Origin of the sequence: Burkholderia sp. Ac-20365 (genome assembly GCF_017104715.1) — a bacterium.
Lineage (GTDB): Bacteria > Pseudomonadota > Gammaproteobacteria > Burkholderiales > Burkholderiaceae > Paraburkholderia.
In genome coordinates, this window is record NZ_JAAGPI010000004.1 from 276,717 (window position 1) to 383,899 (window position 107,183).

Below are 107,183 nucleotides of genomic sequence, written 5' to 3' on the forward strand. Positions count from 1 at the left end.
CACGCGAAGCTCGCCGTCAACTGCGCGATGACGCTCGCCGATTTCCTGTTCGAGACGAAGGCGTATCAGCAGGCCAGGGGGTTCATCGCCACCGGCAAGCCGGCCGACACGAACAACGGCAACAAAGAGACGCAATGACCATGTCCGCTACCGACGCCCCGCGCACGCTGCGGGTCGCTGAAGCTATCGCCCTGCGACGGGCAATGCTCGTCGAGCCACACATCGCCCCGTTGGCGGCCTACGTCGAGGGCCTGCGCGCCAAGCATCCGGACTGGGAGTTCCAGGACTTTGACCCGCTTGACGGCGGCGTCGAAGCAGACCTGCTATTCCTGCTGGAAAAGCCTGGCCCGATGACATCTACGACGGGCAAGCGAAAGGGCTCCGGCTTTATTTCGCGGAACAACGACGATCCCACGGCGCAGGCCACCTTCGAGTTCATGATCGAAGCCGGCATCGCACGCAAACGCACGGTTCTCTGGAACGTGATCCCGGGATGGAACGCCACGATCAAAACGACCAATCTGGAAGTCCGTCGCGGAATCGAAGAATTGAAGAATCTGCTGATGCTGCTGCCGAAGGTTCGCACGGTGGTACTGGTTGGGCGCGAGGCGCAGCGCGCGTTACCACTCCTGGCGGCCATGAACCTCCGGGTATTCACGTCGGCGCATCCGGGCGGTCAGGTCTATCGCTTCAACCCGGAACAGTGGAAAGCGATCCCCGAGCAGTGGAGGGTTGCAGGGCTCGCGTGAACGAGCCACCGGCAGGCGATACGTTGTGGCCTAACTGCTCAAGTCACCCTCTCACAAGGGGCGCGCCGGGCGCAGCGCGGGGCGCGTCTGACAACCAAAGTGTGCGATAGCGCACATGGGGCAGTTTCTCATGCTTGATACCTTCTCCGACTGTCGGCGCCGTTCCCGCGCCGCCTTGGACCCTTTCCGGAGAAGCCAACATGTCAATTGCAGACGTACTGGAGCCAGTTGAAGTACTTGCCGGGTTTGACTCGTTTGTGGGGTCGGCGCGCACGGGTAGGGCTTTAGACGGAGGATCGCTCTCCGCGGGGCAGTCGAGCGGGGTGCAATTCTATGTGTGCGAAAACTCCGAGAAGCTGATGCAATCTCTCGATATCGAGCAGTCTGCGTCCGCTCAGTTCGGGCCGATCGGCGGGGCTGATGAGAAAGTCTCTCTTTATCACAGTCTGAACGTTACAACGTTCAGCATCTCAATTGTCTTGCGAGCGTGGCGCGGCCAGAAGGAACAAGCAACTCCGACCGGATTTCTGGACGGACTGTGTCCAACGTCGGGATCTGATGCAGATGACGATGCCCTCGACAAATTTGCCCGCGTCTACGGTGACAGATATATTGCTTCGATTACGAAAGGATCTGAGTTTGTTGCCGTTTACACCTTTTACTCCAGAAATTCGATCGAAAAAACGAACTTCTCGGCGAGTTTGTCGGCGAATGGTATTTTCGATGGTGCGACAGTTGACGCGCAACTTCAACAAAAGATCACCAGTTTCCTCTCGACAAATAGAATAGTGCGGAGATACGCCTCTGTCATGAAAGGTGTCGACCTGACGAACGTTACGCCGCCAACCCCAGAGACGCTCATTCCGTTTGCATTGAAATTCTCAACGCTGCCAGCGGAAAACCCCGCAACAATCTCATACGAAACGGATGGCTACGAACATGTAGCCGGGTGCGGTGATATCACCAAGCTCATCAGAAACCGCAACTACTTCCTTGGTGAACACGGCCTTCTTTCGAAGCTGAAGAACCTGCAGGAGTTGCGGTCGCAAATACAGAGGATTCAGGCGGTTCACGAATGCTATGGCGGCTTCGCCGATGAAGCTCTCGTGCGCGCGAGCACACTCGTCGAGGGTGACATCGACAGTTTGCAACAGCAGATCGACATGGCGGAGCAACACCCCACGGTCTATCTGGAACTGCCCAGTTTGCCTTCGTTAGACCTTGGCACGCCAGAGCTTGACTTCGAGATACCGCCGTATAAGACGCTCTGCGGGGGAGTGGGTGGGAATCCTTACACTGACTTTGACCGCGACCAGTCGGTTCCTAATCGCCAAAGGCTTGCCCAGATTGACCTGCACGCGTGGGATTGGGTTGACTCCCTAGTTCTCCAGTACGAGGCTGATGGCGGAGATTTGAGGCAAGTCTTCCATGGGAACTTTAATAACGGGCATCTCTTGGGGGTGCTGCAACTTGGCAAGGGTGAATTCGTCAACCACATATCTGCGATGGACGGCGGACCCCACGGATGTGTCAGATATGTGCAAATTGGATCCTCGGGGGGGAATGTCATTAAGGGAGGAACCGGGAATAACCCACTGCATGAATGGCAGGCTGAGGCCGGAGAAATGCTTATCGGATTCACTGGCCGCAGTGGTGAAGCAATCGATCAGATCGGCGTTGTAACCGTCAAGATGAAAGAGTGCATCTGGCATAGGTAGATCTGATGCCGGCTTGGGATTTGCACGAGGACGCTGCCAATACAATGCCAGCGTGAGCCTTCGCCCGAAAAGAGTGGAGGCTCGCCCGCTCGAACCTATCGTACAGGGAAACAGTCGCGGGCGAGATCGGCGGCTGGTCCATCGAGCAAGCCACCGTCGTCCACTCACCGGGCGCGAACCGGCGGTCCGGTTCTTTCCCAGCGCCCACGCCTGGAGCGCGACTGAATTTTTTCTCCATAGTGCCGATACGAGGGGGAGTGGTCGCTCCAGACCACGTAACCGGCGCGCCGCGCGCCGCCGCGCCGGGCCGGACGCCCGCTCGAGCACATTCATGAACACCCAGACTTTTTTTTCGCCCGGCACTGCCAGTACACACGGCGCGGACGAGTACAAGACGCTTTCACTCACGCAGGGCGAGTTGGCCTTACTGAAGGTCGGGGGGGCGGACGACAACCCGGACGGAGCAAGCCACATTTCGCGCGATGATGCGGCCGCATCGAAGAAGTGAGGCTGTGAAGGGTTGCGGCGCAGTGACAGGTGCGGCACCAGGCGGAAGCTCACGCGTGCATGTCGTTGTGACTACCATTCGCGCGCGTGCGTTCTAGGGGAATCAATGGCTAAAAGTAGCAAAGAGTCGCGTCGCGACAAACTCCTGTCGGCAATGACGCCGGAGGTGCTCGGCAGGGCACGCGATATCGCGGTCGACGTTGATGGTTTTGACGGCTCGGACGGTCCGACAACCGTGCGTCTGAATCGCGGGAATGTGGCGTTTAGCGATGCGCTCGCGAGCGAGTGGAATGTGTCGCGCGCGCGGATCATAGAGTTGTGCATCGAGTTCACCCGGCAGTCTGTCACCCGCAGCTAGCACATCCGTACAGCTTTCCCCGATGCCCGGCGACGCACAATGCGTCGTGGTCGATGCGTCCTGCGCCGGCCACCTTAAGCGGTTTCAAATCAAGGAAAATGGAATGACGCTGTTTAGCAAGCCCTCGTTCGTTCTCGTCATGGCCGCATTAGCGATGTCCTCCGGAGCCGCATATGCCTTCGACGCCGCCGAGCCAGCGGCTGCCGCGCTCGCACGGCTTGAGAGCATCGACTGCGCAACCCAGCCGGACGAATGCCGGTATTACGCGGCGGTGGAGACGCTTTCCTTTGCGGATGCTTGTCCGGTGGCCTTTGAACGGAAATTCGGAGAGCAGGACGAAAAATCAGTCGCGAAGATCAAGTCGTGGATCGACGCGTGGACCGCACTGCGGCCGCAAGCGTTGCGCACCGCAGCCCTTGACCCGAAAAACAAGCTGCGTCTATATCTGGACGGGAAGTCCGCCGACTACCTGTCCACTTTGCCGTCTGACGAGCTCGGCATCGAATGCAGTCGAATCGCCGTCATCAAGGACGGGAAAGCGCCGGAAGAGCAGAGTGGGCTGCTCCGCGAGACGCTCAACTATGAGGCGTGGCTTTCCAGGCGGCTGGGTGCATCAACGAATGCGGAGTGAAAGCTATCGCCGTCGCGTGGAGGTGCCTCTACGTGTGACAGTGGCCCGTCCGCCGCCGCGCTTTGCCAATCCTTCGCTGTTCGGTTGGCAGCCGCGGTCGGTCTTAGCGGGTCTCGGACCGCCCCATAACCTGGGCGACAAAATAATGTCTTGTCCCAGGCAGACTGAAAATTCCGCTCGAGCTGCCGATAACAGACTCTATTGGCGCGCGATGGCAGCGCCTGCTGGCCGCTCTGCCGTCTCTTGGCCAACTTGGCTGATTCAAGAGGACAATGTTTATGGAAGAACAGGGGCGATATGATGACGGTACCGGCCGGTGAACTGGTACTGCTGCGCAAAATATTGCCGTTCTCGGCGGTCGGATGGGCCGTCGCGGCGGTTATGTACTTCAGCGGACTGACGCCGCTGCAAGGGCCTCTCGGCCTCGCGACCCTCCAGATCTTGCGAACCCTCACCTACGTTGGGGGATTTGGTCTCGCGCTAGCCGTAGTTTGTGTCGCGATTTTTAGGCCACCGCGCGTGAAGCTGGTGAGGAGGTGGGTGTGGGTGACCATCGCCAACGCGGTGGTCGCCGCCTGTATCGCTGTCGCCTTCATCTCGTTTTTTACGGGAAGGTAGCGCCGTTCTTCCCATCCGGACTTGAGCCGGGGGTTTTCATCAAAATACAAAACGAAACATCATGCGAACTATCAGTCCAGATCCAGCGACAAACGCCCTTGCTCATCAACTGGCCCAGCGTGTTGCGCCAGTTGTGCGCGTGGACAAACTGTCCGATGGCGAAAGAACGGCGCTTTTTCTTTTCGCGAGCACGCTTCCCCCCAACGCAAAATTCAAAGATCTGGTCGAGGCGAGCGCTGTCGATGCGGCGATCAAGGCGGGCATCAACTCCGACAGCGTCGAACATTTCAACCCCGTGCGTGAGGCTTTGAAGCGCGCGGGCGATCGCGCCAATTTTCCGCTGTTTGAACTGTTTCTGTCCGATCCCCGCCATCTTGCCGCGCCGGGCGACGGCTCGACCCACATGGAAACGAAGTGCTCGCAGTGTGATAGCCGATTGACGTGGCCGGCGACATCGTGGCGCGACATCAAGAACCGGCCACATACCTGCGACGCAGGCCACGTCTTCGCTTTTCGTCGTGGAACCTTCGTTCGCAAAAGCAAGTGACTGCAGCAACGCCGGGAACTGGACAGGACGGGAAAATGGCGATCTTCGTCCCCGTGTGGTTTGGCGTCGCAGCGATGTGCGGGAAAAAGGCCGTCGCGAAATCCTATGGCGCGCGATGCTGTTAATCGCACGGGTATTTGTCTGGGCGAGTTCGGAGCCGTGGCTGGCCTTGAGTGGTTCGTCCAGACGCGCCAGCCTGCCGCCGCTGGATGATCGGAGCCACGCAACCAAGCAGGTGATCTGCCGCTCCTTGCCGCGATCCGTTGTCACGGCCGAAGGCTAGCGCTCCCGCAGCTACGGACACCTTTGAGGGGCCTCAGGCCGGAAAATTTGACGACGACGCTGAATAATCTGTTTTCCCTGCCGATAAGGGCTGGCATGGAGGTCACGCGGACCTCACGGGTGGTTTGGCGATTTCCCATCGGCTCTTCCGACCTCGCCGGTTCAGTGTGAGGAGGGGTCGCCCGCCCTTGAAAACCATGAAATGCGAGAAGATCGATCGATGAGCGATAAAAAGCGATACGTTGTGCGCAATGCCGAGAGCGCCTCGGTTCTTGAGACGGACGCCCGGTTCTCCGCCTGGTGGGCGTGGTTCAGCCAGCGCAAGCTCGGCTTCACCCTTGAGGCGGCCGAACCGCCCTTCACGAAGGGCCAGCAGCTTCTGCTCCAGATTGGGATCTTTCTGGCGGTCGTCGCTGGCGCTATTGCGGGGCTGATCTTCCTCGCGTGGGCGATCCCGGACGTGATCTCGGATTTCAGGGCAGATATGCAGACGCCTTCACTCCATGCCGCGTTTCAGCGCAACGACGACTTTTTCTCGGGCATGGGCGGTACTGTCCTCATCGCGGCCGTTCCTGTGGTAATCCTGTTCATGACGATCCGGTCGGCACTCCGATCGCAAAATGGTTGATCTTGCCGTCTCCCGATGGATTCCTACAAGGATAGGCTGCTCGTCGCGCGGACCGTCAGATACGCGACCGCCATGGTTGGCACAACGGTGTTTGTGTTCGCCATACTGGGCGTGATCGACATGGCTCTCGTACTGACGGGGCACTTGGGGCTGTGTGCGACGTCGTTGGGACAGCGCGCCGCCGCAGGGGGTGCGGTAGGGCTGGTAGTCCTCTCGGGCGTCGCCTGGCGCAAGCCGAAGATGCTCGGTGACGCGAGGCGGGCGTCGCAAATCGCGTCTTCGGCCATTGACCGCGCGCGCGGACAGGGCCGGCAACGCCCCTCAGAGCCGGCGGACAGGGCCAGCAAGGGCAAGATTCGCTAGTCACTGACGTCCAAAAGTTAGTGAACCGGAAAACAGCAATGGCGAGGAAATCTGCTTACTACGGGAAGCGCGCCACGGTGGATCAGATGACCGAAGCGCGAATGCTTTGTGGCAAAGACCTAGTCCTGGTCGCGAAGCTGGACAACCTCATGAACAAGGGGCCGAATGAACGGATCATGTTCAAGTTTATCGACCACTTGCGCGATCCGAATCGTCACGAAGGTCGATTCGCAGTCGCACCCCACACACGGCGCTGAGGCATTGGGGACAACGGAAAGCGGATATGAGTGAAAGTTGGCGTGAGAGAGACGAGCGCGAGTCGCGGGAGTTCTACAACGATGAGCAGCACCGCCGGTCAACAGAACGAAGGGAACGGTCGCGTGGTCGGAGCGGATCAGGGGTTTTGCTTCTATTGAAGCTCTGCGTCGTTCTGGCCGCTGCCGGTCCGATCGTCATGCTGATTGCACGCGCATTCCACTTCGCAACGCACGGATCACATATTCATTGACTGCGCGCCAATAAGGTCCATTGGGGGAAGGAGCCAACCAAAATGACAAGTACCTGCGAAATCGGAATCGATCAATTGCTCGCTGAGCGCGACAGGCTCAATGAGCGAATCACGCGACGCTTGGCCGATTTGCAAAAGCCCGACATTGAATGGCAAAAACGGAATCAGTTGCAGGTACTGCAGGCGTGCCTGCCAGACCAAGTCAGGGATTTTTTCCGCCATCTGAGGATGCACAGCCTCGCAGTGGTATTTCACGACGGCCATCTGGAGAATGGTCCGGTTGGTCGATCCGTCGACGAAGCGGTTCGCGAAGCGGTGACGACGGCCTTCGATGCGAAACACGGGTTCTCGGATGAATTTCGTGCTGACATGGTGCACGCGCTGCTTGACATCGGTATTGTCGATGCGTCAGAAGGATTCGACCGGTTCAAGGACGGTGCGCGTGCTCGTGGTGTGCATGTGTAGAGATGAATCTGCCTGATCAGCCTGTGCTCTTGCACATTGAGGCCGCAAAAGGTGGGCGGCGCAGTCACAGGGCCGCGTCGTATGATTTCGGTACTGGAACTACAACTGATTTCGGGGGAAAGGAAAAATGCCAGCGGTGAAGACAACACCGAAGAGAATCACTGACACCTGCTTGCCACATGTCGTTCTTGGCTTGCTGCTCGTGATCGGACTGTTCATGGGGCTGCGGGCTTTCGCACGCTGGGAAGTCAACCATAGTATCGATTGGCGCGAGAAAGCCATCCGCACTGGCCAGGTCAAGGATGAATCAACGGTGGTGCTGAGTACGCTCGTGGATTCGCAGGGGGTTCATTGGGTCTACTACAAGCTCGGCCACAGCGACTATGCGCAATTTATGCGAGCTGCGGGAATTGGTTGCCGTTTCTATGCGGGCGGCTCGGCGTACTCCTTTGAAAAGTTGAAGACGACCGATCCAATTCGCTTTGATGCGTTCCCGGCCGGATCCACCATCGTCGGGGAATGTGATCCCACGGTCCTTACTGATCACTTCGATCTCGCTCGCGCGCAACAGTGACTGGCCCCGGTTGCAGGCCGGGTTAGCGAACAACAAAAGGACAAAAGATGCCGCCCAATTTTGAGGACGTCGTTTTCACAGCAGTGCAGATTTCAGGCGCATTAGCGCTCATCTCCGTCCTCCTTGTCTTGCGCGAGCGCATGCGGACACCCAAAGAAACGTTTTTCCTGAACGAGTATGAAGTGGACGCGGACGGAGATCTTGCTGACGGCGCGTGGATCCGGGTTCGAAGGACTTCCGGAAACCACAGGTGGGGTCGAAAGATGGTGAAGATCATCGATAACAAAGTGGTTTTTCTCTGACGCTTCTATTGAAAGACAATCAGATCATGAAAATTCTCGCTATCGCAACGCTCGTAGCATCTTGTGTCCTTTCAACATCGGTTGGCGCGCAGACACTGTCTCATGCAGATCAGTTCGATATTAAGACCGCGGCTGAATACGCTGTAAAAAAAGCGACGATGAAAGCCGGCGAACCGGTCGCAACGCAGGGTGGCTATATCGTGCCGGTTACGGTCGCGGGCACGAAGTGCAAAGTATTTGTCCACCCGTACAAAGCGAAGTCTGACTTTGCTCCGCCGATGCGGTGGGATTCCGACCCGGCTGTGTGTGACAAGTAACCTTCGCACGACGTCCGATTCTTGTAGGTCACGCGGAGCGGCAAAAAATGCAGGCCGAACGAACCGGAATATGAAGCACACAATTCCGCCGGGGAAAAAATGAGAACCGATTTGAAGCACCTGGTCGCGGTCGCGTCCATAGGTCTGGCGATATCTGCACACGCGGCGGGGACCATCCAGTCGACGGGTACGGTCACCGATGTTTTCACCGGCAATAGTGCGGGTTGGCAGTTTGAAGTCAGCAAAGACCGCCACGAGATCTCGTACGCGCCGCGCGAACAATTCGTCACCGCCACTAATCTTCTGGTGATGACGGATGAAGGTGTGCTCGCATACGACATCTCGAAGAACGGGGCGGTGACACAGAACAACGACAGGCGGCTGCTGGCAGATAGCGGCGTGCTGGAGGTGACCCCGGTGCGTGTGGTCGTGCTCGAGTTCCCGTCGGCAGTCCGCAAGGTGGAATGGACGCGATCGCTTGCGACGCTGGTTCACGTGGTCATCAAGGGAAATTATCTGGCGGCGAAGTACGCCGCACCAGTGGATAGCGCGCTTGTGACGCGAATGTCAAAGCTGGGGCCACGCCGGCTCACCGTGACGACAGACGCGGGCACGTACACGTTCGATGTCGCTTCAGGGTCGGCCGGCGCGCCCATCTACAAGGTCAAAGGTCAGACCGACAACAAGTAACGGGGGAAGTTATGAACACGGCAGCCATCTGCGCGGTGTCACTTACGATCATGGGCCTGTGCCTCGCCGTAGGCGGGGTCACCCGCGCGCGTCCCGGACAGGCGTGGGTCTGGTATGTCTGTGGTGTCGTGTTGATTGCACTGGGCGTGTTCTACTGGTACCCCTCGTCGTCGACGCCAAAGCCGGGAGCGCCGTGCACATCAGCGCAGAATCTGGCTGCGGCTCCAGATGGGCGGGTGCTAGCCTGCGCCCAGGACAATTACTCGAAACAGAATTGAACGGGTGTAGCAAATGGTCCGGTAAGCTTCCAAAACCGGACTTGGGAACTGTTCTGGCTAGCGGAGGTGTGATCCTTCACGGCTGACTGTCGAGCCGCCAAAGCGGCGTTCCGTCGCCCTGCGCCACGCGCGGGCGTTCCTCGAACCCCAGTCCCAACAGGAAAGCACGCAAGGCGCTCTCGTCTTTGAACGGGAGGAAGTACTGCGTCCCGACGGTCCAACCAGGCTGATACGTCTCCACTACCGGAAGCCGCCCATCCATCGACATCCGGCCGAACCGGAAGAGGCAACCGGGCACAGCACGCTTGCCGACTTCGTCATTCATGCGGATCAGCCAGCCGTCGACCGGCTCACGGACAATCTTCGCCATCACGACTCCCAGATAAAGAAAGCGCTCCCTCTGTTCGCGCCATTCAGTATAGGCGAGGGAGCGCTTCGTCCCGCTCTGTGGCGGCAAAAGCCGATCGACAGGGTCACCCGCAGGTGTGGAGCACCCCAGCACCACACTCATCGACATTCAACACGCGGGCGCGCCGCCCGGGTCCTGATTCTCCGACGCGCGTGTGTCGCGGTCTTCGAACGGGAATCGCTCGCCAGGATGGAACTCCTTGTAGCCATCCACCTCGCGTCGCAAGACGAGCTCGTAGGGCGTTCCGCGGTCGGCAAACCTGCAATAGAGGTGAGGCTCCGGGTAATACTCGTCTCCCTCTTCATCGACCTCAAAAATGTTCCGAAATGGGATGCGGCCAATGGTGAACGCCTTCACCACATCGTATCGTGTGTTCGCGAATGCTTCTTTGAGATCGATGCTCCCATCAATCCCGTTGGCGCCGTACCGGACCTCAGCCCATGCGCCGTCACCCCGATCGACGATGATGTGCTCGATGTTGAGGTACACCTCGATGCCAGCGTGGTAGTGGCCGGCAAATTCAACGCGAAACCACGGGCTGATGCCGCGGCCCCCGGTTGTATCGCTTTCAGGATACAGGTCGTCGTCGATTGAATGAATGACGATTTTAGGTTTGTAGTCGTGCGGGAAAATGCGGGCCATCTTGCGCTTCATGGCGAGTCTGCGCCGCAGGTCGTCCTCGCGCTTACGCTCCTGTCGCGCAAGCGACACGCCAAAATAACTGAAAAGCAGATCCGGGTGCTCGGCGTACAGCATCGCCTCCAGTTTGGACGCCGTCCACAGGATCGCTGTCTGGATTCCCGCGTCGGCGGCGGCCTTCTCATACGCGGTACGCGTGGCCAGGGACACGTCGCATCCGACGATGAGGAGCATCACGTCGGGGGGCACGGTAGCTTTGCCGACGGCCTCGTGGACGGCCGCTTTTGCATCGGCAGCGGCAAACGTCGCGTAGCGCTTGCACTGGACGTACCAGTCGCGCAGCGAGTTGTCCAATGCCGCCTCGATTGCCCGGATGTCGACTCCGCCGTCAGCTCCCGTGCGGCCGTCGTGGTGGATGTCCTGCCATTGGCGAAGGCGATAGACGAGCGCGAGCGAGAGATCCTCAAAGCGGCCTGCGCTGAGGTCTTCGAAATGAAGCTTGTTGATCGTTCTTGTCGGTCTGGTCATTCAATCACCGTGTTTGCTGTTTTCGTCTGCGTTCGTGCCGCGGGCATCCGTAGCCTTGAAGTCCGCCAGGCTGACGGTTCCCGTTAAAGTATCGCAAACGGGTGCCGAAAGATCATATGGGCAAGCTGACCAGCGTGGCCGGCGGCTGCCCTCTGCACTTCACGACCCCGGTGTGCGCCACACCGGCGCCGTCACCGGGCGGCGAAGGTGTGAACCAAAAAATCATCGAAATATGAGCCGATACTTCACTGCGATATGCGTGGCAATTTCCCTGGCCGGCTGTTCGAGCTTTCACAGTTCCATCACAAAGCAGCAGGCCGATCTGCGGGCAGCGTCAACCGAGCTGGTGGGCACCTATGAGTTGGTTGACAGCCCTCTGAACGATCGCCAGTTCACGACGATCGTCGCCGCAAGGTCTCTCTCCTCGGACGGCCTTGACGTCACGTTGACAGGCCCTTCCTCGAGAACGCTGGTCCTGAATGGCAAGACGTGCAGCGCCTGGCTAACGGACGATCGGACTGAGGCCTCCGTCAAGTGCGATGCGCCTGCAGTCGGAATCGATCACTTCATCCTTCAGCAGGCCCAGAACTTCGGCACGGTCAAAGACTCCCGCGGGAACGTTCCCGTCGAAAAATATCTCATGCAATACGTCGACACACGGGGCGAGACGCACTACTACCTGTTAACCCGACATCCCGCTCTTTAACCTCCACCCGCGGGCGTTTGAGAGCACACAAAAAAGGCGCGAGCGGCGCGGAGGTGACGGCATGCATCAGGCGACGTTCGAGCCGTCACTTGGTCTCCGCGCGCAGTTCCAGTACGCGAGCCAGCGTCTGTGACTGGATCTCCTGGTCGATATTCTTGAACTTCTCGTGCATCGCTGTGCGGGCGGCGCGGTCGACGTCCGGGTCATCGTCGTTCGGTTGATGATAGTGCGCGCGCGCACGGGCGTGAAAGAGCAGGTTCGAGTCGCGAAGGAAGGCGTCCCGGTCACTTGCGCATGCGGTCACGACGGCGACGGAGATATCAGCCGGTTCAGCTGTCCGGTAATGCCGGCGGGCGTACTGGTCCACGCACCCCGATAGCGCAGCCTTTGAGTGGTCGGCGGCGATCTGATAGGTTGCCGCATCCTCGTTGGCCTGCTTGACCCGGGCGGCGTTACGCGCGGCACAGCCGCACAGCATCACGACCAGCACCAGGCATAGAAGCTTCTTCACTGAGTTTCTCCTCCGAGAGTGTTTCGATCGTTCTTCGAACAGGGGCGTCGCCGATTGTCGCGAATCCTCGGGCAACAGTCCATTGCTCCTTGTGCGTTCGGCGCGTATCCGTTGTGCATCGCACCGGTGTCGTGGCGAAAAAGCCAGAAATTTGCTGCCGCGACTGAAATTCCCGCCGTTCCCGCCGATACAGGCCTTGAGACCGGGTCGTCACGTTGCGCCCGCATCTGGCGTGTGAGCGCCCCGACTGCCGGCCGGCTGCCGGAAGGCTAACGAACAGGAACTTAGGCCCATGATCCGGAAAGTGCTGCCCGCGATGCTCGCGGCGATGTCGCTTGCTGCCACCGCGCAAGCCAGTCAGACCCTGTCGGCGCCGAGCGAAATCAAGCTTGTCTTCGCCGGCAACACAAAAGAGTGGAACTTCGTGCTCAGTCACGACAAGCGTGAAGTGACGCTCGAGCTGGCTGCCAGGCACGCTGCGGCGACGGACATCGTTCTCGTCACGGATACCGGTGTCGTCGCGTACGACATCGCCAGCAATGGCACCGTCACCCCGAACGCGGATCGCCGTATCCTTCGCGACGGGGAAGTGGTCGAACTGGACCGGACGAATGCAGTCGTGCTCGAGTTGCCGGAACCCGTCGTCGGCGTCGAGTTTTCGAAGCCGTTCGCCCTTGCGGCGCAGACGGCGGTCAGGGGCAGGTACATCGGGCTCAAGTACATTGCGCGCGATGAACGCGGCCTGACGCAATTCTTCGCTGGGAAAGGTCCGCAAAGAATGACCGTCAAGACAGAGAAGGGCTCCTATACCTTCACCCTGACGATGGGCACGGGCGGCGCGCCGGTCTACAAGGTCGCAGCGCAACAGTAACAATCGCAGCCGCGCGTTGCGTGCGCGCGATTGCTCTCTCTGCTGATGCCCGTGCGAGCCGCGTAACAGCGGGCTGGGCTCGTCGGGCGATCAAGGATCACCAAACGTAGGGTAACCACGGGATTAGCGACGTGAACAAACTGGCTTTGCTCTTCGCGCTGTTGGGCGCGGCAGGTCTGGCACATGGGGAAGAACGCTGCTGGTGGAAGGCCGTTCAGGTGCCTGTCGTTGAGGTCAATGACATGCATCAGCAGATGGATTTGCCGGAGATGGCGGGAACCTGTGTCAATGGCAAGTGCGAATCGCACGTCGTCAGCATCCAGCATTTCGAAACCGAACCGGATTTCGAGGTCGTTGTCATGTACCGGGGCGAGACCCTGTCGTTCCGCTCACCCGTCGAACCCACGGGATCGACGGTTCGTGTCAACGTGCAGCAGTGCGGGAAAAAACGCACACCCCAAAGCGTCAAGCCGTCCACCTGAGATAAAGACATGAAGACCCTCGCTTTGTTTGTCGCACTAGCCGGTGTCCCGGTCTGGGCGGAGGCGGCGGCTCCCAGCCCAGACGCTCTCCTGATTGCGCCTTCGTCGTTTCAGCCGGACGGGACGTACATGGTGGTCCGGTCGGGCGATACGACTGTCATCGCGTACTACTCAGACCCGAACGACTGTGACCGCTTCAAGATCCAGTTGAAGGGCGAGTGCATCGGCGGCGCGGAGGCAATGAAGCGCTACCCGGATCGAAAGCGGTAGGCTCATTGGCCGCGAGGTTGACTTTTGCGCGGCCAGTCTGCACCCAGCACGTCCAACAAAGACCAAGATGAAGAAAATCCTTTTCGTTACAACTCTCGTGGTTTCTGGCATTGGCAGCGCCCACGCAGCGCCGCCGTCAACCTTCAACGCGACCAACTACTTCACCTGCGCGGCACACAGCCTGAACGATGTCGAAATCGCGAAGAAGGCAGACCGCGAGGGGCAATCAGCTGAGACATTCCTCAACGAGTACTACCATCAGCCCCGCGCTATCGACGTAAAGCTCACAAGGCTCGCTTCGGATGCGATCGGGATGGGCTTCCTGAAGACGGCCGGGGCCGAAGAGCGCCTTCGAGGCTTCCTGACGGGCGTCTGTTTCGAATCAGGCATCGACATCGAGCCGTCCGCACTGAAGAATGCTCCGTGATAATCAACCACTACAGGAACGGATGATGGAACAGAACGACCGCCCAGTGCTGATGACTCTCAGTGAAATCGCCAGTCTTTGCCTGATCGTGGCGTCAGGAATTTGTGCGGGAATTGGGACGTCGAGCTTCTGGATCGGAGCGAGTGTGGTGTTGGGCCTCAAGGCGATCTACCAACCCCCGCGATGATCGCTCGACGCCGGCGTGGACGTTTCCATAGACCGGGAGCGGCAGACTGACAGGAGAAGGTGATGCAGAAAGCCACGGGTTCCAGTATGCAAATAACCCGCCCGCTACGCGCCGCTGAGACCGGACTGCTATCGATTGTCCTCGCAAATGTCGTCGAGACGCAGCAGGCTGGGGATGTGCCCCTCTCAGTTTTCTGTGTCGGGGATGTCCGCCAGTGGTTCCCAAGCCAGTCGGCGAAGCGCATTCTGGATCTGCTCGAATCAATTGCGCAGGTTCAGTGGTGGATGGACGCCTCGGAGGCTTCCAGTGACCCGAAGCCGATTTTCCGGCGCGTGATCGAGAAAGGAGCGGCGTTCGTCGTCGAAGTGGACAGGCGCTATATCGCACAACGCGAAGCTGAGAAGGTCGATTCGAGGCACCATCTTCCCGAGATGCTTGGACTGACCGAATCGGTGGCGATCGAAGCGCTGGCCAAGCGCGGACTCGCAGTGCGCATCCTGTTGCGCGACGGCCAGAGGACTTCGCCGTTCCAGACTGCCGATATTCGCCGCGACCGCGCGAACCTGAACGTCGAGCTGGGGCAGGTTGTCGCGGCGTTCATCGGCTAGCTGGCGACACATCTAAATCCGGCCAACATAACGAATGCCTGAAGATCAGGCAGGGTGTGCAAGCATGAACAGAAACTATCTCGTGACGGGCGCTATCGGCTCGGGGAAAAGCACCATTGCTCGCGCCTTGGCGGCAACCCTGGGCGAATCGATCGCTGTGTTTGACCACCAGACGCAGGACATTCCACGGCGGGTTTCTGCTGCCGTGGTCATTCTGGACGAAGCGCACGTTGATCTCCTCCTGGTGAGGTTGAGCGGGTTGGAGTTATCGATGTCCGAAGGCACGCGCCTCGTCTTTGTCTCGCGGGACGTCGCCAGCGTGCCGGCGGAAATCCTTGGCTTGATGGAAAGGGAAGGCGGCTTTCATCACATTCAGACGGGGCTCGTGAACAGACTGGCGGCAGAAGTGGAGATCGTGCCGATCAGTTCTTCTGCTGCGATGTGGGAACGGCTTCTCGACGCGATGGGCGAGCAGAAACGCGAGCGCGCTGTTGACCGCGTGCTCTCCGAGTTCTCGGCCGCAGTATCGGACGCAAACATATCCCCGATGGAGCGAGCTTCATTGAACGCGCGAATCGGCCTGCTCGCCAGCGCCGTACGCCGACCAGTACAGACGAGCTGATGACACACATGGGAATTCTCGAGCGCGCGGCCGTGGTGCCGCTGACGGAGCAGGAACTAGCGGAAGCCGATCGCATTATCGCGTTCGACGGGCTGTGCATTGCCCACATCCAGAGGAAGCTGCGAATCGGATGGAATCGCGCGGCGGATCTCGCCGAAGCGGTCGTCGGCTTCGATGCGCTTCCCGAGGTCGCACAGCTTCGGTATTCGCGTCGCTGACCCTACCTTTGCGCACACGGTCCCGGGTCATCGACGCACCAGATACACGGTAGAGGGACGGCGAAAGGCGAACTATCCGCTTTCCCGCGCGCCAATAGCGCTCACGCGTCGCCTTGCCTGCACCCTTGACGGTGGAAAATACGACTCCCTGGCTTTCCGGGATAGGCCCCGCATTCGCACGTTGCTTTGAGACGCTCTGCCATAGTCGATTCTTGCGGGCAGGGATTGGGGACATTGCATCTGCCCACGGCGCACCAGCCACACCAGCACTTTTTCTCGGGAGACAGCGAGCCAAGGTAGTGCAACTCGCTCTCTTGCTCCTCATTGAAATACGAGCCAGACATATCAACCATTCCCCGTGAATTTCCGTCCGGTCAGTGTATGTCAGTACCCTGGGATTCAAACCGGAATCCGGATACCACGGTGAACAACACCGTCCGTCCGACTCTAAGTCGGTGCGGTTGCACACACAACCGCAATTGTCGTGATACGGGGTTGTCCCAACGGAAGCTTTCAGTTCGATCAACTATTTTTCATTTTGGTAGGGCTTTCCGACGCTTTGCGTGATAGCCCTCACTCCTGCGAGGGCCGCAGGCTGACTCGGAGCGAAAAAATGAAAAAGAAAACGGCGGCAGGAGAGTGCCGCGGTCTGGCGCGGCTGGCTGCACTAGCGACGTGCGTTGGCGCGCTCAGCCTGGCGGGTTGCTCGTCTACCATTCTCCCGACATCGAATACGATCGACGTCGCGGAAGTCGCGAAGGTGCAGTCTGAAGTAAAGCGACAGGTCGGGGACTATCTTCTGTACACCCACGAACACCGGCTAAAAACGGCGTCCGCTGCGAAGCAGGCGGCGGGTGCAGGGGGCAAGAACGCCGGTGGTGAGTGCGTGAAAGGCATGATCGACTTCCAGATCGACACTCTCAAGCTGGAACTCAAGACGACGCTCACAAACGACACCACAACAACACTGAAACTTCCGATAGTGGCGAGCGTGGCAACGTTTGGACCGTCGTTTGACGGTACGAAAAAGAGCGAGAACACCCAGACGATCACGTTCTACGAATACCCGGTTCCAGACGGCTATTATCCCAGCCTGTTCAAGAAGGAGGCATTTGAGAACCGTCAAGCCGGCGCCGCGATATCGACGCTGCTCATCGCCCTTCATCAGGGGCTTGTCAGCGCGCGAGAATCAACGCCGTGCCTGTCCGGCCTCGACTACACGACGAACGAGCAGAAGAACGAGAATACCTACGTCATCGGGCTGACGATTACCAACACGACTAAGCCTGGCTTTACGGTGGGTGTCGGTCCCGTCACTTTTGTCGACGCTTCGCATGATCGCACTGTCGTGAACGACAACACCCTCACGGTCACCTTCAGGCAGATCGATCTCGATACGCTCCCGAGAGTTTCGCCAAAGGCCGTTTCCCATCAGTTCCCCGTGGTCGTGTATTCGGCTCACCACGCCTTGGCAGTCAAGCCTGGCCAGGGGTTCCTCGACGCGCTGGAAGTCAGCAGCGATCCGGTTCCGGCGGCGGCCTCGCGTGGCAGGAAAGTAGCGACTCCGGCGGCACCGGAGAAGCAAGTCTTCACTCTTTGCCGGGACGACAACTACTTCACCTACTGGTGTGTGAACAAGAACGAGAAGGTCGGATTCTGACAGAGGAGATCGCGGCCCGATCTATCTGAACACGCGTGCGGCGGTTTGGGCCGCAGAAAGGTCCGGTGAACAAGGCAGCAGGAGTGTGTAAAGGGGACGACGATGTCTACGAGAATTGTGTGGCTGCGCAAATCCGTACTTGCACTTTGTGTGGTCTCGATCGCTGGATGCTCAATGAATCAGGTCGATGCCGGTCCGCAGGTAAAGGTGTCGCAGGTATTCGTTCCGCCCGTCAGACACGGCGCTGGCACGGACGACGTGGCGACTCGATCGCTGGTGGCTGCGTTCAAGGGGGCTGGCTTCTCCGCTGTATCGATCGCGGATCCCAAAGCTCCTCCGCCTAACACAGATCCCGCAATCTATGTGTCGGCCACTTCGGGTAGTGATGGCGATGATGAATGCCTTCAGGCGTTCGTAGAGGTGAGGCGTCTTCCTCAAGACCCCAACGAAGTCCATTTCGAGTGGCATCAGGCTGCGAAAGTGCCGGGTTTCTCTCCGTACACACGCGACGGCTGCTCGGCCGCGTTTGTCACAGGTCTTAAAGGTGAACTCGCAAAGCGGAAACTGTGAGAAAGAGGCGCTGCTTGGCTAGTGTCCGGGCAGGTGCAATTAAGCGGTTGCTATGCCGGCGTAGTTGTGTACTCTTAAATCGCTTTCGTTTCGAAAGGAAGGTGGAAGGGTGAGGGACTGAGATCGCCGAAGGAGAAGAGCAATGAGGTTGGTCGTCACAATTGCGCTGGCAACCGTGCTGCTGGCCGCCTGCGCTGGGCGAAATGGAGACTTGACCGCCGAGTATCACCCGTACTGCGTGGGTGATGAAGATATACCCGGCGTGCCATATACCCGCAAGGCAGTAAATACTGCCAGTCAAGTCGAATACACCCTCACATACAACGTAAAAATGCGAGCCAATCTTTGTGAAAATCGAATGTGCGGATGTTGCGCGTGTTCGTACCGATGCGACATTCCTGTTACCGAGGTCACGCTTCACCGTGACTTAGCTATAAAGCGCGCGAACACCCCGGTTGTGCATGATGAAATGACGCAGGTGGTTAGACCGCCGCACCAAGAGTCGCTATCGGGTAAGTGCGCGGGTCGCTCGAGACCGAGCGCTTACCTGACTCATGAATTAGCGACCTACGACAGATATAGGCAGGTAATCGATAAAGACATCGCTGAACTCAGGGCCAAATATCCCGATCTCTAGGCGACGCTGAAGTGCTTGGTGGAACTAACCCCGGGGAGAGGACCGCCGGGGCCGTTCGCGTCGGTTATGTTTGTCGTGACCCCGAGGCAGCCTCGCCCTAGGCTGAACAGCTTGTTCTCTACGTGCATTACCCATTCCTCAAACCGGTCGTCCTGCTTCGTGAGTTCATATGCGGGCAAGCCGCGTGTCACCGACGAGCGTTGCAGCAAATAGGCGTCGTGCTCGGCTGTGCCAAGTGTCTGAGCAGATCCCGGGAAAGGGACACCTCTTGAGATCGAAACAACGAGCGGTTGTTCTCGTGCTTTTCCGGCCAACAAAAAAGCCTCCGGTTCATCTCTCGGGCAGTGGACGCGTACAAGTGGGCGGTACCCCAGCAAGGTCTCTGCGATCTCGAATCTCCGTCGCGATGATATTGCGCGTCCGGCAGCCGTGAGTTCCTCACCACTCCGACGTTGGCGGCGCGCCACCGATCGGCGGCGCCTCGCTATTAAAACGACGTATGACTGAATTTCCCGTTGGCACGGTCGATAAGAGGGGGGAGGGCCAAGGCGGCCCACAGCCAAACAGGAACTCACCGTGAAAAAACGACGGACGATCAGGTTTCGCGTCGCGAGGATGACGCTGGTGACGCCGATTCTCTGCGCGGCAGGCTGCGCGGGGTTCGGTTGGACGATTTTCGACTCATTCGATTACGCACTGAAGTTTGCGGCGTTCGGCGGTGTGGGCGGGCTCGCGATGTCGCTTCTCTTTGTACGGTTCATTGTCCGCCCATCGCAGCGTGTGCTTGATTTCTCATTGGCGGCGATTCTCGCGGTGGGCCTCCTGATGGCGTTCGGTGGCGTCGCGTGGATGACGGGCGATCTCCGGATGTTCGTGCACGGCACATATCCGTCTCTGCTGCTCGCGTGCCCGCTCCTCGGCGCACTCACCTTTATCAGATGGCGTCACGAGGACGTCGACACTGCCCGTATCTGTGAGTGAGAAGCCAACCGTGTTTCGACAAATGCTGGCGAGCGCACGCGCGGGTGATGCGATGAAGGGAATCAAGGGCTTTCGCCTGCGTAGGCGCGAACGGCCAAAGACGACGGTCGGCGTTCCGCGGTTGCCCGAGCCGGCCTTCGACCGCGCCGCGCGCGATAGTGTCTGGTCGAAGGTGCAGGCCATGGGAGAAGAGTTCTTTTCGATGTCTGAGGACACCTACGGCGACTGGCTCAATGCTTTGCCGCGCGACGAATTTATCGAGTTCCTAGCGCTAATTCTCGACCTCGAAGAGAAAGGTCGGACCGCTCCGTCGGTATCAACCGCCGTGCGATGGCGCGGAGAACGTCACTTTGGAGCGTGAATGGAACTGACACGTCAACACTACAAGCGGTTGCGCTTTTACTGGAGTGGCCGCGCGTCGGGCGGCGCGGGAATGACCGACGGTATCGATCTAGATCTCTCTGCGGGCGGTCTTGTCGAGCGGTTCGAGCGCCTCGGCTCAGGCGTGTGTTTTCGCATTACGCCAGCAGGTGAGCAGGAGCTTGCCGCCGAAAGCGCGCGCGAGGTTGAGCGTCGTCGTCCTCATCACGACCTTGGGGGACGTCTTTCAGCCTGGCTCAGAGATCAGGGGCGGGTGACGTGGGAAAACATCGAACTCCTCGTCGACAGGGAGTCCGGCGGTAGGCAGGCGATCCGGCCCGACGTGTTCTCGTTGGCCTCGACGTACGACGAAAAACGCATCAACCCCGCAGTGCACGAGGTAAAGGTCAGCCGCGCTGACTTTCTCGCCGATGTCGCCCGCGCCGAGAAGCGGGCGGGATATGCGAAGGTTGCGGAGGTCTTGTATTACGCGGTTCCTGCCGGGATGGTCGACGTGTCGGAGGTTCCGCTCGAGTGCGGGCTGGTGATCGAGATAGAACCGATGAAGTTCAAGATCGTGAAGCGCCCAAAGAAGCGTTCTGTCGCACTTACCACGCATCACTTCATGAATCTCATCCTGAAGCCGGGCAGCTTCACTCCAGCCTGGTAGGAGATGCATATGACTGACACCAACGAGATGCGGAACCGTCCACGATGTCAGCCGATCGCCAGCTTGGCTACGCGCAAGCGCCTGTACTGGCGAGAGGTCAGGGACGTGCTGGGCATACTCGCGTTCACCGGCCTCGTCGCGGCCGGCCTGTGCATCGCCGCTGTTCATTTCCTCGACGTGCCGTGGCTGAACGCGGCGCTACTCTGCGCTGCCATCATGGGTCCGCCTGTCTGGATGTTCTGGCCGGCATCTCCAAGCAAAGACGACATTGAGCGAGACCAGCAACTCCGACGGTCGGCAGGGATGCCTGACGACGTCGAGCCCGACTGAGGTTTAATCCATGAGCATTAGTGCAATCATGTTCGTGCTGTTCAGGAACCCTCCGGCGGCCTTTCGCCTGCAGGAAATCGAAGAGAGGGTTTCGAATCGCACTGGTTTCCCCGTAGCGGATAGCAATGACAGGTACGACAAGCTTTGGCCCCTCGATGAGGCCGATCTGGTGGCCGACGTTGGTCAAGACGGTGTCCTGCACTACCGCGACCCGCCGCGCTATGCGAGATTGCCTGATGTTCCGCCGCTTGAGGGAAGGATGTACAAGATTTCCTTCTCCTCCCGGTACTGGGACAGGGACATATCAGACGGACCGGCAATGCGGTACGCGCTGACCATTCTCACGCTTTTGGCTCAACACGACGTCGAAGGCGTGTGGTACTGCAGCCACTACTATCAGGACGGGGCGGATATTGCCCCTTCGACGACTCAGTCAGCACTTCAGATGGTCATGGACTTCGTGGCAGTCGGGATGACGTCCAATGGCCGGCCGGTACGGTATATCCGTACCGACGTCGGCGTGATCGACATCTAGCGGCTGATCGCGCGGGCTACAAATGGTTGATCCTGTCATTCCGCCGCCAGCAGAGCGACTCTCCGCGGACACCTATCTCGCGGTGCGCGACTGGTTGATTGAGCACGACCCGGATGGGCAACGTTTCCTGCAATGGTCTCGAGAAGAGACTGGTCCACCCCAATCGCCGGAGGCGATGGCGGGCGAAATTATATGGATCATCCTGTGTGCTGGGCGCTCGGGGAAGGCTGCGAGCACGTTGATGCGCAAGGTGAGAGCGGCGATTCACGACGGACGACCAGTCGTCGAGGCTTTTGGCTATCGTGCCAAAGCGGCAGCCATCGAGCGCGCATGGAACGACCGGCGCTCGGATTTTTCAGAACTGCAGGCGGTGCTCGCTTCTAGCGATGTAGACCGCCTGCTCGCGTGGTGCAGGGCGCTCCCGTTCGTTGGGGAGACCACGCAGTATCAGCTGGCGAAAAACTTTGGTGTCCAGTGCGCGAAGCCCGATATCTGGATGTGCAGGCTGTGCGGTATCCCGGACAAACCGCGATTGCCGCTCAAAGTGCGCTTTCATGCCTGCATGGAGCTTTGCAGCATGCTCGCGAGCGCGACGGGTGACAGCATAGCGACAATCGACAGCATGCTCTGGCTTGGCTGCAATAAGGGTGTCCTCGTCACTGATGGCAGTGCCAGACCCATAGCTGTGAACCTGACACCGCGTACGCTCGAGTCGATCCACGAAGGGGCTGTCGAACCCGCGTCGCCCGAGGCTGGTCAGTTGACGTTGGATATCTGAGGTTAGAAGAAGGCCCCCACGCCGGGGCGCGGAGCCGGATACGAACCCGGTATATCAAGGACAGGAGAATGACATGATGAACACGCTCGTTCCGCACAACCATCGTGTGCGAAAAGTTGAACTGCCACGCTGGATACGCGTTGTGGAAGCCGCCTTTCTGTGGCTCTCGCTGATCCCGGCTATCTGGCTGCTGATCATCGGCGCAGTGTGGGGGCATCCTGTGTACGACGCAATTGCCCATGTCGGCGCGACATGGCTGCTGCCTCTGGTCAGCTATCTGGACGGCGTGTTCAGTCCGCTGAATGGCGCGGCAAGCATCTTGCGGCCGAAATTCGGCAGTCTTGGGTTGCTATCACAAGCCTCAACAGAACGCCTCTTTGTGGGATCCGTTTTGCTTGGCGTAGCGGCGATCTTTCTGTCGGCGGTGACGTCAGTGATACTGCATCACAGAAATAACAGGGCGGCGCGGGACATCATCAACTGGTGAGCCGATACGGCGTCTTGTTCGCATATGACCATTGGCGCACAAGTGCGCCCCGCACCGGCCGGATGCCGGCCCTTAGAACAAAGATAATGAAACCGGAACTGAGATCCACCAATCCGTCACTCGCCGGCGCCGTCATGGGCACGAAGATTTTCTACCTCTTCGCTCTGGCGCTCACATTGACGGGAGCCGCCGCGCTCGCGATCTAGTGGTTGATGGGAACGCCTGACATCATGCAAGTTCCATCGGCCGCTATTCTCCGCTTTGCAGTCACACAAACGGTGCTTTTCGGTTTATTTGCCTGGGGCGCGCACTTTCTCAGCGGGCGACTGTTTGATCGACTGTTGAAAGAGACCCGCAGCAAGACGGAAGGAGCGTCCGGCGACTGACCTGGCGGCCCTTTTGCCAAAGACTTGTTAGCGGGTCGTCGCGCGTTGAAGAAACCGAACACGACGGGACCGTCAACTGAAATTCGTCAACCCGCAGCCGATAAGAGAACCTGTCGGCGCGCGGACATAGGGCGCGTCAGATCGACCCGAACTCTAAAACCAAGGAATATGCGATGGAATTAAATCTCTCTCAGGAGCTTGCGCGGCTGCTCAATTACACGGCCGACGTCGCAACGGCCATCCGGATGAACACGCCATACAACGGGGCGTATGACGAGCGCAACGTCGAGCACGCAAAAGACGTCATGTGGCTTGCCGATAGTCTCCACAACTTCGGCGTGCTCGGTCGGGCCATCGAGCGGGACGACATTCATGCAGTCGTTGCCGCATGCGATGTCCTGACGGACGCTTATCAGCGGTATCGCGAAGGCGACGTGGGTCCTAAGGGAGACCCGGTGGGTGCCTTTCGTCGCGGCATGCTGAAACTGGAGGAAGGCCTCGCCATCTTCGCGGATATCCGTCGCAAGGCAGATATAGAAGCCATCGCGTAGCAGCGGAAAGCCACGCCGACCTTGCGGCGCCGGGGGTAGAGCCATCCTCGTGCCGGGAACCGAGCCGCCTGCTCAGTTGGCGGGCCATTGAGACCACGAGTGCATATGGACAAGCAAGAGTTGACCAATGTCATACCTTTGCACGGCGGAGATCCCAATTCTTCGGCGCTGCGACTTGCGAATCGCTACGCGGTCACCACGGAACAATTGCAGGCGGCCATCAGGCCGCTCTTTCTGCTGATGCACGATCGCGGTATCGGCAACATTGTGATCGCACGAGACGGGAAGAAGGCGCTCCTCACCATTGACGGGGAGACGCTCTGACCCTGGCCGAAGAGCTGACTGAAACTGGGGCGCCGAAGCGTGGCACGCCGCCGTGGCTGGAGGCGGTGTATTCCGGTGCCGCCTGTCTTGGCGCACCAGCGGTGCTGCACGGGGTTATGCCCAGACCCGTGGCCTGGCTGGCTCAATGCCCTGTTCATGCGGATCGGGGCGAGTTTCATTGGCCTCGGACTCGCGTTCAGGACTCGGCGCACAGCAGGACCAGGAGACCGATATGCCGAAGCCGCTGCGGGCGCAATGTATGCAGGTTTCGCGATACGGCGCCTTCAGGTGGAGATGGACCAGTGAAGCGGGAGTGACAGCAGGATGACAGACGAACAGTTCGGCAGGTGGTTCAGCGGAGCGTTTGGCGTGCAGGTACCGCTGGCGTTTGCGGAGTATCTCCGGGACCATCCGCGAGGGGTGGAGAACGGGTTCGGCCCGAGGCTCTGGACTGCGGAAGCGATCCAGGACGAAACCGAGGACATGATGCTGGCAGAGAAGGGTGTCTGCATCATCGGCGCGAGCGACTCGGTCAGGCACTTCCTGCTCAGAGCCCGGGACGGCAAGATCTTCGCCGTCGACGCAAGGGACCATCAGACCGTCGACGCCTGGTTTGCCGATGTCGATGTGATGATCGGCCTTTTGCAACTCGAATGAACCAGCCGGAGAAGCTATGTTTGGGAAAAAGAAAGAGGTGGTAGCGGGCATCGTCGAGCGATTCGGCGCTCATTCGTGGACCACGGAAAGCTCGGGGTTCGTCGTGCTGCTTGAAGGGCACAATCGTCCGTATTACATCACCCACGGGATCTTGAATGTTCAGGTGGCTTATCCGATCAGCCTGACGGAGAAGGGCGATCGTGTCAGATTCACGGTGAAGCCCGACGGGTCGGTGGTGGTGCGTGACTTCATCAATGAGACGCTTGAGCTGCGTTTCTCTTCAGCGGCGACGCAGGTCAGTTAGCCGCCACAGTGCGACTCGATAAAGGTGGGGTAAAGCGGTACGTGGTGAATCATCGGGTCGCGGGAGCCGGGTGATCCTGTCCCGGACGGTATGATGGCGATTCAGCGGGCGGCCACCGTCGCCGCGCAGACGCCAAAAGGAGCCGCCGATGACGAACGTGACCAGCATTGGAAATCCGAACCTCGAGCAGTTACTGTCCAAGGCGCGTGACGCCCACGCGGCTGGAAAAGTTGGCGCGATGTCGACCGGGGAGGCGCTGGCGGTCGCGTTAATCCTCAATCGTCCCGACTGGCTCCAAGGCATGAATTTCACGATTGCCGAAGCGTTGGAGCGCATCGGCCCCGAACTGAGTCGGCTCGTTCCCGCAGTTGCTCGACAGTTTGAACGCGACAGCCAGGACGCAGCATACGCCACCGCGGAAAAGGCGCGACAGGCCCGGGATGCCGAATTTGTGGCCCAACAGAAGGCGGACGGGATCATGGACTTTTCGGGCGCAGTCGTCGGAATCGGGGACGCGCCAGGCTATCGCGATGTGCGTGTGACTTTTGACCTGAAGGCGATTGGAGACGGCCTTAAGGGCGCTCGTGTTGCCATCAGCATCAGCCCGCAGGATGGCGAAACACTCGTGCGACACATCAGCGGCGTGCATCGGTTCGCGTGGGACCGCAGTGGGAGCCGTCCTCTCGATGCCACGCCGGACGAGCGTCGTCCTGTATGGATCGACGCGCGCACCTGAGCGGCGACGAAATACGGGAGGATCACGTTCTGGCCTCTGTCAGTCGGTCGCGACAGAAAGTATCGACCCGGCGTCCACATCGCGCGCCTGAACCAGGGCGGTTACTGCTTCGCTTCTAGCCTTGTAGCCCGGGCCGAGCAAGATAGCGGCGCGGGTCCCCCGCCCAAGCGTCACGTTACTGCCCGTCTGTCTGGCGAACCACCGCCACTTTTGTGCCATGCGGCGCGGCTCGGTGAGCTTGCTCACAACGACGCTGACTTCTTCGCGCCAGATCTCACCGACCGTGACATCGGCAATGACGACGTGCTGGTGTGCGGACTTTTCGCTTGCCGCCACGCGCTTCAGGGTTACGTCCACAGGGAATTCCGTTGTTGTCGCAGTAAGATGGGGCTGCTTCACGCTCTCCGGCTTCAGAACGATCGGGCCGGAGCACGGGAATGCCACGCATCATAACGGCTCTTCTTTACGTGACAAGGCTGCCCCAGAAAATGGCTGACGAAGATCTGAAGAACCTTGCGAAAGGGTTCGCGCGCTACGCGTTCGATTACATAGAAGCTGCTCGAACTGTGGATGACACGATCGGGCGGCGGCCGGAGCACGACTTTATCTCGCCAATGCCCGCTTATTTTCTTGCAATGCACGGGGTCGAATTGTCGCTCAAGGCGTTTCTGATGTGTCAGGGCATGGCGCCGAAACAGTTCGGCCACAACTTGCGGACGCTTTACGAGACGGCGCAGAAGCACGGTCTCTTCGATGTGTACAAGCCACGTGCTTCCGACGATGAAGCAATCGGACTGCTGGTTGATCTGAACGCCGATCAGGGATTGCGTTACATGCGTGAGGGCGAAAAGGATTTCCCCTCCTTCGGCATCGTCGAGCCGCTCGCCGTGCGCCTTCATCAGGCGATCGCGCCGGTGGTCGGGTACGAGCGGACGTTCAACGTGCATTTTGGGGATCAGTAGGGCGGTACCGCGGCGGTGGAGGCGCGGGCGCGCACACTCGTCAAATCTCGTGGCAATAGCCGGTCCAGCCGTAGCCGGGCTTCTCGTCGAGCACGAGCGGATCGAGCCAGAGACGGGGCCACCAGATCTCGATAACTGCAGCAGGGCATTCCTTCGACACGACATGGCCATCGCCTTCGTAGAAAATCAGGTGATGGGTGTCCCGATAAGCTGCGGCGTTCTCAAGCGCTTCGTCGTCGGTTTGATAGAAGAACGCCGGGCGTTCGGAAGGCCCAAGCAAGGCGTGAATTTCCGCGGGAACTCGAAGCCCGCCTTCCGGGTAAGGCACAACCTCAAAATGCGACGCGCTTTCGGCGGCGATAAGCGCCTCGACCGCTTTTCCCATCCGGTCGGCATGCCTCTCTAGCAGACGTAGCCTGGTTTCCGTCCAGTCCTCCAGACCGCCATCACCTCTCACGAACTGCTCTGCGTCAGTCGCAAGGTGTTCCATCAGCCAGCTCGATGGGTGAACGGACAGGCGCGCGCGGTCATACGCTCTGGCCAGATCAATGAGTCCGGTCGAATACTCCGGGTAACCGGCCTGCGATTCGGGTCCGATGGATTTCTCGCTCCCCTGCACGGTGTCCCTCTCTTCTACAAAATCTGTTGCGTTGGGTAACGGTGTAAATGGCGTAGTGAGGTCATCCCGTGTGGCCTTTTTACGGTCTCGGCGCGGCACTTCGCCTCGAGCGGCTTGTTAAAGCGTGTTGTTGTCCGCATCGCCTTTGACCCGGGAAATACGCGAGTTTCACTGCGGCGGTCAGAAGCTCTTTCGACACTTTGTGGGAAAAATTCAGCGTGCGAAACAAGAAATATTGCGAAGACGAGAACGTGGCAATTCCGGTGTTGACTGCTTGTTCCGCAGTCTCTATATTCGGCGCACCGGTCTATCTCGATCGCGCCGCTGGTGATGGCAAAGGCAGTGCCGTGAGACGTAGCACACACATTCCGTTAGACGCACACAACCCCGACGTAGCGCATAACGGTGAGCCAGCCACTGCATTTCATTCCGCGCTACGGAAGGAGTGTTGCCATGCGTATCCCGCTGCTCCATGCCGATTTTGAGCATGGTTCCATTACCCGTATCGCCAAGGCATTGCGCAAAAGCTGGCCACTCGGCGAACAGTCCCTCATGCAGTCGCAGAACCTGCTGACAGTCCTATTCGGTTACAACAATCTGCATGATGCCCAGCGCGAGGCGACAGCGTCGTTTCCGTTTCCAGAAGGCTCGGTCAGCATGCAGCAGCTCGCCAGTTCGGTGGCGTGGCGCATGTTCGTCCGGCACGGCATCGATCTTTTGCGCGCACAGGAAATCGTCGCAGGTATCCATCTGCACGAACTCGCCGTCGACAGCATCTGTTTCGAGGTGAAGATGCGGCGAATCGCCGAAGCGGCCGCCTCAAAGGGAATGATCTACGACGAGGGGTGGGCGCTCACGAATAGCCGTGAGCCCTGGCCTGATTTGACGCCCGATCTCCTGCGCAGCGGTATCCCACCGTACAAATGGGCCATTTATCCGGACCGACGTGCGTTTGTCTGGTCATTGCTGGTCCGGCAGATTGAGATGCTTCCGGCCGATTACGCTGACCACCTGCGGGAAGCACGGGGACTGGGCGAAGGGCAGGATGCCGTGAATGCCTTCCTCGTCGAATCGCTGGTGCCCGCGGCGTGCCGGCCACTCGCGACGGTGCTTGCAGACGCACAGCTTTCTGCGGCGATCATGGGCCAGCAATGGGACGTGAAGTGGATCGTCACGCCACGTACCGGCGAAATTCTTGGCAGCTGCATCATGGCGGCGAAGCTTGGCGCGATGGTCGCGCGCGTGTTTGCGCCAGATGGTGCCGATGCTTATGAAGCGATGGCAGATCTGCTGTGCGGAGGAAGCGTGAATGAAGAGCTTGCCGGTGCCGAGGAAGACACGCTGGTGATGGAACCGTTTTGCCTGCTGGACCGCGATCGCGTGGATAAATTGCGGGCAGGCAGGCAAGACATGCTCAAGGACGTGTGGTACCACGAGCAGTGGCCGGAGAACGTCATGCTTCACCGCGACCATCGCGGGTACCGGTTGAGCGGCCGTGTGTTCCGCGAGCAGGACACAGCTTATATCGCGACGGCTCCTTTTGACGTTCGCGAGCAACAGCGCATGCTGCGCGAAGAGCCTGTCTTCGAAACCATTCAGGTGGGCGGCGACGAGCTCGAACTGGCTGAGGCTGATATCGGCATTCCCGCATCGGGCAATCACTGGCATGACGTCGTTGATCGCCTGTTCACCACGCGTCAAGCGGACGTTGAGAGGGTGATGCGCACGCCAGCGGGCGTTTCCCAGCTGATGCACGCAGTGACTGCGAATATCAGCGTCAACGAACTCGAAGCCTGGATGACTCGGACGCTTGAAGAAGATCTGCCGCTGCGCCGCGAAAACGAGACGGAAGAGGACGGCGAACTCATTCGGGAACGCGGCTATGCCATGAATATCGCTGAACAGCTTGGGCGCGACGTGCTTGCAAGCATGCCGGGGCTGACTGGGTATCCGGTCCTCGCACTCGGACTTCTTACGCTTGCAGCCGGTGACGAATATCCGGGTAGCCGGGGGCAGTCGATGATCGATGCGCCTGCTGCAACGGACTGGACGACGCAGAGTTTGCTGCTCGCCAGCATGCTCGTCTACGACCGCCCGGCGCACAGGATGCGGCTCTGGCCACTGCGGTGTGCGATTGCACCCGTGCTAGGTGTGGTTGCACTGCCGTGGTCGCGGGAAAAGGTTGGAAACTGGTACCAAAGTGCGTGCTCAGTGGCGGTTCAACTCAAGAACGCACGCGATCAGCTTGAACGGGTGGCGCAGTGGCGTCAGATTGAACAGGACGCAGTGAGCCAGCGGAAGCAGGGTGAGTTTTTGCGCGTGGGGGATGCGATTCCAGCCACGAAACCGAAATCCTTGATGGAAGCGTTCGGCGAGACGTTCTTCAGGTCGAGAAGCAAAGGGTTCAGGTCAATCAGCGTGACACAGGATCCATCACAATTGGCGGCCCGCGGCGGGTAGTCCACGAGGGCGTAATGTAGGTGAAGCGGGCGCATCGTGTACCTGAGGGCGCCCGTAACGCAGCGAAGCGCAATTCGGCCACTCAGGGTTGGCGCACATGCGTAGTCAAACGTCTGTGTGCTATCACACGCAATCCCACAGATTCATTGTTTGCAGAACTGCCGGTGCGTTTCTATATCTGGTAGGACAGAACGCAAACATGCATTCGTCGAGGGCCATTTCTCTTTGCACCACGTCCGTACATGGCGTTCGTTGCCCGTACGAGTGAGGCAACTCGAGCCGTTTCTCTAGTGCGCCAAAATGAGCGGCGAACGCAAGTGCCGTCAAACGCTGGCCGCGGCTGCGTGAGGTCACTAGACCGTAGCGAAAGCGGGCTGTTCACCTTGATACACGCCGAATCGCCGCTATTGCAGGCGCATCGCCTGCCGGACGCGCAACCCTTCGCGTGTACTAACGTTCGGAAGGAGAGCTATCGTGGCCGACAAGCTTCAAACCCTTCAGGTCAGCGGCAAAATCAGTCCCTGTAACTTGGGTGTACAGGTGTCGCAACAAAAGATCGGCGCGACAGTTACACTTCTCGCGTATCCAAAAGGCGGAACGCCCCGCGTTATCGGCGGCGGGGTGGCCACATGGACGTCTCAGGCTATACCCCTTGATCCCGGCGTGATGCTGACGCCCAATGTTGACTCGATTTTTGCGCTTCAAGACTGGGCCGGATCCGGATACGCTAGCAGCGACCCGTCGAACTACGTAACTGTTGTGCCCGCACCGAGTAATGCGGACATCAGTAGCGGCACATTCTCCGGGCCGCTATACGTGTGTGCGGGCTGCGTACGATTAGCGGGCGCCTTCCCGTACGCGAACGTAATTCTAAAAAATGCAGGCGGTGAGCTGCTGAGTGCCGATGACGGGATTGTCGGGGCTGACGGCGTGGCTGACGTCCGCCTTCGTCGTACGCTAAAGCAGACCGACGGCTTTCTCCGAGCCACGTTGACCGGATGCAACGGAGTCCAGGGGACAATCCAGTCTTCACGGATCGTGGCGCCGCCGGTGTCACTCCCTCAACCATCGATTCAGTCGCCCGCCGTGTGCAGCCCGGTTCTGCTATGTGACGGACTAACGCCGGGTGGACAGGTGTTCATTACACGAGCCGGACAGGAGTTTGTCGCCTGCGCGCCAGCGCCGTCGGTGGCCATCCGCCTGCCGCCCCTTTCGCCGCCGACGCCGAATGACAACGAGTTGCACGTGCAGGAGGTCTTTGGGCCGCCCTGCAATGTCAAGACGATACCCGTGATTGACGTACCGATAAGGGCAAGCGCACAGCCGCCAACCTTCGGAAGCACCCCTGTATGCGCCGGAGATTTGAGTCTCGACCTGCAGTCTCTCGAAGTAGGAGGGGAACTGGAAATTTCGTTACCCGGGGGCGACAGAATTCTCGGCGGAATTGTCGCAAGCGGGATGATTGCTCGCGTTCCCGCGCTTGCCGAAGGCACGGTTCAGGTCCGGCAAAACCTGTGCGGCGATCCCAACACCTGGAGCCCCGTGGCACAGATCGTCGTAGGCGGCCGAATTCCATTGCCGCCACTACCAACATACCCTGCTAACGAGCAGAAAGGCGTGGACCTGCGGGGTCCATTGCGATGGATTCCAGGACCGGCCACGCCATGCAACGCCGCACAGGCGTTTTGGGTACAGGTTTCGACGATCGAGGACTTTAAAAAAGCCATCAAACAAAAGCTGGTGATCCGGGACGTCCAGATTATCACCGGTCACTCGTGGACGTTCTACTCCGGGGCGGCGCTCCCGTCAAACACCCAACTTTTCTGGCGAGTAGCGGCGCAGACCGGACCTCAAAGCGGTGAATGGTCGGCCGTCTGGTCGTTCACAACAAAGCTTGAATCACCTGTAACGGGTGATCCGCCAGTTCCGCCGGAAGTGTCGAAAGATTTTCAGTTCGTTGAGGATTGTTGTGGCGTTGGAGCGGGCGGCTTTCGGCGAATCATCTGGGTAGCAGCTTCGTCATATGCCGATGCACTCAAGCAGGCTGAAGCGAACACCCTCAACGGCTGCCGCATTATTGATTTCGACCCGACTGATCCCTCGCAGGTTGCGCCTTGCGATAATCCCTAGGCCGAGAGTCGAAGACATTGAGTGCAATGTGCTAGCATGCTTGCTGGCTGCCTTCCAAACCTGCCGGCGGGTTGAACCAGGCGCAGCACCCCTTGCTTTTCGCACGACGACCTTTTTCCGAGGTCTGCATGGAATCGCCGGTATGTGGACCAAAACGAAAAAGGTTTTGTCATGTATCGCGACGTCTACGGTCTTCCGCACGCTGTCGTCAGCCTCTCCTCCCTGAACGCACTCAAAACGATCGCCCGGCGGCAGTTGCCAGGCGTCAAGCATGCGCATGTTCTTGAATCGCTCGCGGCAGCGCTGGGCGAAAACAACTGGGCGGCGCTCAATGCGAAGCTATCAGAACGCGTCCACGACATGGACGCTGTCCTGCTTTTCATGTTCTCTTACAACGATCTGTGCGCGAGGCTTTACGACTTCGGGTATCGGGATCTGAACTCGACTGACCTGGACTTTTCGAGCGTAACGGAAATATTTCGTCGACCGGACCAGACTCAAACTTTGCGGGATATGGTCGTGCGAGGCACCCTCACAGAACAGCATCGCGACCAGCTTGTCAGGATGGTCGAGGAACGGCAGTCAATGCTGATCATCGGGATGCTTGGCTCCGGAAAAACGACTCTCATGCTCGCCATACTCAATGAAATGGCCACTCGTGCGCCGTCAGAGCAATTTGCCCTTTATCGGGACGCGGAGGAGGGGTCCGGGTTCCCTGCCAACGTCCGAACCGTCGAACGGCACCCGAATGTATCCAAGCATGACGAATCCAGCGTTCCGACTTTCAAACGCGAGCGCGTGGCAATCGACGAAATCAGAGACGGAATTGGCGTTCGCGCGATCGACGCGTGGAACAGGATGGGTGGCGGACTCGGAACGCTGACTGCTTACAGCATCGAATCGTGCCTTGACCGGCTTGTCCTTGCGTTAGGCGTCGGTGCGACCAGAGCGGATGGCAACGAGCTTCAACCGTACCTACGGGAGAGCATCGACGCAGTGATCCATGTCGACAGGAAGGCGACTGCGCGGATCAAGGAAATCGCAACACGGGCTGACCTCGCAAGATACGGCTGGTAACGGTTCAGGATGGGCACGTTGCGGCCGAAGACGCTTGAGATTGCGCTTCCGTCAGCAGCCCGCTTCCGAGGACATCCGCTCCGGAAAAGGCGTCTCTTGCGTCCAGAAATGCAGGTGCGGCCATCCCGTGACGCCGGGCCGATTACGGATTGCACAGAACCCAGCATGGGCGAGTCCATGCACCCCGATGTAGGAGCGCAACTGCAGCGCGAGCCTCACGGAATCCCCATCATTGCCGTACTCGTCGTCGCGGATGATCTCTTCGCCGGGCAAACCCAGTTCGGCACCCGCCGCCCAAGCCCACGCAGTGGCCTCGGGATCCGAGCATTGAATGACTGCGCGATAGAAAGGCTCGTCGGGATGTAGGCATGCATCCGCGACAATTCGCAGCATTTCGCGTTGGCCGGCAAAGAGATTCCCGTCCATAAGAGACCGAAAGCACCGGGGCGTTATCGCAAGATGTCCGCTCTCATGGAGCATGGTCGATACGCGACAGGTGGGATCGACGTAAAGCGCGCCCCTTCTGATGCTGCAGCCTTCGGAGAAGCCAGTCGCGCCAATTTCGTATAGGACCGGGATCCCGATTTCATTGAGGAATCTCATCACGCGGTCGCGCGTCTCGGGGGAATCAATCTGATAGGGCTCGGGCATGCGCACGCGCGTGGTCGACGGCGATCTGTTCATTTGAGGGCCTTGCTTGTTTCGTACCCGCCAACAAAGGTCTGGCGCGCCGGCAGCAACATTCGTTCGGAATTGTCCCGAAAGCGTACCGCGGGATCAACGCGGGGCAAATCCGGGGGAGGGCGCTAGCGCGCTTCCCTTCACCGTTTTCTTGTTAGGCCGTGAAGGCTAGACGGCGCCCGCGACCATTGATGAATCTCCGACCTGGCCGCAGATTATGCATCAGGAAAGAAAGCCCCGCGATCGCCGCTGGCGTGCGATCCAATCGATGTCGCCGCCTGTGACTCGGCGGGTCCCGAGATCGCGCTTGACGTCATCCGAGGAGGGTTTCAATACACTGCGGGCACAGTTGCGGTGCCTTGCCGAAACCTTCCTCAAACCCCATCTCCACTGCGCTGGCGACGTATGCGCTACCGAGGTCGCAGATGGGCGCGTCATATGAGCCTCCGAAACCTCCGTCGACTTCCTCAGAAACGTGCGTTTGCGCGCCGTCGATGAGAAGACGGCGGATCGGGCGGACGTAGGCGCCTGTTTCGTGTGGCCACAGGAATGCGTCCTGTGTTGCCAATCCGTAACGGTGAAATTCGAAGTTCTGCTTTTCCGGGTTCAGTTGCCATCCGGACATCAGGACGAACTTCACGACCTGAACCGCACGATCCGTTGAGGCGATCTTGCCCAACCCTTCTACGTCGACCTGACGGTACGTGTCGCACGCTGTCTGCGCGGATTCAAACAACGGGGAGAAAATTGCTCCCGCCGTTTCACAATGTATGAAGAACCGCCGTGTGCCGTCACGGTATTCGATGCATCCGAGAGATCTCGCCATGTTGTTGCACTCTACGTTTTCTTGGTGTTCGGAGTTTCTGGTTCTCATCTATCCGGCGCGGAATCGTCCGCTTGCCTGTCGGGTCCCAAGCTTTCTCGCGCGGCTAGTTTCGCGCATTGGTTGGCACGACAAGATCACGCAACACGACGATGGAAAAAGTGTCTGCCGCGGGATCAATCTTGGACGCGAAGGCCTTTCCGTGGAGCGTGGCATCGCCGACTACAAACCGACCAGGCGTGGTCCAGGATGTCCACTCCACACGGTCACCGCTCTTCCAGCCAAACAGACGGCTTTTCCGGGGGATAACGACCGCGTGAGACACGGTCGCGAGCACGTCGACAGTGACATCGCAGTTCACTGGCGTGTCGTCCCTGCTCGCGAGCAGTACCGCCGGCTTCACGAAACTCGCACACTCAAATGACTGACCCGTGAGGAGGTCGGGCTGGATCTGCGCGCTTCGTTCGGCATGGGCAATCGTGGCAACGGCGATTAAGAGAGGTAGTGCAATCCACTTCATGATAAGCGTCCAGTTTGTGCGTTGAGGGAGGGCTATAGCACGTCCGTCGGCGACCCAGTCCCTATCCGCTGCAGCGGACGTTGTGCACCGGGACAAGGTACGTTGTCGCCTGATCCTCGATCCGGTCAGTGACGGCGATGAGCCCCTCGCACGGGTCAACCTTCGGATCCGGAAAGCTGATTCGCGACAATGTCGCGCTGTGCAAACCAACGGTGACATCGCCAACGTATTCAAGGGGGGCGAAGTCGGACCGGTCGCTCGTTTTCAACAACAGGCTCACCCGGGCCGGGGCGCGCGATTGGAAACGCAACGAGTATGTGAGATTGCCCGCGCCGAACACGGCACGAACATTGTTCTGGCAGGCGCTGTCGCATTGGGTGAATGTGGGAGTAGCGTTGGCGGCCAGTGATGCTGCTGCGGTGAGAATTATTCCCACTATTGCTTTTTTCATTAGAGCGTATGTTCCTGGTATTCCGGGACACTGAAGCCCGTTCGCAATGAAAGACGCGAAGCGGTTGCCGCTCGCGGTGTCGGGGCGCGTCGCGGCTCAGGAGCTCAGTTCGACAATGTGCGACGAAAATTCAGCCGAAACGAAAACTTTTTCGGATGCGGGGCCAGGCGGCGTCCCCGAGAAGGACGGTCCCGCTTTCCCACGCCTTCAATAGTCGTACACATGCTCGACAGTCCAGCCAGCATCGTCGGCACCGGCGAGAAGTTCCGTCAGCTTCGGTACTGGAACCAGCATCACAACTCGGGTGGTGTGTGCGGGCGTGCGGATCGGCTGCGTGAAAAGGGTCCGCGCCCCGTCGACTTCGACTGCCTTGCCCTCCGGCGCCCAGAGCGACACGAGTATGGTGGACTGGTTGCCAGCGATATCGATGATATGCAGGCCTTGCCGTGCGAGCGCCGTGGCGGCGATCCGGAAGTCGTAGTAGCGGGGCAGCGAAAGCAGCGCACGCCCATCATCGAAGCGTTTTACCAGCTTCACCTCCGCTGGCGGCGTCCAGTCATCGGGCAGCCGGTCGACGACCACGTCCGTCGTCATCTGCGGCGGCGCGTACGCGGCATGCGTAGCAACCTTGATTGCTTGCGCGTAAAGCGCCTTGACGCCGTATTCTCCCGTCAGCGCGAAGCGACGCTCCCACTTGCGGATCATGCCCGGACCTGCCGTCGGCACCTCCGTCCAAAGGCCCTTCAGGCGCGAGCCGAAGTTGAACAGATACCACGGCTCCTGGCGGATGAAGTCAACGTACTGCTGGGCAGTCTGCGCGTCGTAGCGGTCTTCGTCGGTCGCGCGCGCGCCGCCGAGCGCCCAGCTGATGCGGCCGACAGTGTTGCCATATACGGCGCGCACGCCGTACTCGACAGTCGTGCTCGTCGCGATCACCCCGATCATCATGTGGTAGCCGGGGTTTATCGGATAGCCTGCGCGCAGTTGCTCCCGGGTGACGATAGCGTAGCTGGACCATAGTTCGCCAATGTGGGCGACGAACGGGAACTCGTGCGAGGGCTCCGACTGCATCATGCGCGCGTACTCTGAAGGCGAGTGGACAAGCAGCCATTCAGGGTAGGTTAACAGGGTCTGTTCGGCACCGCGCCGGTCGGCCGGCGGCACCAGACTGTCGGGACTCCCAACGCTCCCGTCGGCACTCACCTCCACGCTGCCAGCCGCAGACGCGATCGAGTTGCTCGCCGCTTCCTGTTCAGATGCGTGTGCCCCGAACGCGCTGATAAGCGTGAGGGTGGTGGCCGCGCGCGCGAGTAAGCGGATCATGCGTGGTCTCCCGTCTTGACGAAGGCCAGCATCAGATTGCCCGTCGGGTCGCCGTCCTGCGGCAAGGCTGGGCCACTCACGCGAAGACCAGCAGCCTCGACGCGGGCAATCCAGTCCTTGATGCTCGCAAAGTGGCGCGCCTCGGCGGCATTCGTCTCCCATGTCTCTCCGAGACCGGCATTGAAAACCGTGTGAGCGAGGGCGACGAAGCTGTCCGCGCGGGGATCCTGTACATCGTGTTCGCGCAGCAGGAACACGCCACCTGGGCGCAGCACGCGCGCGATCGAGGCGAGAAATGCTGCCAGTCGCGCGGGCGACATATGGTGCAGGCCAATGAAGCACGAGACGAGATCTGCGCTCGCCGTCGGCAGCTCGAGCGGGGCGTAACCGTTGAGCGAGCTAAAGGTTCCAGCCTTGCGCAGCCCCCCGCGCTCCACGATATCGACGGGAGAAAAGCCGCCTTCGACGTCGTGCACAAGGGTCGTGGTGCCGCAGAGCGCGAGGTGACGGCGCAGCGCCTTCACGTAGCGCCCTGTCGTGCCGATCTCGACATAATCGCGAAGGGCGCGGCTGCCAACCAGTTGCGCGGCCTGCGCGCCAATCACGGCTTTCTGACGGGCGAGCGAGGGCAACGCATGCGTGAGCATCGCAAGGCGCGGTGTCGCGCCCGGCAGCGCCGCCTGCACGGACTGATAGATCGCCTCGTCGTCCGTGTGCGCCGACACCCCGTTCTGGATGAGCGCGTGCAGGTTGTCGGGCGGCACGATATCGAAGACGTTTTTCAGGAAGGTGTGAAAGCGCGTCGCCTCGGTGGCATCGTCGTAGACGGCATGAAAGAGCGAAGGGGAGGTGCAGGTATCGCCGGACGGAGCCGAGCCAGCTACGGGTGCGTAATAGCGGTCCCAGAGCCCGCCGCGCAGGCGGTAGTGCGGATCGAGTTCACGTTTCATGGCAAAGAGTTCCTGTGCACGGGGATAGGCGCGGTGAAACTGTTCGTTCATCGCATGCATCTGGTAGGGCAAGTAGTAGGTGCCGCCCGCCGCGAGCACTGCGTCGACGAGTTCCCGCGTCCAGACGCCAACGCGCGCCTTCGCTGCCCCGTCAGTACCCTGCTTGTAGTAGAGAACGAAGGCAAAGGTGTCGCCGCGCGCCCACGACATGAGTGTCTCGTCGTCAGAGCTTGCATGACGTACAGATACGTTGACCGTGTTCACGCCGTGTTCTCGCAGCACAGCGCCAAGCGCCTGTGAGAACGTCTGCAGCGACCGCGCGGGGACGAAGTACTCCTGCAGGACATACGTGCTCTGCGTACGGTCTGTGGGCTCGAGCTCGGCGACGTCGTACCCTGCCTCGTAATTGCGCCAGTGCACAGCGCGGCGCGCGTAGATGAGCGGATCGTAGAGAAACTCGCGGCGCGCCTTGCCCGCTGACGTCTCGGTGATCGCCCACAGCAGATAGCGGGCGAGAGGATGCGTGCGGCCGGGTGCCTGCAATCGTGGCGACGTTGCGGACTTGTCCGTCTCGATCCAGCTTACGGCGCGGCCACGACTATAGTGCGGCGGATACAGGTCGAAGTTGTGGAACACGACATCCTTGCGCGCGCGCACGTTCGCATCGAACCATGTTGCGTAAGCCTCAAGCGACATCTTCTGCGCATGCCGCTCGACGCACGTATTCGGCACGAGGTCCAGTTCAACTTCCGTGATGACACCGATCGCGCCATACCCGCCGATCGCGGCGAAGAAGAGGTCGGCATGCGCGTCGCGCGACGCCGTGACCACCTCACCATCCGCCAGCACCAGCACGATGGATCGCACCGACGAGACCACCGGCCCGAAGCCGATATAGCGGCCGTGCGCATTGACCGACAACGCGCCGCCGACAGTGAAGTTGGCGTAGGTTTGCATGACTTTCACCGCCAGGTTGTGCGGGTCGATCGTGCGCTGGATGTCGCACCAGCGGATGCCTGCCTGCACCCGGATGCGCGCCGCGGCAGGATCGAGCGACAGGATCCGGTTCATTGCAGACAGGTCGATGTGCAGGCTGCCGGGGCTTGCCGTCTGGGTCCCCTGGCTGAACTTGCCGCCGCCGATCGACACGGGCAGTCCGGTGCGGCGCAGAAGGGCGGCGACCTCTTCGGTCGAGCGCGGGCTCGCGACGCTCGCAACCAGAACCTCATTCAGACCGGTGATGTCGTTGATGATCTGCATGGTCTCGTTCGCTTCATGTTCGTGTTGGTGTGGAGCGAATAATGACACAAGGGATCAAGAGGATGCCGATTCATTCCGACGGGCATCATAGAATGCTCCAAAAAGTATCGAAAAATGACCTTTTTTGAACGGATGTCAAAATGAGCGAAATCGACGAGATCTGCAAATTCATCAAAGATGTAATGAAGACGCGTCGCATAACGTATCGTCGCGCGGCCGAGCTCCTCGGCATTTCTGAGGTAAGCGTCAAGCGTCTTTTCTCTCAGCGGCGCCTTTCTGCTGAGAGGCTTTCTGACTTCGCACGAATTCTGGATATGACGTTGGTGGAACTGGTGACGCTGGCAGCGACGCCAAAGAAGGCCGTGGCGGCCCTTAGCGAAGAACAGGAGAGTCGACTCGTCGCCGACGAGACGTTGCTGCTCGTCACCGTGTGCGCGATGAACCACTGGACGGTTGACGAAATAGTGGGCGTCTACAACATCACGCGGGCGCAATGTATCAAGCATCTCCTCACGCTCGAACGTATGGAGATCGCCGATCTCTTGCCTGGCGATCGCATCCGGCTGAGGGTGTCGCGAGATTTCGGCTGGCTGCCTGGCGGTCCGTTCCAGCGGTTCTTCGTGACGCAGGAATTGGGGGATTTTCTGGCGAGCCACTTCGCCGGGGAGGACGAAACGCTCGAGTTTGTTCACGGGATGCTCACGCAGTCCGCCATCGCCGAATTACAGGTTGAATTGCGAAGGGTTCGTCAGCGCGTTGGTGCGCTGCACGCAGAATCGATCGGTGCGCCCTTAAGTGACAAGCGCGGTACCGGGATCGTGATCGCGATGCGCGAATGGGAACCGGAAAGCTTCACGGCGCGGCGGCTCGCAGATAAGAAAACGCCGGAGAGGGCGCGACGTGGCCGAGAAGTGGGTCATCCTCGGTCAAAAAAGACTGAGACTGGATAAGGGTTCTAGGGTCACGAAAGACGCGTGTCCCCAGCGACCAGCAGATGCCGGTGAATCGTGCAGTAACACTCATCATGCCAGCCGAAGTGCGGATCCCGGCAGATCGAATGTCGAACGGAGTCCGGAAGAGGCGACGACTCGCGGCACAACTCGGAAACAAGCGCCGCGAAGATGGAGCCCGGCTCTGGCCAGTCGGTCTGGATCGGGCCGTCTTTTAGCCGGTTGCCGCTCGCAAGTTCGCGCTCGACGACGGCCGCCAGTTCTGGGCACAAAGCGGTCGCGGGAATCTTCTTTGTCATCGTGGTTATTCAGTGCGCTGACTCCACCGCGGCGCGGTATCAGCTGATTTTCTTGCATGCGAAGAGAATCACGCGCATGCCCGGACTGCTCGGTCCGTAAGAGCGATACTCCGGATTCTTGATGTCGATCAGTTTCTCGGGGTGCGGAACTTCATCGCCTTCTTCTCTGGCAACAGCTATCTGGGCGGATCGCTGGGTCGCGCAATTGATCGCATAGTGTGTAATCACAACGTCTCGCTGGCCCCCGACCAGTAACTCGTTAGCTCGCACCCAGATGTTGACCTTGTCACCCGTTCGCATGGCACTGTTTGTCTCATAGAACAGGTCTGCGTACAGTCCGGTGTCCCGGTCGGCAGGTCCGAGCTTTTGCCGATACATCGGAGCCCAGTCTCCATCGAGTCCGAGCTTATCCGCATGAGCGGTGACCGAGAGCGTCGCCAGTACGACGCACAGTAACTTCTTCATCTAACCCCCGTAAGTAATCCGCCTATTCTAATGCGCCTGGCATGCGGGGGAGTGTTGCCCGCTGCTTGTCCAAACGGAGCGTGGCGTCCGGCGGTTATAGCCGCAGCCGCTAGTTGACCCAATGCGCATCATCAGGAGTGGAGTTTAGATGTGACAGGCGGTTCGACGACATCCACGGGACTGAATTTTTTCGTGCGCCAGCCGTAAAAGTGGCCAGAACCGTTCTTAACAGGGGAGCCAACGTGTTTAATGTCAAAAGCATCACCACACTCGTCGCAGCGATCAGCCTTGCCTTGTCCCTTTCCGCGTGCATGACGCCGCACTCTTACGTCGATGCCAAACTCGGCGAAACGGACTACTCGACCCTGAAGAAGTCAGCGTCGCCGCAGGCCGTGCAGCTTTTGGTGGAGTTCCAGACGAAGGGCGTGGCGAACGCTCGCGCAACGGAATACGTGCGCTCGCACGTGTACGAGCAGGTGGCTCAGTCGGGTCTGTTCAGCCAGGTCTCATATTCGCCGGTCCCGTCAGGTCGCAAGCTCTCGATCTCGATCAACAACGTTTCGCTGTCGGACAATGTCGCGGCGAAGGGCTTTGGAGTCGGGCTGACGTTCGGCCTGGTCGGCACGACGGTCGCGGACGGCTACGAATGCACGGCGAGCTACGTGGAACCTGGGCACGAACCCGTGACGAAGGTGGTCAAGCATGCGATCTACACGACGATCGGCAATGCGGCCGGTCCCGAAGGTCTGAAGTCGATGCCTCTGCAGCAGGCGAGCGACACGGCGCTGCGCCAACTTGTCGCCAAGAGTCTGGCTGAACTGGACGACTCGACGGATATCGCTCAGTAATGGCGGCATTCTCAACGCGCCGCCCCGCCGGCCGCCTCGTCACGCTCGCTCTGATCTCGGTCACCCTGCTCGGTGGTTGCGTCACACAGCAGGTAACGCCGTATCAGCCGAGCGTGGCGAACCAGATGAAGCTGGGAAGCCTGCCGCGCGGGGCGCGCTTCCAGGTGGCGCCGGCCGGCAGCGATCCTGCCGATATCCAGACGACGATCCGCGCGTTGCGTATCGCGCCGCCCTCCGACGGGTCGTGGACTTCCTATCTCGATCAGGCGCTTCGCACCGAGCTCGAGACGTCGGGCAACTTTGATCCGAGAGCGGCGTCGAGCATCGAGGCCTCGCTTTCTGAAGTCCACATTGCCGACGGGCAGGCGCATGTCACGGGGCGCTTCGTCGTTCGGGACGGCCAGACCGTGCGGTACGACAAGGTGCTACGCGCAGACGCGCACTGGGATTCAGCGTTCCTTGCGGCGATCGCCGCTTCGAGCGGCATGAACCAGTCCACGGCGATATTCCAGGCGTTGCTGCGCAAGCTCTTCGAAGATCCGGATTTTCTGAAATCGAGCGTCTAGCCGGTTCCGGCTGTGGTGAATGTCGGGGCCGCCAGAGCCACCCGAGGGATTTGCTTTGCTATCATCGCAGCGCCCGTTCTCGGACAGGCGCTGATGCTAGTGCAGCCACAAACGCCTCGGCTGGAGCGAATTTGGTGCTCTTCGGCCCGAGCAAGGAAAGAAATGAATATCGGATTTCTCGCACGATGTGCCGTCGCCGTCGTCGCACTCACCTCAATACGCTACTCAGTGCTGCAGGAACATGTCGACGTGCGCGTGCGGTCGGCATGCGCAGCCGGTGTCTCATCAAGCGTCGTCGCCGGTGGTGACAGTTGCATTTATCGAGACGTGTCGCTGCGGGGAAATGTGCTCAGGCGTGACTTCGAGGTGTCTGGCCCGACGGGTATTGGAATTTCCACGGACGAGGCGTTGATCCAGTCGCCCGGAAACAATGCGGGGTTCACGTGGCGCTCGCTGGCCTTGCTGCTCGTAGCCGTCGCGATGTGGATGCCATCGTTGCTCCAGCTGTTCTTCTCGCGTAACGATCCGGCGGCACACCAGTAGGAGAAAAGGGACGTGGAACTGCTGAACAACCGTGTGTACTCGGCGCGCGAAATAGAAAAATGGCTGGTTGAGTCGGCCGGAATGGCCGCGGGCAGCCGCGCGCAGAGGCAGGCAATGAAAGAGGGTGTCAGCACCGTGGTAGGGGAGGACACGTATCTTTTCAAGAGAGTTAGCGAGACGCACCTCCGGGTGTATCGCGCAAATGCAGCGGGCGTGAAGGAAGTAATCGAGATACTGGATCGCGCGACGTTCTCGAGGCACGACCGGTGGAAGTTGGCGGCTGCGTCGGTTCTCGCGATCGCGTTATGTTTGTTCGGCGCTGCCGGACTGATCACGACGCTGGTCCGCCACTTCATACTTCACACCGATTAATCGCCAAAGCGCCAATGGGCGGAGGCGCGCGATTCGATCAGACTGAATTTCCACGCGCTTCAGCCGATAAGTAGTCTGCACGGAAAGGAAGCGTTCACGTCCCGACCGCCGGCGACACGGCCACCGAGGGCAAGAGGGCCGCGTCAATTTCAGACGAAAAATCCATAAAGGCTATGAAGACCAAGATCATTTCTATCACGCTTGTCGCTCCCCTCATGCTCGCTGCATGTGGATCTTCGAAAGATGCGAGCAACGGCAATTTCGAGAAAGCGCTCGACGCTCACTTCGCGAAGAACTGTATCGTCGCCGAGCCGTTCGTCGCGATGGCCGACGGTCATCGTTACCCGCTGACTGTCCGGATGCAGGCCAAGGCGGCGTTCATCTCGCAAGAACAGGTCGACAAGAACAACGCGAACATCACGCGACCGCTCGACGCGCTGGTGAAAGCGGGGGTTCTGTCTGCCACTGAGGGGACGGCAAAGGAAAAGCCAATGTTCGGCGGCGCGGAATACACCGTACCCACGAAGGTGTACGCACTGACGGACGCAGGCAAGAAGGCCAGCGCGAACCCGGAAAGCACAGCCCTGTGCGTTGGACATCTGAAGGTCGACGAAATCATTCGCTTTACACAGCCGGGCGACTTCATGGGCCAGAAGGTTTCACAGGTTTCATTCACCGCGAGCCCCGTGGACGTTCCGGACTGGGCAAAAACTGCGGATTTCCAGAGCGTCTACACGGGCGTCGCGAAGACACTTTCGGGGCAAACAAAGGATATGCGTCCGCTCGTGCTCGCGAGCGATGGCTGGATCGACGCAGTCGACTTCAACAAGTAAGTCGCGGCAGGCGGCGCTTTGGGAAGATGGGTGCGCAGCCCAAAGCGCCCAAAGGCCGACCGGGGGAACGGGGGCGCGCCGCCCGCCCCGTGGAAAAGTCATTACGATGGCCTGCCGAGAACTTCCGAGGGCGCACATACGATTGGCTTCGCACCCGCAGGCAGGTTCTCGTTCGCCATGCGGCCAAGTGTTGTCCAGCACGGCCGATGCGACCAGCGATCCCACACTCAGTTCACGCCGCCAGAGTCGGACATCATCGGCGCATAGCGGAACATCCACGAGAACCAGAGCACAAGCGCGGTGAAGACGGCGCAACCGATGATCACCGCTCGTTTGAGTGTCGGTGTCATGAGGTCAGATCCCGTGAAGCGCGGCGCTAACGAGCCTCGCGCGACGTTGGAGTTCGTGGATCAGGTCGGTCTCACGTATCTTCGCCTTCATGACGCGACGGATATCGGCCTTCTGCACGCCACGCCCGAGTTCAGGGCAGGCGCCCACTAGCGCGGCGTGCACGCGGGTCGCCCTGTCGCTTCGAACGAGCAGTTCGTGGTAGACGAGACTGACCGCATACAGGTTCTCGTTACTCGCGGCGAGATCCTCCTCCGTCATCTGCTCGGGCCGGATTAGCCGCACTCGCTGATAGAACGGCCACCATATCAGTTCGTCTTCGTCGGCCTGCGCGTACTGATACCAGTCCTCGTCGAAAATCTGGATCCAGTTATCGCCCGTCTCGTATTCCGGCTTCGCGCCGGGTAACGCCGCCGTCAATTCCTCCTTCACGAATGACAGGCTCTTCACACGGGTCAGCCGTTCGACAAGTTCGGGGTGGTGTTGGGCAAAAATCCACATATCGCTCGCCGGGTCTCCGAGCGTCAGGTTCTGTGTCTTGCTCAGGCGCGTCTTGCTGGCGGACGCGAGCGGTGCGAGAAGCGGCCTGAATTTCCGCGACAGACGCGCGAGGATCGTATCGACGTCTTTCTCCGCCTGCGACTCATAGTCTGCCTGCCGCTGGCAATAGGAGATGAGGAGGCTCGCGGACTGGTTTCCCCTCCGAAGTTGCGCCTCCGCGCGGACCGCTCCAGCCTTTAGCCACGTGTAGTCAAGATAGACCCAGTGCTTCAGGAGTTCGCGCAATCGGAGATGTCGCGATCGACCTTTGTCGAGCGCGATCAAGGCGACACGATAGGACCGGAAGGCGGGGTGCCGCTCGCACAGTTGCCGGACCGAGCGCCGGTAGCGGCTAAGCTGGTCATTGCCGAGACGCGACTTGTACTTGTTCTCGATGACGATCAGGAATTCGTTGACCGGGTCGACGATGAAGAAGTCGAGGTGGTTCTCCGCCGAGATTCGGTATTCGCGCAGCAGAAGGATGCTGTGAAAGCCGGTGATGCTGATTCGGGCGGGTGTCCAATGGGCGAAAAAGTCGGCGTTAGGGCCGTCGTCGACTTCGCAGTTGTTCCACGCCGCCGTTAGAAAATCCTTGAAGAGCGCATCGCCCTGGCCATGTCCCTCGCGCGGATTGAGCAGCCATTGCAGGATCTGGGAATGCTGCGTCTCCTGCGGCGCGATGATATCGAAAATATCGTTCGCTCTTTTCAGCGCCTCGATAGCCTGCCCCAGATCGGGCTCGCTCACAAACTCCTGGAACATACCCGTGTCATAGGCGGGCGTCACGCCGCGTCTTGTTCTGGTCGCCATTTTCACCCCGTGTGTTGGTCGGGGAATTATGCCGGAGGACACGCGCGGGAGCACGGCGCAATTGGCGGCCTTCCACGCCAGATTTTCACCGGCTTCTGTAGAAACGCGCGAAACGGGTTGAACAGTGTCCCCGGTTGGGGTGGGCACGTCGCCAGGGCAACACAGGATTCAGGTGGCCGCGTCGACAGATGTCGCTTTCGGCGCGCATACCCGACACAGGCTTCGATCTGGAACGTCGGTCATCCATTCTCTGATCAGCGTCTTCGCGGCGTTGCCAGAGAGTAGTGCACGACAGTCGGCGTTCGCATGAAACTTCGACTTCCCGAGGTATGTTCGCAAGCTGTCCGAGCCATGGGCATAGAACAATTCGATGGATCCTTCCTGCGGTATTCCCACGTCCACCACCTTGCCTTCGTGCGCTACGTTCGACATTGCATTTGCCTTTGTCATCCACCTGCCGTGGGCGAAGTCCCAAGAGGGGACGCGAGTCCCGATGAGCCCGAAAGCCACCATCTTGCTACCCTAGTAGCTATGGGCGATCCGGAACTCGTAATATCCCGCATCCAGAAGGGTTCGCACGAGCTCGCCAACAATCCTCTTTTCTTCTCCGAACTCGCCTTTCACCTGAAAGGTGATATAGCCGTCATCATTGCGCAGCACGCGGGCCTCGACCCTCTCTGCGTCTCCGTGTGTGTTCATCTCGCAATGCTTGTAGACCTCTGCTGTCACGATGTAAGCCATTTTCTCCCCTTAAGACTTGAGACACCGCAGCCCCGGTCGCCTCCATGGCGAAACAATGCGCAGGTGGCGCTCACCGAAAGGCATGCGCATTTGCGCGTGCGTCGTAAAGCGCGTGATGCTCCCCACCATGCTCCGCCACATACGCCGCCAGACGCGCCTGGTCGAGTTTTGCGGAGATATTTTCGTGTCGCCACCCGGCGGGCAGGCCTCCCCCGAGCAGCGCTTCCACCAGTTCAAGATCGCCAGTGTAGTCGTAGGATAGAACGGGCTTCGGCCTTCCCGGTACGGCACGGAGCCATTCCCGAAGCTCGGCCCGCAGCTGCTCGAGTCGCATGGCTCGCCCTGGCATTTGCCCCAACTGGGGAACGACGACGGCTCTGACGAAGTCGCTGCACGCATTGAGGTCGAAATCTGTCCGTTCGGCGTAGAATTCCCGGCCGTCTTCGCTGACTATCGCGACGCTGATGAGCTGGTGATCCTCAAAGCTTGTGAACTCGGTGTCAACGAAATAGCGGGTCTTCCATACGCTCCGAGGCTTCATTCGTTTCCTTCATTGACGAGTGCGTTCTTCCTGCGGCGTCTGGCTTCGACGCTTTTCTTGCCCCGTAGGGTGGACGCACATCGAGGGCACCAACTCTGATGCTTGACCGACGTCGGCAACGCTTCCCACTCGTGGCCGATCGCACACCGGAACCGCAGCGTCCGCTTTCCAGATGAATAGGCGTCGGAGAGCAGGGCGCCGCCTTTCGCCACCGCGATCGCGCGCACCTCGTCGATCGGCAGTCGCTGCGCGAGCCCTCGCTGCGTGTAGCTACATCGTTCACACCAGTGCCCCAGCTTGATGAAAGCCGGCCGCATCTCAAACTGATGGCCCTTGTCGCACTCGAACGGGTGTTTGGTGCCGCTACCGTGATATTCAGTTGCCAGGCAGCGCCCGCCACGCGCCGCCGCGAGTGCGTGCATTTCGTCCATCGGTGCGGCTATCCGGACGCGCGCACAGACCGCGCACCACGCGCCGCGAGTGACAGACGAAGGCGTCGCCTCCCAGCGGTGTCCTTCACGGCACAGCCAGCTTACTGGGGTATTCACACCTTCGAATTTGACGGAAAGACATTGGCCGCCACGGGACTCTGCCAGTTCGGCAAGCTCCCTGAGCTTGCCGCGCTGGAACGGTCGTGCCGTGAAGCTATCGATCATCGTCTGGGTGATTACGACCCCTGTCGCGCGTTCGACAGCCACTGCGACCGCTGCGACGAGTTCTTCTGCGGAGCGCCGCTGCGGGATCGCGGGAATCTCGATGAGTGTCACGTTCTGTTCGGCGCATTTCGTTCGTACATGCTCATCCCGGGCCTGTTGTTCGGAGAAGGTACGAGCGCCGTCCCGTCCGTGAAAATGCCCGACGTGCGCAAAATGCTGCTCGCCGTGATACTCGAAGGCGAGGCGTCGATCCTCGTTGTACCCATCCAGGATGCAGCGGCTGAAGGCATCGGAACTCAGCCATTCAGGCGCCAGGCTCGGCAGCCTGACGTCAAACACGCATTCCAGGAGTTGACGGACCAACCCCTCGGTTTTATGGGTGCATTCGCGACACCAGTATCCGCTGGTCACCTGGTTCGCAGACGATTGCCATTCATGCCCATCAACGCACCTGAAGCGCAGCGGCAGGGTGGCGCTCCTGTATTCTTCGAACCCCGACAGACATTCGCCGCCATTGGCCCTGGCAACCTCGAGGACGCGCTCGAACCGAGTCAGGTTGGCGCACACGCGGCAAAGACCGTAGCCATTCAGAACCGCATGGCCGGACGTGGACCACTCGTGCCCACGATCGCACCGGAACCGTAGTTTCCTGTCCGAGCGTCCGTGTGCACTGGACAGACATTCGTAACCCCGCTCCCGCGCAATCGTGACTACCTTGCCAAAGAGATCGTGCACTAGCGTGCCTTTACAGTACGAGCAGAAGTAGCCGAGCTGGTCCCTTTTCTTGGTCTCAACGGGCGTTCTCGACCACTCATGGCCAGACGCGCAGCGGAAGTGAAGTTTTGACGTGGAATGCTCGTAATGGGTCGACAGACAGGTCCCGCCGTGACGTGCCGCAATCGCCTGAAACTCGTCCAGCGTTGCGCGCGCGGCGTCGCCATTTCTTGCGTACACACAGCGGATGCACCAGCTTCCACGATGAATCGCGCCGGCCTTCGCTTCCCATTCGTGACCGTTTGCACACCGGAGGCGCAGCGTCGACTCCTGTGTCTCATAAGACGTCGACAGGCAGATGCCGCCCCGCGACTGCACGAGTTGCAAAATGGCTTCGAACGCGCGCTGTCTCCGCTGTTCTCTCGTACAGGTACGGCACCACTGGTTGGCGGATTTCGGCAGTGCGCGCCATTCGTGGCCGTGGGCACAACGAAAATGCAACGGAGTCAATGCATCAACGTAGGTCGAAAGACAAACCCCGCCATGACGTGCGGCTAGGGCCTCGAACCGATCATCAGGTGGGCGCCTTGCCTTGGCGCTCTCAGCAACGGCACATCGCCGGCACCAGTGTCCGAGCCGGACATTCTCGGCCCTTGCCTCCCATTCGTGACCTTGAGCGCACCGGAACGCCAGTCGCGTCTCAACGTTTTTGTATTCTGTCGACAGGCATACGCCGCCACGGGCGGCTGCCATTTCATGGAACGTAGCGATCCCCGCGATACGGCGTTTGGAACAAAGGGCACACCAGGTGCCGCGACCCGCGTTGGTCGGCTTGTTCTTGATGTCGGCGGGCCGCGCTTCCCACTCGTGTCCCTCGCTGCAACGGAAGCGCAAGGAGACCTTGCTGCCCCGGTATTCGTCGGAAAGGCACACCCCACCGCGTTCGCGGGCAATGCGCCGATACGTGTCGATCGGTGTCTCGCTTTGGTCCTTCGTCATTGGGAGTTCAAGACGGATGGCCAGACGCTCAGTGCGCGCGAACGGCCGAGGTGTGCGTCGCGTGCTTGGTGTGCACCGCGTCGTTGATCCAGTGGCCAAGGACAACTGCCATGGGAATGCCGAAGAAAACGATCAATAGAAGTCGAAACAGGTTCATGATCTGATGTTATTTGGTGTCGTTACGGGCGCTTATAACTCGGACACGTTGGACGGATCGGTCCCTGCGGACCGAACCGCGATCCATACCTGAAGCCGGCCTTGTGCGTATGGGCCGTCCGCAAGATCAGCACCGAACGGTCGGACGACACCGAAGACACCCGGCCCTATCTCAAGGCAATCCCCGACCTTGGGCGTGCTGCCCGCAGCTTCGCGGATCAGCTTGATGACATATTGTCGATCCCAGGCGACCGGCCCGTTCTCCCGGAACGGCAGTAAGCGAAGATGGGTCAGTGCGGCTTGAACGTCCGGTTCAGAGACGACGATCGTAGATGCCGAGCCCCGTGAAATGACTGTCAACGTGCTGAGCATGGCAACGCCTGACGCTGCGACCGTACCGATGCTCAAAACCGTCATGACGAACGATTTCGATATCGTCATGCAGGGCATATATAGTGTGCTGAATTCACAGGCGTGATATTCGAGCGTAACCCATACGGTCATCGACGCGCCCAAGACGGCAGCAAACATGGCGACCGGCGCGAGGATCTTTCTGGGATCGATGGGTGTCCCGTCAGAGAGTGCGCTTATCAGAGCGAGGCCGAGCAACACCGAAATAAAGTCCATAGGCGTTCCTAGCGATTCCAGTCGTGGGTCATCAGGGCAAGCCAGCCGCCAAGTAGGGCAAGGGTTGGCATCGCGCCAAGCGCCGGCAGGACCGCAACCGACCCCCAAGGCATCACCGTCCACACACCGACGGACGCAAGCTTCAGAGTTACGCTGAGTGCTACGACCATGGGAGCGAGTTTTGCCCACAGGCCGAACGAGATCGCGATCCAGCGGTGCAGCAATAAAGTGGTGAATTCCTGAGTCATGCGAGCTGTCGTCTGCTTCCTAGTCAGTCGGCAAAGATGCCGATAAGCTTCTCTGCAGTCTCAACAAACCCTTCGACGGGCGTGAGCCCATCCCTGATCCCGCCGTACTTCGTGGCAACGGCGATTGCACGGTCAACCCAGGCCTGCTGAGCCAGATCGAGTGAGGCACCTTCGTGCGGAGGAACGGCGTACTTTATGGCGTTGCCGAGGGTTCCGAGATCTTCGCCTTTCTCCGTGCCGCGGAAATCCGGGTGATGGTTGCCCATATCCTGAATGACGTCCGCGAGACGATACCAAAGCTTTCGGGGTACGGTGATTGTCGACATGTTGTGACTCATCGATTGGAAAATGTTGGCGCGTAGACTCAGGCGCTGGCGTGACGCTCTGCCTCAACCGCCCGTTTCAACTGCTCGTGTGAAACCCCAGGACGAATAGTCTTCACGATCTCAAGCGCGCGGGTCAGCGCTTGCACCTTTGCTCCGTGCAAGGTCGGGTTGCTGCTTTCGGTTCCGTCGAATAGGTCTGCAAACGGGGCGTATTCGGGCCGTCGGTAGAAGTCGGCAAGAAACCATCGCCCTGCACGAGTTGTCTCCAGCATCAGGTCCATGCCGTCGATATTCGTGCGATTCCAGCTGTGGCCTGTCACCGCTCTTCCGAGATGCTCACCATAGACTGTATCGAAACGCTCATGGGTGTAATCCAGAATCTCGCTCAGTGTCTTCATTCGCTGCATGCCCTGAATTGCAGGATGTCCGTGTCCTAGGCGCGAACAAACATTCGCCGTCCGATCTCCAGCAACGCAGCGCCTGAGACCAGAATCGCCAACCCTGTAGCGACGGGATGGTTATAAGACTGTGTGAACATCCAGCCGAAGAAATTGAATCGCTGCATGAGATACGTAACGCCCGCAATTCCCCCGGCAAACAGAGCTATCGCCAGTATGCCAATTGCTATCTGGCCGGGTACTTCTCGTGTCGTCCGATCCATCAGAGCTAGCCCCTCGTGTTGCCCTGGTGCTGCTCAAATTCGCTGTCCAATCTGCCCCACACGTCGAACACGCTGAACAGAACTACCACTATTAGCCCAGCGGCCGCTATCGGCCAGATATCGTGCGACGAGTACGCGGCATACACACCGGCAGCGACGATCGCGGAGCAGAGTGCCCCAATGAGTAGTGCAAGCTTCATGTCATTTCCACTGAATCAGTTTGCCAACAAAACAGGACAGAAATAGCGCCGCGCCAGCTACTACGATCTTCACGGCCAGCTTCGCCTGAGTGACCTGTTCGGCGTTGAGGCGCAGATCAGGCTGAAGGGTCGCTCGCCAGATGTGCAACTCGAACGCTCCTACGCCCATGATGCAGATGCCCAGTATGAATCCGGCACTCAATGCGCGGGAGACGATGAATCTCCGATGGATCACACTGGGCATCAAAGGGGTGCGCGGCGGTACGCAAAGGCGCCAGCACAGGAACTTCATCGTCTGTCTCCTAAACAAGATTATCCTGTACCAGCCAGGCGCAGATCTGCTCGCGGACTACGGTGTCAGCCAGTCCGTATTCGCGGATGTCCTTCTTGAGATCCATCGGCAGACGAGTCAGCAGTTCACGAAGGTCGTCGTCAGAGAGAGACTTTTCGGTGATAGTGAGAATTGCATCATGCAAACCTGGAAGGGAACTCACCAGAGCATGGGCGGCTTTGTTCGCCTCGTCGAACTCGCTCGTGCCGTCAGTTTGCGTGGGTCCGAAAATAGTCAGCCTCCCGCTCAACTTCGACATGGTGTCGAGCATTGATTTGCCGCTACCCGGGTGACTGGTAATGAAGAACAGTTCGGCCCTTTGAGCGCTCGTGGTCATGATTTCCCTGTCAGTCAGCGGATCTCAGCCGTACAAACTCGGCCTTGGCTTCAGCGGCGGTCATGCAGCGACCGTTGTTTCTTGCCACGAGCTTGTCGCATTCAGCCCGGGTCGAAATCTTGACTGCACCGGTACCGCCGCCGTCCTGGACGAGCAGATACGTATAGCGCTGGTCAAAGGACGCCGGCTCGAGAAGGATCCCGGCTCCGTTCTTCCGCACTACGACCTTGTCGCCGCTTTCTCGCCACGCCTTCGCATCGATCTTGGATGCACCCGGGACGCAACTGCCGTCGCTAAGTGGCGCAGACGTCGTGCCTTCGCGGAGGCAGACGACGTCATTGTTCATGTCGGCAAATGCCCAATTCGTTTGGGACAGTCCAGCGGCTAACAGACAGAGAAAGAGGGCGTTTTTCATTGTGGATTTCCGGCAGAAGCAGGGCCGGGATTCCCGGCATGACGCCGAGTACCACCGGGTCGTTACTAGAGCGCACGGAAGCGTGATGTGAAAAGGAAGCTGGTGATTAGCCTCTGAGGCGATAGATGTGGGCGAACACGGCGACCGTTATGGCAAGACCGATGAACTCCATGACTACCGTATGGTTCTCATACAGGGTGCGCAGACCTGTGACGCTGACAAGCCAGAAGACCGCCCAGAAAAAGCCGCCAATCAGAGCGACGCCCAGGGCAAGCCCGAGGGTTCCTGCCAGCAACCCGATAACCAGTCCCGGACCGCTTGTCAAGGGAACGGTCGCTCTGCCGATCCGGAACGCGAACATGCCGAGTGTCTCGCTTGCTGGCGGCAGTGGGCGGTGATTCAGCTCTTCAGCAGTGTAACCGAGGCGCTCGGCGAGGGACCTAGAGCGTGTTAGGAACTTTTGTTAAGAGCTGCAAAGTGGACAAGCATGAGCACGGAGAATACGACGAAGTGCAAACCCGCCAAGGTCTCGGGCAGCCGCTCGTAGTCTCTCGCCAGTCGGCGGAAACGGTTGAGCCAGCCGAAGCTGCGTTCGACCACCCAGCGGCGCGGCAGCAGCACAAAGCCCTTTTTTGCCTCCTGCAGCTTGATGACCTGAAGCTCAATGCCTTCGTCGAGCGCCGCCTGCGCAGGCTCTTCGCCGGTATAGCCCTGATCCGCAAACGCCACCTTGACGGTTTGGCCCGTGGCTTGCTGCACCTGCCGCGCCAATTCACCGACCTGCGCGCGCTCCTGCTCGTTGGCTGGTGTCACATGCACTGCGAGCAGTTGCCCCAACGTGTCCACCGCCATGTGAACCTTGCTGCCTTTCTTGCGCTTGTACCCGTCATAGCCTGCGCGCGGGCCGCTCTCGCACGTCGATTGCAACGTGCGACCGTCGAGAATGACCGCGCTGGGTTGGCCCCGGCGGTCCTGCGCAACCCGGATCACCGAACGCAGATCGCTCACCATGGCCTCGAAGCAACCTGCCTGAATCCAGCGCTGCGTCTGCTGGTAGACCAATTCCCACGGTGGAAAGTCGTTGGGCAGCAAACGCCACGGTGCGCCCGCGCGCACGATCCAGCGCAGTGCGTTGAACATCTCGCGCAACTCGTAGCGGCGCTGCGGCGCATCCTTGCTTATCAAGGTCAGATAGGGAGCAGCAAAATACCACTCCTCATCCGACACATCCGTTGGGTAGGGCCTGCGTTTTTTCATCTCGCCAGGATACCAGGTCTGGCGGGAAGTTCCTAACACGCACTAGTGGCTGGCTTTTCTTGTGACATCAACGGTCGAGTGTCCTGTGGTGAGAATCCGGCTCCAGTTACCGTATCTATTCGGCGCGTCTTGCGAAAAATTCAGTCGGGGGACGAATTTTTTTGGCTTTGAACCCGATACCCAATGGGCTGATCTCGTTCAATCGTCGAATTGGCGGGGGGCGGTGCACGTTTCGCGGCTGGCAGCGGCGAGGCGACCCAGAACTCCCGTCGCACCACCGGTGAGACTCGACGGACCTCAAGAAAACCCCTGGCCGCTGCCATCTCACAGGCGACGATGTAGTCATGCTCATCGGGGCGGGCGCCAAAACCGCCGAGGTTCGAGGCAGCGACGCGCACCTGTTCCAACGTAATCACGTTCTGCCTCCCACATCGGAGGCGACTTTCTCGGATTCAGTCATTATCGTGGCGGGAAGCCCGCTGATCGTCGCGACGGTCAAGTTGCAGGACAAGGACGACGAAAACAATAAACAGTTCGGGCTCGGCCACTACCTCAAGGTCATGACGGTCGCGGACACTCAGGAGCCGCCCCTTGGCATGAGCCAGCGTCTCCCCGGCGTGCGAGACGTTGAAGCGCAGATCGAAGATGTTGCCGGCCACAGTCGCACCGTCGCGCGGGCCGCCCACTGCGTAATAGCGGCGACGAAGGGCAAACACCTTTCGCCTGACTGAAAACTCTCCAAGCTCACCCGTAATCCGCCAGGTCGGGACGAACGAGAAGAGGCGCTTGCGCACCGTGCCGACTTCGGCGTCCCCGCGATAGAGTCGCCAGGTCGGGGAGAGGAGGGAAAACGATCCTTTCGCGCGATATGCAAGCTCACCCCGGTCATCCGTGATATCGACGGCTCCGCGCAGAGACAAGAGCTTGTTGGCGACGCTTAACGTTCTCGGCAATGTAGCCCCCTCTGATTTCGCTTTTTCATTCTGTGAAGCGCCAGCGCCCCCGACACTCAGGCGCCTGAACTCCCCGCCCGTGGTCACCGCATGCCAGGGAGAGCAACGCATTGAGAAAGTTGCCCCACAGTGCGTTTTCGGCAAGAAGCTCGCCGAGTTTAGAGCGGACGCGCTTTTTTTCGTTGGAGCGGCGTGACGACGCCTACAAGCCAATCTACCAGCGGCGGCTGGAGAGGCAAGCCGACGGCGTGGCGGCGGGAGGCGTGAGGAGATGCCTTCACGCCTTCCGGGAGGGCATCCGCGAAGACGCGGGCGTTGGAGGTCTGGATTGAGTCGTCAAAGAGGTCGAGACGCTCGCGCACCAAGCTTTCCCGGTCTAACATCAGCTTGGCTCTGCCGATGCTGACCGAAGGAGTCGAAAGGGCAGACGCGTTCAACGATCCCTACTACGTTTAAGCCGCAAGTTTGTGCTCGTAGTACGGACGGTCCCGGTCATCAAGCAGCGCATATTGAAACGCTAGATTCTGTGGGTCCGGGTTCAGCCATGCATCGACGTTTTCCGGCTTGATAGGCACGATGCACCGATCGTGGCCCGCAGCGACGACTTCATCCGGCGGTTCGTCAGTGATGGCTGCAAAGGAGAGAAGGTCAGGATCCTTCCCGTTGGTCCAGCGCGACCACAGGCAAGCAACGAGCATCGGATGTTGAGGGTTCGGGTTGAACTCGATCACGACGTTCTCCTCTTCTTCGCCCTCCCGGAGCGTGCGGCCCTCCAGTCGATGCCGCTTCACGTTCTCATAGAACGCGTCGACGATGAGGATCCCGTGCGTATAGCCGAAGAGTGGGCGCCAGAAGCCATCAAGGCTGTCGCGTCGGGAATTGTAAGTGCCGGGGAAGCGCGTGTCGTATGAAGCTGGCTTTCCGGCGATCCTGCATTGGTAGCGCATCGGTTTGACGACCTTCTGCCCATCCTCGACGACAATCACCGGCGCATAGTCTCCGGGGAAAAACCGCGAGTCGCGGCGCTTCCATGTCGTGCGCCACAGATCTTCGAGTTTTCGCATGGTATGGTCGATCTTGTCGGTCGCGATGCGCTTGCTTTCCGAGGCGGCCTTGGTGACTTTCAATTGGAGTGCGCGGTCTGCCTTCGCGAGGCGTTCACGCTGCGCAAAGAGAGTCTGCTCGAGCGTCGTCGCCTGCCCAGCACGGAAACGGCCAATCAGGTCCGCGACGTCACCTTCCCCGCCGGTAACGAATTCGTCCTCGATTGCCTTGGGGAGCTTGATCCGCGCGCCATCTGCCCGCGCCATGAACAGGCGCGCGAACTCGTCAAAATCAATGCGCGCACCGAAGGCCCGCACGTATTTCCGGTAGTCGGCGACAAGCTGGGCGGAATAGCACACGTCGAACTCCAGAAGTTAGGCACCCCCAGATGATAACGGACGGCGCGCTTTCCCCTCCCGACGTCGCGCCCTGTCAGCGCAGTCGACCACGCACTGCGCTTCGTCGGTTCCGAGGATTTCTCTGACGACGGCGCTCAATATTTCAGTTCAGGGGACCGAGTGCGGCGACGCGCACCTGGAGTTGTTCCCGGATCGCGTCGAGCTTCGCGGCGTCGGTTTTCGCGGACAGGGCCTCCCGCGCCTTCCGGCCAAGGAAGTAGGCGATCCGCTCCGCATTCGCGCCGGACGGGTGTGGCAGACCATGCAGCACCTTGTCAGGCGGCACGACGCCTCGCGCGACGAGCCAGTCCAACCCCTCGCTTACCTTAGGCCCAAGCGGGATATAAACGGCGTCGGGCAGGGACCGCGCCTCGTTGGCGAAATGCTGCTCAATCTGAGCTTTCAGAAATTCGGACCGGGTCATTCCGGGCGCGCCGTTGTAGTTCGCGCCGTCGACGAACACGGGATGCCGGAGGATAGATGTGGTCTGAATGAGGTCGCCGGCGGCGCCAAACAGCGCCTCGCATGAAGGCAACTGGAGCCAGCGGTTCAGGCCGATGTGGTCGAGCAGTGCGATGAGATTGGGACGCATGGCGCCGCTGAAAGCGCCGGTCTGCTTGGCGGCGCGCAGTGCATCGGCGTGCGTCGCGCCGCCGCGCAGCCGATCCTGCGCCTCGCGCATGGCGTTTTTCCATTGGGTGAATCCGGGCGTGATACCCACGAGGACAAGGCGCGCTTTGGGGTTCACGTAGTCGAACGGAACGTAGTAGCTTGACAGTGGACCTTGGCGACCGAGCAAAAACGTCTCAGGAATGTCGCGGGGGGACTGCACGCGGGCCAGGTCGAGCCTCCCCATATCTGCTGCGAACCGCGCGAAAAAATCGCTCTGCATGGTTTTCTGTTGTCTCGTGGGTGTGGCGCCACGTGGCGGGCGCAGGGCTGATCATACTGGACGATACTTTACTGTTGTTCCATTTGGGGTAAAATATCGTCTCAAATGGCACAGGAGCAAATCATGGCAAAGCGTGAAATTGGGGCTGCATCGCAGCGTCAGGCGAAAGTTGGTCGCGCGTTGCCGGCAAAGCGAGCGATTGCTGCCGAGGCCGCGGCGGAAGGGAAAATGAGGATCCGCTTGCCCTTCGATGTGATGGACTTCCGGAAAGCCTACCGTTCGTCGAGCGTCGATCGGATTCAGGTGATCAAGGCTGGCGTCTCTGCAAAGAGCGTCTACGACCTCGCCACCGCCCTGAAAGTCAGTCAGGACGTCGTCATCAAGTATCTCGGCCTTTCGAAGTCGACGGTCAACCGGAAAGCGCAGGCAGACGATACGCTCAGTACAGATCAGGGAGAGCGCGTGCTCGGGATGTCGAAGCTCATCGGGTTGGTCCAGACCGTCGTCGACGAGTCCGGCGATCCCGATGTGGCGAAGGATTTCGACGCGGCGCAGTGGCTCGAAGAGTGGCTGTCGCAACCGAACCCGGCGCTCGGAGGGATGTTGCCGTCGGCCTATCTGGACACGCACGAAGGACAGGAAGTGCTCGCCGCGCTGATTGGTCAGATGCAGAGCGGTGCGTACGCATGACGGTATCTCTGTGGCGGATAGCCGCGCTTACGCCGGCCTATCCGGCCGAAGACATGTCGGGAGGGGGCGCCAAGGCGACGGGCGGGCGCTGGAATGCCAAAGGCACAGCGGTGCTGTACACGTCGGAGAGCCGCGCGCTGGCGTGCCTCGAAACGGTAGTGCATGTCGTCAGTGGCGGGCTGCCGCTCAATCGGATCCTCGTGCGAATCGACGTGCCGGACGATGTCTGGCGCGCGGCGACCATTTTCGACGGGGCCGATCCACAAAACGTAGGCTGGGACGTTGACCCGGCGGGAAAGGTTAGTATCGACGCTGGCACGAACTGGGCGAACGGCGTCGCCAGTTCACTCCTGATTGTGCCTTCCGTCATCGTCCCGGAAGAGCGGAACATCCTGATCAATCCCGGTCACCCGGATACGGCGAAGCTCACTCCGACGAAGATCCGGAAGTGGACGTACGACAGCCGGCTGAAGCGGTAGGGGCTGCGCCGGGGCGCGGGCGATCGGTTTTCACCAGACCTCACTGAATATTTCCGCGGTTCCGTCGATGAGGTGGGTGGGCGCATTTGTGGCCCAGGACCTAGCCACCCATCGGATAACAGGCACAGCGCCAGGAGCCGCGGACATGACGAGTGCAGCAGAAGCACAGGCAGAAGTAGTGGGAGCAGCGCCTCCGCCCGCACGCTCAACGGCGTCCGCGTCGGCGGCGCGCAAACAGGCCTCCTCGGCTGCGCTGTCACTCCTGTCCGCCTTCGTCGACCGGCTGCGCTGGGGCAATACCAGCGGCGCTTCGGATGTCATCGAGCAAATGGCAACAGCCCTTGCGGACACCCATCCGGCGGTCGCGTCCAAGCTCCGTAGATTTCAGTCTGCCAAGCCGGTCGAGATGAAGTTGCCCGCTGACATCATTTCGTTCGAGGAACCGCAGGCGCGGTTCACCGATGTCATCCTGCCTGCAGACATAGCGCAACGTCTCCCGGCTATCCTCCAGGAACACGGACGCGCCGCCGAACTGGCTGCCTTCCGCCTCTCGCCGCGGCACAGGATTCTGCTCGAGGGGCCGCCGGGAAACGGAAAGACGATGCTGGCGGAAGCGTTGGCGGGTGAACTCGCGGTCCCACTATTGCGGGTGAACTACAGCGGTCTCATTGCAAGCCACCTCGGAGAGACGGGCTCGAACCTGGCGAAGGCGTTTCGCTACGCCGAGCGCGCGCCCTGTGTCCTCTTTCTCGATGAATTTGACGGCATCGGCGCCGACCGGGCTACAAGCGACCTCGGGGAAATCAAGCGGATCACCAACCAGTTGCTGATCCTCATCGACCGCCTGCCTTCCCAATGCGTGCTCATCTGCGCGACGAACCTGGTCGACCAGATCGACGCGGCGGTCTTGCGACGGTTCGACTTCCGTCTCCACATACCTGCGCCCGATGCGGAAATCCGTCTTCGTTGCGCGCGGGCGGAGCTTTCTCCGGAGTTGACACCGGGCGTTGATGTCTCATATCTCGCCGATCGCGTCGCACAGCATCCCTTCGAAAACGTCGCAGCGCTCGTGCAGCACTGCCGGGAAATTCGTCGCGATCTGGTGCTGAACCGCGGCGAGAACATCGAGCGGCTCGCTTCGTCGTATGAGCGGAGAGCCGCGTGACGGTCTACGTTGATCGTCTCGCGAGCTGGGGTTTCAGGTTGCGCGGGCGGACAGTGCAGAGTTGCCACCTGTTCACCGACGGGGTCGATATCGAGGAACTGCACTCGTTCGCCGAGCAGATCGGCATGCGAAGAGCCTGGTTTCAGCCGCACGACGTTGCGCCTCACTATGATCTCACCGCAGTGCGGCGCGCGGCCGCCGTGTCGCTGGGCGCCATAGAGGTGAACTGGCGTCAGGCATCGAGGATATGGCGGCTCCGGCGTCTCGCAGTCCAAGCCGGTGGCGACTCTAGCGGCGCGCCCTGAGCGCCTTCAACCAGGTCTGATTTGCGGAACCCGTTCGGCGTCGAGCCGGCTCTCGTCCCGTCCCCATCTTGCGCTTACTCGTTCGGCCAGGCAATGCATGCGCGGCAGCGGTCAAGACTGAATTTCCTCGGCGCATCGCCGATAGATGGCTTGTACCGGCCCCGGGCGAGCGTGGGGCTTTAACGAAAAGGGCAAAGACATGTCGGCAAACACAGAAGGAATCTCGAGGTCTCGCAAGCGGGTGGTAGTGTTCGCCGTTCTGCTGTCCATGCTGTGCGCGGCTACAGGCGCGCGGATCTACGCTGTGACGCATCCCGGTTGCGAACCCGGAGCGGAAAAATCAGTGGTAGCCCATGGCATTGTCGTTTGCACGATGACGGTAACCCTGACGCATTGATCGGGATCTGCGGATATGCGAACTTCCACGAAATGCGGCGCGCTCCTCCTTGGCGCGCTGGTAACCGTGTTGATCTCAGGCTGTTCGGACAGCGACCCTGAGCCACCCACCCATGCCGACCTGGTCAGACTCGCGACGGCCGATGCGAAGCGGTACACGCAGGACGAACAGTGCCTGTCGCGGTTCGCGTGGCCCGTTGAGACGACCACCGAGCGCGACGGCACGCCGTCCTGGTACTACGACCACGACCTGCTGGAAGCGATTACTGCCGTCGGACTCGCGAGGCGGTCCGTCCGCGACATAAAAGAGACTGTCGATGGCGCGGCAGTCGTTCATTCTCACTTCGTGTACGCTCTCGCCGAGCGCGCTGCGCCGTTGGTGCGCATTAAAACGCAAGAACACTACGACGGCACCGTCAGCCGCGACCGGGTTCTCTGCCTTGGGCGACTGACCTACGAGGGCAACGTTACGCCAGCGATGATCTACGTCCAGCGCGACACTCTCGCCGGATTCATTTTTCATGGATCGGAAAGTGAAGAGCACGCCGCGTACCGCGAGAATGACGGCACGGCAGAAAGCCGATTTGAATACTCGCTTGCCGCGACGCCGACCCGCGAGAAGTTCGCCGACGTGATGCAAAGTGTGGGTGGCCGCAAGCTTAAGGACGATGACGCGTACCTTCGGCTGTATGACGCCACCTTCCGGGTGCGGAAGATCCGCGCGCTTGCTCGCGACAGCGGTCACGGTTGGGAGAACGAGGCCTCGGCCCCGGAAGATCGCAACTGACTGCAAAAGGGGAGAAGAAAATGTCGCACGCGGCATGGTTGGTTGTAGTCGCAGTCGTTTCCGCGCTCGGTGGCGGCGCGCTCGCATACGTCGCCACTGTCGTGCGTGGTGGCTATCGGGCAGGGTTTGCGGCAGCTGAATTCGAAATGGCGTACGCGAACGGTCGCTACGACATCCCGAAGATCGAGGTCGACGGCCATGAGCTCAATCAGGCAGCAATTGGTGTTATCGGTGCGGCCCTTCAACAGTATGTGCGCGACCTTGAAGGTGGCGTTGGCGCCCGCGGCAAGGGTGGATTGTTCGAGCGGCGCGCCCATGCGGTACGAGACCTGATCGTACGGGATCGCGCGAACACAGGGCGGATGGGTTCTGAGCCGACAGGTAACGCGGCATTGAAGTCAACCGATGTTGCTCGGATCGCAATTTGGAAAGCCGGAATCGATCACCCCTCATCCGCTGCAAGCGATTAACCGTGGATGGAGGGAAGTGCTTCCTGTGCGGGCTATACTCGCACCCGCAGATTCGGTGCAACCGGGTGAGGTCAGCATCGACATGCGAGCGAATTTTGAAGTTTCTATCAATTTTGCCGCTCAAGCGGAGAGGATCGTTGGAATGACTGGCGGTAACGAGCATCTGGGACGACGCCCCAATCAACCCTTCGTACTCAGCGTTGGCCAGGGCTTCTGGCCGCGCCGTTGGCGCGCCGTCGCGCTTGCCCGTTCGTGGCTCATTGCCAGATTCGTCCGTGCCGCGCTCAACCGTAATCGGGTGATCCTTCTGATCGGCGAGACTGGCTCGGGAAAGACCCTGCTGCTCGAGCGTGCAACACCCGGCCGGATCATTGACCACTCCCAGTCGGTGCTCAACGCGGGCATCAAAGGGGCGGTCAACGTGGCAGAGATCCCTCACGGTCCCTTCTCGATTGACGAGACGATGTGTCACGACGCGGCGTCGGTTTTGCGAGCGCTCGAAGTCAGCCGTGGCCGGGGTTTCGCGCTCTCATTACAGGATGTGCAGCACATCAAATTGATGGGCCTCAGTCAGGAGCTCTCCCGTAATCATCGATGCGTGTTCGTGAATATCACGCGTCGCGCGCGGGCGCTAAAGGCGAAAGGGCAGCGCACCCCTGTCGATGCGCACCGATAGGTGCTACCCGAGTTGCTTCGGTATCCCGAAAAAGCTCACCCCATTTCCTTGCGACGGAAAGTCGGCTGGCGACTCAGGCCTGTCTGCGTGCCCGGTGTATCTCCAGCAGCCTTTGTCGTTCTCGCCAGCCCCCGGCGTCCTGCGGTGAAATGCAACTGTTGCAGTGAATGAGTTCGACGTCGAGCCAGAACCGGTCGATAGCCTCGACGAACCGCTGAAGCTGATCTCGGGGTATCTCTATAGCGTCCATGGGAGGATGCGACGTAGGTCTAACCTGCGGCCGCATCCCTGGCATTACGGGCGTCTCCTGGTAAAGGGGCGGCCAGAAGTGCGGTTTGAGTTTGAATAGTCTTCCGGCAGACCGACCATCGCCGTGGCGACACGCGTCCGCGACGAGTTCGAGCAGGGAGATATCGTCCCAAGAATCGAATGCTCGCAGTGCAATGCCTCGCGTCTCTGCCAGAAGTGTATCCAGCTGCTCGAGACGCCGGTTGGTCGCAACGTCGATCCGTTCAGGGGTCGGCCCAAATCGGTGAACGGCGCCCGCGATCCAGCGCCGCAACTGCCGCTCGAAAAGAGAATGGATTGACAGGCAGAAGGCCTGGGTAGTTTGACGGGTGAGCGCCTGGATATCCGCGATCGCGAAGGGCGCGCCGCCGCCGCGTTCTTGCCAGTCGGCAATCTGCCTGTCGAGTGCAATCAGAGATGGATTGACGACGTCGTCGAGGAAAGCGCGAACGCGACGGCCATTGCCGAATTCCGTGACGTCCCAAACACCTGGGTCGCTCCACCGATGATCTTCAACTCTTGTACGCTCGGCCGGCATAGGGCTTCTCCGCTCAGGGTGGACGCCAGTTTAGCTGCTAACGGACGCTCACACACTTGTCAGAGGGCAAAGAGGATGCCGCACAGACGTTAGTTCGGGGATCCGGACGTTCAACAGGCGGCGGCGCGTTCCGCCTTACAGTAGAGATCGTTGTAAGCCTCATGGGAGACGATCCGAAGCGGGCGGCGCGAGTCGCGCTCCACGAGCAGCCGGTAGCTGAGGCCAACGGGGATCGACAGGACGGTGTGTTTCGTCGAGCGCAGAGGTTTAGCCTTCAATTCGTACGGGTGCACACCAGCCGCTAACTGCTCCAGTACCGTCGCCGCGCGCTCGCAAACGGCCGGTAGGTGCTCTACCGGGCCAAGATCAATGCTCGCCTCGTCGACCAACTGGCGGAGTCGGTCCCGGCGCTGTAGCCGATCAGCGGCTTCCTGCGCCTGTGCATCTGCGCGCGCCTGAATCCGCGCCGCCGCTTCTGCTTTCGCCTGCTCCTCGGCTTTCGCCTCAGCGCGCGAGACGCTGTCGCAGCGGTGGCAATACTTTCCCTTGCCTGTATGCCCACACGGGAAGCTTCGCTTCATAAAAGTCGTCGATCTTGTGCATAGTGTTGGACGGGTCGCTAGCTGGCGCCAGTGACCACGAAAGCCCACGGGAGTGTTTGCGGGCCGACCGCGGCGGCACATTGCCAGCCCCACGCATTCCCGGCGGAGATATGCATGCTTTTCGGCGAGAAATCAGAGAAATTCAGTCGCCGTGATTCAGAGGCAGAAGTGCTGGTCCGAATCGAGCGCGCGCTGTGCGTGTGAGGCCTGAATTTGTCCTCGCACCTGTCGATAATGTGGTTCACTTGCACAGGACGCGCTGCTGTGTTGACACTCCAGCCGGTGCAATCACGCGGCATTACAGGAAAGAGATCAATGGATTCGAACAACCCGCGCTTTTCCATCGACAAGCTTGTCACGGACGCAGAATCGGGGATTTTCCGCGTCGGCCCGAATGCCTCACTGTCGGCCGAGGGACTAATGGTGGAGGGGCACGCTCAGGAGCTGCGCCATATCGAAGACTTCAAGTCGTTCGTGTTTTCTTCCGCGGCGGTGGTCTCGACAGTACTGGCGGAGCTGTTTCCGGATGTCGGAACAGTAATCGACGATGCGGGTAACGCGGAACCGTCTTCGGTCTCCGCGTGGGAGCACTACTCGTTACACAATGTGCTGTTGCGAACGGGTAAAGGCGATCCGTTGAAGAGCGGCCGCGTCGTGCTGCAGTGGTGCCTGGCCGCCCACTGCGTAGCCGTGATAACCGGGCACGAATGCGGGAAGTCGCCCGACTTTCTTCCGATCAGGCATTTGCTGAAGGAGGGCGGAAGAGCCCTCGCTACCTCAGTCAAGGACTGGGAACGATATGTGTACTGGGCGCGCGTCGGCTACATGCAGGCGCTGGCCAATGGTGGAGACACCCGTGACCCCCGTCCTGCAGCCGTCTCCGTCACCATCCCATGGCCCCGCGAACTGGGAGCCGAAATGGGGGCGCCGGGAGAAGGGTTTGCGAACGCGTGCCGCCTTGCGAGCGACATCCTGGTCGGCGAAACAAGCGGAACCTTATCGTCCTTCCTCGAAGTCGCAGGGCACTATGTACGGTTCAGTGAATCGAGTCAGGTCGTGGCGGAGTTTGACAGGCACGCGCCCGGGGCGGGGCCCGCAGCGCTTGCACTCGATTTCCAGGGCGTGAGATTCCGCGCGAGCCGTATGCCCTCGAAGCGGGACGGGATTGAGATGACGGAATACTGCTTCAGGATCCTGCACACTTCGTGATCGATTCTCGTGAGCGAAGTCTGAACGTTAGGGCATGACGGTCTTGATGTCGCACCTGCGACCTGTGCCACGGAATATTCCCTACGGTGGTGGGAGAGCGCTCGATCGCTTTAGCCGCCGCCCGACCATGGATCTGACATGCCTTTGCGCGACATGTGCTGGAACACGATCGCGTCGAGGACGGCCAGATTGTCGATATCTGTTCTCTGTGACGATGCTTCGATCAGCGCTTGCCGAAGAAGGTCTTCCACAGCGAGGTATCGTGACTTGCGGGCGAGCAGGGCAGAGTCGACGATAAGGATGTCGCCGAAGAAGCGGCTCCAGCGAGAGTCGAGAGGCACAACGTTGCGGGCGAGCCCGCTGTTCACAAGGATGTTCCGGATCTGCTTGTGACTGATCCGGGGGAAGGGGTCGGGATTGATCCCGAGGCTGAACTCTGCCGATTTCGTGATATCCCGATCGTGACGGTCGCCGCGCGCAAGCTCCCCGAAAATCAGGAGCGGGCTCTCAGTGTCCCGAATGTCGGACAGCGCGGTATCAGGCGCGCCGCCAGCCGCTTCGAAGAGCGGGAAGTTGCCCGCGACGAGGGTGCACTTGTTTTGCGCCATCCGGGGCACGTTCCGCTTGATCTCCGCTAGCACCTCTGCCGGATCGCACTCGATGCGCCTCAGATAACCAAGATCGAACAGTGGACCTTGGGCGCGGATGAAGCGATCGAGGGCCGCCCCTTCTTCGCTGTCCTCCATGCTCGACAGGCCGCAGGTGATGAACAGGCGCCACAGTTCACCCAGCGTCTGAATGGGGCTGGCCTGGAGGCGGCGGCGCTCCAGCCCATTCGACAGTTCGTCGACGGGCCGAAGGCGTTCGATCAGTTCAGCCACCTTTGCAACGTGTGATGCCGGTATTTCGAAGGTTCCTCGCGACACTTTCCGATCTCCTTTGGCTCGACTGACATCGGCGGGCAGGGCCGCGCGGCAAAGTTCCTCCACCTCGAGGTTTCCGGCCGCCCGTGCATTCGCCATGAGATTCTGGATCTCGGCTTTTTTGAGGCTCTTTATCTTGTCAATGGTCCACTGAATACCCATTCCAGCTCCAAATCAACACTACTGAAAATCAGGGGCTTGCGCGACCGGTTTAGCCGTAAAAGCACCGGCCACCGACGCGCGTGCCGGCTGGCAGGTTCGCCCGCCTGATCGTCCCGCCTTCCAGCACGCCTGCTGATGTCACGCGTCCGTCTGCGTCGTACAGTTGACAACCGAAGCCCGCCTGTCGTAGAGCGCGGTCGAAGACTCCGCCACCAAGACGGGACAAATCACCGCGCAGTGTTGCGCTAGCAAAAACAGGCACATCCGGGCCTCGCTTTGTACGGTACTGCTCCTGCGCTACCTCGATCCGGTGGACGACCAGGAATTCCCGGAAGCTCGGATAGGCGTACACGGCGACGGCGAGAATCACGATAGCCGCCGCAGACGCATGCCAGCGATGGGTGGCCGACAACTCATACAGCAAGCTCGCACCCCGCTCGCTCTTCTCAAGAGCGCCCCGAAAGAACCGTGCAAGGACAGGAAAGCAAGCGCCAGATGCAGCGACGGCGAGTACGAGCCAACTCAGGATCGTCTTGCGCTCGACAGCGGCCGCACCATTTACCACGACACTCTCGGCATCCCTGGACTCGATTCGATATCCCTCGGGCGTTGAGATGATAAAGGTGCGACGCAGCAGATCGCCGTGGACACTGACGTTGTTGTAGATGCACCCATCGCCCAACTGGTCGGTCGAAGCGCCCATGGATGCGGAGCATAAGCGGTAATCTGCAACCGCGACGGTTGCGTGATCGCGTTCGGTCGTGAAGCGGACAGAGGTCAAGGCGACTATGGCGATGCTCATCTGCGCAACGAGCATGAGAAGCGCCGTGAACGCCGATGCGGCGGTCCGGCGGAACTGAGATGCAGGCTCTTTTAGCGGTAGTGTGGACATTCGGTGTTCCTCTTTGCTTGTCGGCCCCGGTCTGGCCGGGCGGCCGCCCTTGTTGTTCGCCAAACGGGAGAAGGTTATTGGTCGGACCGTGCTTCCCCCCCCCCCGACGGGGCTGTCACGTGAGCCTTATCGGCGCATCGCGTGGGAAATTCAGGGGAGGGCAGCGAGTTTTCTATCTGCGGCGCAAGTATTCCCGTCAGCGGCGGGCACAGGGCTTCCGGTCCCGCCGTCGCGCGTTGTCTGAAAGCTCCAAGCCCGCTGTACCGACGCCGGTTATATGTTGTCGCCCGTTATGAAGCCGTCGCGGATGCCGGTTAGTCCGGCCACAAGATCGGTAGCCAGGGGTTTGACTTCCTCCCGTGCCAGCGCACCGAGCGGCACAACAACGAAACGTCCCCCGTTCCGGAGATCCAGGGCGAAGCAGTAATCCCCACCGTCCGTACCGATGCCCACGAAATCCTGCCCCATGCGTGCCCTGATCGAGAACAAGGCGTCGAGCTCAACAACCTGCTCGGCGCTCCACATGGACACGTAGAGATCGCCAACGTCTCCCTCGCCGCCATCCGCCCACAAGAGGAAGTCTTTATAGTCCGGTGGAAGCGAAACACCGAGTGCCGTTTCTAGGCCCGCAATTCCTGCTGAAGTGGACCGGGCATTTGCGTGAAAGCTTGCGCCCAGCAATGCGGTGAAATCGATCATTTGATGCGCTCCGGCCTGATCGAATTATCTGAACGCCTTCGAGGCCCGCTTGCGGCAGCACGTCCGAGATCCGTCTTTGGGCCGTTGCGAAGCACTGGGGAGCTCATTCCGCACGCGAAGGAAGGGCGATCCGCTCGACCCTGTAGCCGTCGTTGCTGAGTTTCTGTATCAGCCCGTTCTCGCCCGGCAGATGCATCGCGCCGACGACGATCACGGCGTGCCCTTCATCGAGAAACCGGCGCAGCCGCGGCATCCACGCAGCATTGCGCCCATCGACCATGATCCGGTCGAATGCCTGTGCGTTCTGCGGATTGCCGATCGACGCGTCAACCATCCCGCGCAGGGCTTCATAGTCTCCCTGGTTGAGCGCGTTGCCGATCCCCGTCAGAACCTCAGCGGGGTCGTGAGCAAGCGCCCATCTGAACGATAGATCGGTCAGTTGCGATGGCACGCTCTGTCGCGTCGCCTCGACAACGGCGTCGTCTTCGAGAAAGCCCAAAGGTATGCCGGCCGGCTTCTCGTTGCTCAGCACGGAGTCGCGGTTGAGAACCGCCATCCATCCGCACGGGGTATAAGCCAACTGGTTTGCCTTCTGCGAGGAGGGACGCAGCAGGTTCGCAAACGCCTCCTCGGGCGCGACTCCGGCGCATAGCGCGCGCTGCAGGTAGGTCGCAAGTTCTTCGCGCGTGAGACTTCGCGCCCATGGTCCAAGCTCCTTGCCCGAACCCTGATCGCCAGATTGGGGTACGCCCAAATGCTCGATAACGTATCGGCGTGCGCCCTCGAACACGGAAGCGTCTGGTTGCAGCAGTCCCTTGATGGGGACGTGTGCGGAACCGATGAGAACGCTCGATTCGCCGTTTGGTGCAGTGATCCGGAGGGCAGGCACACCCGCGTCTGTTGCAGCGTGAGCGGCCGTTGCCGCCAGGACAAACGTCGCAGCTGCAAGCTGGGCGATGATCGCCTTTATTTTCACTTTACTCTCCTGTTTCGCTTTCTAACGCGGCAAGCCCGGCCGCGGGCGTTCCAACAGTCGCTTGGATCCTACCATTCGCCCGAATCGATGCACGGGCTGGCATGGGGGCCTCCACGCCCGCTATATCCCGTCGAACCCGTCTCCTCCCGACGACGTATCCGGCCTTTGCGCTCCTGATGCCGTCATACGGTCGACGGCGGCGCGCGTAATTGCCCGAGTGCCGCCAACCAGCTAGAATCACGTGAGCCGTTAAATCGGCAACACGCGTTTTTCCCCACCGAGTGTGGGCAGTGGAATCAAAACCCTACCTTCTGCAGCTTGTGGCATACGCTTGACGAGCGTTCGCCAGAGGCTGTCCTCTCTCCCGTTTTCAAACAGCCCGACCTTCGGGCATGACAGGAGAGCAGATCCACATGAACCAAAAAACCAACGCATCGACCGGCTCGATTGCCGAACAGAAGGCCCTCATCGAGAAGGCCATCGAGGGCATGTCCCGCGAGACGCTCACTCATCTGATTGACGAAGCCGAAGGCGTGGGTTGTATGGATGAAGTCGACGAAGCCGGCCTGCGCGCGCAGGTAATGCGTCTGTGGACGCAAGGAAAGATCCCCTCGGCCGATATTTGCGATCTGGCCTGACGACATACGCGGCGTCGGACCGGTTGCGTGCCACATACTGGCACCAATCGGTCCGGCGGTTCGTTCGACCGTCACGCACAGCTTTGGTCAAGCGCTTCCAATGAGCGCTTGACCGAGGTTGTCTTCCCCCTCTCCCGTTGATCAACGCCCGTCGAAAGGGCACAACACAGGAGAGCTTTCCATGAAATCACAACACACCGCGAACGCTGCGACGTCTCTTGCAAAGTCGGATACCGATCTGTTACCTCAGATCCTGGCCGCAACTGGCGTGGCAGCAGCGCTCGAGCGAACCGGCGAGCCGATCGATCTCGGTAGCGGTAAGGTACTGCATCGTTTCGACGAGTGCGACGGGAAGACGATCGAACCGGACCGATTGCACATCGTCACTGATGGTGCGGGCGGTTACACGGCAATCATCGACCCGGACACCTCCGGGGCGCGGGAGTTCACTGGCCATCTGGCAGATCTTCCGCCGGCTCCGGTGGTCGACGGCACGTCCGGTAAGGCAACCGACCAGCCTGCCGCGACGTCGGGACGTAAACCTGCAAGCGAAAGGCTGCACGCGGTCATCCGCTTCAAGCGGACAGTCGACTTTCCCCGCTTCAGTATGGAGGAAGGTCAGACCTGGTCTTTCGCCGTCTACGGGGCGCTGGAACAGCGCCTCGCTGCGATCAAGGCCGGCGAGCGCTTCGACTTCGCGGGTGGTCAGTGTCTCGCGCAGGATGTGGAACTGATCTACGAGGGGCCGGGTAACCGGGAGTTTGCTCGCTTTCGCAATGGCGGAGGCATGAGCGTTGTACCAGAACCCTTGCAGGGCGGCGAGCCGGTCGAACCGCGGCAACCCGGGATTAAGCTGGTGTTGTCGGGCCGCTTCATCACGGATGCCGAACATCGTAAGGTGGCGGAGATGTATCAGCCCGGCGAGTCGGTCCTCGAGGGCGAGATGTTGAAGCGCCGCATCGTCGGATCCTTCAACGCGCTTCCTGACCTCGTGGGAATCCTGCTACGAGCGGACAAGGAAGGCGCATTATGGCAGGCGCTCTACAACGAAGGTATCACGGACTCATACGACGTCGCGCTCGCCAATGCAGTCAAAGCCCTGGGGGACGCAGGCGTCATTGATGTCGCCCATCGCTACGAGCTCGACATCGAAGCTGTCCGCGCGAAGGTTCAATCGACCTGAGGCGCAGGAAAGGCTGCCGGGTAGATCACCAGAAAACATCAAAGAGCAATGCGCCCGCCATACTTCCTTCGGAGGTATGGCGGGCTTTTCTTTTTGTTGGCCGCGGTTGGTCGGGACCAGTGCCGTCCGAAGCGACTAAAGCTTTGTCAGGGTCGTGCCGTTAGCGATTCCAGAGGGGCGCGCGCCCGTCCTCTGGCGCTCTGGTATCTGGGGCTGCTGACGAAAAACGCTACAACTCGCGCAATCTGACGTGACCCTCAACTCACCGGCGCCCACGCGCCTGCCCGTCAAGGGTGGTCGACGTGCGTTTTGCTGTTTTGACACCCCGGTAAGACCTACGCGGTGGCACGTAGCGCGCGACAAAAGCCGGCCGCGCGTACTGAATTTTCCGTCGTTTGCGCCGAAGACGGAACCATGTCACATGGCGAACACAACGGATGGTTGCGATCTCATGAAAAATTTGAAGGGCGCTCGGGTCGTCGCGACGGCTGCCGTTGTGGATATAGCGCCAGCGGTTCGTTATTGTGAAACGCAGGATCAACACCGGTTATCAACCGCGCAAGCCGATACCCCCTTATTTTTAGAGGAAGTCATACGTGGCTGACAATGCCCTGATTGAAGAAATCCAGAACTATGCGGCCTCACGCAAGAACGACGTTTCGCGTGGGGCGGAGACGGCGGCATTCGCTGCGTTGATGGTAGAGAAGTATGGGGAGGGACTCGCGAAGGCCGCTCACCTTCTGGGTGCAGATAACGGCGCCCTCATGCGGGAGGTCAGGCGGCTAGTGCTAGAAATCGATCCACAGTACCCGAAGCACCGCCAGTTCCGGTTCGAGGCGCGCCCGATCGCCCTGGCGATCGACGGCCGCGTGATCTGAGAGCGGGGCACCGATGCTACGAGCAATTTGCAGGGCGATCGACCTTATGTTCGGTTTGACGGGGCGGGCGCGAGAAGCGGCTGTCCTGAGCCGCGTGATGCGCATTCCGAAGTCGCTCGCCTACGACGGTGCGCCAGGGATTAAAGCGGAGGACATACGGCCGGAATTCAGTGACGGTGTCCCGATCGCCAACATCGACAAAAGCGCGCTTTATATAGTCGCCGAACCGGCCGATGAGCACGGTGCTTTGCGAACGTTTTTCGCACGCTATAACCGCAACACAGACGCATGGTCCGATGAGAATAGGAGCATCCTGCGTCACCGCCGGGCATCCGACCTGTGGATGGCGGCCGACGAACAGAAGGAAGCGTTTGGCCGGGCTGCGGAGCGGGCGAAGAGCAGAAGGCGCGCGGAGCGCAACGAATAACGACAATAAGAAGGAACAAGTCATGAGAAAACTCGCCATTAAACAGAGCGTGACGGTTGCTGTACTTCTCGGGGCGATGTTGGGCCTGAGCGGCTGCAACACGATCGCCGGCATCGGCGAAGACATTACGGGCGCATCCCGCTCCGTTCAGCGTGCACTCTGACAGGACGGTCCATGGAAAACTTCGAACAGCGGTCGTCGGGAAAGGTCAAGCGGGCGTTGCCGTTTGTGGCGTCCATCTTGATGGCAGGTGCACTCCTTGCCGGCTGGGAGCAATACAAGGAAGCGGGCCGCCTTCGTGCGGCGGCGAATGCCGATGTCGAAGCGCACATCAGCCTCTACCTGCCCCAGGTGTTTTCGGAGTGGTCCGAAAGGGTCCCAGGGGTGAGGTTGCTCGAACCTGACACGGTCTTCTCCGGGAGCAACTCCGTCATCGTGGCAGTACAGCCCGAAAGCCGATCACAGCCTTTCCGGGACGATCGCAAACTCTGGCACGTGCTTGCGAAGTCGCGCTCCGGTACGTACATCTCGCTGACGTATGAACTGTGCGACGACTGCGAAGCCGACAAAGACAAGCTGAAAGCAAACCGCATCTTCCTGGGATCGCCGACGAGTGTTCTCTCGATCGATCAGGCAAAAGACTGGCTGTACCGCGCGAATATGCGCGCCCTGTACAAGTCCGAGTTCGGGGTGGAAGCGCCGCCCGCAACCGTACAGGGGTGAGCCGCACAGTCCAGCATGGGAAAACAAGATTTTTGTAGGTGGCACTGAAATTTTTCAGACTGCATCCGAAAAGGTCCCCTGTGCGTGATCTACGCATCCACCTCAACGGTTACAAAACAGGAGAATTGAAGTGACCAAAGCACTGACGATTTCTGCGTGTCTGATCGCTGCGAGTGTCTGCATGCAGGCGGGTGCGGCCACGAAGGCGTTGCCGCAACTGCTCTCGTTGCAATTCGTGAACGAGGGGAATATCGACGTAGCTCTGCCTACGGTGATGAACAGTGACGGCACGATCTGCAGAAGTTACATCGCGGAAGTTACCAGCGAGGCGAGCGGGGCAGTGGCGACGACCGTGAAGCAGATCTGCGGCGCGCCGAACGCCAGCAAGTCCGGCCCCGCTAACCTCGTGCGCCTGGAAAACGTCGAGTCCGGCGGAGTGGTGATTCAGACGCCGACGGTGACCGTCAACCAGTGACCCTCCTGCGACGCCGACCGACACGGCCAAACTTGATCTCGGCTTTAGCTTCGCCGGTCGGCGCGCAACAAGACTGAAATGCAACCGGGAAGCAAATGAAACAGGAAGATCTTGATCACCTCTCTGGTTTGCTCGCTGCTGAGCCCAACAGCCATTGGGAGGCGCGATCGACACCCGCTGATCTGGATTTCGCGTCGCACCAGCCCGAGGACAGACCGAGCGCAACGATTTTCGAATCCACCGAACCGGTGGCAACGTTCTGGTCGTATATGCACAACGGGCCGTCGAACGCTGCCTTCATCGCATGGATGTCGCGCCACGTGCGCGCGTTGATAGCTGGAGAGCTTGCCGACGACGTGGCGACGGAAGGGCTGAAGCTGCTTTCTGATGTGACATACCGCGACTGGCTGCCGGGCCCCACACCCTTCTACCTGAGAGGCCAGAATGTTGGCACCGTGACGCTACGGTCGGCCCAGCACACGGAAGAAATCGCAACAGTGTGGGCTCCTCGAGCAGAGGAGAGAGCCGGACTGATGTGTTGGTTCGCAGCCGGCGGTGCCGATCTGCTCGCGCGCGCCTGGGGCACCGAAGGCTGCATAAGGGTAATCTCGGCGATGCTGGGCGCGCTTGATGTCTCGCGCGTGAAGCTGGACGCGGGCGTGATCGGTGCAGCGGTGGAAATCGTGGAGGAGCAGCGGGACCATCGTATTCCAATCGCGTATGCGCTTGACGTCGTGAAAGACGCGTGCTGGGAAGCGCGCTCGCAGAGGGACAACGACACGGCGGTCGCAACTGCCGATTTTATTCACGCCTTCCACTCGCGACGTCGGGCGCATCAACAGAGTCAGTCGCCCACGTAACGCCCAAATGGCCCGCCCCGGTATTCAATACCAGCTGCGTTTTCTTCTCGGTTCGGCGGGAGCATCTGTTAGGAGCGGCCGCCAGGCCTTGACTGGGCGCAAATCATAGTCATCGAAGCAACCGGGGCCCGCGACGAAGAAATTCCGGCGCTCCACCGTGCCAGATGGGGTCAGCACCTCGACCTGCACCTTGTTGCTATTCGCCATTGGTCCGTCCAGCCGGGTCGGCTGGCGATCCTTTTCCAGAATCCAATCCATAGCATCCGTCTCATTCGCATAAAGGAACGACGGTATCAGACATCCCGATACGCGCAACGACGTTCGCGAATCGGCGGCTGAATTTTTGCTGGCGAGCGCCGATAAGGGTTCCCACGAACAGGGAAAACAAACCGCACAGCGCCCCGGGGAACCGCATGAATGACGCCGTTCAAACCAATGCATTTGCAGCAAAAGTGCTGCGCGTCGTTCGCGCGCTAGCCCTGACAGGAGAGGCAGCGTCGAAATACCTTCTGGTCGAACTCGAGGCGGGAAGGCCTTTGAGCCCTCTCGACGTGAAACTATCGGTCGTATGCGCAGATCGGGCAGAGCATGCAGCGCAGTACGCGCTCGATGGGGTTTCAGAAGGTTCGCAAGCGCGCTGCCTGCTTGGCGATATTGAGTTCCTTCTGGCCGTAGACAGAGACAAACTTCACGAGTCGACACGCTCCGCAGTTCCGCGCGACACGGAACTTCACGAATTGCGTCACGCGTTCATGCTGCATGCACGAGAGCATGCGGCATCTACCCCTGGCGTTTGATCGCGTTGCAGTCGCTGGGACCTTCGCTGGGACACGTCGACGAGACTCGAATCCGGGGGGCGGTCCATCCAAAGAAACCGTGAGTCGTTCAAACACCCTTTGAGAAGGATAGAAACCATGAAGAAAATGCTCGCAGTTGCGATCGCAGTCGTATGCACATGTGCCCACGCCCAGTCGAACGGGGCCGCCCAGACGGTCAATTTCGTCGCCGCGGGCGCGGGCGATCTTCGCCCATCTGCAGTGTTTCGCGAGAACGGGCATCTGCACCTGCAGTTTGATAGTTCGGCGGTGCCGTCGCTTCCGGTTGCCCTCGCGTTGCGCAATGACGGATATCTGACGCCAGTCAACTTCAATGTGGTTCCCCGCGAGAAGGGCAGCACGGAGTATGTGATTCTCGATCCGACACCCTCGGTTGTTCTCAAGCTGGGCGACCGCGAAGCGGTTGTGGTCGCGTACTGAAGCGAAGCCGGCGCGCCCATGACGACAGCAGAACAAAGCGACGCAGAACGAGCAACCGCCTGGACAACGATGACGCTCGTGCGCATACGTTTGATAAGCCGGCTTGCTCGCCAGGGAGACCACGAGTCAGTGGAACAGGCTCTACTCGATATCGAAAAGCTGAGCGATGCTGCTCACAACCTGCCGAACTACCTGGCGAACATGCTAGCGGGATTGCCGGGGGCCACAGAGGGGCTGTCGCAAGAGCTCGTGCTTTGCGAAAGCGCACTGCGCGAGACGCGCTCCTCCAAAAGAGGAAAACAGCGTGAAGCCAGTGCCTCGCAGGAGATGATTTCCGGAGAGAAGGTCGATCGTTGAATCGACAGGCTGCGCACGGCCACACTGACGCGTGCGCACTCATAGGCGTATCGGAGAGCGGAATGGAAAGGAAACAGAATCGGCTGGTTCTCGTGCTGGCTTTGGTCGGGTTCGTGGGATGGGTGGCGGCAGTCGGGATGGCAGCAGCTGCTGCCAAAGCACGCGTTGCAGAGACGCTTGCGAATGCCCAGGCGGCTGACTGGAAGCGTCAGGCCGGGAAGGCCTACACAGAATTGCTGGCGGCGCGCTCAGGAATGCCAGACGGGTCGATCGTGCTCCCCGCAGGCACGCAGATCTCGAGTACGTACGAGATGGTCACGGAGAACGGCCGCGCCGTTGCCAGATGGACAAATGCGGCAATCTATCCGCCCAAAGGATACTGACCGGATCTACGTGCGCAACAGCGAGTAACACGCGCCGCCGTGTCGCGCATGGCGGGCAGGGAAGCAATGGAAGAGTATTTTGTATCGAGAAGTAGCGCCGTCCGGCGAATCATTGTTGAGCGGCAAAGAATGATGAAGGATCTCGAGCAGGGCCGCTTCACGCCGACGGGCGTTGATCGCGAGGCGTGCATCGACGATCTCGCCAGGTTGCTGTTCGACGTCAGGGCGGGTCGCAGCGTCAAGGTAATCGTGCCTTCCGTCGATAGGCAAATTGCGCTGTTTGTCACGGAGGATTGATCTGAGCCTGACGGGCAATAAGGGCGTGGACTCGCGGCGAACTCGCGCTGAAAAGTTGGAGGCAGTAGACTCTGATCTCGGCGACGGAGGTGCCTTCGCAGACCAGGCGTTCGGAGAGAGACGTTCCATGCGGCACCAGAGCAACCATTTATGGGAAATGCATCGAATGACAAATTGGCGTCGTTTGGCCGGAGGCCTGATCGCTGCGGCGGTGGGTCTTAGTACTAACGTGACATTCGCCGATAGCAAGACACAGCAAGATGGCTTCGGAACCAGCCTCCCGGACGGTTTCACGCAAGAGTTCGTCGTCGGGCAACTCGCGCCTGACCAGGACGCAGCGGCGGCGACGCTGGTGGGGGTGAAACCTTGGCCGGCCCGTCCGAACACGTACGTGGCCATTGTCTGCCTTGCGGACTCGCCGGCGAGGGCAGAGTCTAAACGTCGTGATGGTCCCGTTTGCGAAGACTCGGGGAGAGGGCCCGAAAATATCGGCGCCTGGCTGGGAGTATTCGAAAAGACAGAGGGGAAAGCGCCGACGCTCGTAGCGCGCACCACAGGGGCCATCGAGGAGGTGACCGACTGGTCGCACTCCAACATCGATGTCCCACAGTCGGTATGTACGGATGAGTGCAAGAACCCTCAGGAGTTGCCGGATGGGTGGACAAGGTTTGATCTTGCACCGTACAAGATTCGGCAGGGCGATTATGCGTTCGGTGTGCGTGCCTTCTGGAGCGAGGGATATGCAGGTGGAGGAGCCAGTTTCGAGGCACTGTACCTGTTCCGGATTGATGGCAACAAGATACGGCCTGTATTCGCACAGCCGATGTCGTTCAGCAAGTCGATCGCGGGCGACTGGCACAAGGATGGCACACGCGACCACGAGGATACGGGCGCGAACAATTCATTGGTCGTTTTGACGAGCCAGACGAGCGGTTTTCACGACCTGCAACTCCGCGAGCGGGGCGGGAAGTGGCATCAGACTTTTAAGTGGATACCCGCGCGGCGGGCTTACTCCATCGCGCCTTGATGCGAACAGGGGCTGGTCATCGCCCCCTCCGTTAGTGGGAGCTTCGCGCCCACTTTCAACGTTCAGCAGCCCCAGCAGTCAGACGACGACGTTCGGGGATGCGGTAGTCGCGGCGGCACGAAATACGTCCGCGATAGTCCGCGCAAGATCACAAAGACCGCCAATCTCGGCAGGCCCGATCCATCCGTCCAGTGGGGGTATCGGTGAGGCGGACGCGACGCGCTCGATCATTTCGCCCGGCCAGCGTGCTGCCAGCCCCAGATCGGCGAGGGCCTCTTCACGGATATCGCGCACCAGTTGCCACGTCAGGCCGGCCCCGTTTGAACGGTAGCGTTGCGCGATCGTGTGCACGACCTGGTCAAGGTCGGACTCAAACGCTGCCCGACGCTGGGGCGACGGACAATACTCCTCGTTGGCTGGTTCAAGTGGTGTAGTCATATCGATATTTTATCGGGAGCGGGCGCGAGGGTGCAGCAGCGGGGGACCGCCTATGCGTGGGGTGCACAGTGAGAGGCCTTTACGGCAGCTTCAAAGGCTGCTCTCGTCGACGTCATCCAGACATGTAGGTCGTCGATTGTGGCAAAGCCGCGCTCTTCCATCGCGCGCAGTTTGAGCGGCAGACTGGTGAGCGAAGCCCGGAATACTTCTTCCTGGCACAGCAGCAGGAATTCGGCAGGTACAGCCAGACCCAGGCCAGCGGGTGACGTTGTTCGTACGGTGCCCCTGCGCGCTGCATTGGCGCTGTTCGGCTCACTTTTCGGAGCGGCCATTCCCTCCGGGCTGGCAAACGCGCCGTAGTGCATCCACACGGCCCCAATGCCGCCGCACTCGACGCACCCAGCGCCAAGGTCACTCTGGAGGACGTCGCTGTACGGGTAGTCGCCGATGGCTTGGCCATCTTCACTCTCATGGCAACCGGCGCACGGCTCCCATTGGCCTTCGCCGGTCGCGAGTGCATCGGGCACGCCAGCGAGCTCAATTGGAGTAACGGTTTGCTCTGTCAAGGAAGCTCCTGTTATCGATTTTGGTGGATGGGCGGGGCGCTGCCGGGATTAGGGGCGAGTCTCCAGCGTTGGTGTTCACGGGCGCGCTGGCTACGCTATTTTCACACTCAGGTGGCGGCGCGCAAGGCTCCGCACGCGGCGGCGCGCTCTGCCAACCTTGGCGTGGTGTGGGCACCGGGTTTTGGTTACCACGTCCGAATAGGGGGCACGCGGTCGGTCTCGGCATCAGTTCGCCGCGCCAACACGTCTGCCGGCCGAAAATCTTTCGCAGCGCCTGAAAAAAGTCGGCGGCGCGCCGAATATGGCTTCTGAGACGGGCATCGGATGCCTTGACGACTCCGGGGCAGCGGTCGGCGATCAGCGCCAGCGTGCGTCAAATCGAGAAGAGCCCCAGAGATAAACAGACGTGCGCTGTATGCACAAATAACCCGGCTGCCAACTAGCGCCGAAACGGACGGTCCGAATGAACCCCATGAAAAGTGTCTTCTCGCTCGCGATTCTCGCAGCAACTCTCGCGTCGGTTGGCGCAAACGCCGCTGTGATCGAAGGCACGGCATGCCCGGTGGAAAACAGCGGCAGCGGTGGCGAAGAAGCCAACTCCTATCTGATCTGCGCGAATGAAAAGTGGCAGGACGCCCGGAAACTGGCGGGCACCGTCGTGAGTACGACCGTCACCTCGCCAAACGGAAAATATGTCGAGTTCGTGCGAACGACGAGCCAGCTCGAAGGGGTCAGGAGTGTCTGGCAGAGCAGTAACGATGAAGGCGCAGTTACGGTGGTCGCAACCGTCAAATCGGTGCAGCCCGACAATAAGGCTCACCTGGTGATGGATATCGCAGATAGCCGGCAGTCCTGGGAGAAGCATGTCGACACGGTGATGTCGTTGGATGACAAGAGCGTCGTCGCAACTGACAAGGAAGGGCGGGAGTATCGCGTGATGGTCGTGGCACGTCGTCCGTCGTAACGGTTCGCCCGTCGCCTGGCGGACGGACGAATGCCCGTCTCAATTTCAATTCTTGCCTGACAGGAACGAATACCAATGAGTGTCGCCTTGAGCATCTCGCTCGTCGCCAACACGTTGCTTTGCGTTACAGCGGTTGTGCTGGTCCGTCGGCTGCGGTTGAGCGACCGCCTCGCTGCCGCGTGTGCGTCCCGAGAAAGAGAGGCCGCCGATCGGCTCGGTTCAGAGATAGAGCGCGTTACCACCGACTTCTGCGCGCTCGGCTCAGCAGTCTCCGCGACGCTTGAAGCGATACGCGAGGATGTCAACCGCAACTATCATCACATCCACGATGGACATGTGCTTGATGTTCTCGCGTTCAGGCTTAGGCGCGAGGTTGAGGTCCACCCGGCACGCGTGGGAGAGATCGTTCTTGATGAAGAGCTTGCACGTCGCGCCGAGGCGCTCGGCGCCAGCGTGTCGACAAGGCGCACCATGACCCTCGGCCAGATTCTCGAATTCGGATTGCGTCTGCACGCAGTCTCACGTGAGCGCGCAGGCCGGCTGACTGAAGTGGTTCGGCAGCCGTGCGGTGATCGTGACCATGCCGACTGGCTCGGCAAGACTCTCGCGATTTACGAGCTGATGTGTGGTGGCGACAAGGATCTCGCGGTAAGACGCCTTTCCGCCGTCATCGAAACTTGGCACTTTGAACCGTCGACAGTTGCGGCGTGGCACGTCGAAGGCATCCGTTGAAGGTCTAAGGGGGCCGCGAGGCCGCCGACCGAGCGTGAAAGGAGAAAAGGACGGTTCGCCCCTGAATTTTTCAGCGTGACGTCCGAAAAGTGATCCTGTTGGCGGTCAGCTCCGTCAAAACTTTCCAGGAGATCAAGGATGAGTGAACGCACGCAAACGGTCGGCTGCACGTGTCCCCGTTGCTCGGCCCCGGGCCGTTCGGTTGCCGCAATGAACTATGCGGAAACGCAGGTCTGGGACAAGAGCGGAACATTCTCGGGTTCGGGCATCGGTATTGGCACCGGAGGTGTTGGCATCGGGTTCGGCGGCGGCTCATACTCCGAGCACGGCCAGATCTCGACAAAGCGCGCTGTAACGTTCGAAGAACCCGCGCCGTTTAACGTGCCGATTTTGCCCATCGTCTTCTCGGTCGTCTTCGCATTGGCCGCCATTCAGTTTGCGCCTGCGATGTTCGATATGTTCGGGATGACAGATGGCAGCACATCGTTCGACAACGTCAGTTCGGTACTTTTGACAGCGATCAAGTGGCTCGGCGCGATTGCAGCGATCGCCGCGGTGCCTTATCTGGTGTACCGGGTGCTTCGCGCTGGAGACGAGGAAGCGCACCTCAATAGCAAGGTGTACCCTCAGCGCCTCGCGCGCTATCAGGAGCTTCTCTATTGCGCGGATTGCCACACGCTCTACGACGCGCACGGCAACACCGCTGATGCGAACGGGTTGGGCTTCGACTCAATGATGCAAATCGGTACCGAGCGCGTTGCTGTAGCTGCGCTCCAGTGATTTCCATTTGGCAAACTCCGGATAACGCAAGCCGAAAAAGGAAGCTGCAGAATGAGAAATATTACCTTGCTGATCTGTCTGCTGAGCATGGCGGGAGCGGCCACGGCTGCCGACAAGGCGGCGGGAAGGACGTACGAGGTTTCCGCGTCGATCTATTGCCAGGACAACCGGGTGGTCGAGTTTCAGCAAATGTCTGTTGTCGTACCGCTGGATGGAAAAGTGCGTACGATGCACGATCCTCGCGAGATCGACCCGTATTCCGTGCACTGGACGTTGCTAAACCCGTGCGATGCAGATTCCGGCAAATCGGTGAGCTTTGATGTACGTGACCTGACGTACGGCGAGTTCGTCGTGACGGGGGAAACTCGTTCTCCCACTGTCCGGGGGCCCGGCTTCTGGGCCGAGATCAAAGGCGAGGAAGGTGAGGTCGCCCTGATACCGGGTGAAGGCAAGTTACATGTTCGCGTAACGGCCGCGGGGCGTTAAGTGTCGGCCAGCACTGAAAGCGCGGCCCCAAGCACGGCTACTGGAAGAGTGGCGGTGCCATCGCGCCATCGTCGTTGGGCAAAACGCAAGGTCGGGAGACGAGGGAGGTGAGTTGAAGATTCTGGGTGTTGAGATCAGAAGGCCGTCATATGCTGAAGTCACAAGAAACGCGCTTCAGTCGGTCGTTCTGCTGGTAGTGTTCGTTCTCGTATGCCGGCTTGCGAACATTCATATATCGGGGTACCTGACCGCGATCTGTTTCTTCGGCTATTGGTGGGGCACGTTCAGCAAGATTCTGGGGATACAGATCCGCGAGGGCTGGCGGCATCTTTTGCTGAACGTGGCGGGAAGTTTTCTCATCGTCTTTGGGATCGGTCTGGCCCACTTCGCGTTGACTTGACGCACTCCGGCGGACCCCCGCTCTGCGTTCCGTTGCGGTCGTCCGCCAGTGGAGCGGTACCCGGTTGGGGCTGTAACCGTACTTCGAGATTCGACGGTTACTTCCCTTTTCATAAGTCCTCGAGTAGTATCCGTTTCGCGGTCTCTCTGCTCAGAAGAGCGGAGGCTGCCATACCTCTCGCTGCCGATCAGCGAATTCAACAATTTCTAAGTCAGCACCCGCCTTGGGTCTGTTCGTTGAATTCGTTCGCGCATCGCGCAGAGGTCTTCCATGCAAGATTCTTCCCCCCGGGCCGTCCAGCCCGCACGCAAAACTACTCCCGCTAAACGCACGGTGATCTGGGCTACCCGGGCATACCGGGGCAGCCTCGGCCTGTACGTCGGCATCGCGTACGAGTCGGGCGTTTTGACCATCGCCGTTCGCACGTCATCGGGCGGCGCGATCTGGGTGCCAGCAAATACAGCGCTTACCGACGCTGAGGCTCGAGCATGGGCCGCAACCGGGTTTCGTCGCGCTCGTTAAGCTCGTCTGCACCGTTCCCATTGCGCAGTGGCCCATTTGGTCGCGCGCGAGTTGAGTCCTGGACTCGCCAATCCCCGGAGATTCATTCGTGCGATTCTATTTTCACGTCATCACCCATCTCGCCGGCAACCTGCTCTGCCTCGTCGGCGCCTTCGTAGTGGCTGCTGTCATCGTTTCCTGTTGTGGGGGCGACGTCCTGATGGTCAAGATTGCTGCTGTGCCGGGCCTGTTCTTCGGCTTTCTGTCCTTCATCCAAAGGGCGATCGCTCGCGCCTTCTGGCTCGAACATCGCATCCGCGAGGGTCACGACTTCTCGGACCACACGGTGAGCGACGCGTCGGGTGAGTATCTGCACGCTGCACCGGGGCACGACTTTTCGACGGTGGCGGACTTCGCCGCGCCGTGCCCGGCGTATGAGCCGACGCTTAACAATCCGTCTACAGGCCAACCGATGATAGGAGGGATGAGCGGCTTTGACACCAGTGGTCACCGGTGGTGTGAGTGACCGCTGCCTGAGGCAGGGCGATCTCGGTTGCGCTGCTTGACGTGGCGCCCTTACGCCCGGTTTTCAGATGGCTATTCGAACAGATCCATTGTGCGCGTGTCGACGGTGGATTGGTCATTGGGCGCCCGCACGCGCGGTTTCTTTTTCTTCTTTGGCTTGCCGAACAGGTCTGCCGGCGTGAATCCGAACTCAGCGATGGCAGCACGTGCCGCTTCGAGTGCTTCCCTCGCGGCTTGGGGACGAGCCAGCTTTATTTTTTCGTCGAGATCGCGCCGCTCGGCTAGGAGTTGAAGATAGGTAGCCATTGAAGGAAGAATGTGGTCGAGCGTAGCCCGGAAAAGCTTCATGTTAAGGCATGTCTGATCCCGGTCAATGAATCGGACACGACGAGGCAGCGTTCCGACGGGAGCGCTCGTCAGGGCGAACTAACCCGAAGGTGAGGCTTTTCAGGAGCACCCCGTTTTCAAGATGGTGAAGTTCTGTCGTACGGCGGGGGAACCCCCGACGGAAATTTAGAAAAGGTGAGGAGTTCCAGGAGCCGGGACGACGACTATGCCGGGAGGAACGTGGCGCTTCTCCTGCGTGCACCGCAGTGTCCGGAGCGCGGCCCACGTGGGAGGGATTAGGTGTCGAGGACGTAAATGGCGGGGGAGCAGCCGCATTCAGTTGATCGTTGCTAGTTGGTTCTGCGGGGGATTAAGCGCGCGGATACCAAATGTAGCTTTGCAAGATCGCTATCGGCCGACGCGCCGCCGCACTGGGCCACCCCGGGTCGCCCGCGCTATCGCGGCGAATGCCGCGAATCCAGCGCAACCGATGAGCCCAAGGGCGACAACGGCCGATGCGCCTGCAGTCAAAGCGATCGAAAGAGCGCTCACGGCGAACTCCTTTGGATGGGAATACCTGCCATTTCGACGGCTCGCTCGCGTTTTTCAGTTGGACTGTCAGATATTTTTCATAGTCTTTGTGTAGTCACCGCCCGGACTACTACCGCGAGGCTGAAAAATCCCCTATTGCGGCCGATATAGCTCCCCGGATGTTCATCGTTAATCGGGTGCCGGACGCGTATGCGACAGCGGCGAGCCGCGCCCACCGAAAAGGGGATGTTGATGGGCAAGAAAAGCGTGATAACACTCGCGGCGGTCGCGATGTCGTGCTTCGGTATTTCTGCTGTTGCCATGTCAGAGACGGCAGATTCGGTCTCTGTCGGGCAGGTAAGCGTGAGCGAGCTGGTTCTCGCGAATACGCCGACAGGTGCCCAATGCGGTGTAGCTGGGGCGCTTGGCGCAGCGCGCGATGGTGCGGTGCTCCTGTGTCACGACGGGAAATGGGAGCGCATAGGCCATGTGACGATCAAGCAAACGATCGCCGACGCGCGGGACCTGCAGTTTGTCGCCGCTCCGATCTGCGAGAAAGGTGAGAGCCCGTTCGTATCCATCGTCCCTGGGTCGAATAGCAGCGTTTCGCCCCGACAGACGGTGGACTACGCGATGCCGAAGGAAGGTAGTGGCTGGCGTCTGTATATCCGCCAGACCGCCGACGGCGCGGCAGGTATCGATCGCTCCGCTGCACTGACGGCAACCGTCACGACAGCCTGTTCGGCGTAAAGCGCCGGCGTCACAGAGGCGCCGTGGTTCGTACCAAAGCCGCAAAAGGACAGGATGATTCGAACGCTAGACGACAAAGACGTAGTGCGCGCGGCCGATCTGGTCAGCGCGATCCGTGCGCTTCCCAAGTACGGCTTCCATGTGATCCACGATCCCGACGCAGCAGCCAGCCCCAGGACGATGCGATCAGATCAGGCGCTTAACGCGGCCTGCCTCCTGCTGGGCGTGCAGGCAACTGACAAAGCACTCGCGCACGACGCAGTGCTGAACCTCGCCGCAGGCTTGCTCGATAATGCTGATGCCGCTACCAGGCGGATAGGCGACAAGGCGACCGGTATTGTTCCCGGTCGTCTGGCGCCGGCGGCGGATGCAACTGAGCTCGAGCGGCCGCCAGCGACCAGAGCGACGGCAAGTGACGGACGGCGCGCGCGCAGGCCTACACGAATCATCTGGACGGCGCTGACGCTGTTCGTCGCTGCCGCGATTATCGGCTACGGGCTGATTTGGGTATTGGATCCCGGGCTGGCAGACAAGATCAAATGGGTTGCCGTTTTGCTTTTTCTTTCGGGTTCATTCGCGGTGCCCGCGTGCTCGTGCTTAGGCAACAGGAAGGAGGCGTGATGGGTGGATATACAAAAATCGGCGGCGCGCTGGCCGGTGCCATTCTCGCTACGGCGGCAGTTTGCGCCGCTCTGCCCGCGGCAGCGACCACAGTCAGTGTGCCCGAGCAGGCAAAGGTCATCACGCGCAGTCCGCGAGTAGACCCGGACCTGATCCGCGCTATAGGCATTCAGGCCGTGCAAGGCGACGACAAGGGCCAACGGAAATTCGTCCCCGACTCGGTGACACTGGGGAAGGTCGAAGCTACGGGTTTCACTGACGCGCTTGTGAAGGGCACTATCCTTGAGGGGGACGGTCTGCTTTTGAACAGTAGCCGTGTCACGGTAACGAAAGTCCAATATCGGGTTAGGGTCAATCTCTCGACGGGCGAAGCGACGGCCACCCGCATCGATGAAGACGCTGCGAGGCGGGTGGCGTTGGAGGCACTTGCATCCATGTTCATCGACATGCGGCCGACAGAGATCACGCCAGAGCGAATCACCTACACATCAAATGTTTCCGATCAGACGTGCAATGTCGATCTGGTCGCAGATGCAGCGGATGCGGCAACGCACTGGCGTGTGAGAGGACTGACGTGCATTCCGAGGCTTAAAGGGCGCTGACGGTCGCTGGCGCCCGGTGAAAAAAAATCTGTCGTTCACCGGGCGGCCGACTGTTACGACTTGGGCTATGGCAGTGCGTCAGCCCGGTCTGGCTGCGACGATGGTGCCGACGACGGCAAGGATGCCAACCGCCGCCATGGGAATCCAGCCCCATGATGACCAAACAACAAACGCATCTTGATAGAACCAGACGTTCGCCATGGTGAGGTAGGCCACTACGACTACCAGCAACCCCCACCGGATATTGTCATGGGAACCGAAGCGAGCGATAAGCAAACTGCAAACGATACCGACCAATCCGGTCGCGTATGCCACGTGCAGGATTTGATCCGGGGTAATGTGAAAGCTCACAAGAATTGTCCGTTTCGCCTTGGTGCGATGGTTGTTTATTGACTTAACGTCCCGCCTGGGCGGACGCCTTAGTCGTCGGAGACGGTCTCGCCGAACTTGCTGGCGACAAACGACCTCATGGCGGCTTGCAAGGCGGTGTCGCCGCGTTCGTTGGTGGCCTGATCGGGAAGGCGCGCGAGCCAACCTGGCGCGTTCTGGAGCTCACCGAGAAAGAACCCGCCCGCGTCGACGGGGGTGAGGCGAATCCGTTCGCTTTCAATAATCGGAAAGCCGGCGCGCGGATCCGTCGAATACCGGGGACACTCTTTCACGCTCGCGCTACCGGGGCGCATTTCAAGCCAGTACACGCCGGCTTCGTTCGTCGGCTCATACAGCGTCGATCGCCGTTCGCCAAGGGCAAGTGCTACCCAAACGTCCAGTTGCGTGCCACCCAGTTCCGATACCTTCATGAGTCGTTCCTCGAACTGCAGTCTTGATGTAGTGGTGATTGAGCGGGCATTCGCTCGATGAAGATCTGAGATACGGTCACGCTGCCTGCCGCCAGTCGACTAGCTGCGTCGCGTACGGCAGCATCAGCGGATGCAGGGGATCTCCGCGCTGGGACAACCCGAAAACCTTTAGCGGCTTTCCGCTGGCGCGCAGCATGCACTCCACACTGTCGAAGCGGGAGCGAAGGGCGCGGGGCACCTTCGTTTGAGGCCCCCAGCACGGCACCAGCACATCGGCTTCGTCGATGATGGCGGCAATGTGAACGTCGTTATCCGGCCCGACCGGATCGGCGGCGCGTGCGAGACTGGTTACGTCTCGCGATCGATACGCGAACGGGTTGCCGACGATGAAGCGAGAGCCACCGTGTCGGCTCGTGAACCCATACCATTTCCGCACGCTCTGATCGTCCAGCGTGTGGTCAGCCGTCGACGGATTCACGCCAAAATAGGCGATCACGAGGTCTCCGCTAACGTCCTTGAGCAATACGCGGTCGAGCCGATAACGATATGTGCCGCACGCACTCAGGATGGCGCTCATCGCAGGGCGTGCTGACAGGTCCATCGTTAGCGTCGGGTTGACATCGCGAGGTCGCGATGTGACGTCAGCGCCGAGCTATCGAACTCGCCCCTCGATTCCCGTACGAGAGGCATCGCGACAGAGGTGCCTTTGACTGCCTTGCGGTTCAGACGCGACGCGCGCGCCCGTTCGGCAAAGGCCTGTTCATCGATCTTCACCGGCTCCGCGCTGCGTCTTTTGGATCTCCGAAGGAGATCAGTGCCGAGCCAGGGCTCGGGCCCGAGGTCATTGTCTTGCTGCATCTGGGAGTCCCTCGTGTCAGTGGAGAAGAGCGAAGCTCAGATGCCGGCCCACCGGTAGGCGGCCATCCGATACACCGCGGACTCAACGAGATTTCGCGCGTCATTGCCGGGGACGCCCACCTCCGTCTGCAGGCGGCTCGCATAGCGACGCACGACGCCTTCGGGGAGGATGCCGGTCCCGCGCAACTCCTTGAGTTCGACAACGGCGGCGCGGAGATCGCCCTCGGAAATTGTCTCGAGCAATGCGTCAACTGCGGTCATACGGAAGGTCCTTTGTTCAGGTCCGTCGAGATCCCATGCTACGCGCGACGGAGGGCGACGCAAGCGGGCGACAAAGCCGGATGGTGCAGAGCTGCGGGCATCGCACGGCAGTCCACGTGGGGCGAGATCAGGCCCTCGGTATATCCGACGTACGCAGAAGCTGATGCACCGCCCACAGGCAGGCCGGCACGACCAGGAGCGCGATCGCAGAGCCATCGATCAGGACGATGCGTAGCGGCTCGCCGGCGCCCGCATACTGAAGCCCGATACTGGCCATCACAGCCAGAGCGGCGATGAAAAAGCCGGGAGTACGGTACCCGGCAAATGCGACGATCCCCGCCACCACGATAGACACGACCAACCCCGAAAACACCATCACTTCTTCCGTCATCAAGCAAACGCGGCTGGGCCGCAAAAGGTTCGACGGACCGTCTCAACCGGCCGCATCGGCAGATTTCAAGACAGCGCCGCACCACGTGGCTCCGCGTCGTGCGGAAGCGTTGGTCGTCCACTTGTCACCTGTGCAAGGCCCGGACAGCGAGGCCGACTCGCGGCGCTGCGCAGCGTCGCCCATTTCACTTTTGAACCACATCCCAAAGCCCGCGATCGCCGCGACGGCAACCGCCAGAAGACATGCATCAAACTTTCGAATCCGCATTCGCGCGTAATAGCCCAATTCTCTCTATGGGCTCCTTTATCGGCGGCAACGACAGAGAATTCAGGCGGGAACGCAGAAAAAAGTTGGCGCCTCGATCTGACCTGTCGGAGCGGGTTCCGGAGACTCCGTAGCCGCGGTCGCGTATCCGTCGACACCTTCCTTGAACAGCCGCGCGATCGACCCGCAGTCCTTGTGCCATTGAGTCTGCCCGCCGCTGGCGACCTCTTTTAGATGAAGTGCCGCCGCCTTCTTGTCTCCGTCATCGAGCGCATTCAACGCCATCTCGATGCCAGCCAGAGAGACGTCGTCGGGACGCATCGCAAGCAGCTCGTCAACAGTTGCGCGGACCTGGATCTTTGCGGGACCAATGATGGTGACTGAGCCGTCCTCGTCGACCGAGATCAGTTCAAGGTCGAGAACCGGCATGAACTCCTTCAACCGCTGGCGACGCTGTCGTGGCCGGAGTTCAAAATCTACGCGCACATACGCCTCGAAAGGACGGCAGCACAATTCGCTGACCCGGCCGGTCCACCCACCGCGCTTCGCGGCCTCGCTCTCAGGAAAATAGCGGTTGCAGACGGCGTCGACGACGCGCACGGTCGCGCCGAGTGACAGGCAGGTGCTCAGGGCCATACGAAATGCTCCATACAGGTTGGTGGAAGACTTCAGGGTAGTGCCAGTCAGCAGCGAAGCAACTTTGCCCAGCGTCGAATGCTGGCGGCGATGGGGCGTCTTTCGAGCCCGGAGAACCCGCGAGGCTCGGCATCATTTCTGACGTTGCGCGTCAGGCGGAGCCGGCGTTGCAAGACCAACAGTCAAAACAGGGAAGGCCGCAATTGCGGCAACGCGAGCCTGACCTCGGAACGGCGCTATTACAGGGAACACCATGCGAATAGTCGAATTGAGCATGCGCGACGCATTGCTCGACCTTGCGGGAAGATCGGCGATGTATCGGATCGCATTGTCACGCGACTCATCTGAACGGCCGCCGTCCTGGGCGGACCGGTTGCTCTCCAAACCGGACCCTCTGCTGGAGTCCATTCTCGGGGATATGTGCGAACTCGCCCGCCATCATCGACACTCGGGCGAAGACGCACGCAACAACCCGCTATGGTCGCTCCTCGAGCTCCAGTGGGCCTACGACGAGGCGTACGAGTCAGGCAGAAGGGTCGAGGTTACCGACCTCTCCCCACTGGCGATCTACGAGTGCATGGCAAGGAGCAACGTTCTCGTCTGGCAAGGCTGGGAAATATCTGTGGGCGAAGTTCACGAGACGACGGACGATTATGGATGCCCGGCCTTCGAGTCGAGGATCCACGTACGCGCGCCTGGCCTTGTACGCGGGCGTGAGTTCGAAGGGGCCACGCGTGCGACCGCACGTGCCCTTTATCTGCATATGGCCGGTTGCCAGTTCGAGGGTGAGGATCTTCTGGGCGAGGATGAGCCGCATCCCGCCGAGGGCGGAGCGCTATCTGGGTATCAGCGGTACGCGGACGATGAGTGCGAGCCGGGTGGGGCTGAGACCGCAGGAAGGCGAGGCTGCGGATATGTGTGCTCTGCGAAGCATCCCGCCGCAATGGAGCAGTTCAGGCAACTTGCCGCAGCCGACCGATCGGCGTGGGAAGCAGCATTCGACGTCCATGGGCGCTACTACGATTCTGTGTCAGGCTTCTGGGCATCCCGGGCGGCTGAACTCAGGGTGGCAGAGACCGGCGATTGGGTGCCCGCGTACGAGTAGGCGGAAACGGTCGGGCGTGTGACTGACCTTGCTCTCGTGCGTCCCTAAAGAGATGCACGATCCAGTCGATCGCAGCTCGTTGCGGAAAACTCCCAGCGTGCCCGTCGAACGGCGTGGCTGGCGCCCAGACTCGCGAGTTACCCGGTGACTTCGCGGGGCGTTCACTTCCTGGTCGACGCGCGCGCGGCCAGCATGCCTCCGATCGCTCCTCCCAGATGGCTTTGCCACGACACCCCGGGCGTGAGGGGCAGAGCGCCGACGAGTAGGCTCAGACCGTAGGCGCCTGCGACGAACAATGCGACAAGAACCGACAATACATCGCGGGTGTAGATGCCGCGAGCTATCAGATAGCCCGCGTAGCCGAACACCAGCCCGCTCGCGCCGATATGCACCGTGTACGGTGCGCCAAGCAGCCACGCGCACAAACCTGCGCCAATGAGGCCTCCGAAAGTGGCCTGCCAGAAGTTAGCAATACGGGGCCATGTGCACAGCCAGCCGAGGACGAGCAGGCCGCTGGAATTGGCCAGGATATGGCGCAGATTGGCGTGGAGCCACGGTGCGAACAGAATGCCTTGTAAGCCGCTGACGGTTCGCGGCACGATTCCGTGACTTTGCAGGTGGAGGAACGGAAGGGCGGTGGACAGGAAGAAAGAAGCCCACATCGAGCCAACGAAGATCGCCAGCACTACGACGCGCGCCTTGAGTTGGGCGCTCAGCGCATTCGTTCTGTTTGAGATGGTTGAAAACAGGGCTGGCCTCATCGGGTAGCAGTGTTCAGGATAATGTGGTGACGCGAGGATTTCTATCGAACCCGCTTTCACCTCGGCCGCGGTGCACGCACGACCCACTGGCAGACCGAAAAGATCCCGGCGACATCCGCATACTGCGCGTCCAGCTTTTGCCGGGCGTCCGTGCGCTTCGCGTCGAAGACGTTAAAAGCTTCGTCGCGAGCACGCTTCAGGGTGTCACATTCAGTGCGTTGACGCACCCTCAAACCTTCCAGTTGTTCCTGCAACGCGGCGATCTGCGCATCGATGCTCTCGCGCTCTGCCGCGTGCTCCTTGAGTCTGCGCTCAACCGCATCGTACGCGGCGCGCGATGCATGGTGCTCGGGAGTGCGCTCGAGATTTCCATCGAGCGATTGCCGGGCAGCATGGTACGCCCGGCGGCGCGCACTGAAGGCGTGGTCACGAACCTTCTGCGCGGCCTTGCTGGCAGATTTCTGCTCATCCGACAGTTTCTTGCCCATCCTTCTGACCTCGATGATTGCTGCGTCTGTTTGCGATTTTGCCTGCGCTTGCCTCGTGAGTCACGAAGGGCCAGCGACTGCTGATTCGAGCATCGCCGGGTCGCCGGGAAGCTCGAGAACTGAAAGCTGGTTCGGGGAAATTCGTACGTCCGGCGAGTTGAGGTTCAAGAGTTCGTCCGCGGCGACCTGCGCGATTGATCGAATACGGGAAACGATACCTCACGACTCGAAAGACGCAACCTGGCCCGGTCGAGCGTTGCCGCGCGGATTCGCAACACGGATCTCGGCGGGAAATAAGCGCCAGGAAGCAAAAATCCCGCCGCACCGGTGAAGGCGCGGCGGGATTCGCCTGCAGCTAACCGGACCCGGTTACCAGCGGTACTGCACGCCAGCCTGGATGCCGTAGTCGGCGGAGTGCTCGGCAACTTCACCCACAACCTTGCCGTAGAGAGTCGTTGACTTCGTTACCTTCACCGAGCCGCCCAGAGTCAGACGCGCCACATCGCGCTCCGACGGGGTGGAGAACGCCTGCCACGTCTGACCAGGCGCGGCGCGGAACGCAGCCGTCACCGCGTGGTCGCCACCGTTCAGACGGTGTTCCCACGACAGGTCGACCGAAATCGTCGCGGGCTTGCCGAACAGGCTCTGCTGGTGGCTTTCGAAGCGCGCGCCCAGCACGCTCGACAGGGCGTTATACGAGGCGTTGCCGACGTCAAGCGCAATGACGTCACCACTTTCGCTGAAACCTTCCTGCGTGTAGTGGGCGGCGCGCAGCCCGGCATACGGCTTCACGCTGCCCGCGTTGGTCTTCAGGTCCAGCCCGGCCTCGAGGTACAGCGTCTCGGCGAGCGTGTTGAAGGAACCATCGGCCCTGTACGTCGTATCGCCCGTCGTCACCTTACGATGGCCGTTCGTGTTCCAGTAGCCGAAGCCCACTTCGCCCATCACGTACGCGGCCGTCGTCTTCGGCATCCAGGCACCGTAGAGGATCGACTGCACGCCGTTGACATGGCTGTTTGCATCGCGCGAGTTGAACGTGACGTCGTCGTTGTTGAACGACACCGCAACACCTGCCCGGGAGGACGCACCCAGCGCCTGGTCGTAGCCGATCGCAAGTTGAGCAGAGTTGTCCTGCCAGCCGCTTGCGCCCGTACTCGGATCGCCCGACACAGAATCATGCTGGCCAGCAGCTGAGGCCCACAGGTTCTTGCCGTGATCGATGCCATTTGCGCTGACACGCTGCGCGACGAGATCCTGCACCTGCGCCGCGCGGTTCATTGCGATCTGGGTCGCGACCGCGACCTCGTCACCGCTCAGACTGTTGAGCAACGCTTCGGCCTGCTCGCGCGAAGATGCGAAAAGCGTCGACGTCAACGGGTTGCCGCCTGCCGCGTAGATGCCGGTCAACGCGCGCGCCACGCCGTTCGTGTTCGAGCCTGCGCCGGGAAGCTCGAAGCCCTGACCGTCGAACGTGCTGTTCGTCTTCATCTGGAGCGTAATCTGGCCAACGTCGTACGAGACGGACGGTGTGAGGTAAGCGAGGTTCGATGCGATCGAACTGAACTGGCCCGTCACGGAACCGGTGTAAGTCACGAGTGCATAGCGCGAGGAGGGCGAATACGCCCCGTTCTCGGCCATGACAGCGAGCGTCGTGCCCTGAGCGATGCTGACGTTGCCGGCGACGTTGAGCGAGCCAGCCTTGGCAGGCGACACCGACACCTGGTAGGTCGAACCCGACTCGAATGCGACGTTGCCATTGACGTGCAGCGCGGCGCCCGGCGTATTGGCAAAGAGGGTGCTGCCTGTCGTGACGGTGAGATCGGACCCGATCGTACCGGTGCCCGCGATCTTCGATGCGGTCGCAACGAGTCGCTGCAGGACACCATCCACGATCACCGTACCGGACGTAACCGTGGTCGTCGTGCCGGAGCCGCCAGCTTCAATCTGCTGCTCACCGCCAGCGAGCACGGTCGTATCCCGAGCTTCGCCTCCCGAGTGCACGATCTGCGAACCGGCAACCGTCGCTGACACGGCGACGCCCGTCGCGTCGACCGTCTGCAGGCCACCTGCCAGCACCGCCGCGTTGTCTGCTTCGCCGCCGAAAGCCACTTCCTGCCAGCCGCCCGAGCTGATCTTCGCGTTGTAGGAGTAGCCTTCCGTTACGCCGTCGACATACTGCACGCCGCCTGCATTGATGATTGCGTTGTACGACGCGCCGCCCCCGTAAACCGCCTCTGTGCCGCCGGACGAGACAACAGTGTTGGAGGTGACGCCACCCGACGAAACGCTCTGGATCGCACCCGATGCGAGGACAGTATCAACAGCCACGCCGCCGGAATTGACCGTTTGACGACCCCCGCTCGATACCGTGGTCGAACTGGCCCTTACGCCGTCCTGAAGGATCTGCGTGCCGCCCGCGCTAACCACGGTGTTACTGGCATAGCCCCCGCTTTGAACGAGTTGCGTGCCGCCTGAGTTGACGGTCGTATCGAACGACGTGCCACCGGAGTGAATGATCTGCAATCCGGAGTAATTGACCGTGGTGTGACTCGTCACGCCGGACGCATAGACGTTTTCAACGCCTCCGCTGCCCACAATCGTGCCGCTCGCCGTGCCGCTCGCGAGAACGGCCAGCGTGCCGCCGTTTTCAAGCACGACGCTCGATGCGAGGTGGTTGTGGATGGAGAAGGGCGCCGATGCGCCGCCCGACACATACGTGCCAGCGACCTCCTGGTTCGTCGTGAGATGCACGATACCGCCAGCGTGCTGCGTGATGCCCGTCGCCGTGCCACCGTCATTGACGGTCAATGCGCCATTGCTGGTAAGGGTCGTGCCCGTTGCTGAACCACCCGATTGCACCGTCAGCGCGCCGCCGGAATTGACGAGCGTGTTACTGGCATTTCCAGCCGGGTTGACCGAGAGACTTCCGCCATTTTCCAGCACGACATCACTTGCATTGCCACCGCCGATCGTGAACGTGCTCGACGTACCAGCAGAGACATAGGTCCCCGTAACATTGGAATCGGTAGAGCCGACGATCGCGCCACCCGCGCTTTGCGTAACGCCCATAGCCGTGCCGCCGCTTGAGACGTTGATCGAACCGCCGCTCGACACGACGGTTCCCGAAGCAACGCCGCCCGAAGCAACCGTCTGGCTCCCTGCCGCATCGATCTCCGTCCCCGACGCTATGCCGCCCGATGAGATGATCTGGTTGCCGCCACTCAGGACGTTGCCACCCGTCGCCGTGCCGCCTGCGCTGATCGTCTGCGTGCCGCCACTGATAGTCGCATTCGTCGCTTCGCCGCCGGACAGGACGTTTTGGGAACCAAGGGTGTCGACGATGGTGCCGACCGCAAGACCGCCGCTGCCGATATTTTGTGAACCGCCCGTATCCACGACAGTGCCGATGGTCGTGCCGTTGGAGGTCACAGTCTGCGCGCCGCCAGCGTTCACGGTCGTACCGAAGGAAGTTCCCCCGGAGACATTTTGGTTGCCGCCCGCGTTGACGACACTGCCGCTCGTCTGGCCGCCCGAGCCGACGGCTTCCGTGCCGCCGTTCAGGATGGTGCCCGTTGCGGAGCCCGCGTTGCCGACGGCTTGGAGTCCGCCTGCGCTCACTGTCGAAGAGATAGCATTGCCACCGGACGAAACCGTTTCATTGCCGCCACCGAGGACCGTGGTGTCGACGCTGGAACCCGACGCGATCACATTGAGCGCGCCACCGGAGCTCACCAGGGAGCCAGAGACGACGCCACCGGACACCGTCTGAACGCCACCCGACTGGACGGCCGCGCTGTTTGCCTGTCCACCGCTTCCAACTATCTGCGCTCCGCCCTTTCCGATGACGCTACCTTCGGCATCGCCACCGCTTGACACGACCTGACTGCCGCCCGATCCAATCACGGTGCCGACAGTCGTGCCCGACGTCACCGTTTGCTGGCCTCCCGACGAGACGGTCGCGCCACTCGTGACAGCCCCGGACAGAACGTTCTGATTACCGCCCGACGCGATAACCGTTGAGCTGACGTTCGCCCCGGAAGACACGTTTTGGGTGCCACCACTGGAGACGACAGCAGAGATCGACGTGCCGCCCGATGCAACGTTCTGGGTGCCACCCGATGAGACAACTGTCGACGTCGCACTGCCTCCGGATTGAACATTCTCCGTTCCGCCCGCGTTGACGACCGTCCCACTCGTCTGTCCGCCGTTGAGCACATCCTGCGTGCCGCTGGAGTTCACGATCGTACCGACGGCGGAGCCACCGGACGATACGGACTGCGTACCACCTGACGACACGAATGTGCCGCTGGCAACGCCGCCCGAGAGGACATCTTGCGTGCCGCCCGAAAGGGTGGTCCCCGTCGCCGTGCCGCCAGAAGATACGGACTGCAGACCGCCTGAATTCACCGTCGTGCCGGTGGTAGTCCCGCCTGCAGCGACTGTTTCCACGCCGCCCCCGTTGACGGTAGAACTGGTAGTCGAGCCACCAGACACGATCTCGGTGCCACCGGAATTGACCACCGTACCAGTCGTTGCGCCGCCCGAAGACACAATCTGCACGCCGCCTGAACTGATCACCGTGCCACCGCCGCCACCTGGGCCGGTGAGGGGAGACGAAATGTTGCCGGTGACCACGCCGCCGGCCGACACAAGTTGGACGCCGCCCGCGTACACCGTTGTCGCAACAGCACTCCCACCAGCGAGAACCATTTGGGTACCGCCTGACGCGAGGGCAGCGGAATATGACTTACCCCCGGTCATGATGGTTTGTGATCCACCCGAGAGTATGACCGTGTTGCTGGCCACGCCGCCCGAGGAAATGTTCTGCTTGCCGCCGCTGTTGAGTGTCGTGGCAAGCGCAACGCCGCCGGCGCTCACAACCTGAGTGCCACCGCTGCTGACGTTCGCCGACACCGCCGACCCGCCGTAGGCCAGAACCTGCGTGCCCTTTTCGAGGATGGTCGCGTTGTAGTCGACGTTGGCCCCGGTGCTTCCCAGGTTTGCGCCATTGACGTATTCGGTACCGGCGCCACCAATCAGGCCGCTGCTGGTGTGCTGGATGTTGCCGCCGATGGTCACATCCCGCGCCACAGCGTTGTCCCAGGCGTCCATCTCGAGAACACCCCCGTTCTCGATAACCAGACCGCTAATAACGCCGTTGCCCATTGAGAATGTTTTGGACGTGCCATCGCTGGCGACGTAAGTTCCCGACAGAATATTTCCGCTGGTGGAACTCTTCGCGCCGACGATACTCAAGCGCGCGCCCGCACTCACCGTAATGCCGGTTACTTTCGCGCCGGATTGACCGACAGTCGGCGTAGACATCAAGAGCGCGCCGCCTTTTTGAATGACGCCGCCACTGACAACGCCGCCATTGGTGACCTGCAGGTTACCACCGCTATTGGCAATGCTACCGACAGTGGTTGGCCCGCTCATAACCGTGACGTTGTCCAGTTGCCCGGTACCCGACACGTTGATCTGGTCGCCTGGCTGGATAGTCGAGTTGGTCTGTGTGCCCGTGCTTACGGTGGTGGTGGTCGCCCCGGCCGGTGCCGTCATGAGGGCGCTTTGCAGGATAAGTGCCGACATCAGCATCCTGATGAGGCGCGGGATACCCGCCCTGCGCAGACCAAATCTGTGGACGCAGAACTTGCGCCGGTACGTCAAACGTTTCATCTAATACTCCAGGAAGGACCTGATCTCGGTGGGGGTGAAAACGGGGGTAGGGAGTACTCTGCTGGGGCGGTCCGCACGCACGGAAAATTGCCCGGTCGCGTGCGAAGGGCTCCCGGGCGACTATCGCGGCGGGAGCCCTTCGGGCATCCAAGTTGACTGTCACTGCGGCGCGGCGGGCGCCGTCTGATCAGGAAAGCCAGGTATCGACCTGATAGCCCGCTTGACCTGCTCGGGCGTGATGAGGCGTGTGCATTCAAACTGCTGGTTGGTGCCTTTCTTCCGCGGACACCAGTTGTAGTCGTGGTGGTCGAAAAGCACCTTTGGGTCGTTCCAGCACGAATTACATGCGTGATAATTGGTAATCCGGAATTTCGTCTCGAATTCGTTGGTTGGGTGCGTGAACCCGGAGATCAAGACGACGGGAACCCCCGTCGCCCACGCCAGCCAGGACAGACCACTGGACAGACCGATGAAGAAATCGGCGTGCTTGATCCATCGAGCCCGCTCCGAGAGCGGGCGATTGCCCGTTTCGTCTTCGCAGCCGTGCGGGATCTGGTTGAACACAATCTGGCCGCCGGCGGCGCGCTGGTCGATGCAGATCACGCGATAGCCCGCGCTCTTGAGGTATTTGATGACCTCACGCCAGCCGTCGGGGTTGTTCCAGTACTTGCATTGCGTCGACGCCTGCGTCGCTATGACGACATAGCGTTCTGCAATGGGGCGGGAGTCGTCTTCGATATGCAGAAGCGGTCGTTCTTCCTCTGTATCCACATCGAGGATGTACGCGGCCGTCTTGTGAAGGCCAACCATCCGGAAATCAGACGGCTGATGGTTGCGTTCCTCATCCGTGAAGAAGAGGCCGACGCGGTAGGTGGCGTAAAAGTCCTGAGTGTTCACTTCCGCAGGCTCGCGGAAGTCGATTTCGGGGTACATGGGCTTGAAGAGCGGAATGATCGGCTTGGCCATGACGACCGTGAGCTTGCATTGATGCTTGCGCGCGAACTTCACGGCATAGGGGAACCAGCCGACCGTGTCGCCCAACGTGCCGACAGGAAATTCGACCATCACATTGCGACCCTTCAGGTCCATCGTGTGTCTGAAGACTTCGCCGGTATTCTCATTCGCGACTTCGATCTCGAAGGGAATGAAGTATTTCTTGACGCTCGATACCGCCACGGGCCCCGCAGCGGCTGTGATGGGTACCTCGTAGACAGTGACGTCCGCCTCCACGTCGCGGAGGGTGACCTTCCACTGGCCGCCCTGGGGAACCGTTACCCGGCAGCCGTCGTTAAAGTCGTACCGGACACCCCAATTCGCTTCCTGCGTCGGTACGGGTGCGGGCGCAACGAAATCGAATGCGCCTTTGACGGGAGCTGCAGCAGACGGCGCCGGGGCCGCGCTCATCGCGTCCTTCGCTCGCGCGACATCAATCGAAACTACCGTGTCGATATCGATTGCGTCGGCGTTTTGTACCGCCTTGAGTTGGGGGGCATTCATATGCAAGATCCTTCGGCGTGAAGTTCGAAAAGCGGCCATTGCACTCAGATCGCGCGGACGTTGTGCTCGTTAAGGCGGGGGCGGCTTTGGCGTTATCGCGGCTGGGGAGTCAGACGCGACCTTTCACGAAAGTCTAGGGACCGGGTGAACCGAAATCGGTCTGAAAAACGCCGGGTGGGCGCGATCATTCGATTTCGCATAAGCAGGCGTGAAATCGCCGGGAGGGTTGTCACGTAAAAGCGGCGGCGAGCCGGCCGTATGACACCGCTCGCACAATCGATGGCACTCCGCACGAAATGAATGATTTGCTCCGGTCAGTCGCATTCCGACCCGTTTTCGAGCGGTGCTCTGGCATGCTGTCTATCAAGGCTCTGCAAGGCCCGAGCTACGTTTGTTGAACTACCGGAGGAAACTTGATCGGACTGAAAGCGGACCCTACGACCCTTCGCCCGGGGCAATATCTCGATCCACGGATCGGCGGGAGCCGGGCGGATGTTGGCCTCGTGACTGGAATAGATCCGGCACAGGGTGATGGCAGAGTCAGAGATGCGCTCCGAGCCTCCATGCGCGGACAGAAGGTCGCCCATCACCGCGCCCAGATGCGGCGTGCGAAGCTGGGTGTTGTCGTCGATCTTCGAAGGCGCGGGGTTCCTGCTTATCTCGACGACAGCGGACGGCACATCCATCTCACGGCACATGGTGCCTTCGCCAGCATCAAGGCCGGATTGCAGGCATACAGCTATTCGCACTATCTGGGCGAGCCACGTTTTCGGATCCAGCGATGGCTTCATGTGACCGCGAAGGCGCTCAATGACTGCCTGATTCGAAACAGGGCTGCAACGCTCGACGATGTGCGCGGCGAACTCTGCATTCTCATTGCCAGCGTTGCGCCACTCGGGAACATCGCGCTGGGACAGAAGTGGAGGACAGTTGCGATACCGACACCCAGCGGTCTCTTCACGGGGCACTTCACGCCAGAGGACGGATTGCGCCTCGACGGCTACCTGAAGATGGGCAGCGGGGCGCGACTCGCTGAAGAATGGTTTGTCTTCCACGCGGGATTCCCGCTGTGCGCGGAAGATGCGCAGATTCGCAGCGTTGCTGAAGCTCTCGAATATCGAGAGGACCGCTTGATCCCCTGGCTGGAGACTCGGGCTGCCGACATTGGAGTATTCGCTCCCGGCTCCGGTTCACCAGAGCGCCAATCCCGAGTGGTCTGGGAAACCTTCGTCGCGCCCTTCGAGGAGGAGGAGTTTGTCGCGGGTGAATGGCTCAATGAACGCGTCGAGGATGCTGTTACGGACAGTCAGGCAGAGTCTGGCGCCGAGCCTGTCGGTATCCGTCAGGAGTCTTCTGAGGGCGGCTTGCCCTCGAGTCCCTGAAGACGTTGCGGCGCAGCGCGCCCTTGAGGTCGTTGCGCTGTCCGGTCTCGGGTGCCCGAAAAAAAAGAAAGGCCCGGGTCTGTCTGAGAGACAGAACCCGGGCCTTGTTTTCTGGATCGACGAATCGATCCGGCAGTTTTCAACGCAGCGTTTTGCCGGGTTTAAGCCCAGGCTGACGGGAGTCGAAAAAGCTTTTCACAAGATCGCGCGATGCGGCGAGCATCGCCTTTTCAGCTGCAAGAAACGACTCATATAGGCGTGAACGTCGAGCGTCGTTTTCCTGTGCGGCCGTAGCGACAAAGTCCAGGGTCCCGAAGAAGTCCTCGTAGATCCAGTCACTCGTTAGCGGCAGCAGGGCTACGTGATCAGCAACGAAATGTCCGGTTGCTTCAGGAAGCGTCGCGCCTTTGATGTAGATCGAGGGCACGCTCAGGATCAGGCCTTGGTGCGCCCGCAGCAGATCCTCATCAAGTTTCGATGTTCCATAGGCAACCAGGACATATACCTTCCCCTCGAAGTGAAGCGCATCGGTTACTGCAAGGCAGTAGTGGGGCTTCATTCCGGGAAGGTGCGGTGCGTCGTCGTAGGGAAACCGGCACTTGAGCATCACGCCTCGCTTGATCCGCGAGGCATCCATGCTCAGGTCCTTACGTTACGCGCCTTTCAGGCGGGATTTCGCGTCGGCCTCGTCCAGCACGCGACGAGTTTCTGCGGTGTTTTCGCGTTCAGCCAGTTCGATGCGCTCGAGGAACCCCGGCATTGCTTCGACGGGTACACCCGAGTCGACAAAGCCCGTCGTACCGGCATCGGTAACGACTTTCTGGACATGGCGTCCATTGGCAGCGGTGAACGTGGAGATTTTCGTCATAACCCAATCATACACCGGTCGGGCGGCGCGCAAGAGCGCGTCGGTTCGATCGGCGATTTGATCAGACAGTGCCGGCCACAAAGGATGCCGGGCGGATTTCGGTTTCATGCAGTCTCCCCTGATGCCTGTAAAGGCAGAAAAAAAGGGGCGCTGCAGCTGGAGCATTGGCCAGCAGCTGCGGTAAGACACCGGGTCTTAGCGAAACTGTTGGGCAGGCGTTCACGTGATGCCAGATGACTGGCGCGCGACTATTGTACGGTTTGCGAGGGGATACCGCATAGTGCGGTATCCCTCGTTGCTAGTTCATTGGCGTCATGCTGCGCGGCTGGCTGCCCATCTCCGCTCGGTTGCCGCCCTTCGCGCATCGGCAACCTCGACCGTCTTGACGATCACGGCTGCTGCCGCGTTGAGCAGGGAGAACAGGTTTGCGCTTCGCTCTCCTCGTTCAAGGCTGAAATAGACACTGGTGTAGCGGCCATCGCTCTCGAGCCCGACGATCTCGCCGGGAATCGCCAGCGTCGAATTCGCGCTCGAACCTCCCGAAGTGACCTCCACCTCGACGAGATGATCGGCAGCGCGGATTCCGACGCGGACATGGTGCCTGTCGCTGATCCAGCCATCGAGTCTCGGCGTGCCATCCCTGAGTGTCGTGTCGAAGGGTGGCTTTCCGGCAAGTGCCCGGGTGCCGATAAAGGACAGCAGCCGTGTCACGACTTCCTTTACTGCGGGCGTTTGGCCCATTCCCCAAAGGTCATCAGGCGTAAAAGCTCCGGGGTGATGTTTCAGACTCATCGGTTTCTCCTCTTCTATGCCACGGTTTGTGGCGTGCGAAAGCGAGGAGACGCGCTCTGCCAGCGGTCCGTAGTGAACAGCGCGCTGGCACAGCGTAGGCAATGGAAGGGGGAGACGCCGCCGCTCCTGTGAGGAAGAGAGGGCGTACCCATCGAAACCTTCTAGTGACCGTTAGCCTTGCGATACTCGGCTACGATCTGATGGGGCTTGAGCCCCAGTCTGAAAAGCGATTCAAGCCAGGCATCCAGAGTCGGGGAATAGCTGATTCCAGCATCCTCGAGGTAGTTGGCTGCGGTGTCGATAAACTCTTCCAGTTCCATAAATTTCTCCTTCTGCCGCCATCGATGGCGCGACATCTCCGAATACAGTTAAACGCATTCTACCGGCGCAGTCGGCGCGCGAATGTCAGTGGAGTGGATCTCAAGTGGCCGGAAGCAGTTGCATCGGGTCAAAGACGTCGAGTTTTCCACTGTCCAACTGGACGACGACCCCGTAACCGCGAGCGTGCTTCACGCCGATTGTTGCGACGCCAGAGCCGCGCTGGCCAGTGCGCTTGTCCCCTGCGGCAACGACGTAACGGGGTGCCTGCTCGAGGAACTCAACTTCGACGAAGCGTGCGATCAGTTCGGCCTTGGCAAGTTTCTGCTTGTCGCTGGTGGCTGCTTTCATGGTGTGTCCTTTTGCCAGATATGGCGTGGGTAAGAAGGACGTCCGGGACTTACCGGAAAGCGCCGTGCCGACGCGCTCTGATAAGTCCGGCACGCTGCGCCTCCTGTTCAGGGGAGGGCAGCGCCGGATGATTGCTGGTTGGTCAGGCCGTTACGGCTTCGGGCGCAGGTGCGACTTCGATCAGTTCCACGTGTCCTGCATTCGTGTAGACATGAGGGGTGAGGTAACCGCCGCCTTGCGCCGCGGCCGTGCCGGTGCGTATCGCAAGTCGATAGCATCCTCCGCTGGTACGGTCGGCTGCTACGAGCATCCCTTCGACGACGCCGACGGAAAGTCTGTCGCCGAGGTCGTAGGGTGTGAACCGCACTTGCTGGCCGAGAAGCTGCTGGTCAGCAAAATCCAGTTGCTCGAACGGCTTGCGGCGCCCGAGCCCGAGTTCAGTGAAGTAGAACGCCCGCACGACATAGTCAACTTCGATCGACGCGGGTGTCGGCGGCTGTCGGACGCCTTCCAGGCTCTGCCAGACCTCCATGAGCGCGGTGTACGGATCAAGCGCCCCGCGCACCGACACAATCTCCATCGGCTCGTTCTTTCCTTCGGCCGCGGCATCGCTGCAGGGCAGCACCGCTAGAGCGCGATTCCTGAATGCGATCAGGAGCTCGAGCACGCGATCGACGTCTGCGACGAGGCTCTTGCCGGCGCCGACTTTCAGCGCATCGTTCCAGTTCCCCAGAAGTTCGGAGACCGCGGCCTGTGCTGCATGACCTGCGAGTTCCGTGGGGAACAGGGAGTGCTCATGGCCGGTCGAGCCAAGCGTTCGAAGCTGACTGATCAGCGGCATGTCCGCCGATACGTTCGCGGAAGCTGGCGCTATTGCTTGAATGTTCATCGTTTTCACTCCTCATGCTCGATCGTGAGCGTCAATAAAGAAGTGAGTGGAGCGCACTCTGCTGATAGCTTGAGATCAGCGCAGCGTACTCGGCAGGAAGCAGCGGACCTCCGTGCTGGAGATCCGCGTGCGGTTTCCTTGGGTCAGGTGTTGTCTGCGGTCGCGATCCAGCCGGCGGGGCCGTACTGGGCGTCCAGCTGATCGATGCTCAGGCGATGGCCATTGTCGCGGCAGTCACCGTTGAATTCCAGCGGATGGAAGTGGTTGCAGCTTCCGCATTCGACGACTTCTGCAAGCTTTGCAGCACCGACGGCGGTGGGATGATTTGCGTGCTTCATTGGCTCTCCTTGTTGCTCGTTGTTGAGCTGTGGACAAAGGAGAGAGCGGTATGCGCTCGGATGAAATTCGCCTTTCAGCGAAGCGCACAGCGTGATGGACGGACGTTCGTCGACTTGAGATTTGATGCCATTCGATGGCTGGACGTGATTTTGCACCGTTCAATGATCCGCTGCAAGCAGCCAAATCCGGTTCCAGCGTGAAAGTCGCCTCTACTTGCCGTGGCAATGAAACTTGCGTTGCGAAAAACGCATGCGATCCTTTCTTCATGTTCTGCCATGACATGAGGTCGTCACTTGCATACGCAGCCTTATCACCGATATCCGATCACGATGGTGCGGCTGATCAGTCCGGAAGGTGGCCGGTCGTCGATCGACGAGATGGTCGTGGCGGCTCTTCGGGCGCACAGAAAAGAGTGCTGGTCACTGCAGACGCGCGATCAGTTGCATCGGCTCCTATTGCGAGGCGTGATCGCGACACTGCGGCGTGGGTCGCTTGTTGCAAGGCCGTACGCCTTGCGGTACGGCTACATGGTAGTCGCGTACGCCACACTGGTTCAGCCTGATGGTTCTGTGGAAGACGTCAGGTATCAAGCATCGAGCGATGAGTATGAGCTGGTTGTGGGTGGCAGCGTGCACGTGCCGGCGGAAACAGTCGAAGAGATGCGCGCCTCGTCCGCCGGCGACACGGCGGGTGTTCCCACCGCGCTGCGAACGGCGATCGCTGCAGGGCGACAGGTATCGGCGCCGGAGTGGGCGAACGGAGCAGCGACACTGGTCGTTGACGGCGGCTGGTGCTCAGCAACCCTCGAGCGCGATGGAATGGTGCGCGTTACTTCCTTCTCGAGGTCAGCCTGTCCCGCGGGTTCACAGCGCGTGAGTGGCGGGGAAGGGCATCGCGCTCCGACATGGGGTACCTAAAAAGCCGCTCGTCTTCCGCGTGCATTCCGTGACTGTGGCGTGATCGCTCGGCTGAGAATGCTGAAATAGTGGGGCGGTCGGTCCGCCCCGGTAGATCTGCACGCGAGGACACATCGATGGAATTGGGCAAGCTGCATCAGGCGGGCGGGATTTTCGGAGCCTTCAAGGCGGTTCGCGCCGCAAGGCGAAATGCACGACAGATGGAGGAGGTGCGGCGACTGGCCCTGACGCGGGGCTCGACGGGAGGGTTGATAAAGCGCATCGACGAAAACCGCGAGCTTCTGGCGTTCTTGCAGCAAGAGTGTCCCGACGTGCTAGCGAAGAACTGGTGGGTGGAGGGTTGGATCCGCATGAACGACGAATTCTTCACCCAGTTGCAGGCAGCCCTCGAAATCGCACCGCGTCGCTTCGGCGACTATCCCCGACCGTGGCCCGGAAAAGCAGTCAGCGGACTGTCCTGAAGCGCGCCGGATTGACGAGCTGTCGACAGTGCCTGTCGGCTATTAGGAAATCGGACGATCCTGCAAACGAAAAAGCCCGATAACTCGGGGGTTTCGCCTCTCGGGTGGTCTCACCGTGATACCAGGGGTTAGACGGACGAGGAAGCTGTCTAGCCGTCATTCAAACACTGTAGGAGGAAGAATGCAGCAAGCCATCGAACAACGGATCCGCTCGGCCTGGGTAGGCGCACGCTACGTCGCCTTCTACGCCAAGTGGAGCTTCATCCAGTTTTTCGTGATTCCTGCGGTCACAGGGTGCCTGCTTCTCGCGATGTCGAGCGGTTTCTCGTTCGCGAGTCTTTCGCGAGACGCCTATCAGATCGTCGCGCAGTATCAGCAGTTGCCTGCGGCGCCCGATGGAACGTTGAACGTGCGAGCTTGCATTGACGGGGAGCGGGCGGCGCGCGACGGCAAATTGCGGCCGCCGCAACTTTGCAAGCACTTCGCAACCCGACAGGAAAGCATTGATGTGCTGGCCGAACAGACCGCGTCGTATCTCTGGTATGCCTACCTGACAATCGTGATTGTCGGCTTGGGGGCGGTGTGGACCTTCGGTATCTTCGCGAGCAGCTGGCGCGCTCTCCAGTGTTCTCTCGCTGAGGTGCGCAACGATAAAGGGGCGTTAGCGACTGCCGCCTGATGCGGCGATAGGCCGGCGTGCCCCGGCCTATTAGTCTGCGCGCGGCGCCCCGAGCGCTTCAGATCAGGCTGCAGCGCGGCTCATCAACCGGTCCTGCACTGTGCGACGCTTTGCCTTGGGATGGCTACCGGGAAGCGCCATGTGAGCGAAGTTTGCGCTGATGAAAGCTGCCGCCCATGGTGGGCTCACGCTGTTGCCGCACATGTGAATCTGTTGGGTCTTTGTGAAGATCCGCCCGTCGTGCCCTTTATCGATGATGTAATTCTCCGGAAAGCCCTGAGCGTTGTACAAGGCGCGAGGCTCAAGCATACGAAGCTGTACGTCGACAATCACGTACACGTTGCCGCCGACGGTGACAGTAACAGGTTCACCCTCCGGGGTATTGGTCGCGACACCGTGCTGTCTAAGGAACGAAGCGACACGAAGCGCGCCTTCTTCATGATCCGGTGAAAGATGACACTCGACGAGCGCATGGTGTTGCCCGCCAGCGCTGATCGTGTGCAGAGGTTCCCGAAGATCGCGCGCGTCGCAGTTCCCGCGCAGGTGCGCGAGGTGTGCGGTGATCAACTGCTGTTGTGATCCTTTATTAGTTATACTTGACATGGGGCGGCGCAGATCATGTCCCGGAACGCCCCGAACATCGTTGAAGCCACCGTTCATCTGGGCAAGATAGGCCGTGGCGATAGCGTGTTTGGCTCCTCCGGCTACGACAGTCCCCAGCGGTTGGCGAATGTCGAGCGCACGCGGCGCCTGGCCATCGCGCTCGCCATAGCCCATCTGAATGAGAACCGGTGCGGCGGCGGCTGAAGGCCCGCCGATGCCGGAACCGGAAACTGCACGGAAAGGCTCGCGAAGGCCGCTATAGAGGCGCACATTGCCTTGCTCGAGACCCGGGACGATGAACGGATCCTCGCTTTTGAGAACAAATCGGTCTATGCCGACCGCTATGCGACGTAGGGTCGCTGCAGCGAGTTCCTTCTTGCGCCCGAAGATGCTTCGCGAGGGGATTGTGAAATCGATGCACTCGGCTGCCGTGCGGAGCGCCTGCTGACCCTTCGTGGGGCTCGTGGAATGGCTCGCTTCAGGCCACACAATGTCGGCGCCGTCGCAACGCGCTATCATCAAAAGGCGCTCACGAGTGGTCCGTGCGCCGTAGTCGCATGCGCGGGTTACGCGCCACTCGACTTTGTACCCCATACCGCGAAGGAGGGCGACGAAGCGCTTCCACGTCCTGCCGAGCCTCTTCCGGTCAGGGACGAGGTACTGCTGCTGGACAGGCACGTGCTCCCTGGGACCTGCGATCGAACCGTCGATCTTGATGACCCGTCCGGTAGCTGGATCGCGCTTTGCGACAAGTCTTGTCCACGTTTGGATCTGGGCCACGTTCTCGAGGCTAATGCCCTCGGGCCTCACGGTGCCCGCCCAGTGGAGTACGACCCAGGAAAGGGCGCGAATCCTGTGGTCGCGAGGTTGCCCGGCTTTCGCCTGACTGAAATGGGTGCAGTCGGGGCTCGCATGTAACAGCCCCACGCGACGCCCACGAGTTGCTGTGTAGGGGCACACCTCTCGGACGTCGGCGATCAGATGTTCGGTCTGCGGATGGTTCGCCTGATGCATGCTGAGAGCGTGCGGATTGTGATTAATCGCGAGTTCTGCGTGGCGATTGAGTGCCATCTCAATACCTTCTGACATTCCGCCGCCCCCGGCGAACAGGTCGCAGACAATAGACGGCTCGATATCGAGGATGAACTGATCGCGTTGCATATTGAGGTCTCTCTCGCAGAAGAATGCTGATTGCGTCACTGGCGCGGGTATCGACACGAAGGTTGTGATCGCATCGTCTTGTCACATCAGTGTCGCGTGCGAGTACCCAAACGCAAGTCGGCGGCGGTGGAGCACAGAAGTGCGTCGGGCCGATTCAATGGTCGGGAGGAGGATCAACGGCGAGCCGCTATGGCTGGCTGCTGTTAGGTAGGGGCAGAGTTGAAGCCGGGGCGGCGTGGCCGCTGCCCCGGTGGCGCCATCATGCTGCGTGGAGGCGAGGGTAAGCGAGTGACATCGGAGGCACGTTCTGCTCTCTCGCGCCGAGTTGCGCTTCCGTCGTCGATCGGCCGTGAATAGCCAGGGCGACATCACGCATGCCTCCGTGGCGCATTAGTGG

145 protein-coding genes (2 of these 145 cut by a window edge) are annotated in these 107,183 nt (G+C 60.4%); 84 read left to right on the forward strand and 61 right to left on the reverse strand.

All coding sequences use genetic code 11. The annotated features are described in order from the left end of the window. The 16 genes from G3O01_RS10090 to G3O01_RS10165 all read left to right on the forward strand — a co-directional run. Positions 1-138, forward strand: partial view of an abortive infection family protein gene (locus tag G3O01_RS10090; protein ID WP_205804476.1) — the 3' end only. It extends 756 nt beyond the left edge of the window; 138 of the gene's 894 nt are visible here — the last part of the coding sequence; its start codon lies off the left edge, out of view; it ends in the stop codon at positions 136-138. Beyond that, a complete protein-coding gene (locus G3O01_RS10095; protein ID WP_205804477.1) occupies positions 135-749 on the forward strand; it encodes a uracil-DNA glycosylase in 615 nt (204 codons plus the stop codon). Before G3O01_RS10090 ends, G3O01_RS10095 begins: the two co-directional genes overlap by 4 nt. A gap of 200 nt (positions 750-949) precedes the next feature. Beyond that, the gene (locus G3O01_RS10100; RefSeq protein WP_205804478.1) at positions 950-2,467 is read left to right on the forward strand and encodes a jacalin-like lectin; all 1,518 of its coding nucleotides are present in this window, start codon (positions 950-952) and stop codon (positions 2,465-2,467) included. Between the two features lie 331 nt (positions 2,468-2,798). Next, positions 2,799-2,975 carry a hypothetical protein gene (locus G3O01_RS10105; protein WP_205804479.1) on the forward strand — a complete coding sequence of 59 codons (177 nt, stop codon included), beginning with the start codon at positions 2,799-2,801 and terminating at the stop codon, positions 2,973-2,975. Positions 2,976-3,080: 105 nt separating this feature from the next. Then, a complete protein-coding gene (locus G3O01_RS10110; protein WP_205804480.1) occupies positions 3,081-3,332 on the forward strand; it encodes a hypothetical protein in 252 nt (83 codons plus the stop codon). A 103-nt stretch (positions 3,333-3,435) separates the two neighbouring features. Continuing rightward, complete coding sequence (locus G3O01_RS10115; RefSeq protein ID WP_205804481.1) at positions 3,436-3,963, forward strand: hypothetical protein; 528 nt, start codon at positions 3,436-3,438, stop codon at positions 3,961-3,963. 297 nt (positions 3,964-4,260) lie between these two features. Further along, positions 4,261-4,581, forward strand: coding sequence for a hypothetical protein (locus tag G3O01_RS10120; RefSeq protein ID WP_205804482.1), 321 nt, complete (start codon positions 4,261-4,263; stop codon positions 4,579-4,581). A 61-nt stretch (positions 4,582-4,642) separates the two neighbouring features. Next, positions 4,643-5,128: a hypothetical protein gene (locus G3O01_RS10125; RefSeq protein ID WP_205804483.1), complete on the forward strand. Its 486-nt coding sequence runs from the start codon at positions 4,643-4,645 to the stop codon at positions 5,126-5,128. Positions 5,129-5,630: 502 nt separating this feature from the next. After that, positions 5,631-6,038, forward strand: coding sequence for a hypothetical protein (locus G3O01_RS10130; protein WP_205804484.1), 408 nt, complete (start codon positions 5,631-5,633; stop codon positions 6,036-6,038). Between the two features lie 15 nt (positions 6,039-6,053). Then, complete coding sequence (locus tag G3O01_RS10135) at positions 6,054-6,401, forward strand: hypothetical protein (protein WP_205804485.1); 348 nt, start codon at positions 6,054-6,056, stop codon at positions 6,399-6,401. Positions 6,402-6,439: 38 nt separating this feature from the next. Beyond that, positions 6,440-6,658 carry a hypothetical protein gene (locus G3O01_RS10140; protein WP_205804486.1) on the forward strand — a complete coding sequence of 73 codons (219 nt, stop codon included), beginning with the start codon at positions 6,440-6,442 and terminating at the stop codon, positions 6,656-6,658. A gap of 293 nt (positions 6,659-6,951) precedes the next feature. Then, entirely contained in the window at positions 6,952-7,374 is a 423-nt protein-coding gene (locus tag G3O01_RS10145) for a hypothetical protein (RefSeq protein ID WP_205804487.1), read from the forward strand. 127 nt (positions 7,375-7,501) lie between these two features. Beyond that, positions 7,502-7,948, forward strand: a complete 447-nt coding sequence (locus G3O01_RS10150) for a hypothetical protein (protein ID WP_205804488.1) — start codon at positions 7,502-7,504, stop codon at positions 7,946-7,948. A gap of 47 nt (positions 7,949-7,995) precedes the next feature. Further along, entirely contained in the window at positions 7,996-8,250 is a 255-nt protein-coding gene (locus tag G3O01_RS10155) for a hypothetical protein (RefSeq protein ID WP_205804489.1), read from the forward strand. Positions 8,251-8,276: 26 nt separating this feature from the next. Further along, positions 8,277-8,567: a hypothetical protein gene (locus G3O01_RS10160; RefSeq protein ID WP_205804490.1), complete on the forward strand. Its 291-nt coding sequence runs from the start codon at positions 8,277-8,279 to the stop codon at positions 8,565-8,567. Positions 8,568-8,678: 111 nt separating this feature from the next. Next, complete coding sequence (locus G3O01_RS10165; protein WP_205804491.1) at positions 8,679-9,257, forward strand: hypothetical protein; 579 nt, start codon at positions 8,679-8,681, stop codon at positions 9,255-9,257. 354 nt (positions 9,258-9,611) lie between these two features. Here G3O01_RS10165 and G3O01_RS10170 read toward each other — a convergent pair whose 3' ends face one another. Together G3O01_RS10170 and G3O01_RS10175 are read right to left on the reverse strand one after the other, a co-directional pair. Continuing rightward, positions 9,612-10,046, reverse strand: coding sequence for a hypothetical protein (locus G3O01_RS10170; protein WP_241023820.1), 435 nt, complete (start codon positions 10,044-10,046; stop codon positions 9,612-9,614). A gap of 6 nt (positions 10,047-10,052) precedes the next feature. Beyond that, positions 10,053-11,111, reverse strand: a complete 1,059-nt coding sequence (locus tag G3O01_RS10175; RefSeq protein WP_205804492.1) for a restriction endonuclease — start codon at positions 11,109-11,111, stop codon at positions 10,053-10,055. Between the two features lie 259 nt (positions 11,112-11,370). Between G3O01_RS10175 and G3O01_RS10180 the strand changes: the two genes are divergently transcribed. Continuing rightward, positions 11,371-11,817: a hypothetical protein gene (locus tag G3O01_RS10180; RefSeq protein ID WP_205804493.1), complete on the forward strand. Its 447-nt coding sequence runs from the start codon at positions 11,371-11,373 to the stop codon at positions 11,815-11,817. A gap of 85 nt (positions 11,818-11,902) precedes the next feature. On the opposite strand, the gene G3O01_RS10185 is transcribed toward G3O01_RS10180, so the two are convergent. Next, positions 11,903-12,328: a hypothetical protein gene (locus tag G3O01_RS10185; RefSeq protein WP_205804494.1), complete on the reverse strand. Its 426-nt coding sequence runs from the start codon at positions 12,326-12,328 to the stop codon at positions 11,903-11,905. 292 nt (positions 12,329-12,620) lie between these two features. Here G3O01_RS10185 and G3O01_RS10190 point away from each other — a divergent pair, with 292 nt between their 5' ends. The 22 genes from G3O01_RS10190 (at position 12,621) to G3O01_RS10295 (ending at position 25,979) form a co-directional block, all read left to right on the forward strand. Further along, positions 12,621-13,199 (forward strand): hypothetical protein, encoded by a 579-nt coding sequence (locus G3O01_RS10190; RefSeq protein ID WP_205804495.1) that lies wholly within the window; start codon positions 12,621-12,623, stop codon positions 13,197-13,199. A gap of 131 nt (positions 13,200-13,330) precedes the next feature. Next, positions 13,331-13,681: a hypothetical protein gene (locus G3O01_RS10195; protein ID WP_205804496.1), complete on the forward strand. Its 351-nt coding sequence runs from the start codon at positions 13,331-13,333 to the stop codon at positions 13,679-13,681. Positions 13,682-13,690: 9 nt separating this feature from the next. Then, positions 13,691-13,951: a hypothetical protein gene (locus G3O01_RS10200; protein WP_205804497.1), complete on the forward strand. Its 261-nt coding sequence runs from the start codon at positions 13,691-13,693 to the stop codon at positions 13,949-13,951. Between the two features lie 67 nt (positions 13,952-14,018). Beyond that, positions 14,019-14,378: a hypothetical protein gene (locus tag G3O01_RS10205; protein ID WP_205804498.1), complete on the forward strand. Its 360-nt coding sequence runs from the start codon at positions 14,019-14,021 to the stop codon at positions 14,376-14,378. 249 nt (positions 14,379-14,627) lie between these two features. Continuing rightward, complete coding sequence (locus tag G3O01_RS10210) at positions 14,628-15,173, forward strand: hypothetical protein (protein ID WP_205804499.1); 546 nt, start codon at positions 14,628-14,630, stop codon at positions 15,171-15,173. Between the two features lie 64 nt (positions 15,174-15,237). Beyond that, positions 15,238-15,795 carry a hypothetical protein gene (locus G3O01_RS10215; RefSeq protein WP_205804500.1) on the forward strand — a complete coding sequence of 186 codons (558 nt, stop codon included), beginning with the start codon at positions 15,238-15,240 and terminating at the stop codon, positions 15,793-15,795. After that, positions 15,795-16,013, forward strand: a complete 219-nt coding sequence (locus G3O01_RS10220) for a hypothetical protein (RefSeq protein ID WP_205804501.1) — start codon at positions 15,795-15,797, stop codon at positions 16,011-16,013. Before G3O01_RS10215 ends, G3O01_RS10220 begins: the two co-directional genes overlap by 1 nt. A gap of 613 nt (positions 16,014-16,626) precedes the next feature. Beyond that, positions 16,627-17,673 (forward strand): hypothetical protein, encoded by a 1,047-nt coding sequence (locus G3O01_RS10225; protein ID WP_205804502.1) that lies wholly within the window; start codon positions 16,627-16,629, stop codon positions 17,671-17,673. A 174-nt stretch (positions 17,674-17,847) separates the two neighbouring features. Next, entirely contained in the window at positions 17,848-18,243 is a 396-nt protein-coding gene (locus G3O01_RS10230) for a hypothetical protein (protein ID WP_205804503.1), read from the forward strand. 142 nt (positions 18,244-18,385) lie between these two features. After that, the gene (locus G3O01_RS10235) at positions 18,386-18,880 is read left to right on the forward strand and encodes a hypothetical protein (protein ID WP_205804504.1); all 495 of its coding nucleotides are present in this window, start codon (positions 18,386-18,388) and stop codon (positions 18,878-18,880) included. A gap of 576 nt (positions 18,881-19,456) precedes the next feature. Beyond that, the gene (locus G3O01_RS10240) at positions 19,457-19,861 is read left to right on the forward strand and encodes a hypothetical protein (protein WP_205804505.1); all 405 of its coding nucleotides are present in this window, start codon (positions 19,457-19,459) and stop codon (positions 19,859-19,861) included. A gap of 52 nt (positions 19,862-19,913) precedes the next feature. Further along, a complete protein-coding gene (locus G3O01_RS10245; RefSeq protein WP_205804506.1) occupies positions 19,914-20,222 on the forward strand; it encodes a hypothetical protein in 309 nt (102 codons plus the stop codon). Then, positions 20,223-20,891: a hypothetical protein gene (locus G3O01_RS10250; protein ID WP_205804507.1), complete on the forward strand. Its 669-nt coding sequence runs from the start codon at positions 20,223-20,225 to the stop codon at positions 20,889-20,891. A gap of 9 nt (positions 20,892-20,900) precedes the next feature. Next, complete coding sequence (locus tag G3O01_RS10255; RefSeq protein ID WP_205804508.1) at positions 20,901-21,221, forward strand: hypothetical protein; 321 nt, start codon at positions 20,901-20,903, stop codon at positions 21,219-21,221. 10 nt (positions 21,222-21,231) lie between these two features. Next, positions 21,232-21,756 (forward strand): hypothetical protein, encoded by a 525-nt coding sequence (locus G3O01_RS10260; RefSeq protein WP_205804509.1) that lies wholly within the window; start codon positions 21,232-21,234, stop codon positions 21,754-21,756. A 22-nt stretch (positions 21,757-21,778) separates the two neighbouring features. Continuing rightward, entirely contained in the window at positions 21,779-22,534 is a 756-nt protein-coding gene (locus G3O01_RS10265) for a hypothetical protein (protein ID WP_205804510.1), read from the forward strand. A 73-nt stretch (positions 22,535-22,607) separates the two neighbouring features. After that, positions 22,608-23,021: a hypothetical protein gene (locus tag G3O01_RS10270; protein ID WP_205804511.1), complete on the forward strand. Its 414-nt coding sequence runs from the start codon at positions 22,608-22,610 to the stop codon at positions 23,019-23,021. A 559-nt stretch (positions 23,022-23,580) separates the two neighbouring features. Beyond that, complete coding sequence (locus G3O01_RS10275) at positions 23,581-23,958, forward strand: hypothetical protein (RefSeq protein ID WP_205804512.1); 378 nt, start codon at positions 23,581-23,583, stop codon at positions 23,956-23,958. 105 nt (positions 23,959-24,063) lie between these two features. Beyond that, positions 24,064-24,282: a hypothetical protein gene (locus tag G3O01_RS10280; RefSeq protein ID WP_205804513.1), complete on the forward strand. Its 219-nt coding sequence runs from the start codon at positions 24,064-24,066 to the stop codon at positions 24,280-24,282. Positions 24,283-24,606: 324 nt separating this feature from the next. Beyond that, the gene (locus tag G3O01_RS10285; RefSeq protein ID WP_205804514.1) at positions 24,607-24,939 is read left to right on the forward strand and encodes a hypothetical protein; all 333 of its coding nucleotides are present in this window, start codon (positions 24,607-24,609) and stop codon (positions 24,937-24,939) included. 16 nt (positions 24,940-24,955) lie between these two features. Next, positions 24,956-25,243 (forward strand): hypothetical protein, encoded by a 288-nt coding sequence (locus G3O01_RS10290; protein WP_205804515.1) that lies wholly within the window; start codon positions 24,956-24,958, stop codon positions 25,241-25,243. A gap of 148 nt (positions 25,244-25,391) precedes the next feature. Continuing rightward, positions 25,392-25,979: a hypothetical protein gene (locus G3O01_RS10295; RefSeq protein WP_205804516.1), complete on the forward strand. Its 588-nt coding sequence runs from the start codon at positions 25,392-25,394 to the stop codon at positions 25,977-25,979. 39 nt (positions 25,980-26,018) lie between these two features. Here the strand turns inward: G3O01_RS10295 and G3O01_RS10300 are convergent, their stop codons facing one another. After that, positions 26,019-26,378 (reverse strand): hypothetical protein, encoded by a 360-nt coding sequence (locus G3O01_RS10300; protein ID WP_205804517.1) that lies wholly within the window; start codon positions 26,376-26,378, stop codon positions 26,019-26,021. 38 nt (positions 26,379-26,416) lie between these two features. Here G3O01_RS10300 and G3O01_RS10305 point away from each other — a divergent pair, with 38 nt between their 5' ends. After that, a complete protein-coding gene (locus G3O01_RS10305; protein WP_205804518.1) occupies positions 26,417-26,941 on the forward strand; it encodes a hypothetical protein in 525 nt (174 codons plus the stop codon). A gap of 40 nt (positions 26,942-26,981) precedes the next feature. Here the strand turns inward: G3O01_RS10305 and G3O01_RS10310 are convergent, their stop codons facing one another. Beyond that, entirely contained in the window at positions 26,982-27,560 is a 579-nt protein-coding gene (locus G3O01_RS10310) for a hypothetical protein (RefSeq protein WP_205804519.1), read from the reverse strand. Positions 27,561-28,013: 453 nt separating this feature from the next. On the opposite strand from G3O01_RS10310, the gene G3O01_RS10315 reads away from it, so the two are divergent. The 3 genes from G3O01_RS10315 (at position 28,014) to G3O01_RS45245 (ending at position 33,227) form a co-directional block, all read left to right on the forward strand. Beyond that, positions 28,014-30,020: a hypothetical protein gene (locus G3O01_RS10315; RefSeq protein ID WP_205804520.1), complete on the forward strand. Its 2,007-nt coding sequence runs from the start codon at positions 28,014-28,016 to the stop codon at positions 30,018-30,020. Between the two features lie 474 nt (positions 30,021-30,494). Continuing rightward, on the forward strand, positions 30,495-32,150 hold the full coding sequence (locus G3O01_RS10320; RefSeq protein ID WP_205804521.1) for a hypothetical protein: 1,656 nt from the start codon (positions 30,495-30,497) through the stop codon (positions 32,148-32,150). Positions 32,151-32,294: 144 nt separating this feature from the next. Continuing rightward, positions 32,295-33,227, forward strand: a complete 933-nt coding sequence (locus G3O01_RS45245) for an ATPase, T2SS/T4P/T4SS family (RefSeq protein ID WP_205804522.1) — start codon at positions 32,295-32,297, stop codon at positions 33,225-33,227. Positions 33,228-33,278: 51 nt separating this feature from the next. Here G3O01_RS45245 and G3O01_RS10330 read toward each other — a convergent pair whose 3' ends face one another. The 6 genes from G3O01_RS10330 to G3O01_RS10355 all read right to left on the reverse strand — a co-directional run bounded on the left by G3O01_RS10330 (position 33,279) and on the right by G3O01_RS10355 (position 39,235). Next, positions 33,279-33,911 (reverse strand): hypothetical protein, encoded by a 633-nt coding sequence (locus G3O01_RS10330; protein WP_205804523.1) that lies wholly within the window; start codon positions 33,909-33,911, stop codon positions 33,279-33,281. Positions 33,912-34,221: 310 nt separating this feature from the next. Further along, positions 34,222-34,734 carry a hypothetical protein gene (locus tag G3O01_RS10335; RefSeq protein WP_205804524.1) on the reverse strand — a complete coding sequence of 171 codons (513 nt, stop codon included), beginning with the start codon at positions 34,732-34,734 and terminating at the stop codon, positions 34,222-34,224. 103 nt (positions 34,735-34,837) lie between these two features. Beyond that, a complete protein-coding gene (locus tag G3O01_RS10340) occupies positions 34,838-35,251 on the reverse strand; it encodes a hypothetical protein (protein ID WP_205804525.1) in 414 nt (137 codons plus the stop codon). Positions 35,252-35,312: 61 nt separating this feature from the next. Continuing rightward, positions 35,313-35,702 (reverse strand): hypothetical protein, encoded by a 390-nt coding sequence (locus tag G3O01_RS10345; RefSeq protein WP_205804526.1) that lies wholly within the window; start codon positions 35,700-35,702, stop codon positions 35,313-35,315. A gap of 207 nt (positions 35,703-35,909) precedes the next feature. Then, positions 35,910-37,025: a hypothetical protein gene (locus G3O01_RS10350; RefSeq protein WP_205804710.1), complete on the reverse strand. Its 1,116-nt coding sequence runs from the start codon at positions 37,023-37,025 to the stop codon at positions 35,910-35,912. After that, positions 37,022-39,235, reverse strand: a complete 2,214-nt coding sequence (locus tag G3O01_RS10355; protein ID WP_205804527.1) for an FAD-binding protein — start codon at positions 39,233-39,235, stop codon at positions 37,022-37,024. Before G3O01_RS10355 ends, G3O01_RS10350 begins: the two co-directional genes overlap by 4 nt. A 140-nt stretch (positions 39,236-39,375) precedes the next feature. Here G3O01_RS10355 and G3O01_RS10360 point away from each other — a divergent pair, with 140 nt between their 5' ends. Further along, complete coding sequence (locus G3O01_RS10360) at positions 39,376-40,185, forward strand: helix-turn-helix transcriptional regulator (protein ID WP_205804528.1); 810 nt, start codon at positions 39,376-39,378, stop codon at positions 40,183-40,185. 11 nt (positions 40,186-40,196) lie between these two features. On the opposite strand, the gene G3O01_RS10365 is transcribed toward G3O01_RS10360, so the two are convergent. Together G3O01_RS10365 and G3O01_RS10370 are read right to left on the reverse strand one after the other, a co-directional pair. Continuing rightward, complete coding sequence (locus G3O01_RS10365; protein WP_205804529.1) at positions 40,197-40,484, reverse strand: hypothetical protein; 288 nt, start codon at positions 40,482-40,484, stop codon at positions 40,197-40,199. 39 nt (positions 40,485-40,523) lie between these two features. Continuing rightward, positions 40,524-40,949 (reverse strand): hypothetical protein, encoded by a 426-nt coding sequence (locus G3O01_RS10370; RefSeq protein ID WP_205804530.1) that lies wholly within the window; start codon positions 40,947-40,949, stop codon positions 40,524-40,526. 242 nt (positions 40,950-41,191) lie between these two features. Here G3O01_RS10370 and G3O01_RS10375 point away from each other — a divergent pair, with 242 nt between their 5' ends. The 5 genes from G3O01_RS10375 (at position 41,192) to G3O01_RS10395 (ending at position 44,111) form a co-directional block, all read left to right on the forward strand. Further along, complete coding sequence (locus G3O01_RS10375; protein WP_205804531.1) at positions 41,192-41,797, forward strand: hypothetical protein; 606 nt, start codon at positions 41,192-41,194, stop codon at positions 41,795-41,797. Further along, a complete protein-coding gene (locus G3O01_RS10380) occupies positions 41,797-42,363 on the forward strand; it encodes a hypothetical protein (protein ID WP_205804532.1) in 567 nt (188 codons plus the stop codon). The genes G3O01_RS10375 and G3O01_RS10380 overlap by 1 nt, the downstream gene beginning before the upstream one ends. A 162-nt stretch (positions 42,364-42,525) precedes the next feature. Then, the gene (locus tag G3O01_RS10385; protein ID WP_205804533.1) at positions 42,526-42,906 is read left to right on the forward strand and encodes a hypothetical protein; all 381 of its coding nucleotides are present in this window, start codon (positions 42,526-42,528) and stop codon (positions 42,904-42,906) included. A gap of 12 nt (positions 42,907-42,918) precedes the next feature. Further along, on the forward strand, positions 42,919-43,278 hold the full coding sequence (locus tag G3O01_RS10390; RefSeq protein ID WP_205804534.1) for a hypothetical protein: 360 nt from the start codon (positions 42,919-42,921) through the stop codon (positions 43,276-43,278). A 173-nt stretch (positions 43,279-43,451) separates the two neighbouring features. Next, positions 43,452-44,111, forward strand: a complete 660-nt coding sequence (locus G3O01_RS10395; protein ID WP_205804535.1) for a hypothetical protein — start codon at positions 43,452-43,454, stop codon at positions 44,109-44,111. A 227-nt stretch (positions 44,112-44,338) separates the two neighbouring features. Here G3O01_RS10395 and G3O01_RS45560 read toward each other — a convergent pair whose 3' ends face one another. From G3O01_RS45560 to G3O01_RS10485, 19 genes are all read right to left on the reverse strand, one after another. Then, a complete protein-coding gene (locus G3O01_RS45560; RefSeq protein ID WP_277403018.1) occupies positions 44,339-44,461 on the reverse strand; it encodes a hypothetical protein in 123 nt (40 codons plus the stop codon). A 4-nt stretch (positions 44,462-44,465) separates the two neighbouring features. Further along, entirely contained in the window at positions 44,466-45,956 is a 1,491-nt protein-coding gene (locus tag G3O01_RS10400; protein ID WP_346779164.1) for a PD-(D/E)XK nuclease family protein, read from the reverse strand. Between the two features lie 21 nt (positions 45,957-45,977). After that, positions 45,978-46,241, reverse strand: coding sequence for a hypothetical protein (locus tag G3O01_RS10405; RefSeq protein ID WP_205804536.1), 264 nt, complete (start codon positions 46,239-46,241; stop codon positions 45,978-45,980). 90 nt (positions 46,242-46,331) lie between these two features. Then, positions 46,332-46,550 (reverse strand): hypothetical protein, encoded by a 219-nt coding sequence (locus G3O01_RS10410; protein ID WP_205804537.1) that lies wholly within the window; start codon positions 46,548-46,550, stop codon positions 46,332-46,334. A gap of 70 nt (positions 46,551-46,620) precedes the next feature. Continuing rightward, positions 46,621-47,091 (reverse strand): 3'-5' exoribonuclease, encoded by a 471-nt coding sequence (locus G3O01_RS10415; RefSeq protein ID WP_205804538.1) that lies wholly within the window; start codon positions 47,089-47,091, stop codon positions 46,621-46,623. Beyond that, positions 47,088-49,460, reverse strand: coding sequence for a hypothetical protein (locus tag G3O01_RS10420; protein ID WP_205804539.1), 2,373 nt, complete (start codon positions 49,458-49,460; stop codon positions 47,088-47,090). The genes G3O01_RS10415 and G3O01_RS10420 overlap by 4 nt, the downstream gene beginning before the upstream one ends. A gap of 189 nt (positions 49,461-49,649) precedes the next feature. After that, positions 49,650-50,243: a hypothetical protein gene (locus G3O01_RS10425; protein ID WP_205804540.1), complete on the reverse strand. Its 594-nt coding sequence runs from the start codon at positions 50,241-50,243 to the stop codon at positions 49,650-49,652. 8 nt (positions 50,244-50,251) lie between these two features. Continuing rightward, positions 50,252-50,491, reverse strand: a complete 240-nt coding sequence (locus tag G3O01_RS10430; RefSeq protein ID WP_205804541.1) for a hypothetical protein — start codon at positions 50,489-50,491, stop codon at positions 50,252-50,254. A gap of 23 nt (positions 50,492-50,514) precedes the next feature. Further along, entirely contained in the window at positions 50,515-50,817 is a 303-nt protein-coding gene (locus tag G3O01_RS10435) for a hypothetical protein (RefSeq protein WP_205804542.1), read from the reverse strand. Between the two features lie 38 nt (positions 50,818-50,855). Next, positions 50,856-51,215, reverse strand: coding sequence for a hypothetical protein (locus tag G3O01_RS10440; RefSeq protein WP_205804543.1), 360 nt, complete (start codon positions 51,213-51,215; stop codon positions 50,856-50,858). Between the two features lie 464 nt (positions 51,216-51,679). Further along, positions 51,680-51,970, reverse strand: coding sequence for a hypothetical protein (locus G3O01_RS10445; protein ID WP_205804544.1), 291 nt, complete (start codon positions 51,968-51,970; stop codon positions 51,680-51,682). Positions 51,971-51,980: 10 nt separating this feature from the next. Beyond that, positions 51,981-52,346 (reverse strand): hypothetical protein, encoded by a 366-nt coding sequence (locus G3O01_RS10450; RefSeq protein WP_205804545.1) that lies wholly within the window; start codon positions 52,344-52,346, stop codon positions 51,981-51,983. 10 nt (positions 52,347-52,356) lie between these two features. Further along, the gene (locus tag G3O01_RS10455; protein WP_205804546.1) at positions 52,357-52,761 is read right to left on the reverse strand and encodes a hypothetical protein; all 405 of its coding nucleotides are present in this window, start codon (positions 52,759-52,761) and stop codon (positions 52,357-52,359) included. Positions 52,762-52,867: 106 nt separating this feature from the next. Next, positions 52,868-53,122, reverse strand: coding sequence for a hypothetical protein (locus tag G3O01_RS10460; RefSeq protein WP_205804547.1), 255 nt, complete (start codon positions 53,120-53,122; stop codon positions 52,868-52,870). 89 nt (positions 53,123-53,211) lie between these two features. Beyond that, positions 53,212-54,018: an IS5 family transposase gene (locus G3O01_RS10465; RefSeq protein ID WP_205804548.1), complete on the reverse strand. Its 807-nt coding sequence runs from the start codon at positions 54,016-54,018 to the stop codon at positions 53,212-53,214. 140 nt (positions 54,019-54,158) lie between these two features. Further along, entirely contained in the window at positions 54,159-54,434 is a 276-nt protein-coding gene (locus tag G3O01_RS10470; RefSeq protein ID WP_205804549.1) for a hypothetical protein, read from the reverse strand. A 36-nt stretch (positions 54,435-54,470) separates the two neighbouring features. After that, positions 54,471-54,971 (reverse strand): hypothetical protein, encoded by a 501-nt coding sequence (locus G3O01_RS10475; RefSeq protein ID WP_205804550.1) that lies wholly within the window; start codon positions 54,969-54,971, stop codon positions 54,471-54,473. 452 nt (positions 54,972-55,423) lie between these two features. Next, positions 55,424-56,374, reverse strand: coding sequence for an SOS response-associated peptidase family protein (locus G3O01_RS10480; protein ID WP_205804551.1), 951 nt, complete (start codon positions 56,372-56,374; stop codon positions 55,424-55,426). 142 nt (positions 56,375-56,516) lie between these two features. Continuing rightward, on the reverse strand, positions 56,517-57,305 hold the full coding sequence (locus G3O01_RS10485) for a hypothetical protein (protein WP_205804552.1): 789 nt from the start codon (positions 57,303-57,305) through the stop codon (positions 56,517-56,519). Positions 57,306-57,428: 123 nt separating this feature from the next. Here G3O01_RS10485 and G3O01_RS10490 point away from each other — a divergent pair, with 123 nt between their 5' ends. The 7 genes from G3O01_RS10490 (at position 57,429) to G3O01_RS10520 (ending at position 62,273) form a co-directional block, all read left to right on the forward strand. Continuing rightward, positions 57,429-57,995, forward strand: coding sequence for an antitoxin Xre-like helix-turn-helix domain-containing protein (locus G3O01_RS10490; protein WP_241023821.1), 567 nt, complete (start codon positions 57,429-57,431; stop codon positions 57,993-57,995). Then, positions 57,992-58,474, forward strand: coding sequence for an RES family NAD+ phosphorylase (locus G3O01_RS10495; RefSeq protein ID WP_205804553.1), 483 nt, complete (start codon positions 57,992-57,994; stop codon positions 58,472-58,474). The genes G3O01_RS10490 and G3O01_RS10495 overlap by 4 nt, the downstream gene beginning before the upstream one ends. A gap of 145 nt (positions 58,475-58,619) precedes the next feature. Next, positions 58,620-59,639: an ATP-binding protein gene (locus G3O01_RS10500; protein ID WP_205804554.1), complete on the forward strand. Its 1,020-nt coding sequence runs from the start codon at positions 58,620-58,622 to the stop codon at positions 59,637-59,639. Beyond that, entirely contained in the window at positions 59,636-59,944 is a 309-nt protein-coding gene (locus G3O01_RS10505) for a DUF4031 domain-containing protein (RefSeq protein WP_205804555.1), read from the forward strand. Before G3O01_RS10500 ends, G3O01_RS10505 begins: the two co-directional genes overlap by 4 nt. A gap of 412 nt (positions 59,945-60,356) precedes the next feature. Continuing rightward, positions 60,357-61,127: a hypothetical protein gene (locus G3O01_RS10510; protein ID WP_205804556.1), complete on the forward strand. Its 771-nt coding sequence runs from the start codon at positions 60,357-60,359 to the stop codon at positions 61,125-61,127. A 20-nt stretch (positions 61,128-61,147) separates the two neighbouring features. Beyond that, positions 61,148-61,597 (forward strand): hypothetical protein, encoded by a 450-nt coding sequence (locus G3O01_RS10515; protein WP_205804557.1) that lies wholly within the window; start codon positions 61,148-61,150, stop codon positions 61,595-61,597. A 55-nt stretch (positions 61,598-61,652) separates the two neighbouring features. After that, on the forward strand, positions 61,653-62,273 hold the full coding sequence (locus G3O01_RS10520) for a hypothetical protein (RefSeq protein WP_205804558.1): 621 nt from the start codon (positions 61,653-61,655) through the stop codon (positions 62,271-62,273). A gap of 73 nt (positions 62,274-62,346) precedes the next feature. Here the strand turns inward: G3O01_RS10520 and G3O01_RS10525 are convergent, their stop codons facing one another. Both G3O01_RS10525 and G3O01_RS10530 read right to left on the reverse strand, forming a co-directional pair. After that, the gene (locus G3O01_RS10525; protein ID WP_205804559.1) at positions 62,347-63,099 is read right to left on the reverse strand and encodes a hypothetical protein; all 753 of its coding nucleotides are present in this window, start codon (positions 63,097-63,099) and stop codon (positions 62,347-62,349) included. 110 nt (positions 63,100-63,209) lie between these two features. Continuing rightward, positions 63,210-63,680 (reverse strand): hypothetical protein, encoded by a 471-nt coding sequence (locus G3O01_RS10530; protein WP_205804560.1) that lies wholly within the window; start codon positions 63,678-63,680, stop codon positions 63,210-63,212. Between the two features lie 336 nt (positions 63,681-64,016). Here G3O01_RS10530 and G3O01_RS10535 point away from each other — a divergent pair, with 336 nt between their 5' ends. Beyond that, positions 64,017-64,910, forward strand: a complete 894-nt coding sequence (locus G3O01_RS10535) for a hypothetical protein (RefSeq protein WP_205804561.1) — start codon at positions 64,017-64,019, stop codon at positions 64,908-64,910. Positions 64,911-65,020: 110 nt separating this feature from the next. On the opposite strand, the gene G3O01_RS10540 is transcribed toward G3O01_RS10535, so the two are convergent. The 4 genes from G3O01_RS10540 to G3O01_RS10555 all read right to left on the reverse strand — a co-directional run bounded on the left by G3O01_RS10540 (position 65,021) and on the right by G3O01_RS10555 (position 68,562). Continuing rightward, a complete protein-coding gene (locus G3O01_RS10540; protein WP_205804562.1) occupies positions 65,021-65,995 on the reverse strand; it encodes a hypothetical protein in 975 nt (324 codons plus the stop codon). 49 nt (positions 65,996-66,044) lie between these two features. Next, positions 66,045-66,887 (reverse strand): hypothetical protein, encoded by an 843-nt coding sequence (locus G3O01_RS10545; protein WP_205804563.1) that lies wholly within the window; start codon positions 66,885-66,887, stop codon positions 66,045-66,047. A 273-nt stretch (positions 66,888-67,160) separates the two neighbouring features. Continuing rightward, on the reverse strand, positions 67,161-67,586 hold the full coding sequence (locus tag G3O01_RS10550; protein WP_205804564.1) for an SMI1/KNR4 family protein: 426 nt from the start codon (positions 67,584-67,586) through the stop codon (positions 67,161-67,163). A 103-nt stretch (positions 67,587-67,689) separates the two neighbouring features. Beyond that, positions 67,690-68,562, reverse strand: coding sequence for a TraB/GumN family protein (locus G3O01_RS10555; RefSeq protein WP_205804565.1), 873 nt, complete (start codon positions 68,560-68,562; stop codon positions 67,690-67,692). 413 nt (positions 68,563-68,975) lie between these two features. On the opposite strand from G3O01_RS10555, the gene G3O01_RS10560 reads away from it, so the two are divergent. The 8 genes from G3O01_RS10560 to G3O01_RS10595 all read left to right on the forward strand — a co-directional run bounded on the left by G3O01_RS10560 (position 68,976) and on the right by G3O01_RS10595 (position 73,746). Then, positions 68,976-69,200 (forward strand): hypothetical protein, encoded by a 225-nt coding sequence (locus G3O01_RS10560; protein ID WP_205804566.1) that lies wholly within the window; start codon positions 68,976-68,978, stop codon positions 69,198-69,200. A gap of 181 nt (positions 69,201-69,381) precedes the next feature. Beyond that, entirely contained in the window at positions 69,382-70,383 is a 1,002-nt protein-coding gene (locus tag G3O01_RS10565; RefSeq protein ID WP_205804567.1) for a hypothetical protein, read from the forward strand. 596 nt (positions 70,384-70,979) lie between these two features. After that, positions 70,980-71,261: a hypothetical protein gene (locus tag G3O01_RS10570; protein ID WP_205804568.1), complete on the forward strand. Its 282-nt coding sequence runs from the start codon at positions 70,980-70,982 to the stop codon at positions 71,259-71,261. Positions 71,262-71,307: 46 nt separating this feature from the next. Next, positions 71,308-71,688 carry a hypothetical protein gene (locus G3O01_RS10575; RefSeq protein ID WP_205804569.1) on the forward strand — a complete coding sequence of 127 codons (381 nt, stop codon included), beginning with the start codon at positions 71,308-71,310 and terminating at the stop codon, positions 71,686-71,688. A gap of 22 nt (positions 71,689-71,710) precedes the next feature. After that, positions 71,711-71,851, forward strand: coding sequence for a hypothetical protein (locus tag G3O01_RS10580; RefSeq protein ID WP_205804570.1), 141 nt, complete (start codon positions 71,711-71,713; stop codon positions 71,849-71,851). An 11-nt stretch (positions 71,852-71,862) separates the two neighbouring features. Further along, a complete protein-coding gene (locus G3O01_RS10585; RefSeq protein ID WP_205804571.1) occupies positions 71,863-72,411 on the forward strand; it encodes a hypothetical protein in 549 nt (182 codons plus the stop codon). 130 nt (positions 72,412-72,541) lie between these two features. Then, complete coding sequence (locus G3O01_RS10590) at positions 72,542-72,886, forward strand: hypothetical protein (RefSeq protein WP_205804572.1); 345 nt, start codon at positions 72,542-72,544, stop codon at positions 72,884-72,886. A gap of 95 nt (positions 72,887-72,981) precedes the next feature. Then, positions 72,982-73,746, forward strand: a complete 765-nt coding sequence (locus G3O01_RS10595; RefSeq protein WP_205804573.1) for a hypothetical protein — start codon at positions 72,982-72,984, stop codon at positions 73,744-73,746. A gap of 24 nt (positions 73,747-73,770) precedes the next feature. Here G3O01_RS10595 and G3O01_RS10600 read toward each other — a convergent pair whose 3' ends face one another. Continuing rightward, positions 73,771-74,004 carry a hypothetical protein gene (locus tag G3O01_RS10600; protein ID WP_205804574.1) on the reverse strand — a complete coding sequence of 78 codons (234 nt, stop codon included), beginning with the start codon at positions 74,002-74,004 and terminating at the stop codon, positions 73,771-73,773. A 155-nt stretch (positions 74,005-74,159) separates the two neighbouring features. On the opposite strand from G3O01_RS10600, the gene G3O01_RS10605 reads away from it, so the two are divergent. The 6 genes from G3O01_RS10605 to G3O01_RS10630 all read left to right on the forward strand — a co-directional run bounded on the left by G3O01_RS10605 (position 74,160) and on the right by G3O01_RS10630 (position 77,066). Then, positions 74,160-74,543 (forward strand): hypothetical protein, encoded by a 384-nt coding sequence (locus tag G3O01_RS10605; protein ID WP_205804575.1) that lies wholly within the window; start codon positions 74,160-74,162, stop codon positions 74,541-74,543. Positions 74,544-74,660: 117 nt separating this feature from the next. Further along, positions 74,661-75,002, forward strand: a complete 342-nt coding sequence (locus G3O01_RS10610) for a hypothetical protein (protein ID WP_205804576.1) — start codon at positions 74,661-74,663, stop codon at positions 75,000-75,002. 18 nt (positions 75,003-75,020) lie between these two features. Then, a complete protein-coding gene (locus tag G3O01_RS10615; RefSeq protein ID WP_205804577.1) occupies positions 75,021-75,359 on the forward strand; it encodes a hypothetical protein in 339 nt (112 codons plus the stop codon). 62 nt (positions 75,360-75,421) lie between these two features. Beyond that, the gene (locus G3O01_RS10620; protein WP_205804578.1) at positions 75,422-75,742 is read left to right on the forward strand and encodes a hypothetical protein; all 321 of its coding nucleotides are present in this window, start codon (positions 75,422-75,424) and stop codon (positions 75,740-75,742) included. Between the two features lie 129 nt (positions 75,743-75,871). Further along, on the forward strand, positions 75,872-76,039 hold the full coding sequence (locus G3O01_RS10625; RefSeq protein WP_205804579.1) for a hypothetical protein: 168 nt from the start codon (positions 75,872-75,874) through the stop codon (positions 76,037-76,039). A gap of 166 nt (positions 76,040-76,205) precedes the next feature. After that, the gene (locus tag G3O01_RS10630; RefSeq protein WP_205804580.1) at positions 76,206-77,066 is read left to right on the forward strand and encodes a hypothetical protein; all 861 of its coding nucleotides are present in this window, start codon (positions 76,206-76,208) and stop codon (positions 77,064-77,066) included. A gap of 78 nt (positions 77,067-77,144) precedes the next feature. On the opposite strand, the gene G3O01_RS10635 is transcribed toward G3O01_RS10630, so the two are convergent. Both G3O01_RS10635 and G3O01_RS10640 read right to left on the reverse strand, forming a co-directional pair. Further along, a complete protein-coding gene (locus G3O01_RS10635; RefSeq protein WP_241023822.1) occupies positions 77,145-77,504 on the reverse strand; it encodes a DUF2471 family protein in 360 nt (119 codons plus the stop codon). Positions 77,505-77,554: 50 nt separating this feature from the next. After that, complete coding sequence (locus G3O01_RS10640; protein ID WP_205804582.1) at positions 77,555-78,070, reverse strand: hypothetical protein; 516 nt, start codon at positions 78,068-78,070, stop codon at positions 77,555-77,557. Between the two features lie 463 nt (positions 78,071-78,533). Between G3O01_RS10640 and G3O01_RS10645 the strand changes: the two genes are divergently transcribed. From G3O01_RS10645 to G3O01_RS10670, 6 genes are all read left to right on the forward strand, one after another. Next, positions 78,534-79,034, forward strand: coding sequence for a hypothetical protein (locus G3O01_RS10645; protein WP_205804583.1), 501 nt, complete (start codon positions 78,534-78,536; stop codon positions 79,032-79,034). A gap of 75 nt (positions 79,035-79,109) precedes the next feature. Then, positions 79,110-79,766, forward strand: coding sequence for a hypothetical protein (locus G3O01_RS10650; RefSeq protein WP_205804584.1), 657 nt, complete (start codon positions 79,110-79,112; stop codon positions 79,764-79,766). Between the two features lie 138 nt (positions 79,767-79,904). Next, entirely contained in the window at positions 79,905-80,546 is a 642-nt protein-coding gene (locus G3O01_RS10655; protein ID WP_205804585.1) for a hypothetical protein, read from the forward strand. A 51-nt stretch (positions 80,547-80,597) separates the two neighbouring features. Beyond that, positions 80,598-81,032 (forward strand): hypothetical protein, encoded by a 435-nt coding sequence (locus tag G3O01_RS10660; protein WP_205804586.1) that lies wholly within the window; start codon positions 80,598-80,600, stop codon positions 81,030-81,032. 112 nt (positions 81,033-81,144) lie between these two features. Beyond that, positions 81,145-81,432: a hypothetical protein gene (locus G3O01_RS10665; protein WP_205804587.1), complete on the forward strand. Its 288-nt coding sequence runs from the start codon at positions 81,145-81,147 to the stop codon at positions 81,430-81,432. A gap of 610 nt (positions 81,433-82,042) precedes the next feature. Further along, positions 82,043-82,459 carry a hypothetical protein gene (locus G3O01_RS10670; RefSeq protein ID WP_205804588.1) on the forward strand — a complete coding sequence of 139 codons (417 nt, stop codon included), beginning with the start codon at positions 82,043-82,045 and terminating at the stop codon, positions 82,457-82,459. Positions 82,460-82,530: 71 nt separating this feature from the next. On the opposite strand, the gene G3O01_RS10675 is transcribed toward G3O01_RS10670, so the two are convergent. Next, positions 82,531-82,806: an H-NS family nucleoid-associated regulatory protein gene (locus G3O01_RS10675; protein ID WP_205804589.1), complete on the reverse strand. Its 276-nt coding sequence runs from the start codon at positions 82,804-82,806 to the stop codon at positions 82,531-82,533. A 756-nt stretch (positions 82,807-83,562) separates the two neighbouring features. Here G3O01_RS10675 and G3O01_RS10680 point away from each other — a divergent pair. The 3 genes from G3O01_RS10680 to G3O01_RS10690 are packed head-to-tail and all read left to right on the forward strand — an operon-like array spanning position 83,563 to position 85,289. Then, a complete protein-coding gene (locus G3O01_RS10680) occupies positions 83,563-84,066 on the forward strand; it encodes a hypothetical protein (RefSeq protein WP_205804590.1) in 504 nt (167 codons plus the stop codon). 54 nt (positions 84,067-84,120) lie between these two features. Further along, positions 84,121-84,687 (forward strand): hypothetical protein, encoded by a 567-nt coding sequence (locus tag G3O01_RS10685; RefSeq protein ID WP_205804591.1) that lies wholly within the window; start codon positions 84,121-84,123, stop codon positions 84,685-84,687. Beyond that, entirely contained in the window at positions 84,687-85,289 is a 603-nt protein-coding gene (locus tag G3O01_RS10690) for a hypothetical protein (protein WP_205804592.1), read from the forward strand. Before G3O01_RS10685 ends, G3O01_RS10690 begins: the two co-directional genes overlap by 1 nt. Positions 85,290-85,367: 78 nt before the next feature. Here G3O01_RS10690 and G3O01_RS10695 read toward each other — a convergent pair whose 3' ends face one another. The 6 genes from G3O01_RS10695 to G3O01_RS10720 form a co-directional block, all read right to left on the reverse strand. Further along, positions 85,368-85,640, reverse strand: a complete 273-nt coding sequence (locus G3O01_RS10695; RefSeq protein ID WP_205804593.1) for a hypothetical protein — start codon at positions 85,638-85,640, stop codon at positions 85,368-85,370. 68 nt (positions 85,641-85,708) lie between these two features. Continuing rightward, the gene (locus tag G3O01_RS10700) at positions 85,709-86,089 is read right to left on the reverse strand and encodes a phage protein NinX family protein (RefSeq protein WP_205804594.1); all 381 of its coding nucleotides are present in this window, start codon (positions 86,087-86,089) and stop codon (positions 85,709-85,711) included. A gap of 76 nt (positions 86,090-86,165) precedes the next feature. Continuing rightward, positions 86,166-86,666, reverse strand: a complete 501-nt coding sequence (locus tag G3O01_RS10705) for a DUF1643 domain-containing protein (RefSeq protein WP_205804595.1) — start codon at positions 86,664-86,666, stop codon at positions 86,166-86,168. 317 nt (positions 86,667-86,983) lie between these two features. After that, entirely contained in the window at positions 86,984-87,208 is a 225-nt protein-coding gene (locus G3O01_RS10710; protein WP_205804596.1) for a hypothetical protein, read from the reverse strand. A 127-nt stretch (positions 87,209-87,335) separates the two neighbouring features. Then, positions 87,336-87,599, reverse strand: a complete 264-nt coding sequence (locus G3O01_RS10715) for a hypothetical protein (protein WP_205804597.1) — start codon at positions 87,597-87,599, stop codon at positions 87,336-87,338. Between the two features lie 327 nt (positions 87,600-87,926). Continuing rightward, the gene (locus G3O01_RS10720) at positions 87,927-88,499 is read right to left on the reverse strand and encodes a hypothetical protein (protein WP_205804598.1); all 573 of its coding nucleotides are present in this window, start codon (positions 88,497-88,499) and stop codon (positions 87,927-87,929) included. A 274-nt stretch (positions 88,500-88,773) separates the two neighbouring features. Between G3O01_RS10720 and G3O01_RS10725 the strand changes: the two genes are divergently transcribed. Continuing rightward, entirely contained in the window at positions 88,774-89,604 is an 831-nt protein-coding gene (locus tag G3O01_RS10725) for a hypothetical protein (RefSeq protein ID WP_205804599.1), read from the forward strand. 161 nt (positions 89,605-89,765) lie between these two features. On the opposite strand, the gene G3O01_RS10730 is transcribed toward G3O01_RS10725, so the two are convergent. The 4 genes from G3O01_RS10730 to G3O01_RS10745 all read right to left on the reverse strand — a co-directional run bounded on the left by G3O01_RS10730 (position 89,766) and on the right by G3O01_RS10745 (position 98,026). Then, positions 89,766-90,425, reverse strand: coding sequence for a rhomboid family intramembrane serine protease (locus tag G3O01_RS10730; protein ID WP_346779165.1), 660 nt, complete (start codon positions 90,423-90,425; stop codon positions 89,766-89,768). Beyond that, positions 90,422-90,853 (reverse strand): hypothetical protein, encoded by a 432-nt coding sequence (locus G3O01_RS10735; RefSeq protein ID WP_205804600.1) that lies wholly within the window; start codon positions 90,851-90,853, stop codon positions 90,422-90,424. Before G3O01_RS10735 ends, G3O01_RS10730 begins: the two co-directional genes overlap by 4 nt. A gap of 369 nt (positions 90,854-91,222) precedes the next feature. After that, positions 91,223-96,529: an AIDA repeat-containing protein gene (locus G3O01_RS10740; RefSeq protein WP_205804601.1), complete on the reverse strand. Its 5,307-nt coding sequence runs from the start codon at positions 96,527-96,529 to the stop codon at positions 91,223-91,225. A 159-nt stretch (positions 96,530-96,688) separates the two neighbouring features. Beyond that, positions 96,689-98,026 (reverse strand): autotransporter strand-loop-strand O-heptosyltransferase, encoded by a 1,338-nt coding sequence (locus G3O01_RS10745; RefSeq protein WP_205804602.1) that lies wholly within the window; start codon positions 98,024-98,026, stop codon positions 96,689-96,691. A gap of 563 nt (positions 98,027-98,589) precedes the next feature. Here G3O01_RS10745 and G3O01_RS10750 point away from each other — a divergent pair. After that, complete coding sequence (locus G3O01_RS10750) at positions 98,590-99,408, forward strand: hypothetical protein (protein ID WP_205804603.1); 819 nt, start codon at positions 98,590-98,592, stop codon at positions 99,406-99,408. A gap of 139 nt (positions 99,409-99,547) precedes the next feature. Here G3O01_RS10750 and G3O01_RS10755 read toward each other — a convergent pair whose 3' ends face one another. The 7 genes from G3O01_RS10755 to G3O01_RS10785 form a co-directional block, all read right to left on the reverse strand. Beyond that, entirely contained in the window at positions 99,548-100,045 is a 498-nt protein-coding gene (locus tag G3O01_RS10755; RefSeq protein WP_205804604.1) for a hypothetical protein, read from the reverse strand. Positions 100,046-100,060: 15 nt separating this feature from the next. After that, positions 100,061-100,384, reverse strand: a complete 324-nt coding sequence (locus G3O01_RS10760) for a hypothetical protein (RefSeq protein WP_205804605.1) — start codon at positions 100,382-100,384, stop codon at positions 100,061-100,063. Positions 100,385-100,588: 204 nt separating this feature from the next. Continuing rightward, positions 100,589-101,068: a hypothetical protein gene (locus tag G3O01_RS10765; protein ID WP_205804606.1), complete on the reverse strand. Its 480-nt coding sequence runs from the start codon at positions 101,066-101,068 to the stop codon at positions 100,589-100,591. Between the two features lie 161 nt (positions 101,069-101,229). Continuing rightward, positions 101,230-101,388 (reverse strand): hypothetical protein, encoded by a 159-nt coding sequence (locus tag G3O01_RS10770; protein ID WP_205804607.1) that lies wholly within the window; start codon positions 101,386-101,388, stop codon positions 101,230-101,232. Between the two features lie 100 nt (positions 101,389-101,488). Then, complete coding sequence (locus G3O01_RS10775) at positions 101,489-101,737, reverse strand: hypothetical protein (RefSeq protein WP_205804608.1); 249 nt, start codon at positions 101,735-101,737, stop codon at positions 101,489-101,491. A gap of 142 nt (positions 101,738-101,879) precedes the next feature. Then, on the reverse strand, positions 101,880-102,635 hold the full coding sequence (locus G3O01_RS10780; protein ID WP_205804609.1) for a hypothetical protein: 756 nt from the start codon (positions 102,633-102,635) through the stop codon (positions 101,880-101,882). Between the two features lie 134 nt (positions 102,636-102,769). Continuing rightward, a complete protein-coding gene (locus G3O01_RS10785) occupies positions 102,770-103,120 on the reverse strand; it encodes a hypothetical protein (RefSeq protein WP_205804610.1) in 351 nt (116 codons plus the stop codon). 878 nt (positions 103,121-103,998) lie between these two features. Here G3O01_RS10785 and G3O01_RS10790 point away from each other — a divergent pair. After that, positions 103,999-104,343, forward strand: coding sequence for a hypothetical protein (locus tag G3O01_RS10790; protein WP_205804611.1), 345 nt, complete (start codon positions 103,999-104,001; stop codon positions 104,341-104,343). 181 nt (positions 104,344-104,524) lie between these two features. Continuing rightward, a complete protein-coding gene (locus G3O01_RS10795; RefSeq protein WP_205804612.1) occupies positions 104,525-105,022 on the forward strand; it encodes a hypothetical protein in 498 nt (165 codons plus the stop codon). A 63-nt stretch (positions 105,023-105,085) separates the two neighbouring features. Here the strand turns inward: G3O01_RS10795 and G3O01_RS10800 are convergent, their stop codons facing one another. Then, positions 105,086-106,825 carry a DNA cytosine methyltransferase gene (locus G3O01_RS10800; RefSeq protein ID WP_346779166.1) on the reverse strand — a complete coding sequence of 580 codons (1,740 nt, stop codon included), beginning with the start codon at positions 106,823-106,825 and terminating at the stop codon, positions 105,086-105,088. A 220-nt stretch (positions 106,826-107,045) separates the two neighbouring features. After that, positions 107,046-107,183, reverse strand: the 3' end of a protein-coding gene (locus G3O01_RS10805) for a hypothetical protein (RefSeq protein WP_205804613.1). 288 nt of this gene lie beyond the right edge of the window; 138 of the gene's 426 nt are visible here — the last part of the coding sequence; the start codon falls outside the window, past its right edge — the gene reads right to left on this strand; its stop codon occupies positions 107,046-107,048.

Excerpts from the sequence above, each read along its gene's own strand:
- G3O01_RS10095 (WP_205804477.1), top strand. The coding sequence starts at position 135 with ATGACCATGTCCGCTACCGACGCCCCGCGCACGCTGCGGGTCGCTGAA.
- G3O01_RS10100 (WP_205804478.1), top strand. The coding sequence starts at position 950 with ATGTCAATTGCAGACGTACTGGAGCCAGTTGAAGTACTTGCCGGGTTT.
- G3O01_RS10105 (WP_205804479.1), top strand. The coding sequence starts at position 2,799 with ATGAACACCCAGACTTTTTTTTCGCCCGGCACTGCCAGTACACACGGC.
- G3O01_RS10110 (WP_205804480.1), top strand. The coding sequence starts at position 3,081 with ATGGCTAAAAGTAGCAAAGAGTCGCGTCGCGACAAACTCCTGTCGGCA.
- G3O01_RS10115 (WP_205804481.1), top strand. The coding sequence starts at position 3,436 with ATGACGCTGTTTAGCAAGCCCTCGTTCGTTCTCGTCATGGCCGCATTA.
- G3O01_RS10120 (WP_205804482.1), top strand. The coding sequence starts at position 4,261 with ATGATGACGGTACCGGCCGGTGAACTGGTACTGCTGCGCAAAATATTG.
- G3O01_RS10125 (WP_205804483.1), top strand. The coding sequence starts at position 4,643 with ATGCGAACTATCAGTCCAGATCCAGCGACAAACGCCCTTGCTCATCAA.
- G3O01_RS10130 (WP_205804484.1), top strand. The coding sequence starts at position 5,631 with ATGAGCGATAAAAAGCGATACGTTGTGCGCAATGCCGAGAGCGCCTCG.
- G3O01_RS10135 (WP_205804485.1), top strand. The coding sequence starts at position 6,054 with ATGGATTCCTACAAGGATAGGCTGCTCGTCGCGCGGACCGTCAGATAC.
- G3O01_RS10140 (WP_205804486.1), top strand. The coding sequence starts at position 6,440 with ATGGCGAGGAAATCTGCTTACTACGGGAAGCGCGCCACGGTGGATCAG.
- G3O01_RS10145 (WP_205804487.1), top strand. The coding sequence starts at position 6,952 with ATGACAAGTACCTGCGAAATCGGAATCGATCAATTGCTCGCTGAGCGC.
- G3O01_RS10150 (WP_205804488.1), top strand. The coding sequence starts at position 7,502 with ATGCCAGCGGTGAAGACAACACCGAAGAGAATCACTGACACCTGCTTG.
- G3O01_RS10155 (WP_205804489.1), top strand. The coding sequence starts at position 7,996 with ATGCCGCCCAATTTTGAGGACGTCGTTTTCACAGCAGTGCAGATTTCA.
- G3O01_RS10160 (WP_205804490.1), top strand. The coding sequence starts at position 8,277 with ATGAAAATTCTCGCTATCGCAACGCTCGTAGCATCTTGTGTCCTTTCA.
- G3O01_RS10170 (WP_241023820.1), bottom strand. The coding sequence starts at position 10,046 with ATGAGTGTGGTGCTGGGGTGCTCCACACCTGCGGGTGACCCTGTCGAT.
- G3O01_RS10175 (WP_205804492.1), bottom strand. The coding sequence starts at position 11,111 with ATGACCAGACCGACAAGAACGATCAACAAGCTTCATTTCGAAGACCTC.
- G3O01_RS10190 (WP_205804495.1), top strand. The coding sequence starts at position 12,621 with ATGATCCGGAAAGTGCTGCCCGCGATGCTCGCGGCGATGTCGCTTGCT.
- G3O01_RS10200 (WP_205804497.1), top strand. The coding sequence starts at position 13,691 with ATGAAGACCCTCGCTTTGTTTGTCGCACTAGCCGGTGTCCCGGTCTGG.
- G3O01_RS10205 (WP_205804498.1), top strand. The coding sequence starts at position 14,019 with ATGAAGAAAATCCTTTTCGTTACAACTCTCGTGGTTTCTGGCATTGGC.
- G3O01_RS10210 (WP_205804499.1), top strand. The coding sequence starts at position 14,628 with ATGCAGAAAGCCACGGGTTCCAGTATGCAAATAACCCGCCCGCTACGC.
- G3O01_RS10215 (WP_205804500.1), top strand. The coding sequence starts at position 15,238 with ATGAACAGAAACTATCTCGTGACGGGCGCTATCGGCTCGGGGAAAAGC.
- G3O01_RS10220 (WP_205804501.1), top strand. The coding sequence starts at position 15,795 with ATGACACACATGGGAATTCTCGAGCGCGCGGCCGTGGTGCCGCTGACG.
- G3O01_RS10225 (WP_205804502.1), top strand. The coding sequence starts at position 16,627 with ATGAAAAAGAAAACGGCGGCAGGAGAGTGCCGCGGTCTGGCGCGGCTG.
- G3O01_RS10230 (WP_205804503.1), top strand. The coding sequence starts at position 17,848 with ATGAATCAGGTCGATGCCGGTCCGCAGGTAAAGGTGTCGCAGGTATTC.
- G3O01_RS10235 (WP_205804504.1), top strand. The coding sequence starts at position 18,386 with ATGAGGTTGGTCGTCACAATTGCGCTGGCAACCGTGCTGCTGGCCGCC.
- G3O01_RS10245 (WP_205804506.1), top strand. The coding sequence starts at position 19,914 with ATGAAGGGAATCAAGGGCTTTCGCCTGCGTAGGCGCGAACGGCCAAAG.
- G3O01_RS10250 (WP_205804507.1), top strand. The coding sequence starts at position 20,223 with ATGGAACTGACACGTCAACACTACAAGCGGTTGCGCTTTTACTGGAGT.
- G3O01_RS10255 (WP_205804508.1), top strand. The coding sequence starts at position 20,901 with ATGACTGACACCAACGAGATGCGGAACCGTCCACGATGTCAGCCGATC.
- G3O01_RS10260 (WP_205804509.1), top strand. The coding sequence starts at position 21,232 with ATGAGCATTAGTGCAATCATGTTCGTGCTGTTCAGGAACCCTCCGGCG.
- G3O01_RS10265 (WP_205804510.1), top strand. The coding sequence starts at position 21,779 with ATGGTTGATCCTGTCATTCCGCCGCCAGCAGAGCGACTCTCCGCGGAC.
- G3O01_RS10270 (WP_205804511.1), top strand. The coding sequence starts at position 22,608 with ATGATGAACACGCTCGTTCCGCACAACCATCGTGTGCGAAAAGTTGAA.
- G3O01_RS10275 (WP_205804512.1), top strand. The coding sequence starts at position 23,581 with ATGGAATTAAATCTCTCTCAGGAGCTTGCGCGGCTGCTCAATTACACG.
- G3O01_RS10280 (WP_205804513.1), top strand. The coding sequence starts at position 24,064 with ATGGACAAGCAAGAGTTGACCAATGTCATACCTTTGCACGGCGGAGAT.
- G3O01_RS10285 (WP_205804514.1), top strand. The coding sequence starts at position 24,607 with ATGACAGACGAACAGTTCGGCAGGTGGTTCAGCGGAGCGTTTGGCGTG.
- G3O01_RS10290 (WP_205804515.1), top strand. The coding sequence starts at position 24,956 with ATGTTTGGGAAAAAGAAAGAGGTGGTAGCGGGCATCGTCGAGCGATTC.
- G3O01_RS10295 (WP_205804516.1), top strand. The coding sequence starts at position 25,392 with ATGACGAACGTGACCAGCATTGGAAATCCGAACCTCGAGCAGTTACTG.
- G3O01_RS10305 (WP_205804518.1), top strand. The coding sequence starts at position 26,417 with ATGCCACGCATCATAACGGCTCTTCTTTACGTGACAAGGCTGCCCCAG.
- G3O01_RS10315 (WP_205804520.1), top strand. The coding sequence starts at position 28,014 with ATGCGTATCCCGCTGCTCCATGCCGATTTTGAGCATGGTTCCATTACC.
- G3O01_RS10330 (WP_205804523.1), bottom strand. The coding sequence starts at position 33,911 with ATGAACAGATCGCCGTCGACCACGCGCGTGCGCATGCCCGAGCCCTAT.
- G3O01_RS10335 (WP_205804524.1), bottom strand. The coding sequence starts at position 34,734 with ATGGCGAGATCTCTCGGATGCATCGAATACCGTGACGGCACACGGCGG.
- G3O01_RS10340 (WP_205804525.1), bottom strand. The coding sequence starts at position 35,251 with ATGAAGTGGATTGCACTACCTCTCTTAATCGCCGTTGCCACGATTGCC.
- G3O01_RS10345 (WP_205804526.1), bottom strand. The coding sequence starts at position 35,702 with ATGAAAAAAGCAATAGTGGGAATAATTCTCACCGCAGCAGCATCACTG.
- G3O01_RS10350 (WP_205804710.1), bottom strand. The coding sequence starts at position 37,025 with ATGATCCGCTTACTCGCGCGCGCGGCCACCACCCTCACGCTTATCAGC.
- G3O01_RS10355 (WP_205804527.1), bottom strand. The coding sequence starts at position 39,235 with ATGCAGATCATCAACGACATCACCGGTCTGAATGAGGTTCTGGTTGCG.
- G3O01_RS10360 (WP_205804528.1), top strand. The coding sequence starts at position 39,376 with ATGAGCGAAATCGACGAGATCTGCAAATTCATCAAAGATGTAATGAAG.
- G3O01_RS10365 (WP_205804529.1), bottom strand. The coding sequence starts at position 40,484 with ATGACAAAGAAGATTCCCGCGACCGCTTTGTGCCCAGAACTGGCGGCC.
- G3O01_RS10370 (WP_205804530.1), bottom strand. The coding sequence starts at position 40,949 with ATGAAGAAGTTACTGTGCGTCGTACTGGCGACGCTCTCGGTCACCGCT.
- G3O01_RS10380 (WP_205804532.1), top strand. The coding sequence starts at position 41,797 with ATGGCGGCATTCTCAACGCGCCGCCCCGCCGGCCGCCTCGTCACGCTC.
- G3O01_RS10385 (WP_205804533.1), top strand. The coding sequence starts at position 42,526 with ATGAATATCGGATTTCTCGCACGATGTGCCGTCGCCGTCGTCGCACTC.
- G3O01_RS10395 (WP_205804535.1), top strand. The coding sequence starts at position 43,452 with ATGAAGACCAAGATCATTTCTATCACGCTTGTCGCTCCCCTCATGCTC.
- G3O01_RS45560 (WP_277403018.1), bottom strand. The coding sequence starts at position 44,461 with ATGACACCGACACTCAAACGAGCGGTGATCATCGGTTGCGCCGTCTTC.
- G3O01_RS10405 (WP_205804536.1), bottom strand. The coding sequence starts at position 46,241 with ATGTCGAACGTAGCGCACGAAGGCAAGGTGGTGGACGTGGGAATACCG.
- G3O01_RS10410 (WP_205804537.1), bottom strand. The coding sequence starts at position 46,550 with ATGGCTTACATCGTGACAGCAGAGGTCTACAAGCATTGCGAGATGAAC.
- G3O01_RS10415 (WP_205804538.1), bottom strand. The coding sequence starts at position 47,091 with ATGAAGCCTCGGAGCGTATGGAAGACCCGCTATTTCGTTGACACCGAG.
- G3O01_RS10420 (WP_205804539.1), bottom strand. The coding sequence starts at position 49,460 with ATGACGAAGGACCAAAGCGAGACACCGATCGACACGTATCGGCGCATT.
- G3O01_RS10425 (WP_205804540.1), bottom strand. The coding sequence starts at position 50,243 with ATGGACTTTATTTCGGTGTTGCTCGGCCTCGCTCTGATAAGCGCACTC.
- G3O01_RS10430 (WP_205804541.1), bottom strand. The coding sequence starts at position 50,491 with ATGACTCAGGAATTCACCACTTTATTGCTGCACCGCTGGATCGCGATC.
- G3O01_RS10435 (WP_205804542.1), bottom strand. The coding sequence starts at position 50,817 with ATGTCGACAATCACCGTACCCCGAAAGCTTTGGTATCGTCTCGCGGAC.
- G3O01_RS10440 (WP_205804543.1), bottom strand. The coding sequence starts at position 51,215 with ATGAAGACACTGAGCGAGATTCTGGATTACACCCATGAGCGTTTCGAT.
- G3O01_RS10445 (WP_205804544.1), bottom strand. The coding sequence starts at position 51,970 with ATGAAGTTCCTGTGCTGGCGCCTTTGCGTACCGCCGCGCACCCCTTTG.
- G3O01_RS10450 (WP_205804545.1), bottom strand. The coding sequence starts at position 52,346 with ATGACCACGAGCGCTCAAAGGGCCGAACTGTTCTTCATTACCAGTCAC.
- G3O01_RS10455 (WP_205804546.1), bottom strand. The coding sequence starts at position 52,761 with ATGAAAAACGCCCTCTTTCTCTGTCTGTTAGCCGCTGGACTGTCCCAA.
- G3O01_RS10460 (WP_205804547.1), bottom strand. The coding sequence starts at position 53,122 with ATGTTCGCGTTCCGGATCGGCAGAGCGACCGTTCCCTTGACAAGCGGT.
- G3O01_RS10465 (WP_205804548.1), bottom strand. The coding sequence starts at position 54,018 with ATGAAAAAACGCAGGCCCTACCCAACGGATGTGTCGGATGAGGAGTGG.
- G3O01_RS10485 (WP_205804552.1), bottom strand. The coding sequence starts at position 57,305 with ATGCAGAGCGATTTTTTCGCGCGGTTCGCAGCAGATATGGGGAGGCTC.
- G3O01_RS10490 (WP_241023821.1), top strand. The coding sequence starts at position 57,429 with ATGGCAAAGCGTGAAATTGGGGCTGCATCGCAGCGTCAGGCGAAAGTT.
- G3O01_RS10495 (WP_205804553.1), top strand. The coding sequence starts at position 57,992 with ATGACGGTATCTCTGTGGCGGATAGCCGCGCTTACGCCGGCCTATCCG.
- G3O01_RS10500 (WP_205804554.1), top strand. The coding sequence starts at position 58,620 with ATGACGAGTGCAGCAGAAGCACAGGCAGAAGTAGTGGGAGCAGCGCCT.
- G3O01_RS10510 (WP_205804556.1), top strand. The coding sequence starts at position 60,357 with ATGCGAACTTCCACGAAATGCGGCGCGCTCCTCCTTGGCGCGCTGGTA.
- G3O01_RS10515 (WP_205804557.1), top strand. The coding sequence starts at position 61,148 with ATGTCGCACGCGGCATGGTTGGTTGTAGTCGCAGTCGTTTCCGCGCTC.
- G3O01_RS10525 (WP_205804559.1), bottom strand. The coding sequence starts at position 63,099 with ATGCCGGCCGAGCGTACAAGAGTTGAAGATCATCGGTGGAGCGACCCA.
- G3O01_RS10530 (WP_205804560.1), bottom strand. The coding sequence starts at position 63,680 with ATGAAGCGAAGCTTCCCGTGTGGGCATACAGGCAAGGGAAAGTATTGC.
- G3O01_RS10535 (WP_205804561.1), top strand. The coding sequence starts at position 64,017 with ATGGATTCGAACAACCCGCGCTTTTCCATCGACAAGCTTGTCACGGAC.
- G3O01_RS10540 (WP_205804562.1), bottom strand. The coding sequence starts at position 65,995 with ATGGGTATTCAGTGGACCATTGACAAGATAAAGAGCCTCAAAAAAGCC.
- G3O01_RS10545 (WP_205804563.1), bottom strand. The coding sequence starts at position 66,887 with ATGTCCACACTACCGCTAAAAGAGCCTGCATCTCAGTTCCGCCGGACC.
- G3O01_RS10550 (WP_205804564.1), bottom strand. The coding sequence starts at position 67,586 with ATGATCGATTTCACCGCATTGCTGGGCGCAAGCTTTCACGCAAATGCC.
- G3O01_RS10560 (WP_205804566.1), top strand. The coding sequence starts at position 68,976 with ATGAACCAAAAAACCAACGCATCGACCGGCTCGATTGCCGAACAGAAG.
- G3O01_RS10565 (WP_205804567.1), top strand. The coding sequence starts at position 69,382 with ATGAAATCACAACACACCGCGAACGCTGCGACGTCTCTTGCAAAGTCG.
- G3O01_RS10575 (WP_205804569.1), top strand. The coding sequence starts at position 71,308 with ATGTTCGGTTTGACGGGGCGGGCGCGAGAAGCGGCTGTCCTGAGCCGC.
- G3O01_RS10580 (WP_205804570.1), top strand. The coding sequence starts at position 71,711 with ATGAGAAAACTCGCCATTAAACAGAGCGTGACGGTTGCTGTACTTCTC.
- G3O01_RS10585 (WP_205804571.1), top strand. The coding sequence starts at position 71,863 with ATGGAAAACTTCGAACAGCGGTCGTCGGGAAAGGTCAAGCGGGCGTTG.
- G3O01_RS10595 (WP_205804573.1), top strand. The coding sequence starts at position 72,982 with ATGAAACAGGAAGATCTTGATCACCTCTCTGGTTTGCTCGCTGCTGAG.
- G3O01_RS10600 (WP_205804574.1), bottom strand. The coding sequence starts at position 74,004 with ATGGATTGGATTCTGGAAAAGGATCGCCAGCCGACCCGGCTGGACGGA.
- G3O01_RS10605 (WP_205804575.1), top strand. The coding sequence starts at position 74,160 with ATGAATGACGCCGTTCAAACCAATGCATTTGCAGCAAAAGTGCTGCGC.
- G3O01_RS10610 (WP_205804576.1), top strand. The coding sequence starts at position 74,661 with ATGAAGAAAATGCTCGCAGTTGCGATCGCAGTCGTATGCACATGTGCC.
- G3O01_RS10615 (WP_205804577.1), top strand. The coding sequence starts at position 75,021 with ATGACGACAGCAGAACAAAGCGACGCAGAACGAGCAACCGCCTGGACA.
- G3O01_RS10620 (WP_205804578.1), top strand. The coding sequence starts at position 75,422 with ATGGAAAGGAAACAGAATCGGCTGGTTCTCGTGCTGGCTTTGGTCGGG.
- G3O01_RS10625 (WP_205804579.1), top strand. The coding sequence starts at position 75,872 with ATGATGAAGGATCTCGAGCAGGGCCGCTTCACGCCGACGGGCGTTGAT.
- G3O01_RS10630 (WP_205804580.1), top strand. The coding sequence starts at position 76,206 with ATGACAAATTGGCGTCGTTTGGCCGGAGGCCTGATCGCTGCGGCGGTG.
- G3O01_RS10635 (WP_241023822.1), bottom strand. The coding sequence starts at position 77,504 with ATGACTACACCACTTGAACCAGCCAACGAGGAGTATTGTCCGTCGCCC.
- G3O01_RS10645 (WP_205804583.1), top strand. The coding sequence starts at position 78,534 with ATGAACCCCATGAAAAGTGTCTTCTCGCTCGCGATTCTCGCAGCAACT.
- G3O01_RS10650 (WP_205804584.1), top strand. The coding sequence starts at position 79,110 with ATGAGTGTCGCCTTGAGCATCTCGCTCGTCGCCAACACGTTGCTTTGC.
- G3O01_RS10655 (WP_205804585.1), top strand. The coding sequence starts at position 79,905 with ATGAGTGAACGCACGCAAACGGTCGGCTGCACGTGTCCCCGTTGCTCG.
- G3O01_RS10660 (WP_205804586.1), top strand. The coding sequence starts at position 80,598 with ATGAGAAATATTACCTTGCTGATCTGTCTGCTGAGCATGGCGGGAGCG.
- G3O01_RS10675 (WP_205804589.1), bottom strand. The coding sequence starts at position 82,806 with ATGAAGCTTTTCCGGGCTACGCTCGACCACATTCTTCCTTCAATGGCT.
- G3O01_RS10680 (WP_205804590.1), top strand. The coding sequence starts at position 83,563 with ATGTTGATGGGCAAGAAAAGCGTGATAACACTCGCGGCGGTCGCGATG.
- G3O01_RS10685 (WP_205804591.1), top strand. The coding sequence starts at position 84,121 with ATGATTCGAACGCTAGACGACAAAGACGTAGTGCGCGCGGCCGATCTG.
- G3O01_RS10690 (WP_205804592.1), top strand. The coding sequence starts at position 84,687 with ATGGGTGGATATACAAAAATCGGCGGCGCGCTGGCCGGTGCCATTCTC.
- G3O01_RS10700 (WP_205804594.1), bottom strand. The coding sequence starts at position 86,089 with ATGAAGGTATCGGAACTGGGTGGCACGCAACTGGACGTTTGGGTAGCA.
- G3O01_RS10705 (WP_205804595.1), bottom strand. The coding sequence starts at position 86,666 with ATGAGCGCCATCCTGAGTGCGTGCGGCACATATCGTTATCGGCTCGAC.
- G3O01_RS10710 (WP_205804596.1), bottom strand. The coding sequence starts at position 87,208 with ATGACCGCAGTTGACGCATTGCTCGAGACAATTTCCGAGGGCGATCTC.
- G3O01_RS10715 (WP_205804597.1), bottom strand. The coding sequence starts at position 87,599 with ATGACGGAAGAAGTGATGGTGTTTTCGGGGTTGGTCGTGTCTATCGTG.
- G3O01_RS10720 (WP_205804598.1), bottom strand. The coding sequence starts at position 88,499 with ATGGCCCTGAGCACCTGCCTGTCACTCGGCGCGACCGTGCGCGTCGTC.
- G3O01_RS10725 (WP_205804599.1), top strand. The coding sequence starts at position 88,774 with ATGCGCGACGCATTGCTCGACCTTGCGGGAAGATCGGCGATGTATCGG.
- G3O01_RS10735 (WP_205804600.1), bottom strand. The coding sequence starts at position 90,853 with ATGGGCAAGAAACTGTCGGATGAGCAGAAATCTGCCAGCAAGGCCGCG.
- G3O01_RS10740 (WP_205804601.1), bottom strand. The coding sequence starts at position 96,529 with ATGAAACGTTTGACGTACCGGCGCAAGTTCTGCGTCCACAGATTTGGT.
- G3O01_RS10745 (WP_205804602.1), bottom strand. The coding sequence starts at position 98,026 with ATGAATGCCCCCCAACTCAAGGCGGTACAAAACGCCGACGCAATCGAT.
- G3O01_RS10750 (WP_205804603.1), top strand. The coding sequence starts at position 98,590 with ATGCGCGGACAGAAGGTCGCCCATCACCGCGCCCAGATGCGGCGTGCG.
- G3O01_RS10755 (WP_205804604.1), bottom strand. The coding sequence starts at position 100,045 with ATGGATGCCTCGCGGATCAAGCGAGGCGTGATGCTCAAGTGCCGGTTT.
- G3O01_RS10760 (WP_205804605.1), bottom strand. The coding sequence starts at position 100,384 with ATGAAACCGAAATCCGCCCGGCATCCTTTGTGGCCGGCACTGTCTGAT.
- G3O01_RS10765 (WP_205804606.1), bottom strand. The coding sequence starts at position 101,068 with ATGAGTCTGAAACATCACCCCGGAGCTTTTACGCCTGATGACCTTTGG.
- G3O01_RS10770 (WP_205804607.1), bottom strand. The coding sequence starts at position 101,388 with ATGGAACTGGAAGAGTTTATCGACACCGCAGCCAACTACCTCGAGGAT.
- G3O01_RS10775 (WP_205804608.1), bottom strand. The coding sequence starts at position 101,737 with ATGAAAGCAGCCACCAGCGACAAGCAGAAACTTGCCAAGGCCGAACTG.
- G3O01_RS10790 (WP_205804611.1), top strand. The coding sequence starts at position 103,999 with ATGGAATTGGGCAAGCTGCATCAGGCGGGCGGGATTTTCGGAGCCTTC.
- G3O01_RS10795 (WP_205804612.1), top strand. The coding sequence starts at position 104,525 with ATGCAGCAAGCCATCGAACAACGGATCCGCTCGGCCTGGGTAGGCGCA.